This window comes from Micromonospora sp. ATLC16, assembly GCF_057196645.1.
On sequence record NZ_JBXUOW010000001.1, the window covers coordinates 1 to 112,600 of the forward strand.

Annotated in this window: 111 protein-coding genes, 1 tRNA gene and 3 pseudogenes (1 of these 115 cut by a window edge); 59 read left to right on the forward strand and 56 right to left on the reverse strand. The window is 69.9% G+C overall.

Going from position 1 to position 112,600, the window contains the following annotated elements; all coding sequences use genetic code 11:
• Window positions 1-1,896, reverse strand: a 1,896-nt coding sequence (locus tag AC2CHE_RS00005; protein ID WP_484502784.1) for a HAMP domain-containing protein, incomplete at its 3' end; no start/stop codon positions are given.
• A gap of 151 nt (window positions 1,897-2,047) precedes the next feature.
• Between AC2CHE_RS00005 and AC2CHE_RS00010 the strand changes: the two genes are divergently transcribed.
• The gene (locus tag AC2CHE_RS00010) at window positions 2,048-4,126 is read left to right on the forward strand and encodes a SpoIIE family protein phosphatase (protein ID WP_484502785.1); all 2,079 of its coding nucleotides are present in this window, start codon (window positions 2,048-2,050) and stop codon (window positions 4,124-4,126) included.
• Window positions 4,127-4,214: 88 nt separating this feature from the next.
• Here the strand turns inward: AC2CHE_RS00010 and AC2CHE_RS00015 are convergent, their stop codons facing one another.
• Entirely contained in the window at window positions 4,215-5,561 is a 1,347-nt protein-coding gene (locus AC2CHE_RS00015; protein ID WP_484502786.1) for an FAD-binding oxidoreductase, read from the reverse strand.
• 81 nt (window positions 5,562-5,642) lie between these two features.
• Between AC2CHE_RS00015 and AC2CHE_RS00020 the strand changes: the two genes are divergently transcribed.
• Complete coding sequence (locus AC2CHE_RS00020) at window positions 5,643-7,739, forward strand: S9 family peptidase (RefSeq protein ID WP_484502787.1); 2,097 nt, start codon at window positions 5,643-5,645, stop codon at window positions 7,737-7,739.
• Here AC2CHE_RS00020 and AC2CHE_RS00025 read toward each other — a convergent pair.
• Window positions 7,702-8,439: a DUF998 domain-containing protein gene (locus AC2CHE_RS00025; protein ID WP_484502788.1), complete on the reverse strand. Its 738-nt coding sequence runs from the start codon at window positions 8,437-8,439 to the stop codon at window positions 7,702-7,704. The genes AC2CHE_RS00020 and AC2CHE_RS00025 overlap by 38 nt on opposite strands.
• Before the next feature lie 133 nt (window positions 8,440-8,572).
• Here AC2CHE_RS00025 and AC2CHE_RS00030 point away from each other — a divergent pair, with 133 nt between their 5' ends.
• Complete coding sequence (locus tag AC2CHE_RS00030; protein WP_484502789.1) at window positions 8,573-9,862, forward strand: sensor histidine kinase; 1,290 nt, start codon at window positions 8,573-8,575, stop codon at window positions 9,860-9,862.
• Complete coding sequence (locus AC2CHE_RS00035; protein WP_484502790.1) at window positions 9,850-10,512, forward strand: response regulator transcription factor; 663 nt, start codon at window positions 9,850-9,852, stop codon at window positions 10,510-10,512. Before AC2CHE_RS00030 ends, AC2CHE_RS00035 begins: the two co-directional genes overlap by 13 nt.
• A 4-nt stretch (window positions 10,513-10,516) precedes the next feature.
• Here AC2CHE_RS00035 and AC2CHE_RS00040 read toward each other — a convergent pair whose 3' ends face one another.
• The 4 genes from AC2CHE_RS00040 to AC2CHE_RS00055 are packed head-to-tail and all read right to left on the reverse strand — an operon-like array spanning window position 10,517 to window position 13,804.
• On the reverse strand, window positions 10,517-11,941 hold the full coding sequence (locus AC2CHE_RS00040; RefSeq protein WP_484502791.1) for an FtsX-like permease family protein: 1,425 nt from the start codon (window positions 11,939-11,941) through the stop codon (window positions 10,517-10,519).
• Complete coding sequence (locus AC2CHE_RS00045) at window positions 11,938-12,639, reverse strand: ABC transporter ATP-binding protein (protein WP_484502792.1); 702 nt, start codon at window positions 12,637-12,639, stop codon at window positions 11,938-11,940. The genes AC2CHE_RS00040 and AC2CHE_RS00045 overlap by 4 nt, the downstream gene beginning before the upstream one ends.
• Window positions 12,636-13,172: a PadR family transcriptional regulator gene (locus AC2CHE_RS00050; protein WP_484502793.1), complete on the reverse strand. Its 537-nt coding sequence runs from the start codon at window positions 13,170-13,172 to the stop codon at window positions 12,636-12,638. Before AC2CHE_RS00050 ends, AC2CHE_RS00045 begins: the two co-directional genes overlap by 4 nt.
• A 59-nt stretch (window positions 13,173-13,231) precedes the next feature.
• A complete protein-coding gene (locus AC2CHE_RS00055) occupies window positions 13,232-13,804 on the reverse strand; it encodes a TIGR03086 family metal-binding protein (protein WP_484502794.1) in 573 nt (190 codons plus the stop codon).
• 31 nt (window positions 13,805-13,835) lie between these two features.
• On the opposite strand from AC2CHE_RS00055, the gene AC2CHE_RS00060 reads away from it, so the two are divergent.
• Complete coding sequence (locus tag AC2CHE_RS00060) at window positions 13,836-14,627, forward strand: DUF6597 domain-containing transcriptional factor (protein WP_484502795.1); 792 nt, start codon at window positions 13,836-13,838, stop codon at window positions 14,625-14,627.
• A 61-nt stretch (window positions 14,628-14,688) separates the two neighbouring features.
• On the opposite strand, the gene AC2CHE_RS00065 is transcribed toward AC2CHE_RS00060, so the two are convergent.
• From AC2CHE_RS00065 to AC2CHE_RS00090, 6 genes are read right to left on the reverse strand one after another with little or no spacing between them, the layout of a single operon-like run.
• A complete protein-coding gene (locus tag AC2CHE_RS00065; protein WP_484502796.1) occupies window positions 14,689-16,224 on the reverse strand; it encodes a SpoIIE family protein phosphatase in 1,536 nt (511 codons plus the stop codon).
• Between the two features lies 1 nt (window position 16,225).
• Entirely contained in the window at window positions 16,226-17,575 is a 1,350-nt protein-coding gene (locus AC2CHE_RS00070; RefSeq protein WP_484502797.1) for a sensor histidine kinase, read from the reverse strand.
• The gene (locus AC2CHE_RS00075; protein ID WP_484502798.1) at window positions 17,572-18,594 is read right to left on the reverse strand and encodes a SpoIIE family protein phosphatase; all 1,023 of its coding nucleotides are present in this window, start codon (window positions 18,592-18,594) and stop codon (window positions 17,572-17,574) included. The genes AC2CHE_RS00070 and AC2CHE_RS00075 overlap by 4 nt, the downstream gene beginning before the upstream one ends.
• Complete coding sequence (locus AC2CHE_RS00080; RefSeq protein ID WP_281565602.1) at window positions 18,582-19,001, reverse strand: ATP-binding protein; 420 nt, start codon at window positions 18,999-19,001, stop codon at window positions 18,582-18,584. Before AC2CHE_RS00080 ends, AC2CHE_RS00075 begins: the two co-directional genes overlap by 13 nt.
• Window positions 18,998-19,399 (reverse strand): STAS domain-containing protein, encoded by a 402-nt coding sequence (locus AC2CHE_RS00085; protein WP_484502799.1) that lies wholly within the window; start codon window positions 19,397-19,399, stop codon window positions 18,998-19,000. Before AC2CHE_RS00085 ends, AC2CHE_RS00080 begins: the two co-directional genes overlap by 4 nt.
• Window positions 19,399-20,259, reverse strand: coding sequence for an STAS domain-containing protein (locus AC2CHE_RS00090; protein ID WP_484502800.1), 861 nt, complete (start codon window positions 20,257-20,259; stop codon window positions 19,399-19,401). The genes AC2CHE_RS00085 and AC2CHE_RS00090 overlap by 1 nt, the downstream gene beginning before the upstream one ends.
• A gap of 186 nt (window positions 20,260-20,445) precedes the next feature.
• Between AC2CHE_RS00090 and AC2CHE_RS00095 the strand changes: the two genes are divergently transcribed.
• The gene (locus AC2CHE_RS00095; RefSeq protein WP_484502801.1) at window positions 20,446-20,802 is read left to right on the forward strand and encodes an STAS domain-containing protein; all 357 of its coding nucleotides are present in this window, start codon (window positions 20,446-20,448) and stop codon (window positions 20,800-20,802) included.
• 10 nt (window positions 20,803-20,812) lie between these two features.
• Here the strand turns inward: AC2CHE_RS00095 and AC2CHE_RS00100 are convergent.
• Window positions 20,813-20,995, reverse strand: a pseudogene (locus AC2CHE_RS00100) (MFS transporter); the annotation flags it as partial.
• On the opposite strand from AC2CHE_RS00100, the pseudogene AC2CHE_RS00105 reads away from it, so the two are divergent.
• From AC2CHE_RS00105 to AC2CHE_RS00120, 4 genes and pseudogenes are all read left to right on the forward strand, one after another.
• Window positions 20,981-21,349, forward strand: a pseudogene (locus AC2CHE_RS00105) (FadR/GntR family transcriptional regulator); the annotation flags it as partial. The pseudogenes AC2CHE_RS00100 and AC2CHE_RS00105 sit on opposite strands and share 15 nt — an antisense overlap.
• A 39-nt stretch (window positions 21,350-21,388) precedes the next feature.
• On the forward strand, window positions 21,389-21,862 hold the full coding sequence (mscL, locus tag AC2CHE_RS00110; protein WP_484502802.1) for a large conductance mechanosensitive channel protein MscL: 474 nt from the start codon (window positions 21,389-21,391) through the stop codon (window positions 21,860-21,862).
• An 81-nt stretch (window positions 21,863-21,943) separates the two neighbouring features.
• On the forward strand, window positions 21,944-22,177 hold the full coding sequence (locus AC2CHE_RS00115) for a hypothetical protein (protein ID WP_484502803.1): 234 nt from the start codon (window positions 21,944-21,946) through the stop codon (window positions 22,175-22,177).
• Window positions 22,178-22,318: 141 nt separating this feature from the next.
• On the forward strand, window positions 22,319-22,678 hold the full coding sequence (locus tag AC2CHE_RS00120; protein WP_281583247.1) for a hypothetical protein: 360 nt from the start codon (window positions 22,319-22,321) through the stop codon (window positions 22,676-22,678).
• 34 nt (window positions 22,679-22,712) lie between these two features.
• On the opposite strand, the gene AC2CHE_RS00125 is transcribed toward AC2CHE_RS00120, so the two are convergent.
• On the reverse strand, window positions 22,713-23,885 hold the full coding sequence (locus AC2CHE_RS00125) for a helix-turn-helix domain-containing protein (RefSeq protein ID WP_484502804.1): 1,173 nt from the start codon (window positions 23,883-23,885) through the stop codon (window positions 22,713-22,715).
• A 62-nt stretch (window positions 23,886-23,947) separates the two neighbouring features.
• Here AC2CHE_RS00125 and AC2CHE_RS00130 point away from each other — a divergent pair, with 62 nt between their 5' ends.
• From AC2CHE_RS00130 to AC2CHE_RS00150, 5 genes are all read left to right on the forward strand, one after another.
• Window positions 23,948-24,667, forward strand: a complete 720-nt coding sequence (locus tag AC2CHE_RS00130; protein ID WP_484502805.1) for a PP2C family protein-serine/threonine phosphatase — start codon at window positions 23,948-23,950, stop codon at window positions 24,665-24,667.
• 82 nt (window positions 24,668-24,749) lie between these two features.
• Window positions 24,750-25,088: a PadR family transcriptional regulator gene (locus AC2CHE_RS00135; protein ID WP_484502806.1), complete on the forward strand. Its 339-nt coding sequence runs from the start codon at window positions 24,750-24,752 to the stop codon at window positions 25,086-25,088.
• Entirely contained in the window at window positions 25,085-25,903 is an 819-nt protein-coding gene (locus AC2CHE_RS00140) for an ATP-binding cassette domain-containing protein (protein ID WP_484502807.1), read from the forward strand. The genes AC2CHE_RS00135 and AC2CHE_RS00140 overlap by 4 nt, the downstream gene beginning before the upstream one ends.
• Window positions 25,900-26,592, forward strand: a complete 693-nt coding sequence (locus AC2CHE_RS00145; protein ID WP_484502808.1) for an ABC transporter permease — start codon at window positions 25,900-25,902, stop codon at window positions 26,590-26,592. Before AC2CHE_RS00140 ends, AC2CHE_RS00145 begins: the two co-directional genes overlap by 4 nt.
• Before the next feature lie 54 nt (window positions 26,593-26,646).
• A complete protein-coding gene (locus AC2CHE_RS00150; RefSeq protein WP_484502809.1) occupies window positions 26,647-27,870 on the forward strand; it encodes a hypothetical protein in 1,224 nt (407 codons plus the stop codon).
• A 14-nt stretch (window positions 27,871-27,884) separates the two neighbouring features.
• Here AC2CHE_RS00150 and AC2CHE_RS00155 read toward each other — a convergent pair whose 3' ends face one another.
• The gene (locus tag AC2CHE_RS00155; RefSeq protein WP_484502810.1) at window positions 27,885-28,934 is read right to left on the reverse strand and encodes an NAD-dependent epimerase/dehydratase family protein; all 1,050 of its coding nucleotides are present in this window, start codon (window positions 28,932-28,934) and stop codon (window positions 27,885-27,887) included.
• Here AC2CHE_RS00155 and AC2CHE_RS00160 point away from each other — a divergent pair.
• Window positions 28,933-29,232, forward strand: coding sequence for a winged helix-turn-helix transcriptional regulator (locus tag AC2CHE_RS00160; RefSeq protein WP_484502811.1), 300 nt, complete (start codon window positions 28,933-28,935; stop codon window positions 29,230-29,232). The two genes, AC2CHE_RS00155 and AC2CHE_RS00160, sit on opposite strands and share 2 nt — an antisense overlap.
• A gap of 212 nt (window positions 29,233-29,444) precedes the next feature.
• Here the strand turns inward: AC2CHE_RS00160 and AC2CHE_RS00165 are convergent, their stop codons facing one another.
• Genes AC2CHE_RS00165 through AC2CHE_RS00175 form a run of 3 tightly spaced genes read right to left on the reverse strand, consistent with a single transcriptional unit; the run spans window position 29,445 to window position 30,325 of the window.
• Window positions 29,445-29,822: a type II toxin-antitoxin system VapC family toxin gene (locus AC2CHE_RS00165; protein ID WP_484502812.1), complete on the reverse strand. Its 378-nt coding sequence runs from the start codon at window positions 29,820-29,822 to the stop codon at window positions 29,445-29,447.
• Window positions 29,823-29,833: 11 nt separating this feature from the next.
• Window positions 29,834-30,100 (reverse strand): ribbon-helix-helix domain-containing protein, encoded by a 267-nt coding sequence (locus AC2CHE_RS00170; RefSeq protein ID WP_203684803.1) that lies wholly within the window; start codon window positions 30,098-30,100, stop codon window positions 29,834-29,836.
• 33 nt (window positions 30,101-30,133) lie between these two features.
• Window positions 30,134-30,325: a hypothetical protein gene (locus tag AC2CHE_RS00175; RefSeq protein ID WP_484502813.1), complete on the reverse strand. Its 192-nt coding sequence runs from the start codon at window positions 30,323-30,325 to the stop codon at window positions 30,134-30,136.
• Between AC2CHE_RS00175 and AC2CHE_RS00180 the strand changes: the two genes are divergently transcribed.
• Window positions 30,326-30,556: a hypothetical protein gene (locus tag AC2CHE_RS00180; RefSeq protein ID WP_484502814.1), complete on the forward strand. Its 231-nt coding sequence runs from the start codon at window positions 30,326-30,328 to the stop codon at window positions 30,554-30,556.
• On the opposite strand, the gene AC2CHE_RS00185 is transcribed toward AC2CHE_RS00180, so the two are convergent.
• From AC2CHE_RS00185 to AC2CHE_RS00215, 7 genes are all read right to left on the reverse strand, one after another.
• Window positions 30,522-30,596 (reverse strand) — tRNA-Lys (locus AC2CHE_RS00185). The two genes, AC2CHE_RS00180 and AC2CHE_RS00185, sit on opposite strands and share 35 nt — an antisense overlap.
• Window positions 30,597-30,751: 155 nt before the next feature.
• The gene (locus AC2CHE_RS00190) at window positions 30,752-31,678 is read right to left on the reverse strand and encodes an LLM class flavin-dependent oxidoreductase (RefSeq protein WP_484503017.1); all 927 of its coding nucleotides are present in this window, start codon (window positions 31,676-31,678) and stop codon (window positions 30,752-30,754) included.
• Complete coding sequence (locus tag AC2CHE_RS00195) at window positions 31,678-32,736, reverse strand: phosphotransferase (RefSeq protein WP_484502815.1); 1,059 nt, start codon at window positions 32,734-32,736, stop codon at window positions 31,678-31,680. The genes AC2CHE_RS00190 and AC2CHE_RS00195 overlap by 1 nt, the downstream gene beginning before the upstream one ends.
• Window positions 32,737-32,748: 12 nt before the next feature.
• A complete protein-coding gene (trpS, locus tag AC2CHE_RS00200; RefSeq protein WP_484502816.1) occupies window positions 32,749-33,807 on the reverse strand; it encodes a tryptophan--tRNA ligase in 1,059 nt (352 codons plus the stop codon).
• A gap of 29 nt (window positions 33,808-33,836) precedes the next feature.
• Window positions 33,837-35,819 carry an aminotransferase class I/II-fold pyridoxal phosphate-dependent enzyme gene (locus AC2CHE_RS00205; protein ID WP_484502817.1) on the reverse strand — a complete coding sequence of 661 codons (1,983 nt, stop codon included), beginning with the start codon at window positions 35,817-35,819 and terminating at the stop codon, window positions 33,837-33,839.
• Window positions 35,816-36,655 carry a hypothetical protein gene (locus AC2CHE_RS00210; protein ID WP_484502818.1) on the reverse strand — a complete coding sequence of 280 codons (840 nt, stop codon included), beginning with the start codon at window positions 36,653-36,655 and terminating at the stop codon, window positions 35,816-35,818. Before AC2CHE_RS00210 ends, AC2CHE_RS00205 begins: the two co-directional genes overlap by 4 nt.
• On the reverse strand, window positions 36,652-37,317 hold the full coding sequence (locus tag AC2CHE_RS00215; RefSeq protein WP_484502819.1) for an HAD family hydrolase: 666 nt from the start codon (window positions 37,315-37,317) through the stop codon (window positions 36,652-36,654). Before AC2CHE_RS00215 ends, AC2CHE_RS00210 begins: the two co-directional genes overlap by 4 nt.
• A 247-nt stretch (window positions 37,318-37,564) precedes the next feature.
• Here AC2CHE_RS00215 and AC2CHE_RS00220 point away from each other — a divergent pair, with 247 nt between their 5' ends.
• The 6 genes from AC2CHE_RS00220 to AC2CHE_RS00245 all read left to right on the forward strand — a co-directional run bounded on the left by AC2CHE_RS00220 (window position 37,565) and on the right by AC2CHE_RS00245 (window position 42,055).
• Complete coding sequence (locus AC2CHE_RS00220) at window positions 37,565-38,758, forward strand: NsdA family TPR-like regulatory protein (protein ID WP_484503018.1); 1,194 nt, start codon at window positions 37,565-37,567, stop codon at window positions 38,756-38,758.
• A complete protein-coding gene (locus AC2CHE_RS00225) occupies window positions 38,755-39,435 on the forward strand; it encodes an HAD family hydrolase (protein WP_484502820.1) in 681 nt (226 codons plus the stop codon). The genes AC2CHE_RS00220 and AC2CHE_RS00225 overlap by 4 nt, the downstream gene beginning before the upstream one ends.
• Before the next feature lie 122 nt (window positions 39,436-39,557).
• Window positions 39,558-40,085 (forward strand): DUF6244 family protein, encoded by a 528-nt coding sequence (locus AC2CHE_RS00230; RefSeq protein WP_484502821.1) that lies wholly within the window; start codon window positions 39,558-39,560, stop codon window positions 40,083-40,085.
• Between the two features lie 206 nt (window positions 40,086-40,291).
• Complete coding sequence (locus tag AC2CHE_RS00235) at window positions 40,292-40,678, forward strand: CdiA C-terminal domain-containing protein (protein WP_484503019.1); 387 nt, start codon at window positions 40,292-40,294, stop codon at window positions 40,676-40,678.
• 15 nt (window positions 40,679-40,693) lie between these two features.
• Window positions 40,694-41,146, forward strand: coding sequence for a SitI3 family protein (locus AC2CHE_RS00240; protein WP_484502822.1), 453 nt, complete (start codon window positions 40,694-40,696; stop codon window positions 41,144-41,146).
• A 171-nt stretch (window positions 41,147-41,317) separates the two neighbouring features.
• Window positions 41,318-42,055: a protein kinase family protein gene (locus AC2CHE_RS00245; RefSeq protein WP_484502823.1), complete on the forward strand. Its 738-nt coding sequence runs from the start codon at window positions 41,318-41,320 to the stop codon at window positions 42,053-42,055.
• On the opposite strand, the gene AC2CHE_RS00250 is transcribed toward AC2CHE_RS00245, so the two are convergent.
• The gene (locus AC2CHE_RS00250; RefSeq protein WP_484502824.1) at window positions 42,052-42,543 is read right to left on the reverse strand and encodes a DUF6933 domain-containing protein; all 492 of its coding nucleotides are present in this window, start codon (window positions 42,541-42,543) and stop codon (window positions 42,052-42,054) included. The genes AC2CHE_RS00245 and AC2CHE_RS00250 overlap by 4 nt on opposite strands.
• A 148-nt stretch (window positions 42,544-42,691) precedes the next feature.
• Between AC2CHE_RS00250 and AC2CHE_RS00255 the strand changes: the two genes are divergently transcribed.
• Window positions 42,692-43,831 carry a hypothetical protein gene (locus AC2CHE_RS00255; RefSeq protein WP_484502825.1) on the forward strand — a complete coding sequence of 380 codons (1,140 nt, stop codon included), beginning with the start codon at window positions 42,692-42,694 and terminating at the stop codon, window positions 43,829-43,831.
• 66 nt (window positions 43,832-43,897) lie between these two features.
• On the opposite strand, the pseudogene ybiA reads toward AC2CHE_RS00255, so the two are convergent.
• A pseudogene (gene ybiA, locus AC2CHE_RS00260) lies at window positions 43,898-44,468 on the reverse strand (riboflavin biosynthesis intermediates N-glycosidase).
• 89 nt (window positions 44,469-44,557) lie between these two features.
• Here ybiA and AC2CHE_RS00265 point away from each other — a divergent pair.
• From AC2CHE_RS00265 to AC2CHE_RS00275, 3 genes are read left to right on the forward strand one after another with little or no spacing between them, the layout of a single operon-like run.
• Entirely contained in the window at window positions 44,558-44,920 is a 363-nt protein-coding gene (locus AC2CHE_RS00265) for an ADP-ribosylation/crystallin J1 (RefSeq protein ID WP_484502826.1), read from the forward strand.
• A 6-nt stretch (window positions 44,921-44,926) separates the two neighbouring features.
• Complete coding sequence (locus tag AC2CHE_RS00270) at window positions 44,927-45,418, forward strand: hypothetical protein (protein WP_484502827.1); 492 nt, start codon at window positions 44,927-44,929, stop codon at window positions 45,416-45,418.
• A gap of 56 nt (window positions 45,419-45,474) precedes the next feature.
• The gene (locus tag AC2CHE_RS00275; RefSeq protein ID WP_484502828.1) at window positions 45,475-46,152 is read left to right on the forward strand and encodes a hypothetical protein; all 678 of its coding nucleotides are present in this window, start codon (window positions 45,475-45,477) and stop codon (window positions 46,150-46,152) included.
• A gap of 299 nt (window positions 46,153-46,451) precedes the next feature.
• Here AC2CHE_RS00275 and AC2CHE_RS00280 read toward each other — a convergent pair whose 3' ends face one another.
• The gene (locus AC2CHE_RS00280; protein WP_484502829.1) at window positions 46,452-46,919 is read right to left on the reverse strand and encodes a DIP1984 family protein; all 468 of its coding nucleotides are present in this window, start codon (window positions 46,917-46,919) and stop codon (window positions 46,452-46,454) included.
• A 126-nt stretch (window positions 46,920-47,045) separates the two neighbouring features.
• Window positions 47,046-47,318, reverse strand: coding sequence for a hypothetical protein (locus tag AC2CHE_RS00285; RefSeq protein ID WP_484502830.1), 273 nt, complete (start codon window positions 47,316-47,318; stop codon window positions 47,046-47,048).
• A 314-nt stretch (window positions 47,319-47,632) separates the two neighbouring features.
• Here AC2CHE_RS00285 and AC2CHE_RS00290 point away from each other — a divergent pair, with 314 nt between their 5' ends.
• Window positions 47,633-48,007, forward strand: a complete 375-nt coding sequence (locus tag AC2CHE_RS00290; protein WP_484502831.1) for a hypothetical protein — start codon at window positions 47,633-47,635, stop codon at window positions 48,005-48,007.
• A gap of 457 nt (window positions 48,008-48,464) precedes the next feature.
• On the opposite strand, the gene AC2CHE_RS00295 is transcribed toward AC2CHE_RS00290, so the two are convergent.
• From AC2CHE_RS00295 to AC2CHE_RS00320, 6 genes are all read right to left on the reverse strand, one after another.
• Window positions 48,465-49,112 carry a helix-turn-helix transcriptional regulator gene (locus tag AC2CHE_RS00295; protein WP_484502832.1) on the reverse strand — a complete coding sequence of 216 codons (648 nt, stop codon included), beginning with the start codon at window positions 49,110-49,112 and terminating at the stop codon, window positions 48,465-48,467.
• A gap of 823 nt (window positions 49,113-49,935) precedes the next feature.
• Entirely contained in the window at window positions 49,936-54,147 is a 4,212-nt protein-coding gene (locus tag AC2CHE_RS00300; protein ID WP_484502833.1) for an NACHT domain-containing protein, read from the reverse strand.
• Window positions 54,148-54,183: 36 nt separating this feature from the next.
• The gene (locus AC2CHE_RS00305) at window positions 54,184-55,005 is read right to left on the reverse strand and encodes an SMODS-associated NUDIX domain-containing protein (protein ID WP_484502834.1); all 822 of its coding nucleotides are present in this window, start codon (window positions 55,003-55,005) and stop codon (window positions 54,184-54,186) included.
• Window positions 55,006-55,208: 203 nt separating this feature from the next.
• The gene (locus AC2CHE_RS00310) at window positions 55,209-55,943 is read right to left on the reverse strand and encodes a hypothetical protein (RefSeq protein WP_484502835.1); all 735 of its coding nucleotides are present in this window, start codon (window positions 55,941-55,943) and stop codon (window positions 55,209-55,211) included.
• 315 nt (window positions 55,944-56,258) lie between these two features.
• Window positions 56,259-57,737, reverse strand: a complete 1,479-nt coding sequence (locus AC2CHE_RS00315) for a tyrosine-type recombinase/integrase (protein WP_484502836.1) — start codon at window positions 57,735-57,737, stop codon at window positions 56,259-56,261.
• A gap of 2 nt (window positions 57,738-57,739) precedes the next feature.
• Entirely contained in the window at window positions 57,740-58,132 is a 393-nt protein-coding gene (locus AC2CHE_RS00320) for a DNA-binding protein (protein WP_484502837.1), read from the reverse strand.
• A 2,208-nt stretch (window positions 58,133-60,340) separates the two neighbouring features.
• Here AC2CHE_RS00320 and AC2CHE_RS00325 point away from each other — a divergent pair.
• Window positions 60,341-61,276, forward strand: coding sequence for a replication-relaxation family protein (locus AC2CHE_RS00325; RefSeq protein ID WP_484502838.1), 936 nt, complete (start codon window positions 60,341-60,343; stop codon window positions 61,274-61,276).
• Between the two features lie 482 nt (window positions 61,277-61,758).
• Here the strand turns inward: AC2CHE_RS00325 and AC2CHE_RS00330 are convergent, their stop codons facing one another.
• Window positions 61,759-62,427: a DUF6308 family protein gene (locus AC2CHE_RS00330; RefSeq protein WP_484502839.1), complete on the reverse strand. Its 669-nt coding sequence runs from the start codon at window positions 62,425-62,427 to the stop codon at window positions 61,759-61,761.
• Window positions 62,428-63,248: 821 nt separating this feature from the next.
• Between AC2CHE_RS00330 and AC2CHE_RS00335 the strand changes: the two genes are divergently transcribed.
• Both AC2CHE_RS00335 and AC2CHE_RS00340 read left to right on the forward strand, forming a co-directional pair.
• Window positions 63,249-63,776 (forward strand): very short patch repair endonuclease, encoded by a 528-nt coding sequence (locus tag AC2CHE_RS00335; RefSeq protein WP_484502840.1) that lies wholly within the window; start codon window positions 63,249-63,251, stop codon window positions 63,774-63,776.
• A 378-nt stretch (window positions 63,777-64,154) separates the two neighbouring features.
• Entirely contained in the window at window positions 64,155-65,471 is a 1,317-nt protein-coding gene (locus AC2CHE_RS00340; protein ID WP_484502841.1) for an ATP-binding protein, read from the forward strand.
• Here AC2CHE_RS00340 and dcm read toward each other — a convergent pair.
• The 5 genes from dcm to AC2CHE_RS00365 all read right to left on the reverse strand — a co-directional run bounded on the left by dcm (window position 65,461) and on the right by AC2CHE_RS00365 (window position 75,022).
• The gene (gene dcm / locus AC2CHE_RS00345) at window positions 65,461-67,419 is read right to left on the reverse strand and encodes a DNA (cytosine-5-)-methyltransferase (RefSeq protein WP_484502842.1); all 1,959 of its coding nucleotides are present in this window, start codon (window positions 67,417-67,419) and stop codon (window positions 65,461-65,463) included. The genes AC2CHE_RS00340 and dcm overlap by 11 nt on opposite strands.
• A gap of 400 nt (window positions 67,420-67,819) precedes the next feature.
• A complete protein-coding gene (locus AC2CHE_RS00350; RefSeq protein ID WP_484502843.1) occupies window positions 67,820-69,892 on the reverse strand; it encodes an AIPR family protein in 2,073 nt (690 codons plus the stop codon).
• A 9-nt stretch (window positions 69,893-69,901) separates the two neighbouring features.
• A complete protein-coding gene (locus AC2CHE_RS00355; protein WP_484502844.1) occupies window positions 69,902-70,861 on the reverse strand; it encodes a PD-(D/E)XK motif protein in 960 nt (319 codons plus the stop codon).
• Window positions 70,854-73,562 (reverse strand): Z1 domain-containing protein, encoded by a 2,709-nt coding sequence (locus AC2CHE_RS00360; protein ID WP_484502845.1) that lies wholly within the window; start codon window positions 73,560-73,562, stop codon window positions 70,854-70,856. Before AC2CHE_RS00360 ends, AC2CHE_RS00355 begins: the two co-directional genes overlap by 8 nt.
• Window positions 73,559-75,022 (reverse strand): ATP-binding protein, encoded by a 1,464-nt coding sequence (locus AC2CHE_RS00365; protein WP_484502846.1) that lies wholly within the window; start codon window positions 75,020-75,022, stop codon window positions 73,559-73,561. Before AC2CHE_RS00365 ends, AC2CHE_RS00360 begins: the two co-directional genes overlap by 4 nt.
• Window positions 75,023-76,476: 1,454 nt before the next feature.
• On the opposite strand from AC2CHE_RS00365, the gene AC2CHE_RS00370 reads away from it, so the two are divergent.
• Window positions 76,477-76,731: a FitA-like ribbon-helix-helix domain-containing protein gene (locus tag AC2CHE_RS00370; protein WP_092381133.1), complete on the forward strand. Its 255-nt coding sequence runs from the start codon at window positions 76,477-76,479 to the stop codon at window positions 76,729-76,731.
• Window positions 76,713-77,129 (forward strand): type II toxin-antitoxin system VapC family toxin, encoded by a 417-nt coding sequence (locus AC2CHE_RS00375; RefSeq protein ID WP_484502847.1) that lies wholly within the window; start codon window positions 76,713-76,715, stop codon window positions 77,127-77,129. Before AC2CHE_RS00370 ends, AC2CHE_RS00375 begins: the two co-directional genes overlap by 19 nt.
• Before the next feature lie 267 nt (window positions 77,130-77,396).
• Here the strand turns inward: AC2CHE_RS00375 and AC2CHE_RS00380 are convergent, their stop codons facing one another.
• Entirely contained in the window at window positions 77,397-78,422 is a 1,026-nt protein-coding gene (locus AC2CHE_RS00380) for a sodium:calcium antiporter (RefSeq protein WP_484502848.1), read from the reverse strand.
• 300 nt (window positions 78,423-78,722) lie between these two features.
• On the opposite strand from AC2CHE_RS00380, the gene AC2CHE_RS00385 reads away from it, so the two are divergent.
• Together AC2CHE_RS00385 and AC2CHE_RS00390 are read left to right on the forward strand one after the other, a co-directional pair.
• Window positions 78,723-79,304, forward strand: coding sequence for a DUF1349 domain-containing protein (locus tag AC2CHE_RS00385; RefSeq protein ID WP_484502849.1), 582 nt, complete (start codon window positions 78,723-78,725; stop codon window positions 79,302-79,304).
• A 52-nt stretch (window positions 79,305-79,356) separates the two neighbouring features.
• Window positions 79,357-79,731, forward strand: a complete 375-nt coding sequence (locus tag AC2CHE_RS00390) for a hypothetical protein (protein WP_484502850.1) — start codon at window positions 79,357-79,359, stop codon at window positions 79,729-79,731.
• Window positions 79,732-79,742: 11 nt separating this feature from the next.
• Here AC2CHE_RS00390 and AC2CHE_RS00395 read toward each other — a convergent pair whose 3' ends face one another.
• Together AC2CHE_RS00395 and AC2CHE_RS00400 are read right to left on the reverse strand one after the other, a co-directional pair.
• Window positions 79,743-82,097: a glycoside hydrolase family 65 protein gene (locus AC2CHE_RS00395; protein ID WP_484503020.1), complete on the reverse strand. Its 2,355-nt coding sequence runs from the start codon at window positions 82,095-82,097 to the stop codon at window positions 79,743-79,745.
• An 81-nt stretch (window positions 82,098-82,178) separates the two neighbouring features.
• Window positions 82,179-82,943 carry a prepilin peptidase gene (locus AC2CHE_RS00400; RefSeq protein WP_484502851.1) on the reverse strand — a complete coding sequence of 255 codons (765 nt, stop codon included), beginning with the start codon at window positions 82,941-82,943 and terminating at the stop codon, window positions 82,179-82,181.
• Between the two features lie 615 nt (window positions 82,944-83,558).
• On the opposite strand from AC2CHE_RS00400, the gene AC2CHE_RS00405 reads away from it, so the two are divergent.
• From AC2CHE_RS00405 to AC2CHE_RS00460, 12 genes are read left to right on the forward strand one after another with little or no spacing between them, the layout of a single operon-like run.
• Window positions 83,559-84,128, forward strand: coding sequence for a hypothetical protein (locus AC2CHE_RS00405; protein ID WP_484502852.1), 570 nt, complete (start codon window positions 83,559-83,561; stop codon window positions 84,126-84,128).
• On the forward strand, window positions 84,122-85,087 hold the full coding sequence (locus AC2CHE_RS00410; RefSeq protein WP_484502853.1) for a hypothetical protein: 966 nt from the start codon (window positions 84,122-84,124) through the stop codon (window positions 85,085-85,087). The genes AC2CHE_RS00405 and AC2CHE_RS00410 overlap by 7 nt, the downstream gene beginning before the upstream one ends.
• Before the next feature lie 58 nt (window positions 85,088-85,145).
• Window positions 85,146-85,808: an SAF domain-containing protein gene (locus AC2CHE_RS00415; RefSeq protein ID WP_484502854.1), complete on the forward strand. Its 663-nt coding sequence runs from the start codon at window positions 85,146-85,148 to the stop codon at window positions 85,806-85,808.
• Window positions 85,809-85,810: 2 nt separating this feature from the next.
• Entirely contained in the window at window positions 85,811-86,611 is an 801-nt protein-coding gene (locus AC2CHE_RS00420) for a CpaE/TadZ family protein (protein ID WP_484502855.1), read from the forward strand.
• Window positions 86,601-88,133 (forward strand): TadA family conjugal transfer-associated ATPase, encoded by a 1,533-nt coding sequence (locus AC2CHE_RS00425; RefSeq protein ID WP_484502856.1) that lies wholly within the window; start codon window positions 86,601-86,603, stop codon window positions 88,131-88,133. The genes AC2CHE_RS00420 and AC2CHE_RS00425 overlap by 11 nt, the downstream gene beginning before the upstream one ends.
• Before the next feature lie 3 nt (window positions 88,134-88,136).
• On the forward strand, window positions 88,137-89,039 hold the full coding sequence (locus AC2CHE_RS00430) for a type II secretion system F family protein (protein WP_484502857.1): 903 nt from the start codon (window positions 88,137-88,139) through the stop codon (window positions 89,037-89,039).
• Window positions 89,036-89,899 (forward strand): type II secretion system F family protein, encoded by an 864-nt coding sequence (locus tag AC2CHE_RS00435; RefSeq protein WP_484502858.1) that lies wholly within the window; start codon window positions 89,036-89,038, stop codon window positions 89,897-89,899. The genes AC2CHE_RS00430 and AC2CHE_RS00435 overlap by 4 nt, the downstream gene beginning before the upstream one ends.
• Window positions 89,900-89,924: 25 nt before the next feature.
• Window positions 89,925-90,128, forward strand: a complete 204-nt coding sequence (locus AC2CHE_RS00440) for a hypothetical protein (RefSeq protein ID WP_484502859.1) — start codon at window positions 89,925-89,927, stop codon at window positions 90,126-90,128.
• 3 nt (window positions 90,129-90,131) lie between these two features.
• Window positions 90,132-90,575, forward strand: coding sequence for a TadE/TadG family type IV pilus assembly protein (locus AC2CHE_RS00445; protein WP_484502860.1), 444 nt, complete (start codon window positions 90,132-90,134; stop codon window positions 90,573-90,575).
• Window positions 90,560-91,024: a TadE/TadG family type IV pilus assembly protein gene (locus AC2CHE_RS00450; protein WP_484502861.1), complete on the forward strand. Its 465-nt coding sequence runs from the start codon at window positions 90,560-90,562 to the stop codon at window positions 91,022-91,024. Before AC2CHE_RS00445 ends, AC2CHE_RS00450 begins: the two co-directional genes overlap by 16 nt.
• Entirely contained in the window at window positions 91,021-91,446 is a 426-nt protein-coding gene (locus AC2CHE_RS00455; RefSeq protein ID WP_484502862.1) for a pilus assembly protein TadG-related protein, read from the forward strand. The genes AC2CHE_RS00450 and AC2CHE_RS00455 overlap by 4 nt, the downstream gene beginning before the upstream one ends.
• A gap of 15 nt (window positions 91,447-91,461) precedes the next feature.
• Window positions 91,462-92,631, forward strand: a complete 1,170-nt coding sequence (locus AC2CHE_RS00460) for a LysM peptidoglycan-binding domain-containing protein (protein WP_484502863.1) — start codon at window positions 91,462-91,464, stop codon at window positions 92,629-92,631.
• A 104-nt stretch (window positions 92,632-92,735) separates the two neighbouring features.
• On the opposite strand, the gene AC2CHE_RS00465 is transcribed toward AC2CHE_RS00460, so the two are convergent.
• From AC2CHE_RS00465 to AC2CHE_RS00480, 4 genes are all read right to left on the reverse strand, one after another.
• Window positions 92,736-93,587: a Rieske (2Fe-2S) protein gene (locus AC2CHE_RS00465; protein ID WP_484502864.1), complete on the reverse strand. Its 852-nt coding sequence runs from the start codon at window positions 93,585-93,587 to the stop codon at window positions 92,736-92,738.
• A gap of 209 nt (window positions 93,588-93,796) precedes the next feature.
• A complete protein-coding gene (locus AC2CHE_RS00470; RefSeq protein ID WP_484503021.1) occupies window positions 93,797-95,269 on the reverse strand; it encodes a dihydrolipoyl dehydrogenase family protein in 1,473 nt (490 codons plus the stop codon).
• Window positions 95,270-95,421: 152 nt separating this feature from the next.
• Entirely contained in the window at window positions 95,422-96,744 is a 1,323-nt protein-coding gene (locus AC2CHE_RS00475; protein ID WP_484502865.1) for a cryptochrome/photolyase family protein, read from the reverse strand.
• Window positions 96,741-97,652, reverse strand: a complete 912-nt coding sequence (locus tag AC2CHE_RS00480) for a phytoene/squalene synthase family protein (protein ID WP_484502866.1) — start codon at window positions 97,650-97,652, stop codon at window positions 96,741-96,743. The genes AC2CHE_RS00475 and AC2CHE_RS00480 overlap by 4 nt, the downstream gene beginning before the upstream one ends.
• A 65-nt stretch (window positions 97,653-97,717) precedes the next feature.
• Between AC2CHE_RS00480 and AC2CHE_RS00485 the strand changes: the two genes are divergently transcribed.
• The 4 genes from AC2CHE_RS00485 to AC2CHE_RS00500 are packed head-to-tail and all read left to right on the forward strand — an operon-like array spanning window position 97,718 to window position 101,946.
• Window positions 97,718-98,872 carry a polyprenyl synthetase family protein gene (locus AC2CHE_RS00485; RefSeq protein ID WP_484502867.1) on the forward strand — a complete coding sequence of 385 codons (1,155 nt, stop codon included), beginning with the start codon at window positions 97,718-97,720 and terminating at the stop codon, window positions 98,870-98,872.
• 30 nt (window positions 98,873-98,902) lie between these two features.
• Complete coding sequence (gene crtI, locus AC2CHE_RS00490; protein ID WP_484502868.1) at window positions 98,903-100,384, forward strand: phytoene desaturase family protein; 1,482 nt, start codon at window positions 98,903-98,905, stop codon at window positions 100,382-100,384.
• 52 nt (window positions 100,385-100,436) lie between these two features.
• Window positions 100,437-101,015: an isopentenyl-diphosphate Delta-isomerase gene (gene idi / locus AC2CHE_RS00495; protein ID WP_484502869.1), complete on the forward strand. Its 579-nt coding sequence runs from the start codon at window positions 100,437-100,439 to the stop codon at window positions 101,013-101,015.
• Window positions 101,005-101,946, forward strand: a complete 942-nt coding sequence (locus tag AC2CHE_RS00500; protein WP_484502870.1) for a MerR family transcriptional regulator — start codon at window positions 101,005-101,007, stop codon at window positions 101,944-101,946. Before idi ends, AC2CHE_RS00500 begins: the two co-directional genes overlap by 11 nt.
• Before the next feature lie 151 nt (window positions 101,947-102,097).
• Here AC2CHE_RS00500 and AC2CHE_RS00505 read toward each other — a convergent pair whose 3' ends face one another.
• From AC2CHE_RS00505 to AC2CHE_RS00515, 3 genes are all read right to left on the reverse strand, one after another.
• A complete protein-coding gene (locus tag AC2CHE_RS00505; RefSeq protein ID WP_484502871.1) occupies window positions 102,098-102,313 on the reverse strand; it encodes a hypothetical protein in 216 nt (71 codons plus the stop codon).
• 83 nt (window positions 102,314-102,396) lie between these two features.
• Complete coding sequence (locus tag AC2CHE_RS00510) at window positions 102,397-103,032, reverse strand: endonuclease V (protein WP_484503022.1); 636 nt, start codon at window positions 103,030-103,032, stop codon at window positions 102,397-102,399.
• A 116-nt stretch (window positions 103,033-103,148) separates the two neighbouring features.
• Entirely contained in the window at window positions 103,149-103,421 is a 273-nt protein-coding gene (locus AC2CHE_RS00515; protein WP_484502872.1) for a hypothetical protein, read from the reverse strand.
• Window positions 103,422-103,657: 236 nt separating this feature from the next.
• On the opposite strand from AC2CHE_RS00515, the gene AC2CHE_RS00520 reads away from it, so the two are divergent.
• Both AC2CHE_RS00520 and AC2CHE_RS00525 read left to right on the forward strand, forming a co-directional pair.
• Window positions 103,658-104,449: a helix-turn-helix domain-containing protein gene (locus AC2CHE_RS00520; RefSeq protein ID WP_484502873.1), complete on the forward strand. Its 792-nt coding sequence runs from the start codon at window positions 103,658-103,660 to the stop codon at window positions 104,447-104,449.
• The gene (locus tag AC2CHE_RS00525) at window positions 104,437-104,631 is read left to right on the forward strand and encodes a DUF397 domain-containing protein (protein WP_484502874.1); all 195 of its coding nucleotides are present in this window, start codon (window positions 104,437-104,439) and stop codon (window positions 104,629-104,631) included. The genes AC2CHE_RS00520 and AC2CHE_RS00525 overlap by 13 nt, the downstream gene beginning before the upstream one ends.
• Here the strand turns inward: AC2CHE_RS00525 and AC2CHE_RS00530 are convergent.
• Window positions 104,621-105,097: a MarR family winged helix-turn-helix transcriptional regulator gene (locus AC2CHE_RS00530; protein WP_484502875.1), complete on the reverse strand. Its 477-nt coding sequence runs from the start codon at window positions 105,095-105,097 to the stop codon at window positions 104,621-104,623. The two genes, AC2CHE_RS00525 and AC2CHE_RS00530, sit on opposite strands and share 11 nt — an antisense overlap.
• A gap of 64 nt (window positions 105,098-105,161) precedes the next feature.
• Between AC2CHE_RS00530 and AC2CHE_RS00535 the strand changes: the two genes are divergently transcribed.
• Window positions 105,162-105,722, forward strand: a complete 561-nt coding sequence (locus tag AC2CHE_RS00535; protein ID WP_484502876.1) for a carboxymuconolactone decarboxylase family protein — start codon at window positions 105,162-105,164, stop codon at window positions 105,720-105,722.
• Window positions 105,723-105,739: 17 nt separating this feature from the next.
• On the opposite strand, the gene AC2CHE_RS00540 is transcribed toward AC2CHE_RS00535, so the two are convergent.
• Entirely contained in the window at window positions 105,740-106,627 is an 888-nt protein-coding gene (locus AC2CHE_RS00540; protein ID WP_484502877.1) for a transglutaminase-like domain-containing protein, read from the reverse strand.
• A 184-nt stretch (window positions 106,628-106,811) separates the two neighbouring features.
• Between AC2CHE_RS00540 and AC2CHE_RS00545 the strand changes: the two genes are divergently transcribed.
• Entirely contained in the window at window positions 106,812-108,272 is a 1,461-nt protein-coding gene (locus AC2CHE_RS00545) for a menaquinone biosynthesis decarboxylase (protein WP_484502878.1), read from the forward strand.
• On the forward strand, window positions 108,272-109,189 hold the full coding sequence (gene mqnP, locus AC2CHE_RS00550) for a menaquinone biosynthesis prenyltransferase MqnP (protein ID WP_484502879.1): 918 nt from the start codon (window positions 108,272-108,274) through the stop codon (window positions 109,187-109,189). Before AC2CHE_RS00545 ends, mqnP begins: the two co-directional genes overlap by 1 nt.
• Window positions 109,190-109,196: 7 nt before the next feature.
• On the opposite strand, the gene AC2CHE_RS00555 is transcribed toward mqnP, so the two are convergent.
• Window positions 109,197-110,132 (reverse strand): terpene synthase family protein, encoded by a 936-nt coding sequence (locus AC2CHE_RS00555; RefSeq protein WP_484502880.1) that lies wholly within the window; start codon window positions 110,130-110,132, stop codon window positions 109,197-109,199.
• Window positions 110,133-110,357: 225 nt separating this feature from the next.
• Between AC2CHE_RS00555 and AC2CHE_RS00560 the strand changes: the two genes are divergently transcribed.
• Window positions 110,358-110,987 (forward strand): UbiX family flavin prenyltransferase, encoded by a 630-nt coding sequence (locus AC2CHE_RS00560; RefSeq protein ID WP_484502881.1) that lies wholly within the window; start codon window positions 110,358-110,360, stop codon window positions 110,985-110,987.
• Between the two features lie 27 nt (window positions 110,988-111,014).
• Here AC2CHE_RS00560 and AC2CHE_RS00565 read toward each other — a convergent pair whose 3' ends face one another.
• On the reverse strand, window positions 111,015-111,284 hold the full coding sequence (locus AC2CHE_RS00565) for a BldC family transcriptional regulator (RefSeq protein WP_484502882.1): 270 nt from the start codon (window positions 111,282-111,284) through the stop codon (window positions 111,015-111,017).
• 268 nt (window positions 111,285-111,552) lie between these two features.
• Between AC2CHE_RS00565 and AC2CHE_RS00570 the strand changes: the two genes are divergently transcribed.
• Both AC2CHE_RS00570 and cds1 read left to right on the forward strand, forming a co-directional pair.
• Window positions 111,553-112,011, forward strand: coding sequence for an Lrp/AsnC family transcriptional regulator (locus tag AC2CHE_RS00570; RefSeq protein ID WP_484502883.1), 459 nt, complete (start codon window positions 111,553-111,555; stop codon window positions 112,009-112,011).
• A gap of 37 nt (window positions 112,012-112,048) precedes the next feature.
• Window positions 112,049-112,600, forward strand: the 5' portion of a protein-coding gene (cds1, locus tag AC2CHE_RS00575; RefSeq protein ID WP_484502884.1) for an L-cysteine desulfhydrase Cds1. Its footprint extends 540 nt past the window's final position; the window shows 552 of its 1,092 coding nt (coding positions 1-552); its start codon is at window positions 112,049-112,051; its stop codon lies beyond the right edge, outside the window.

The window sequence follows — 112,600 nt, forward strand, 5'->3', positions numbered from 1 at the left end:
ACGGGCCACCCGGGTCACCTCGTCGGCGAACGACGACAGCTGATCCACCATCGTGTTCACCGTCGACTTCAACTCCAGGATCTCGCCCCGGGCATCCACCGTGATCTTCTGACTCAGGTCACCCTTGGCGACGGCCGTGGAAACCTGGGCGATGTTCCGCACCTGTGCGGTCAGGTTCGACGCCATCGAGTTCACGTTGTCGGTCAGATCCCGCCACGTGCCGCTGACACCCTTGACCTGCGCCTGACCGCCGAGGTTGCCCTCGGTGCCCACCTCACGGGCCACCCGGGTCACCTCGTCGGCGAACGACGACAGCTGATCCACCATCGTGTTCACCGTCGACTTCAACTCCAGGATCTCGCCCCGGGCATCCACCGTGATCTTCTGCGACAGGTCACCCCGCGCCACCGCCGTGGTGACCGAAGCGATGTTGCGCACCTGGCTGGTCAGGTTCGACGCCATCGAGTTCACGTTGTCGGTCAGATCCCGCCACGTGCCGCTGACGCCCTTGACCTGCGCCTGACCGCCCAGCTTGCCCTCGGTACCCACCTCACGGGCCACCCGGGTCACCTCGTCGGCGAACGACGACAACTGGTCCACCATCGTGTTGACGGTGTCCTTCAGCTCCAGGATCTCGCCCCGGGCATCGACCGTGATCTTCTGGCTCAGGTCACCCTTCGCCACCGCCGTGGAGACCTGGGAGATGTTGCGGACCTGGCTGGTCAGGTTGCCGGCAAGCTGGTTCACGTTCTCGGTGAGGTCACGCCAGGTGCCGGAGACGCCGCGCACCTGCGCCTGACCGCCCAGCTTGCCCTCGGTGCCCACCTCACGGGCCACCCGGGTCACCTCGTCGGCGAACGACGACAACTGGTCCACCATCGTGTTGACGGTGTCCTTCAGCTCCAGGATCTCGCCCTGCGCGGCCACGGTGATCTTCTGCGACAGGTCGCCCCGGGCCACCGCCGTGGAGACCTGGGCGATGTTGCGCACCTGGGCGGTCAGGTTCGACGCCATCGAGTTGACGCTGTCGGTCAGGTCCTTCCAGGTACCCGCGACGCCGGGCACCTCTGCCTGGCCACCCAGCTTGCCCTCGGTACCCACCTCACGGGCCACCCGCGTCACCTGCTCGGCGAAGAGGCGCAGCGTGTCGGTGAGCGAGTTCATCGTGTCGGCCAGCTCGGCGACCTCGCCACGAGCACTGACGGTGATCTTCTGCGAGAGGTCACCCTTGGCCACCGCGGTCGCCACCTGGGAGATCGACCGGACCTGCCCGGTCAGGTTCGACGCCATGGTGTTGACCGAGTCGGTGAGGTCCTTCCAGGTGCCGGCGACGCCGCGAACGTCGGCCTGACCACCAAGCTTGCCCTCGGTGCCCACCTCACGGGCCACCCGGGTCACCTCGTTGGAGAACGACGAGAGCTGGTCGACCATGGTGTTGACCGTGCGGCCGATGCGCAGGTATTCACCGCGCAGCGGGCGGCCGTCGATCTCCAGCGCCATGTGCTGGGTGAGGTCACCGTCGGCGACCGCCACGATGACCCGGGCGATCTCAGTGGTGGGGCGGCCCAGGTCGTCGATAAGCGAGTTGACCGCCCGCTGCCCCTCCGCCCAGGAGCCGTCCAGACCTTCCTCGTCCAGCCGCTCGGTCAGCCGACCGTCGCGGCCCACGACCCGACTGATCCGGCGCAGATCCAGGTGCTGCCGCTCCTGGAGCGACACCACGTCGTTGAAGGCGTCCGCCACCTCACCGGCCGCACCCGAGCGCCGGGGCAACCGCGCCTTCAGATCACCGCCACGGACCCGCCGTAGCGCCTCCGCCAGCTCGGTGAGGACCGCCTCGTGGTCGGCGGCGGCGGAGGTCTCCGCAGTCACCGACTGTTTCGCCGTGGTCATCATTCCTCGCTCACCTCGGGGTACACCGGCTCCCACCGGCCACCCCATCATTGTCCCCGTGACCTCGAAAACGCCACGGCACGGCACCGCCCGACGGCAAAGACCCGGTGATGATCGGCTTGGCACTTCAGGGGTGTCGGTGGAGGATACGAGGGTGGCAGCGGAGGCGGGGCCCGCGGCGAAGACGGGCCCAGACGAGCACGCGCGGCGCGTCCGGCTTCCCGCCGACCGTCGCACGCCGGCCGCCGCGCGCGCGGTCGTCCGGTCCGTGCTCGCGGAGGCAGAACTCGACGAACTGCTCAACGAGGCACTTCTGTTGACCACGGAGCTGTCCACGAACGCGGTCGAGCACGCCCGCACCGAACTGGACATCGAGGTCACCGCCGACCAGGCGGGGCTGACCGTGACGGTCTCCGACTTCGCCGCCGGCCCGGTCGACGAGCTGGCCGTCGGCGTACGCAACCAGGCGACCGACATCGCCGAGGTCGCCGAACGGGGGCGCGGGCTGCTGCTGGTCGACCACTTCGCCAGCCGCTGGGGCACCACCTACCTGCGCACCGGAAAGGGCGTGTGGTTCCGGCTGGACCGGTCCGATCGCAAGGGCAACGGACCGGCCACCCCCGCGCCACCGGCGAGCGCCGCCCAACGGGACAGCGCCGGACAGACCGACGTGCCCAGCGCCGGTGCGATCAACGAGCTGATGCAGACCACCCCCGACCCGTACGCCGAGGACCCGCTGCCGGACTTCGCCGCCGGCCTGCTGACCCGGGTGGCGGAGATGGTCGGCGCCGCCGGTGGGGTGGTGCGGCTGGACCGCGGCGACGGCCAGGGTGCCCAGGTCCTCGCCCGGTACGGCCGCCAGCCCCGGTCCGGTAACGACCTGCTCCGGGTGCCGCTGACCGTGCACCGCCCGTACGCCGGTGAGCTGGAACTGGACACCGCGCCCACCGCGTACGCCCAGCCGCTGGCGGTGCTGACCGCCGAGCGGCTCTCGCTGCACCTGGAGAACGACCGGCTGCGCCGCGCGGACGTACGCCGGCAGGCCTGGCTGACCTTCCTCGCCGAGGCCAGCGAGCTGCTCGCCCAGTCGCTGGACGTGGAACTGACCATGGCGCTCGTCCCGCAACTGGTGGTGCCCCGGCTCGGCCAGTGGTGCATGGTGCACACCACCGACGAGTGGGGCCGGCTCCGGCTCGCGGCGGCCAGCCACGCCGACGAGTCGATGCTGCCGCAGCTGCACGCCACGCTCCGCGAGGCCGGCCCTGACTCCATCCTGGCTCGGCTGCGTGAGGCCAGCCGCAACGGCACCCGGACCCCGCTCGGCGCGCCGATGGAGGGCTTCGCCGTACCGCTGATCGCTCGTGGGCAGCGCCTCGGCACCCTGGCCGTCGGACGGCACCAGCGGCACCGGCAGGATCCGGACGAGATCGCGGTGCTGGAGGACGTGGCCCGGCGGGCCGCCCTCGCCATCGAGAACGCCCGCATCCATGCCGAGCGCCGCCGGGTGGCCCAGACTCTGCAACAGTCGTTGCTGCCGCCGGTGCTGCCGGTGGTGGAGGGCATCGGCTTCGCCGCCGAGTACGTGCCGACCGGCGGGGACGTCGACGTCGGCGGCGACTTCTACGACGTGGTGCCGCTGCCCGACGGGCGCTGGCTGGTGGTGATCGGCGACGTCTCCGGCAAGGGAGTGCAGGCGGCGGCGGTCACCGGGCTGGTGCGGGACGTCATCCGGGTGCTGGCCGGCGACGGCAAGCCGCTGCCCGAGCTGCTGGCCCGGCTCAACGAGACGCTTGTGGATCGGGGTGCCGGCCGCTACTGCACGCTGGCGCTGGCGGCGGTCGGGCCGGGTGAGGGCGACCGGCTCGAAGTCGGGCTGCACCTGGCTGGGCACGACCGACCGGTGCTGCTGCGGTCCAGCGGCGGTCCGGCCGCGTTCGTCGGCACCGGCGGCACCGCACTCGGGCTGCTCGACATGATCACCTCGCCCACCGCGCACCTCGCCCTGGACCCGGGCGACTGCCTGATCTTCTACACCGACGGGGTGACCGAGCGTCGCCGGGGCCGGGAGCTGTTCGGCATCGGGCGGCTGCGCGACGCCGCCGCGCCGCTGGCCGGCTACTCGGCGGACGTGGTGGCGGCCCGGTTACGCTCCACCGCGATCAACTTCTCGGTCGAGGAGCCCCGCGACGACATCGCCATCCTCGTCCTGCGCAACGACGCGCTGCCGGACTAGGGCGTGTCTCCTGGTGGGTCCGTCGCAGGCCGGCGAAGATCCGGGAGACACGCCCTGGCGCGCGCTGGCCGAGGATCTCGACACCGGCCTAGAGGCCGCCGGGGAGACGGCCGGGGGCTAGGCGGTGGGTCGGGTCCAGGTGCTGCTTGACGGCGCGTAGCTGGGCCAGGTCGGCCCGCTCGCCCCACAGGTCGACGGTGCGACGGACGGCCGGCGGGGCGGCGAGCACCACGCACCGGCCCTGTCGGGCGAGCAGCACGCCACGCACCGCGGCCAGGATCGACGCGACCCTGCTCGGTGCCAGCGCCCCGGGCAGGGCGGCGTGCACCACGCCGAGCCCGGCCGAGCCGCGTACCGGCACCGGCCCGCCGGCAGCGTCGCGTAGGGCGTAGACGGCGGCATGCAGGTCGGTGGTCGGCACCTCCAGCCGCACGGCCGTGTCGCCGGGGGCGAAGGGGTAGCTGCGCCACCACGAGGGTGCCGTCCGGGCGACCACCGTGCGGGAGCCGAAGAGACCGAGCAACCGGTCGGTGCGCTCCGCCACCTCTGCGGGGCCGCCCTCCAACAGCACCACCAGCGAACCGGTGCCCGCCGGGCCGGTCAATGCGCGCGCCATCATCGACGGGTGCAGCGCCATCGACTCGGCGCGGCGGTCCCGTCGAGGGCGACAGCCGGTGCTGACCGGCAGGTCTAGCTCGATCGCGGCCGGGTCGAGCCGGGCGGCGAGCACCGCCCGGATCAGGTCGTGCACCTCCAGTGGGGTCCATACCGGTCGGTTCACCCACACCCGGGCGGCCGGCACCGCCTGCACCCGCAGCGTCGCGCTGACCAGCACGCCGAGTGCTCCCTCCGAGCCGCACAACAGTCGCGCCTCGGCCAGCCCGGCCGCTCCGCCGCCCGCCTCGGCCAACTCACCGTCGGCGGCCAGATAACGCAGGCCGACGAGTTGGTCGCAGGCGGTCCCGTGCCGGTGACGCAGCGGGCCTGCCTCGTCCGCCGCCAGCACCCCGCCGAGGGTGGCGCCGGGTGAGGGGGCGTCCAACGCGAGCCGTCGGCCGGTGCGCTCCAGGGTGGCCTGCACCGCACGCAGTGGCGTGCCGGCGCCGATTTCGGCCGTGGCCCGATCCGACGGTTGGTGGCCGATGCCGGCCAGCCTCCCGGTGTCGAGCATGATGTCGACCCGTTCGGGCGGCGCACCCCAATCGATCTTGGTGCCGGCGCCTCGGGGCACCACGCTCAGGTCGTGCCGGGCGGCCAGCCGCAACACCTGCGCGGCGGCGTGCGGACCGCCGGGCACCGCCACCCAGCGGGCCGCGCTACCGGCCACCTCGTCGGCGGGGCCGGCGCGGCGGGCGAAGCGCGTACCGCAGATCTCGGTCAGTCGGCGGGTGATGTCGCGGACACCGGACGTGCCGGCGGAAGGGGGTGGCACCATGCCCGGATCGTACATGTGTTCGAACCGCCGGAGGTGGATTTGCACCACGCCACATGTCGCTACTGCCGGTAACGTGGCGCCGTGACCACCGAGACCCCCGTTCCCGCGGCCAGGCGGGTGCCGACCGAACGCGTCCACCACGGCGACACCGTCGTCGACGAGTACACCTGGCTCGCCACCAAGGACGATCCGGAAACGATCAACTATCTGAACGCCGAGAACGCCTGGACCGAGGCCCGGACAGCGCACCTGGCCGGGCTGCGTACGACGTTGTTCGAGGAGATCCGGCGACGTACCCAGGAGACCGACCTGTCCGTGCCGACCCGCAAGGGCCAGCACTGGTACTACACACGCACGGTCGAGGGCCAGCAGTACGGTGTGCACTGCCGGCGGGCGGTCCGCCCCGACGAGACCACCCCGCCGATCAGCGCGGACGGTGCCCCGCTCGACGGGGAGCAGGTGCTGCTGGACGGCAACCAGTTGGCCGAGGGGCACGACTTCTTCTCGCTCGGCGCCTTCGACGTCAGCCCCGACGGACGCTACCTGGCCTACTCCACCGACTTCTCCGGTGACGAGCGCTTCACCCTGCGGGTGAAGGATCTCAGCACCGGCGAGCTGCTGCCCGACGAGATTCCCGGCACCTTCTACGGCACCGCGTGGGCCGCCGACGCCTCGGTGCTGTTCTACGTCACCGTGGACGAGGCGTGGCGACCCAACCGGGTCTGGCGGCACGTCATCGGCACCGCCGCCGACGAGGACGTGGTGGTGCACACCGAGGACGACGAACGGTTCTGGGTCGGCGTCGAGCTGACCCGCTCGGAGCGGTTCGTCCTCATCGACATCGCCAGCAAGCTCACCAGCGAGGTACGGGTGATCCCGGCCGGCAACCCGACGGGTGAGCCAGCGGTGATCGCACCTCGTCGGCAGGGTGTCGAGTACTCGGTGGAGCATCACGGCCACCGGTTCCTGATCCTGCACAACGACGACGCCGAGGACTTCGCCCTCGCGTACACCTCGGCCGACGCCCCGGGCGACTGGGTGCCGCTGATCGAACACTCCCCGGGCACCCGGCTGGAGTCGGTCGACGCCTTCGCCGACCACCTGGTCGTCACGGTACGCAGCAACGGCCTGACCGGGCTGCGGGTGCTGCCCGTCGGCGGCGGTGAAGCCCACGACATCGAGTTCCCGGAGCCGCTGCACACCGTCGGCCTGGACGCCAATCCCGAGTACCGCACCGGGCGGCTGCGGCTGCGCTACACCTCGCTGGTCACGCCCGACTCGGTATACGACTACGACCTGGTCACCCGCGAGATGACGCTGCTGCGGCAGCGGCCGGTGCTGCCCGGGCCGGACGGTCAGGTGTACCGCTCGGAGGACTACGAGCAGCAGCGCGACTGGGCGCTGGCCGACGACGGCACCAAGGTGCCGATCTCCCTGGTCTACCGGCGCGACACCCCCCGGGACGGATCGGCGCCCTGCGTCATCTACGGCTACGGCTCGTACGAGGCGAGCATGGACCCGTGGTTCTCGGTTGGCCGGCTGTCCCTGCTGGACCGTGGGGTGATCTTCGCGGTGGCCCACATCCGGGGCGGCGGCGAGTTGGGTCGCCGGTGGTACGACCACGGCAAGATGCTCGCCAAGAAGAACACCTTCACCGACTTCGTGGCCTGCGCCCGGCACCTGGCCAAGGCGGGCTGGACGGCACCGGACCGGCTGGTCGCCCGGGGGGGCTCGGCCGGCGGGCTGCTGATGGGAGCGGCGGCCAACCTGGCGCCGGACGCCTTCGCCGGCATCGTCGCGCAGGTGCCGTTCGTGGACGCGCTCAACACGATCCTGGACCCGTCGCTGCCGCTGACCGTCACCGAGTGGGAGGAGTGGGGCAACCCGCTCGCGGACCCGGAGGTGTACGCGTACATGAAGTCGTACACCCCGTACGAGAATGTCGCCGCGCTGGACTATCCCGCGATCCTGGCGATGACCAGCCTCAACGACACTCGGGTGCTCTATCACGAACCGGCGAAGTGGATCGCGCGGCTACGGGCGGTCGCGCCGCAGGGTGACTACCTGCTCAAGACCGAGATGGAAGCGGGTCACGGCGGGCCGAGCGGGCGCTACGACGCCTGGCGGGAGGAGGCGTTCATCAACGCCTGGACCCTGGACCGCCTCGGCCGCGCCTGACCATCGACCGGCCTGGTGTCTCAGTGACGCGACGTGTCGCCGGGGCATCAGGCCGGGTCGTTCGCTCCGCCTCGAGACGAGGACCGAGTCCGCTGCCGGTCACGACCGTCCAGAGCAGGAACGGGAGCACGGCAACCCGTTCCATCCCGCCGACGCCGAAGCCGAGATCCACCTGCCCGAGAAAGAGCAGCGTGCCGGCGACCCCGGTCAGGCCGAGCAGGAGATTGACCCGACGGGCCGGACCGAGCACCGCTGACCGTCGGGGCAGCGCCGCGAGCAGCAGCGTGCCGTTGCCCGCACCGAACACCAGCAGCGCGGCCAGGAAGTGCCGATTCTCGTCGACGTCCGCCGGGTAGAGGCCGGCCAGGACGTACCCGCCGGCACCTGCCAGCGCCACGAGCTGCACGGCTCGTACGGCCGCACCACGGCCGAGCATCGACCAACTGAGCAGCAGGCCGGCGATGAGGAGCAGCCCGGTGGCGATCATCGTGCCGTTCATCAGCGGGTGCCACGGCGAGCAGACCGGACGCGGTCGGCTGCTGTCCCAGACGCCGCAGGCGACGTTCCCGAGGTCACTGATGTTGTGGGTACGCCAGTCGTACGGCGGCTGCCGCCATCCCCGTGCGGTCAGCGCGATCCCGGCGGCGAACAGTGGCGCGGCGAGCAGCAGGGCGTAGGAACCCAGACGGTGCACAGGCATGCGTCCACTTCAGTCGATGAAGAGGCGCGGGCGCACTACCGCTGAACCGAGGACCGAGGTAGTGCTGGCCCTACCCGAGACACGGTGTCCAGCGGGCTGGGGCCATCCTGGTCGGATCACTAGCGTCGGCGACATGACATCAGCCGCGCCGACCCACCTCGCTCAAGCCCTGCGGCGGCCCCGTTACCCGCTGACCGGCTGGCCGTGGCGCGCCCTGGCGTACCTGTTCACCAGCGTGCCGCTGGCCGGTGTGCTCTCGCTCGGGCTGCTCGTCCTACTGGCACCGCTGGTCGCCGCCACGAACGGGGCACGGCAGGGCCGGCCCGTGCCGCTGGCGCTCACCGTCTTTCTGACCGTCGGCGCACTGGGCATCGTGGCGCTGGCGCCGCTGCTGAGCGTGCCGGTGGCGGCGTTAGAACGCTACCGGCTCGGCCTGGTCGACAACCGGCCCCTGCCCGCAGCACCCTGGCGTGGGGTCGCCGCCCGGTACACCACCGGCGCGGGCTGGCGGGAGGCTGCCCACCTGCTCGTCCTCGGCGGGCTGGTTCCTGCCGTGTACTGGCTGTTCACCATGCTGGCGCTGCTGGCCGCAGTCCTGATCGTCAGCCCGTTCGTGGTCGGTGACGGCGACGAGGTGGTTTTGCTCTGGGCCACCGCGGACACGGTGGTCGAGGCGATCCCGCACGCGATCGTCGGCGTGCTGCTCGTGGCGGTCCTCTGGTACGCGGCCGGGGCGCTCGCCATGGCGCAGGGCACCGTCGCGCGGTGGTTGCTCCGGGGCGCCCCGGACGGCCTCGCGCTGCGCGAGGTGACCCGATCACGGGCCCGGCTGGTCGACGCGTACGAGGCCGAACGCCGACGCATCGAACGTGACCTGCACGACGGCGCGCACCCCCGGCTGACCAGCCTCGGCCTGCAGATCGGCCTGGCCCGGCTGGACGTGCCGGAGGACTCGCCGGCCGCCCGGCCGCTCGCGGTGGCGCACGAGCAGGCCAAGGGGCTGATGGTGCTGCTTCGGCAGATCGTCCAGGGCATCCGCCCGCAGAGCCTCACCGACCTGGGGCTGGCCGGCGCGGTCCGGGAACTCGCCGCCGAGGCGACCATCCCCGTCGAGGTGCGTGCCGAGTTGCGCCGTGCGATGCCGGAGACCGTCGAGACCACTGCGTACTTCGTGGTGTCGGAGGCGCTCGGCAACGTCGCCCGGCATGCCGAGGCGACCCGCGCCGAGGTCCGCCTGAGCGACACCGGCACCCGGCTGGTCGTCGAGATCAGCGACGACGGCCGGGGCGGCGTGGACCCGGCCCGGGGCACCGGGTTGACCGGGCTCGCCGACCGGGTGGCCGCCGCCGAAGGCCGGCTGCTGCTGGCCAGCCCGGCGGGCGGCCCCACGATCGTCCGGGTGGAGCTACCGTGCAACGCGTGACGCGGGTCGTACTCGCCGAGGACGAGGTGCTGCTGCGGGAGGGGCTGGTGGCCCTGCTCGCCCGCTTCGGCTTCGACGTGCTCGACGCCGTCGGCACCGCCCCCGCGCTGGTGGACACCGTCCGGGCACACCGGCCGGACCTGGTGGTGACGGACATCCGGATGCCGCCCCGGCATCGTGACGACGGGCTACGCGCGGCGGTGGAGCTGCGTGCCGAGCAGCCTGGCCTGGCCGTGGTGGTGCTCAGCCAGCACGTGCAGCCCGAGTACGCCTCCGCGCTGCTCGACAGCGCCGACGGCCGGCGGGTCGGCTACCTGCTCAAGGACCGGATCGCCGAGGTCACCGAGTTCGTCGACAACCTGCGTACCGTCGTCGGCGGCGGCACGGTCGTCGATCCGGACGTGGTCCGCCGGTTGCTGCACCGTCCCCGCGACCCGCTCGCCAACCTCTCCGCCCGCGAGCGGGAGGTGCTGGTGCTGGTCGCCGAGGGGCGGTCCAACGCGGCGATCGCCGGCCGCCTGCACGTCACCGAGGCGGCGGTCGGCAAGCACATCGGCAACATCCTGGCCAAGTTGGGCCTGCCGCCGGACGACGACACCAACCGCCGGGTGCTGGCGACGCTCACCTACCTGCGGGCCGGAGCCAGCTGACCGCTCAGGTGGCGCGCAGTTCCTCCACCGACGTGTTGGACCGCAGGAAGAGCACCCCCAGCCCGACCACGACCAGCACCGCGACGATCGCGCCGGCACCCTGCAACGCCAACTGCTCAAGCGGTACGTCCGGCCGGCGAGCGCCCCGGCCGAGGTCGCCGGTGAGCAGTCGGCCGATGGCGTACCCGACGCCGAGCGCGACAAGCACGGCGGGCACCACGGGAGCCAGGATCTGCCAGGCTATCGAGGTGCCGATGGTGGCCCGGGGCACGCCGGTCGCCACCAGGGCGGCGTAGGTCCGGCGCCGGGAGACGATCCCCTCCACAAGCGTGACGAGCAGGCCGGCGGCGGCGATGGCCACCGCCGCGGCAACGGCGAGGTCGACCAGATTCATGGTGTTCAGGTAGAAGGAGTCGCGCAAGCTGTCGCCACCGTAACCGGCCAGGCGGTTCTGCTCCTGTTCCCGTTCGGCGCTGAGCTGGAACGCGGCTCGGAAGGCCGCCGCGCCGCCAGCGATGATCAGGGCAGCCAGCAGGGCGGCGAAGGTGCGGCTGCTGGCCCACGGGTCTTCGGTCAGCCGGCGGGCCGCCAGCAGCGCGGCCGGACGCCTGGCGAGACGGTGCAGCAGCCGCCCGGCCAGGTGCGAGATCCAGCCGGCCCCGAAGATCACGCCCATCACCGCGCCGAAGATGCCGAGCATGACGACCAGGGTCAGCCATTCGAGGGCGGCGCCCTGCAGGGCCCACTGGATCGGCTCGACCATCGCCGCGGCCAGCACGCCGAGCCCGATCAGCAGCGCCGGCCACGGCCGGGGTGACCTGGTGCGGCCGGTCCGGCGGACCACTCCCAGCGGCGTGGTGGCGACCCGACGCAGCAGGACGGCGGTGGCCGCCGCCGCGAGCACCGGAAGCCCGAGCACCATGATCGCCATCGCCGGCACCGGCGGCAGCACGTCGGTGGGCAGGGCCAACTGGCCGTTGGCGTCCGGACGGTGCAGCACCTCCCGCCCGCCGAGGTAGCAGGCCAGGCCGACCACCGTACCGACCAGGCCGGCGAGCCCGGTCTCCAGCATGGCGACCCGGGTCACCTGGCCGGGGGTAGCGCCGGCCAGCCGCAACGCGGCGAGCCGACGGTCCCGCGACGGTGCGCCCAGCCGGGCGCTCTGGCCGGCCAGGGCCAGTACCGGGATGGTCAGCAGCACCAGCGCGAACGCCGTCCCGCCGCGCAGCCCCGGCTCGCGCAGCAGCGCGTTGACGTACTGCTCGGACTGCTGCCACGCGTGACCTGGTGGTTTGGGGATGGCCAGCACCGTCAGGGCGGCGAGCCCGGCGAGGGTGGACAGCAGGGCGCTCAGCGCGGTCAACGCCACCCGGGCGGCGTCGGTGCGGTTGCCGGCGAGAGCCAGCCTGGTCAGGGTCGCGAGGCTCACCGGGAACCGCCGACCAACGGCGCGTCCAGGCCCAGCCCCGTGTGGTCGATCACGCCGTCGCGCAGCACGACCTCACGATCGGCGTACGCGGCGATCCGTGGCTCGTGGGTGACCAGGACGACGCTCGTGTGCTGCTCCCGGGCCAGCCGGACCAGTTGGGTAAGCACCTGCTCCCCGGCGAGGGTGTCCAGCGCACCGGTCGGCTCGTCGGCGAAGAGCACCCGTGGTTCGGTGACCAACGCCCGGGCGGTGGCGCAGCGCTGCTGCTGGCCGCCGGACATCTCGCCGGGGCGCACGTCGGCGCAGTCCGCCACGCCCAGCCGATCCAACCAGGTGAGCGCCGCCGTCCGTGCCGCTCGCCGCCCCGTGCCGGCGAGCAACAACGGAAGGGCGACGTTCTCCGCCGCGGTCAGCTCGGCGACGAGCTGACCGAACTGGAACAACACCCCGAATTCGGTACGCCGCAGGCGGGATCGGGCCGCCTCGGACCAGGTGTCGAGCCGGTGCCCACGCCAGCTCACCTCGCCGGCGTCCGGTCGCAGGATGCCGGCCAGGCAGTGCAGCAGGGTGGACTTGCCGCAGCCGCTCGGCCCGGTCACCGCCACGATCTCCCCCTCGTCGATGTCGAGGGTGATGCCCCGCAGTGCGGGTGTGGGTCCGTACGACTTCACCAGACCGCGAGCCTGAAGTTGCGTCACGAGTGCACCTCCCGGTGCCAGTCGGCGACCCGGTCCAGGGTGGTGTGCAACCACCGCAGGTCGGCGTCGAGATGGGCGATGGCGAAGTCGGCCGCCACGACGTCGTCGACGGTGGCCGACGGGGCCGTCTTCAGCGCGGTCAGCTCACGCAACCGCTCGGTGTGCGCGCGGCGCTGCGCGATCAGGTACGCCCGCGCCCGGTCCACGTCGGCCACCAGCAGTGCCACCACCACCTTCGTGAACAACGGACTGTTCACGTACGGCATCGGCGGCTCGACGCTGCTCAGCCACTGGTCGAGCGTGGCCCGTCCCTGCTCGGTGAGCGTGTACGCCGTCCGGTCCGGGCCGGCGAGGCGCTCCAGCCCGGTCGAGGCCACCAGTCCGTCCCGCAGCAGCCGACCCAGCGTGGCGTAGACCTGCCCGAACGCCAGCGGGCGGGCCTGCGGCAGCCGGCTGTCGTGGGCCCGCTTCAGCTCGTAGCCGTGCATCGTGCCGGTGGCGAGCAACCCCAGCAGCAGATGCGATGTGGACACCAGGCCACTATTCACTGAGTGAATAGCAGCCGTCAAGGCCGTCAGGTGCGTGTCGCCAATCAGCCGACCGGGGACCAGGCCGGGTCGCGGCCGGTCATACCGAGCAGTCGGGGCAGTTCCGGCAGGGTGCCGTCGACCGGTACCGCCTCGGCGAACACGCCCACCTGCCGGGCGGTCGGTGCGAGCTGGCCGGCCAGCTCGGACAACGCCGGCAGCACCTCGGCCGCCGGCTCGTAGACCTGACCTGTGGCGACCGCGAGATCCCAGCCGTGCACCGTCAGGTCGAGCAACGCCATCGCACCCACCACCTGCTGCGGCATCCCCATTCCCGGTGAGACGCCCTGCTCGCTGGTTGGGTCCGACCACGCCGCCACCAGCCGGCGGGTCTCGGCCTCGAACCGCTCCCGCCAGCCGTCGGTGAGATGGTCGGGCTTGTCGGCCCAGGTCACCGGCGAGCGCCCGGCGAGGGTCTGGAAGTTGACCACCACCTCGTACAAGTGGTTGAGCAGGTCACGGACCCGGTAGTCCCGGCAGGGAGTCGGCAGGTCGAGCTGGTCATCGGTGATCTGCCGGACCATCGCAACAGTTCGCGGCGCCGCAGCCGCCAGCAGGTCGCTAGTCTTTGTGGCCATACGGCCAGCGTATGAGGGTGGTCTTGAAGAAATGCGACAGCCGCGCGGAGACAGCCGGGGCATCCTCGACCCGGCGCGGCTGATGCGCCGGGTGCGGTTCCGACGGCACCTGCCAGCGGTTCCGCTACGCCAGTGGGTGGAGCACTACTGGCTGATCGACTGGAACCTGACCGATCCGTTCGAGCAGCGGATCGTCCCGCATCCGGCAGTCAACCTGATCGCTCAGCGCGACGGCGACGGCCCGGAGCGCGCCGAGGTGGCCGGCGTCGGCACCGAACTGTTCTCGATCACCCTGACCGGTTCCGGGCGGGTCAGCGGGGTGCAGTTCCGGCCCGGCGGGTTCCATCCGTTCTGGCGGCGGTCGGTCGCCGAACTTACCGATCAGCGACGTCCGCTCGTCGACCGGGCAGACCTCGACGTGACCCCGGTCTGTGCCGGTACGGACGCCGAACGCTGCCAGGCGCTGGACACTCTGCTGACCGGCTGGACGCCCCGACCGGATCCGGTCAACGACGAGGTGATGCGCCTGGTCGAGACGATCCGGACCGACCGGAACGTACGCCGGGTCGACGAGTTCGCCCACGAGCACGGCGTGTCCGTCCGCCGGTTGCAGCGGCTCTTCCTCACCCATGTCGGGGTCGGTCCCAAGTGGGTGATCCGCCGCTACCGGCTGCACGAGGCGATCGAACGGGCGGCTGGCGGGCCCCTCGACTGGGCCGGGCTCGCCGCCGAACTCGGATACAGCGATCAGGCTCACCTGGTACGCGACTTCACCGCGACGACCGGCGTCTCCCCGGCCGCATATGCCCAGAGCCGACGGTAGGTCGGCGTCCACCCGGCGGGTCCGCCCGGTGCCGGCGTCGACAAGGGCCCTTCCTTGCGCCTCAGCGGCGGCGGAGGACGACCACGGCGACGTCGTCCTGGATCTCGTCCGGGGCCAGTTCGACGAGCAGCCGTTCGCAGTACCGGTCGAGGTCGTCGTCGACCTGGGCGGCACACGCCGCTAGGGCGGAAAGTCCCTCGTCGATCGTCGCGTCCCGTCGTTCGATCAGGCCATCGGTGTAGAAGACCATCGTCGCCCCGGCCGGCAGCACGAACTCCAGGTCGGCGGGGCGGGGCGCACGCACCCCGAGCAGCGGCGCGGCATGCTGGACGTACTCCACCTTGCCGTCCTGAATGATCAGCGGGGGTAGGTGACCGGCGCTGGCCAGCCGGATGTGACCGGTGGTCGGCTCCAGCAGCAGCACGCAGATCGTCGCCAGCTCGCTGGGCAGCAGCGTACGCATCAGCTCGTTGACCCGGTGCAGGATCTCGCCCGGCTGATGCCCCTCCACCGCGTACGCCCGCAGTGCGTGTCGCAGCTCGGCCATGATGGTGGCGGCGTGCAGGGAGTGACCGGCCACGTCCCCGATGGCCAGCAGCAGGTGACCGTCGAGCATCACCAACTCGTAGAAGTCGCCGCCCACCTCCGTGTGCGCGCTGGCCGGCTCGTAGCGTACGGCCAGGTCGAGGCCGGTGATCTGCGGGATCTGCCGGGGCAGCAGGCTGCGTTGCAGCGTCACCGCTATCCGGTGTTCCTCGTCGAAGGAGCGCTGCGCCTCCACGGCGGAGGCCACCGCCTGGGCGAGCTGGACCAGCACCGGGGTACGGGCGGTCTGCGTCGCGGTGGGCACGACGACGTAGAGCGGCGCGCGGTCCTCGCGCAGCCGGGCGGCGGCGACGGTGACGGTCTCGCCGGCCGGCCAGTCGACAAGCGACCAGCCGTCCGGCTCCTGCACCACGACGGTGGCACCGGTCGGCACCCCGGTGTCGTCGACTACCCAGGTCACCACGCGGGGCTCGGCACCGGGACCGGCGCAGATCCCGGCGAGGCAGTCGCCGTCGAAGGTCTCGGCAACCACGGCCACAGGGCTCTTGAAGATCTCTGCGGCACCGGCCGCGGCCACCTGTAGCAGTCTGGTGAAGCTCGACGCGGCGTGTACCGCGACGGTGGTGTCCGCCAGTCCGCTGAGCCGCTCGGCGAGCACCTCCGCCCGTTGCCGGGCCCGGTAGTACCGCAACACCGACTGGGCGATGGCGACCAGTTCCTCCGGTTCGATCGGCTCGGCCAGGTACGCGTCCGCCCCGCGGTTCAGGCCCTGGGTCCGGTCGTACGTGTCGACCGCGTGCGCGGACACGTGGATCACCGGCAGCGCCGGGTGCGCCGACTTGATCCGCTCGCACACCTCGAAGCCGCTGAGGTCCGGCAGCCGGACGTCGAGCACGACCAGGTCGATCGGGTCCACCCCGACCCGGCTGAGCGCCTCGCCACCCGTCTCCGCCTCCAGCACCGTGAAGCCGGCCCGGGTCAGCCAGTTCACCAGAAGGTAGCGCTTGGTCCGACTGTCATCGACCACCAGCACTGTCGCCGGGCCGTCCACGTCACGTTCCGCCCGTGGGCAGCCGCACCGTGAAGGTGCTGCCGCGGCCCGGCGCGCTGGCCAGGTCCAGAGTGCCGCCGAGCAGATTCACCAGCCGCCGGGCGTACGGCAGACCGAGGCCGGTGCCGCCGGCCCGGGCCGGGCCGGGCGCCTGGTAGAACTCCTCGAACACTCGATCGTGCAGCTCCGGTGGGATGCCCGGCCCGGTGTCGGAGACGGTCAGCCGCCAACCGTCACCGTGCCGTTCCGCCCGCAGCCGGACTTCGCCCTCGGTGGTGAACTTCAGCGCGTTGTGCAGCAGGTTGCGCAGCACCTGAGCGAGCAGCATCTCATCGGTGCGTACCGTGGCCGGCGGGGCCGGCTCCTCGACCATGAGCTCGACCCCGTCGGCGGTGGGCAGCGCCCGCAGCGTGCCACGCAGCTGGCCGAAGACGGCCCGCAGATCTACCTCGGCCCACTCCGGCTCGATCCGGCCCGACTCCGCCTTGGCCAGGTCGAGCAGCTCGTTGACCAACGTGAGCAGATCCGACGCCGAGGAACGAATGAGCCCGACCTGGCGTTCCTGCTCGGTGGTGAGCGGGTCGGACGCGGAGTCGCCGAGCAGGCGGGCCAGCCCGATGACCGCGGTCACCGGTGCCCGCAGCTCGTGGCTGACGTTGGCCAGGAAACGGCTCTTCGACTCGCTCGCCGCGCGCAACTGCGCCGACTTCTCGTCCAGCTCGGCGTAGAGGGCCACCACGCCCTGATTGGTCGCCTCCAACTCGTCGGTGAGCTGCTGGTAGAGCGCCATCACACCCTGGTTGGTCTGCTCCAGTTCCTCGTTGAGCCGGGCCAGCTCGTCGCGCTGGTTGCGTACCTCGTCCAGGGCGTTGATCAGTTGGAGGTTCTGGGTGGCGAGTTCCTCCTCGGCGGTGCCCGGGGTGCTCTCGCCGAGTTGGGCGCGCAACTCCGCCAGACGCTCGGGGGTGAGCGTCCGGGCGTTCGCCGGAACCCGTCGTGACATCCTCACGACCGTATCCCGCTCGGCCGTCAGCACGCTCAACGTGTCCACCAGGCGTGCCACCGCGCCCGACTCCGGCTCGTACCGCCCACCTGGCAGGGGTGCCACCGGGGTGAGATCGACACGCAGGTGACCACGCCCGTCCGGCGTGTCGGCAACGGCGAACATCACGTCGGCACCGCCGGCCGCCCGCAGCAGGTCACGAGCGACCTCGCTCAACGCGGTGGCGATCCGGACCTGGTCCTGATGCTCCAGGCCGACCGCCGCGGCGACCTCCCGGCCGCGCTGGCGGACCACGAAGATGTCCTGCTCCACCCGCAGCGCCATCTTCAGCAACGGCGTCGTGGTCATGACCAGGACCTCGCCACCAGCACCCCGGCGTCGTCGCGCCGGATGCCGGCGTCGCGCAGCAGGGTGGCGGCCACCACCAGGGGCGCCCGCCCGGTCAGACCCGGATAGTCGTCCAGGCGCCACCGGTCGACCACGCCGTCGGTGTGCATGACCAGCAGGCTGCCCGCCTCGAAGGGATATTCGTACTGCCGGATCACCGGCCGTTGGTGCCCGGCGATGCCGGGCAGGGAGACCAGGCCGCGACGCCGACCGTCGCCGGTGGCCACGACGCCGGTGATGTTGCCCAGCCCGGCGTAGCGCAGCACGCCGGCCGTCGGATCCGGCTCGGCCACGGCGAGCGCCGCACCGCGGGTGTGCGACATCGACCGGTGCAGGTGACCGACCACCTCAGCCGGCGACGCCGCCGGGGCGTTCCGAAATGCGGCGAGCGCCGCATCGGTGGCCGCCGCCGCCAGCGGCCCGTGTCCCAGACCGTCGCTGACCAGCACCTGACGGCGATCGTCCACGATGCGGACCGCATAACCGTCCCCACTGACCGTCTCCCCGGTCAACGGTCGGCTCAGCCCACCGACCCAGGATGCCGCGGTGTCCGGGGCGGCGAATACCCGCACGGCGATGACCGTCCCCCGGCCCGGCCGCGAGTACGCGTCGAACCAGCTCGCCTGCCTGACTATCGCGCCGAGACCGATACCGAGCGTGCCGGCGGTGGAGTGCCCGTCGCGGGCGGAGTCAGCGAGGTCGACCATGCCCGGACCGTTGTCGACCGCGATCATCTCCACGCCGGCGTCCAGCTCGCGGCGCACCGGCCGGAGCAGCAGCAACCCGTCGTCGGCGTGTTTGATGAGGTTGCTGGTCAGTTCGGCCGCCACGATGGCCAGGTCGGCGATCCGCCCGGCGGGCAGGCCCAACTGGCTGCCCAGCCGTTCGGCGGCCCGTCGCACGGCGCTACCGGCGCTGCCGTTCTCCACCCGGAACCAGGTGCCCCGGTCGGCGACCGGTTCGACGGTCACCGGGACCACTTGGTGATCGTGATCCGGGTGCCCTGGCCGGGCGCGGTCTGGATGTCGAATTCGTCGACCAGTCGGCGGGCACCACTGAGGCCGAGGCCGAGGCCACCACCGGTGGTGTAGCCGTCGGTCAGCGCGAGATCCAGGTCGGCGATGCCGGGACCGGAATCGGCGAAGACGATCTGGATGCCGGGTCGCCGGCCGTTGTCGATGGCGCTCACCTCGACCGTTCCACCGCCGCCGTAGACGAGTGTGTTGCGGGCGAGTTCACTGGCGGCGGTGACCACCTTTGTCTGGTCGACCAGGGAGAGCCGGACGGCCACGGCAACGGTACGCACCAGCTGGCGGACGCGTACGACATCCTCGTCGCTGCCGACCGACTGCGTCTGGGGGCGGCCCAGGTCGACCCCGCTGGTCACGGTGACGCCGTCGGCTCTGGGACCGGCTCGTCGTAGTCGTCGTCGGCCCGTTCGGCAGCGATGAGTTCCATCCCCCGCTCGACGTTGAGGGCGGTACGGATGCCGTTGAGCGACAGCCCCAACTCGACCAGGGTGATGGCGACGGCCGGGCGCATCCCCACGACCACCGTCTCCGCGTCGAGCACCCGGGAGATCGAGGCGATGGTGGAGAGCATCCGACCGACGAAGGAGTCGACGATGTCCAGCGCGGTGATGTCGATGATCACCCCGTGGCAACCGGTCGCGACGATCCGCTCGGCCAGATCCTCCTCGAGCGCGACCGCCGTCTGGTCGGACATGTCGAGCTGGATGGAGACCAGCAGAATGTCGCCGATCTTGAGAATCGGCACCCGCTCCATCACGCCTCCCGACGCGACTGCCGGCGGGAGGTCTCGACCCCGGTGAGCCGCAGGACGTGCCGCAGCGCGTCGGCGAGACTCGCCTTGGTGGCGATGTCGCCGAACTCGATGCCGAGCGCGACGATGGTCTGCGCGATCTGCGGCCGGATGCCGGAGATGATGCAGTCGGCACCCATCAGCCGGGCGGCCACCACGGTCTTGAGGATGTGCTGGGCCACCTGCGTGTCCACCGCCGGCACGCCGGTGATGTCGATGATCGCGTACGGCGAGCCGGTGTCGACCAGGGTCTGCAGCAGCCGCTCCATCACCACCTGGGCGCGCGCCGAGTCGAGCGTGCCGACCAGCGGCACCGCCACCACGCCATCCCAGAGCTTGACCACCGGGGTGGAAAGCTCCAGCAGTTGCTCGGCCTGATCGGCGATCAGACTTTCCCGGGTGCGGACGAAGGTCTCGAAGGTGAACAGGCCCATCTGGTCGACCAGCGCGGAGAAGGCGACGTAGTCGCGCAGCGTCTCGACGCTCTGATCGACCTGCAGGCTGGTGAGCAGCGCCTCCTTGAGAGCGAACACGCCGGTGGCGGTCTCGGTCGCGGAGAAGCCCTGCCGGGCCTGCCCGCGGGAGAACTCGGCCAGCACGGCCCGCAGTTCGGTGGCGTCCTCGGCGTTCAGGTCGGCTGCGCCCTTGCCGAGGACCTCCGCCAGGGCGCGGTGTAGCTCCTGCACCTGCCGGACCAGTTCAGCTTGACTGAGCCGGCCCCGCAACTGCCCGGCGATGATCTCAGTCCATCGCTGGGTGATCTGGTCGGCGCGGCTGGCCAGCAGCTCACCTAACCGGACGCCCTCATCAGCGCTCAGCGCCATGTCGATACCCCCTAGACCTGAGACCGGGACCCCCTAGACCTGGACCGGGCGGACTCTATCACCGGGGTACGACGAGCTACTTGTCGCAGAGCAACGGGATGATGGTCGGCACCTGATCCTGCTCCCGTTCTGCGTACCACGGTCCGGGTGGGATACCGTTCCACCGATAAACAGGAGGTCTGGCGAATGTCCTTGACGGTGCACACGGAACAACGCGGTGACGTGGTCGTCGTGTCGGTCGCTGGCGAGTTGGACATGGCCACCGCACCGCAGTTGCAGGACCAGATCACCGACCTGCTCGACAAGGGGCGCAGTCGCCTCGTGTTCGACCTGTCGGACGTCTCGTTCTGCGACTCCACCGGTCTGTCGGTGTTCGTCCGCGCGAAGAACAGCTCCGACGAGGCTGGCGGAGTGGTCCGACTCGCCGCGCCACAGCGCGGCGTACTTCGGATCCTGGAGGTGAGCGGTCTGGTCGAGGTGCTGCACACGTACCCCACCGTCGAGCAGGCGGTCGCCGGCGATCCGACGCCGGCCTCCTCCTGACCCCGGCTGTTCAACACTCGTCCTCGATGTAGCGGGGGCGAGCGATCAGCGCGCCCGCGCAGGTCTGCACCGCCAGGGCGACCAGCAGGAAGCCGATCGGCGCCCGCCACCCCCCGGTCGCGTCGTGCAGGATCCCGACCAGCAGCGGTCCCGACGCCCAGATGACGTAACCCGTGCGAGGCGGGTACGCCGAGCCTTCGAGGTGGAGGCCGCACGACGGCGTACCCCCGAGGACCTGGCCGCCCTCGACGACGCGCTCGCCGCCCACGAGGCGGCCTGGCGCGGCGGCCGGGTCGCCGGGTTCGTCGCGGCCGACGACCGCGCTGCACACCGCCGTGGTCGCGGCGGCGCACAACCGCATGCTCGCCGAGCTGTACGCCTCGGTCGGCGCCGCGATGCGCAGCACGCTGACCCAGGCCATGGGCGACGCGCTGACGCCGGACCGGCACGTCGACCACGCCCGGTTGGTGGACGCGATCAGGGCCGGCGATCCGGAGCTGGCCGCCCGGGGGCCGGTGCTTTTCTGGAACCCCGACCCGGGGCATAGGTTGTCTCCGACATCGACGGGACACCTCGGGAGTAGTGGATGATCAAGGGATTCAAAGACTTCATTCTGCGCGGCAACGTCGTCGACCTCGCGGTCGGCATCGTCATCGGCGCCGCGTTCACGGCCGTGGTCACGCAACTCACCAACTCGTTCCTCAAGCCGCTGATCGCCCTGTTCACCGTAACGATCACGGGCAGCAAAGACGGTGTGGAGGGCACGCCGTGGAGGGTGAACAACATCGAGTTCGACTGGGTCAGTTTCGTCAACGCAGTGATCACCTTCGCGCTCACCGCCGCCGCGTTGTACTTCCTGGTGGTGTTTCCGATGAACCGGCTCGCCGAGCGCCGTCAGCGGGGCGAGGAGCCGCCGCCGGCCGCGCCGAGCGAGGAGGTCAAGCTGCTCACCGAGATCCGGGACGCCCTCGCCACCGCCGGCCGGAACACCCCGGCCCAGCAGCGCGGCGCCCTGGACGACGTGCTCGGCCGGCGGGACGAACCGCCCGCCGCGCGCTGAATCCGGCATGTGCACACCGGCCCCTGCGGGAATCCCGCAGGGGCCGTCTTGTGTCGAACAGGTGTTCGATAGAGTCGGGCCATGGAGCAGCGAAAACACCTGTGGAACGGGAAGTGGGGGCGACTGGCCCGGCGGGACGTCTTCCTCCGGGCGGATGCCGACCGGTGGTTCGTCGAGCAACGCGCCGGCGGCGCCGAGGGCGTCTCCCGGTTTTACGAGTACGACACCGTCGACGCGGCCGAGGACACCATCCGCGCACTGCTCCAAGGCACCGACACCTGGCGCGAACTAACCCCCCGCCCCCCAACCCCCTAACTCCACCCCCTCTGGGTTGATCAAGAAGATTTGGTCGGGTTTCGTGCCGCTGCCGACCAGAACTTCTTGATCAACGAGTCGTAGGGGGGTGGTTTAGTGGGTGGGGAGGGTGGGAACCGCGCGGGGATGGAGCAGCAGGGAATCGATCAGCGGACCACCCTCTCGCGGGTCACCACCGGCATGCGGGTGGTCGACTCGGCCGGCGTCGACGTGGGCACCGTGGACCTCGTCCAGCGCGGCGACCCGAACGCGGTGACCGTGCAGGCACCGACCACCGACCCCGGCAGCAGCCTGGACGAACTGATCGAATCCGCCACCGTGGAGGAACCGGACGTGCCAGCGGACCTCGCCGCCCGACTGCTGCGCACCGGCTACCTGAAGGTCTCGACCGAGCTGGTGCCCACCGGCGCCGTCTACGTCCTCGCCGACCAGATCTCCACCGTCACCCCCACCGAAGTCACCCTCAACACCCCCGCCGCCACCCTCCCCCCAGAAGACTGACCTCCACCCCGACACCCCTCGGTCGATCATGAGGTTATTGCGGCGGGTATGCGCTTGCCGGGATGACAACTTCATGATCGACGCCGTGGAGGGTGGGGAGTTGGCGGACCGCCCAGAGGGCCACTTCGGTACGGGAGGCGGTGCCGGTCTTACGGAGCAGGTTGGAGACGTGCACGGTGACCGTGCGTACCGAGATGCCCAGGGCACGGGCCACCTGCTTGTTGGACATCCCGGCGACCAGGCAGTCGAGCACCTCCGCCTCCCGGCCGGTCAGGCAGACCGGAAGCGTCGCCGCCGGCCCGGGGGTGGATCCGGACTCCGACGCGGCACGGCGACGCGTCAACCGGCCAGGAGTTGGCTCCGGCACGGCAGCCCGGGAGGCGGGCACGGCCGGACGGGACGGGGAAAGCGCAGGGTCGGCCTCGGGCAGCACCGGCGAGCCGGCCGAGGCCAGCAGGGCGTCGCGATCCTGCCCGGCGTGCGCGGCGAGCAGTTCGGTGAGCGCGTACGGGTTGCCGTCGGTGTGCCGCCAGATCTCGTGCACCAGCTCGGGGCGTGGGTCCGGGTACACCTGAGTAAGCACCTCGGCGACCTCGGCCGGACGCAGCGGACCGAGGTGCTGGCGCACCACGCCGCGTACCCCGCAGAGCCGGGCCAGGGTGCGGCCGGCGAGTTCCGGCGAGACCGCGCGCGCGGCGGGCCTGGTCGCCACCACCAGCAGAGCCGGCAGGCCGTCGGCGGTGGCCAGTTCGCCGACCAGGTTGAGGCTGGCCGGGTCGAGGGCGTGCAGGTCCTCCACCACGAGCACCGCCGGACCGGCGCCGACCAGCACCCGCACGGTACGCACGGCCAGTCGGAGCAGGGTGCCGGGGGCATAGCGCTCACGCGGCGCGGTGGGCTGCTGGGCGAGCCAGGCCAGCGCATCTGCCGGCAGGTCGAGTCGGGTGGTGTCGCGTCCGCTCAACACCGCGGCCAACCAGTCGTACGGTGCGGGGCTGTGCACCCGGGCGGCGCCGCTGAGCACCGCCTCCGGTCGCGGGGTGAAACCGTCCAGCGCGGCGGCGACCAGCAGACTCTTGCCCACGCCCGGTCCCCCGGTGACGACCGCCACGGCCGGCGAGCGGCGTCGGCCCTCGACCACGCTCGACCAGGCCCGGTCCAGCTCAGCCAGCTCACCGGCACGCCCGACCATGGACACCGGCAACATTCCTCAACCCTACGCAGTAGTGCGTAGAGACGCGGGAAGGGTCTTCTTGGCAAGCTTGTCCCATGACGCTGATCCTCCGCTCGGCCATCCTCAACGACATCGGTCTGGTCCGGACCAACAACGAGGACTCCGCCCTCGCCGGCGAGCGCCTCGTCGCGGTGGCCGACGGCATGGGTGGGCTGCCCGCCGGCGAGGTGGCCAGTGAGATCGTCATCAGGATCCTCGACGAGTTGGTCCCGCCGACCGCACCGGACGACGCCACCGAGGCGCTGCGCTCCGTGGTGAGCACCGCCAACCAGCGCATCCACGCCGCGATCGCCGCCGACCCCGCCCGGGACGGCATGGGTACGACGCTGACCGCGGCCCTGCTGGCCGGAGAGACGCTGGTGCTGGCGCAGGTCGGCGACTCCCGCTGCTACCTGCTCCGCGACGGCCAACTGCGCCAGCTGACCCGGGACGACACGTTCGTGCAGGCGCTCGTCGACCAGGGTGCCCTCTCCCCCGAGCAGGCCCGCCACCACCCGCAACGCTCGCTGGTGACCCGGGCGGTGCAGGGTGCCGACGCGCCGCCGACGCTGGGCGCGGTGACCGTCGCCGCCGGCGACCGGCTGCTGCTGTGCAGCGACGGGCTCTCCGACTACGTGGCCGACGACGCGATCGCCGCCACGCTGGGCCTGCACGCCGACCGCCAGCAGTGCGGCGAGCAGTTGGTGAAGCTCGCCCACCAGGCCGGCGCGCCGGACAACGTCACCGTGGTGATCTCCGACGTGGTGACCGGCTGAGGGACGCCGGCACCGGCCGGTCGGACTGCCGTCCCGCACTAGGTAGTTGTGCCATCTAGGTAGTGGCACTAGGGTTCGGCGGGTGGATTCCGACCGTCGGGGGCAGTGGCTGCGTGGGGTGCTCGATCTCTGCGTGCTCGCCCTGCTGCGCGACGGCGAGTCCTACGGCTATCAGCTTGCCCAGTCGCTCGACGCCGCGGGCGTCGGACCGATCCAGGGCGGCACGCTCTACCCGGTGCTGCTGCGACTGCAACGCACCGGGCTGGTCACCGCGCGGTGGCGGGAGGGCGACTCCGGTCCGGCCCGCAAGTACTACCAACTCACCGACGACGGGCGAGCGGCGCTGCGGCACGGCGGCTACGCCTGGTTGGCGTTCGTGGCCCCGGTGACCGGCATCGTCACGAAGGGGGTCGACGGGTGAACGCCGACGACTGGCTGCGCGCGTTCGCGGCCGAGCTGCACCAGCGCCGGGTGGGCGGCGACGCCGTCCGGCACGTGGTCGCCGAGGCGGCCACCCACCTGCGCGAGGGCGGCGGTGATCCGTGGCTGGTCTTCGGCTCGCCGCAGGCGTACGCCGCCGCCATCGTGGAGAGCATCGGCACCGCACCCGGCCCGCGCCCGGGCCCCGTCCGGTTGCACGCCCGGGACCTCACCAAGCGGTACGGCCGGCGGGTGGTGCTCCGCGACGCGTCGCTCACCGTACGGGCCGGGCAGATCGCCGCCGTGGTCGGCGCGAACGGCTGCGGCAAGAGCACCTTCCTGCGGATCTGCGCCGGCCTGGTCTCGCCGGACGCCGGGGAGGTGACCGTCTCGGGCCGCTTGGGCTACTGCCCCCAGCAGGGCGGCACCGCCGACTTCCTGCTGCCCGACGAGCACTTCGTGCTGGTGGGCGCCGGGCAGGGCGTGCCACGGGGGCCCGCCCGGCAGGCCGGCCGAGCGGCGGCCCGACAGCTCGGCTGGGACGCCGAGAACGCCGTGCTCGCGCGGCACCTCTCCGGCGGCACGCGGCAGAAACTGAACCTCACCATGTCCACGCTGGCGCAGCCGGACGTGCTGCTGCTCGACGAGCCGTACCAGGGCTTCGACCAGGGCAGCTACGTCAACCTCTGGGACCAGCTGACCCGGCTGCGCGACGAGGGACGGGCCATCGTCGTGGTGACCCACCTGCTCAACCAGCTCGACCGGGTCGACGTGGTACTCGACCTGACCCCCGCCCACCAGGGAGGTCGATCGTGAACCGCCTGGTCACCGTGGCCGAGATGACGCTGCGGGAGCTGGTGCGCCGCCGCGGCGTACTCCTGCTCCTGCTGTTGATGCCGTTGACCTTCTGGCTGATCCGGCGCGACTCCTACGTCGGGCAGTCGGTGCGCGCGCTGCTGCTCGGCATCAGTTGGGCGGTCAGCACGGCGGCGCTCTTCGCCACCAGCGCGGCCCGCGAACTGGAACCCCGGCTGCGGCTCGCCGGCTACCGCCCGCACCATCTCTACCTCGGCCGGATGCTCGGCCTGTGGGCGCTGGGGCTGACGATTTCGGTGCCGTTCTTCCTGATCACCGTCATCGACGCGAACAACCTGCGGTACGGCGGCATCGCCGTGGCGATGCTCTGCTGCGTGGCCGTGGCCGCACCGTTCGGCATGTTGATCGGCGCCCTGCTGCCCCGCGAGTTGGAGGGGACGCTGCTGCTGCTCACCGTGGTGGCGATGCAGATGCTGCTCGACCCGGCCGACGCGGGGGCGAAGCTGACGCCGTTCTGGTCCAGCCGGGAGATCGGCACCTGGGCGGTGGACCACACCGACGACGGTTACCTGACCCGGGGCGTCCTGCACGGGCTGGTGGTCACCGTCCTGCTGATCGTCACGGTGGCGGCGGTCTTCGCCGTTCGGTTACGTCGACGGCGGCACCTGCACCACGTGCCGATCGCCTGACCCTTTCGTCCACGGCGGGGCCGGGTCCGTTGACACAGGACCTAGCATCACGGGGTGCGTCTCAGATCCTCCACCGCCACGGTCGCGTTCGGGCTAGCCGTCGCCACCCTCGCCGCGTGCAGCCCGTCCGTACCGAGCGTCGACCCGCGCGACGCGCAGGCGCCGGTGAGTAACCCCTCGCCGGCACCGAGTGTGTCGGAACAGGCGCCGGGCGCGCAGGCCACCCCGGCGGCTCAGACCGGGCTGGGCAACAGGCCGACTGCCAGTGCCAGCCCGACCCCGACCCCGACCCGTGCATCCCGGGGTGCCCCCAACAGCGGCAACCCGGGCGGACGGGTGACCGTTCCGGCGGCCGGGCGGGCGGTCGACACGTCGAAGCCGACCCGCACCGTCGGCGACGGCACCGCCGACAGCTGCACCTCCGCCGCCGTCATCCGGGCGGTGGCGGCCGGCGGGATCATCACCTTCGACTGCGGCCCCGACCCGGTGACCATCCGGATGACCGCCACCGCCAAGGTACGCAACGCCAACGGTCCTCAGGTGGTGCTCGACGGCGGCGGCAAGGTCACGCTCAGCGGGCAGGGCAAGCGGCGCATCCTCTACATGAACACCTGCGACGCGTTGCAGGGCTGGACCACGTCGCACTGCAACGACCAGGATCACCCGCGGCTGACCGTGCAGAACCTCACCTTCGCCGATGGCGATTCCACCGGCCAGCGCACCGACGGCGGTGGCGGTGGGGCGATCTTCGTCCGGGGTGGCCGGTTCAAGGTGGTCAACTCGCGCTTCGTCGACAACCGCTGCGACCGTTCCGGCCCGGATCTGGGCGGTGCCGCGATCCGGGTCCTCGACCAGCACGACGACCAGCCGGTGTACGTGGTCAACAGCACGTTCACCGGTGGTTCCTGCGCCAACGGCGGCGCGTTGAGCAGCATCGGAGTGTCCTGGGTCGTCCTCAACAGCGTCCTGCGGGACAACGAGGCGGTCGGCGAGGGCGCCAACCCGGCCCGCTCCGGCACGCCTGGCGGCGGCAGCGGCGGGGCGATCTACTGCGACGGCAACAAGTTCTCCGTACGTCTCGCCGGCACGGTCGTCGAGGACAACGACGCCCGGGAGGGCGGTGGGGCCGTCTTCTTCGTCAGCAACGACCGCACCGGCACCCTGCGCGTCGAGAACTCGACCCTGCGCCGAAACCCCAGCCACGGCTTCGAGAACCACCCCGGCATCTTCTACCTGGGCTCCGGCAAGCCCACCTTCACCGCCTCCACCATCCGCTGACCCTGTCGGCGGGGTCAGTAGGGGTTGCCCTGGCCGGCGGGGAGGCTGGGTGGAATGGCGAGGGGCGGGCTCTCGGTTCCGGCGCGCTCGGCCATACCGGTGAAGAGTTCCCGCAGGGCGGTGACCGAGTCGACGCTCGGGCGCCAGCCAAGCTCGGTCTCGGCCCGCTCGCTGGACATCAGCGGCGCGTTGAGGGCCAGCTCGACCCAGCCGGCGTCGACCGGTTGCAGCCGTGCCCGCCAGGTGAGCGCCGCGGCGGCCCGCAGCACCGGGGCGGCCACCGGCACCGTCCAGCCGTGAAAGTGCCGGGCCACCAGCTCGGGAGTCAGCACCGGGTCCGCCGCGACGTTGAAGGCGCCGCGGGCGTCCCCCATGATCGCTCGGGCGTACGCGTCAGCCACGTCGTCGGCGTGCACCACCTGCATCCGCAACCGCCGGTTGGTGGGCACCAGCGGCAGCCGGCCGAACCGCAGCAGCCGCACCGGTGCCAGCGGGCCGAGGAAGTACCGGCTGATCTCGATGCCGGCATCCCGCTGAAAGATCAACCCGGGACGCATCCGGACCAGCCGTAGCGCCGGATGGCTCCGCTCGATCCCGTCGAGCATCTCCTCCACCGTCGCCTTGTCCCGGCTGTACGACGACCCGGGCACCCCGGTGGCCGGCCAGCGCTCGCTGACCGGCACGTTCTTCGGGCCGGGCGCGTAGGTGCCGACCGACGAGGCGTACACCAGGGCCGGCACCCGGGCGCGCAGCACCGCGTCGACCACCGCCCGGCTGCCGCCGACATTGGTACGGCGCAACACGTGCTGGTCGTGACTGGGCTGGATCTGCCAGGCCAGGTGCACCACCGCATCGGCGCCGGCAAAGGCACCGGTCAGCTCGTCCGCCGCGCCGGCCAGGCCGATGTCGCAGGAGTGCCACCGCACCGCGTCGTACGGCTCACCCGCACCTGCGGGCGGCAACCGCCGCGCCACCCCGACGATCTCCACGTCGCGCTCGCGCCGCAACCGGCGCAGCACCGCCGAGCCGACGTTCCCGCTCGCTCCCACGACCACGATCCGCATGCCCGCTCCGTACCCGGTCAGCCGCTTTCCAAGCGCAGCCGTCAAGCCCGCCCTGATCCCGTGGGAACTGCACACCGGTCCCCGACGATTCGCCGAGCTGCGTCGAGGGCTGCCGGGGGTGAGCGAGAAGATGCTCATCCAGCAGCTACGCGAGCTGGAGGCCGACGAACTCGTGCACCGCGAGGTCTACCGACAGGTGCCGCCCAAGGTGGAATACTCGCTCACCGACTTCGGTGCCTCCCGCAACCGGGCACACTCCTCCCCCTCGGGGACTGGGGTGAGCAGCTGGCGCGCATAACCACAAACCGACGCCGTTAAGGCCGAGGTTCACCGCGGAGGCCGGCGGGTCGACGCCGATAGGTGGGCAGCTGTTTCGGGTGGGCCGGACGTTGCACCATGCGAACCGCCCGATCATGGTCACCGGCGAAGCGCTACCGGGGCGTTTAACCAGCTCACGGGCCAGCGGCAGCCTCGGATACGTGAAAGCCGCAGATGCCTGAGCCGCCAAGGTCACACGCGGCGTACGACCAATCCCGGCTTGACCTCGGCCGCCGCGCTCAGGTGCGTGATGTCGTCGGGATCGCTGGTGAACACGATCGCCCCGTACGCCAGTGCCACCGTCACCACCGTGGCGTCGACGATGTCCCTGGTCCCCGCCTTTCCGCACAGCACGCCAGCCGTTTTCGCCGTCTCCATCCCTACCGGGAGCACCTCACAGCTGTGCAGGAATCTCCCGAGCTGGACCTGACGACGGGCATCACGCCAGCCCTGGGCCACGACGACGGCAGGAATGAGCACACGGCGCCCCTCTTCCAGCGCCAGATGGTGGATGACCCACATCCGCCGATCGTTGCCGTCGATCGCCAACAGCACACCGGCGTCGTACACGTACGGAATACTCACGCCGCCGCCGGCCCGGAGACATCAAAGGCTTCCGCGTCCGCCGCGGCCATCTCCGCCCGAGCTGCCGCAAGCTCCTCGAGCGTGAACGCCCCATGCTCGGCCTGCCAATCCGCGACGACCTTCCGTCCCACCCGGCGCCGCAGCTCACTCTCCGCCGCGCTAGCCACCAGCCGCGACAACGGAACCCCGTCCTCGCGCGCCGCCGACCCGAGGGCCTCGACCAGCTCCTCCGGGAGCGTCACCGTTACCTTCTTCACCGCCATAGGATCACCATACTCTTGTATGGCGGCTTCCCATCAGGCTGACTGACGATGCAGCGGCAGCATCCGATCAACCAGGCGCGAGCCCACCACCGCGAGACCAACGCCGACCGGCACGCCGAACGAAGCCCTCAAAGTCCGCCGCGACGAGATCACCGACCTCATCAGCGACGAACCCGTCGCACCGTCACCCAGCACCCTCGCGAAACCCGAGCCCGCCTCGAACACGTGATCACCAACGGCGACTCACCCGAGCGCAAAGCCATCATCGAGGAACTGATCGCCGAGATCCGCATCATCGGCGACGAGATCATCCCGGTGTTCCGGCTACCCCGCGACGAGCCCGTCGCGATGGACGCGGCGACACCCGCTACGTCCACCGGCGACGGCAACGAACCGGATCCGGTTCGCGCAATGCCAAACCTGGTGGGCCGCCTGGGACTCGAACCCAGAACCTAAGGATTAAAAGTCCTCAGCTCTGCCATTGAGCTAACGGCCCGTCGTGCCATCAGGCTACCCGATCACCCCGACTCGGTTGATGGCCCGCCGGGTGCTAGATCGCTGCCGATGGCGGTCCGCTCCCCGCCTGGCCGCCGGCCAGAAGAACCAAAGCGAAACCAGGCCCTCGCAGCCGGGATACGACCGCCAGCCCGTCTACGGACCCTGGGAGCTAGAGAAGATCGCCATAGCTTGTGCAGCGAGCTCAAGCTGCTGATTGTCACACACGGCGAATGGCGCTCCGAAGGCGCAGATGACCTGCTCGACGCCCGCTTCCCCCCATCGGCGGAGCTGCTGAGCAACTTCCGCCGGTGTACCGACCAGGCGGGACTGTGCCCAGCTCTGTAGCGAGACGTCAGCCAGTGCGTTGCCGGGAGCCCAGCGCTGCAGCATGCGCCATCGTCTCTCAAGGTCGTCGTTGTCGCGGCCGATGAGCGTCGTCAGGCCCAGAGACCGCTGGACCGCCACGGGGTCACGCCCGTGACGTTGGCAGGCATGCCGCAATGTCGCATCCCTGCGCCGGTATTCGGCGATCGTGCTGTCCCATGCGGTGTTCCACCCGTCCGCGATCGCGGCGACCTCAAGTAGCTTTGGGCGCTTCCCGGCAACCCAGACTGGCACGTCCGGCACTCGCCGCTGAAGGAAGCGGACCGTGTCCGCGAGCGATGCCAGTCGCTGTCCTGCGGGCGGGAAGTCCAGGCCATTCGCCCGGTGTTCCGACTCGTTCCATCCGGCTCCGAGGGCGACGTCGAGTCGCCCGGCGGCGAGTTCGTTCACGGTCGTCACCATGCGTGCGAGGAGGTACGGGTTCCTGAATCCGATGGGCGTTGCCAACGAGCCGATGCGGATGCGGGTGGTCGTGGCCGCGATCGCGGCCAGCAGGGTCCAGCACTCGGCCGGCTCCTGTCGTCGCTCTGGTTGCCCTGCCGCGGCGACGTCGACCCAGAAGTGGTCGGAGACCCACACTTGGTGGAATCCCGCGTCCTCGACCAGGGTGGCGTACTCGATCGCCCGTCGGGCGACGGAGGGCTGCGGTGTCGGGAAGGAGAACGGGTAGTGCGGCAATGCCAGCCCGAGCTGCATCACGCCGCCGCCCGTACCGGCGCCGTGAGCAGCCGTATGGCCGGATGGCGTGTGTGCTCGCCGGTAGTGAGCCGGACGCATTCGCCGAGCAGTGGTGCGATGAGGTGACGTCGCCCGGCCAGCACGGCTCGGGGTATCTCCCGGAGCAGTAGCAGTGCCACATATCGCGCCACATCACTGAGATCCTGCTCTGTGCGGGTCGGCGTCGTCATTCGCCGGTACGCTTTGGCCGCCGGATCCCCGAACCGGCGCAGCCGGGGCGATTCACCGATGACGTAGTCCAGCACGAGCCCCTCGGGTCCCGCTGTGACCGTGCCGGAGGCGTGGTCCAGGAGGTCGCGGACGTACCAACTGCCGATCAGGTGGCTGACCATCATGCGCCAGTCGTGGTGCTCGCCGGACCATTCCCAGTCCACGAGGTGCCACGTCCCGTCATGAGCGACCAGCACGTTGCCGGCGTGCGGGTCGCCGTGGCAGGTGACCCGGAAGTCGGGTCTGCCGACGCCGAGGAGCCGCTCGAAGGCCCGAGCCCACGAGCCCAAATCACTTCCGTTGATCACGAGGCTCGACCACCCTGACGGTGGTTGGAGGTCTGTGGTGAGCGCGTCCTCCAGCCCTTGGAGGCCGCGCCTGCACCGCAGATCGTGACTGCGGGTGGCGTGGGCGGGATCGAAACCGGGTCGGGCGGTTGACCGCCACACCGTGACAAGAGCGGCCACCACGTCCCGCCAGGCCACGTAAAGCTCCGGTGTGGGTCCGAGGCGGTCGATGGCCTCGTCAAGGCTCCACACGGCGGGCGCCGCCGTGACGATGACGTCAAGGCCGGCCTCGGCTGCGGTGCCGAGCACGGCCGGGGTGTGCGAAGCGAAGTGCTTCTTCATGAGGGCGTGCCGTTGGGCCTGCACGGACGAGCTGACCCTTGGGTTGCGGGTGACCTTCGTGGCGACAGTCGCACCGCCAGGTTGTCGCAGGAGGAACACCTCAGCTCCCGAAGTCCCCGACCTGATTTTTCGCAGCAGGAAGCTGCCGGCCTGCCGGCCGGCTTCGTGGTGACTCATGAGGGTTCTCTTCTACGCGGTGGTGGCTGCGGGTTTACGGGACCGTTCGGCCTTGCGGCGGAGCTGTGTGTAGACGCCGGTGAGGCCCATCGCCTTGCGCGCCTCGAAGACCGTCTGCTGGACCTCGCGTCGGGTGCGTTCCGTGCCCTCCACGATCAGTTCGTCGACCAGGCCCTTGTCAGCCTCGTAGCGGGCGCGTCGCTCGCGCATGGGGTCGAGGAACGCGTTCAGCGCGATGGCGAGCTTCTCCTTGACCTCGACGTCGCCGACCCTGCCCTCGCGGTAGCGGCCCTTGAGGTCGTCAACCTCGGTCCGGTTGGGGTTGAAGACGTCGTGGTATTGGAACACCGGGTTGCCTTCAACCGTGCCGGGCACGTCCGCGCGGATCCGGTTTGGGTCGGTGTACATGCCCATGACCTTGCGGCGAACCTCGGCCGGCTCGTCGGAGAGGGCGATGGCGTTGCCCAGGCTCTTGCTCATCTTGGCCCGGCCGTCGGTGCCGACCAGGGTGGGCGTCTCGGCACTGACCAGCTCGGGGACGGGGAAGACCTCGCCGTAGAGGTGGTTGAAACGGCGGGCAATCTCCCTGGTGACCTCGACGTGCGCGGCGTTGTCCTTGCCGACGGGCACCACGTGGGCCTTGACGCAGAGGATGTCGGCGGCCTGCAGGACCGGGTAGCCGAGCAGCCCGTACGGCATCTCCTCCTTGCCGGCGTCACGGGCCATGTCCTTGAGCGAGGGCACCCGCTCCAGGCGCGGCACGGTGACCAGGTTCTGGAAGAGGGTGTTGAGGTCTCCGACTTCCTGGATCGCCGACTGGAGGTAGAAGGTGGCGGCGTCCGGGTCGATCCCGGCGGCGAGGGAGTCGACCACCATGTCCCGGGCGTTCTGGGTGGCCCTCGCGATGTCGTCGCGGGTGTTTTTGGTGGTCAGCATGTGCAGGTCGGCGATGATGAAGAAGCTCTCGTACTTTCGGTGCAGCTTCACTCGGTTGGCGATGCTGCCGACGTAGTGGCCAAGGTGCAGTTTCCCGGTGGGGCGGTCACCGGTGAGCATCCGCTGAGCGGTCATGACGATGGGGCCTTTCGCGGCGTGACGGGTCAACGAAGGTCGCGCAGGGCGCGCACCAACGGGGCGACGGTCGCCTCGTCGATGAGATGAACCTGAATCATCGTCGGAAGTCGCCATCGTGAGCCGTCACGGAACCGCAGCCCCCGGGCCCGGAGTAGAGCGAGGACCTGGTCGCGCCGGTCCCCGAGATCGATCAGAAGGAAGTTCGCGTCCGATCCGGCATACCCGATGCGCAGCCGGTCGAGTTCGGCGGTCAGTGTCGCGTACGCCCGCCGGTTGAAGGCGATGGTGCGCCGAAGGTTGCTGTCGTCGCCCAGGGACGCGCGTGCCGCCGTGGCGGCCAGCGCGCTGACGGCGTACGGAAGCCGATGTCGACGCAGCCGGTCGGCGTAGCCGGCGCTGGTGACCGCGTACCCGACTCTGGCACCGAGCAGACAGTGTGCCTTGGACAGCGAACGGCACACCACCAGCTCATCGCGCTCCTCAAGGAGTCGCGGCGTCAGCGCGAGGGGATGTGCCATGAACTCACCGTAGACGTTGTCAATGATCAGCTTCGCCCCGCTGGGCAGTCGAGGCGCGACCTCGGCCAGCAAGTCGGACAACGGTACCGAGATGCCGGAGATGGTGTGGGGGATATCAACCAACACAGCGATGTGATCATCCTCCAGCGCGGCTCGCAGCGCCGCCAGGTCGTGCGTGAGTGCGCCGCTATCCCACGCGACCTCGTCGTAGCGCAATCCGTTTCGGGTGGCGAGCTGTTCGTAGAGCTCGAAGGTGGGAGCGGTCGCGAGCACAGCCCCACCGGCTGAGGCCTGCTCACGCATGATCCAGTCGAGGATCTCGGTTGTGCCTCGGCCGACCACGACCTGTTCCGCCGCCACCCCGGCGTACCGGGCGATCTCGGCCTCCAGGCCCACCGGTTCCCGGCTCGGTGGTCGGTACAAGCTGGGAGCGGCCCGGGTAACCGCCGTCGGTACGGCGGGACTCGTGCCGACGCGAGCGAGCGCGACCTGTCGATCGTCACCGCGAACGCCGGCAACCACTTCGTCGAGGTGCTCGATCTTGCACTGCCCGCACAGCACCTCGCCGGCTCGGCATCGACGCGCCACGACGGTCGCCCGCTCAGGTGCGGACAATAGTTCGATGACCTCGAAGGTCGGGCAGTCGTTGGGGTTGCCCCCATATTGGCGCTGCTCCTCGGCGCGGGCCCGGCCGCCGGTCACCGCGCCGATGAACTTTTCCCGGACGGTGTCGGGACTATCGGTCAGAAGGATCGTGGAGGCCGGATCGTTGATGCTGGCCCGGCCACCACGACGCCGCAGGTTCGGCACCAACCGTCGATAGGCAACGTACGGCGTCGGTGCCGCGAGGCGATCCGACACGGTCCTCATCAGCGCCGTATGCGTCACCTGACCGGCGTCAACCAGCGCGATCGACCCTCCCACGCTCTGCTCATACAGGAAGAAGCTCATCATCGTCACCGCGTCCCGCAGCAGATTCAGTCTGGTGTCATCGGACCAGCCATAGACCTGCCGCATCCGGCGCAACACCAGCGCGGACAACACATCGTCCTCGAAGGCCCGGACCTCGGCCGTGTCGAGGTCGATGAGGCGATCAAGGGCGCGTCCGCCGAACTGCTTCACCCGTTCTGCCAAGAGCTCGACAACCGGTGCGGAGGCCGTGGTGCGGTTTTGGCGGCTCATGAAGGACACGGAGTGGCCCTTTTCCTGCAGCCATGCGACGTCCCGCGCGAGACTGAGATGGCCGAGGTGCAGCCGACTTCCGGCAACACCGACGCGCACGTCCCCACAATCGTCACCAGTCGCGGCCAGTGCTGGGCTCGCAGGCTGCCAGGCCCAGATGGTCCGGCCCGCCAGGTTGTCGATCACCGGCGGTAGGCCCTCGGAGTCGGGACCGAGCAGTTGGAGCCCGAAACGGCGTGCCCTGTTGGCGTGCTCGTCCGCTACGAGGCTATTGCGGGCCGCGTGCCACTCGGCGAGCAAGGCGCTCATCGGCCGGCTCGCCCACGCGAGATCCGTTGCAGCGACTCGTAGACTCGCTGCCGCTGCCCGACGGTCGTGCGCTGGCGGGCCTTGTCGCGGTAGAGGTCGGGGAAACGGACGTCGCTGTCGTGGCAGACCGCGCCGAACGCCCAGAACCGGGCAGCCGTGATGGCTCGCTCGTGCCGAAGGTCCCCGATCGCCGCCTGCCGGGAGTAGGCGTAACGGCCGTCCACCGTGCGATCGATCATCTGCGCCTGCTGATAGGCGTCCACGATCACCTGCGCTTGCCGTCGCCACAACGGCGATGCCAGCACCGGTGCCTCCAGGACTCGGGCCACGTAGCTGTCGAAGTCTGGATAGATGTCGAGGAACGCCAGGTAGGAGTCGGCGAGGATCTGGTGGCGAGTTCTGGTGATCGCGTCGAGTCGGCCGGCCACTTCAGCGGCCAGCGGAGCCAAGAACCGCGCCACGCTCGTCAACAGCTCCGAGGCCTCGCCGGCCGGTGTGCAGATGAACGGGCTGAACATCTTTAGCGCGAAGTAGCCGCCGTACGCGCGGTCCAGCCCGTCGCGGTACAGGGCCGACCAAGGCAGCGAGTAGACGGTCACCGGAGCGTCGCGATAGGTGGTGCCAACGCGGGTCGGTGGAACCTCGTCCTCGCGATGGAGCATCATCACGTCGAAGTCACTGGCTGCGGTTGCCGTGCCGGTGATTCGGCTGCCGTAGAAGACCCAGACCCGGTCCCCAGCCGGGATGCACTCCGTCGCCACGCTCAAGGTGTCGATGAGTCGAGGGATCTCGTCGAGGAAGCTCTGGGCGGCGATGTCACGGTAGGGGCCGCTCACCAGGTCCTCCGCGTTGATGCGGCAAGCCAACCATCGACGGCGGCGGTCCAGGAGCCGGTCGTGTCGGCCTGGAAGCCGTCGACCCCCAGGCTCCTGAACGCTTCGACGTTGGCCTCCTTGTCATCGACGTACAGGAGATTGTCACCGGGTGACGCCTGTTCAAGAACCTGGACGTAGGCGGAGGGATTCGGCTTGACCGCGCCGGTCTGGCTGGAGATAAAGATCCGATGGGTTTGCCGATGCAGGCCGGCCGTCTGCAGTGCGGGCACCAACCATTCGTGGCGATGGTTGGACAACAGCCAGATCTGCGCCCCCCTCGACCAATTGCGTAGCCGGGAGACGGCCGGTAGCGGCCTCATCGTCGACCGCAGCACCGACCGCCAGGCTGGCGATGGCTGCCCGAGACCGCACGCCGCTGCGAACGCAGGCCAGAACGCGGACTCGTCGAGCAGCCCAGACCACAACGCGTCCCGGAAGTAGTGGCGGAAGATCGCTGCGACCCGGTCGGAAGAGGTTCCGGCCTCCTGAGAGACAACTCGAAAGAGAGGTGCCATCGGCTCCGCCAACAGAACCCCGCAGACGTCCAGCACCAGGACGGGCCGTGGCCGGAAGTCTTCGTGAACCTCGATCGGCCTGTACCTCTGGGTGTTCGCGCCGTGCATGTGCCCTCCCTTGGAATGAGAGGCACCGAGGCGGGCGGGTTCAGCTCGCGGGCCGGGGGAAGCGCGCGTGCTCTCCGGCACCCGCCTCGGTGCCGGCTTGGGTATCGCCGCCGTCGATGCGGTTGCTGTACACATCGAGCTTGGTCGGTACGGTGTGTGCGTCGGAAGCCACAGGGCGTAGGCCCACGGTGGCCTACACCTGGGCACTGGTCAGGGGGACCGGGTGAACGGTGAGACTTTCGGGCAGGTGCTGCGCAGGCTTCGTCAGGAGCGACGCTTGTCGCTCCGGAAGTTGCAGGTACTGACCAGCTATGACTTCACGTACCTGGGGCAGGTTGAGCGAGGCGAGAAGCCAGGTTCGATGGAGCTCGCCGAGGTGTGCGACCGGGCACTCGGCGTGGACGGCCTGCTCGTGAAGACATACGGTCGGGTATCAGCGGCCCTGACCCGACCTGGGAACCAGGAGGATGAAATGCGCCGGCGGACTGCGATTAAGGCGATGGCGGTTTCCCCGCTCGCTTTCGTCGATCAGGCTGAATTGGTTCCGGAGCTTCAAGTGAGCCGACTCGAACGCAATGCGGAGATATACCGGCACCTGTACCACGGGTCTGGGAAACCTGGCGATCTGCTCAGCCTTGCACGCGATCACCTTGACACCGCGGTCGACGTCATGCGGCAACTGCCCGACGGAGGACTCAAGCGCCGAGTCCTACGCACCCGCAGCGAAGTCGCCACGCTGGCCGGCCGGCTGACGTTCTTCGACCTGCAGCGACCGGCCGACGCGCGGGGCTACTTCGGGCTCGCCCACGAAGCGGCCATGCAGGTGGGCGACGACCTCCTCGCCGCAGCCGCGCTCGGCCATCTCGCGTTCGTGCCGGCGGCCGAGCACAACACCTCAGCGGCCATCAGCTATCTCGCTGGCGCTGCTGATCACGCCCGACGAAGTGGCGTGCCGGTGGTCCAGTCGTGGATCGCGGCGGTGGAGTCCGAGGTGCTGGGCACAGCGAACGCTGCCGGCACGCTACGTGCTCTCGACCAAGCAGCCGTACGCCTTTCCCGCCCCGCAGACGCGGCACCGCCAGTGTGGTTCGACTACTACTCGGCGGACCGTCTCGACGGATTCCGCGGTCGGGCATTCCTTCAGCTCGGTCGCCCCGAGGAGGCCCGATCCGCCCTCGCGGCGGCGCTACGTGGACTCGGTCCCGTGGCGGTCAAGCAGAAGGCGGTGTTCCTCATCGACATCGCTAGCTCGTATCTCGGCGATCACCCGCAGCTCGACCAGGCATGTGACCTCGCTGGAGACGCCGCCGCGACGCTGGCGATGGCCGGCTACGCAACCGCGAGCACCCGCCTTCAGGAGTTCCGTACCCGGCTGAGGCCGTGGGACGATGCCACCGTCGTTGCTGACCTTGACGAGCGATTGGGTGCGTTGACCGCATGACCGTCCAGACCTCTTCCGCACGGCGAATCCGCGCTGTCTACTTCGACGTGGGCGAGACGCTGATCAACGAGTCCACCGAGTACGGCACCTGGGCGGACTGGCTCGGCGTTCCCCGGCACACGTTCTCTGCGGTGTTCGGGCAGGTCATCGCGCAGGGGCGGGACTATCGGGAGGTCTTTCAGCACTTCCAGCCCGGATTCGACCTCGCACTCGAGCGGCAACGCCGGGCCGAAGCCGGACTTGCGGAGCACTTCAACGGCCGCGACCTCTACCCTGACGTCCGGGACTGCCTCGCCGCGCTGAAGGCCGACGGCTACTTCGTCGGTGTGGCGGGTAACCAGACCGCTCGCGCCGGCCGGCTGCTGCATGAGCTGAACCTGGGTGTGGACCTGATCGCGACGTCGGACGACTGGGGCGCGGAGAAGCCGACCCCTGAGTTCTTCGTCAAGCTGGTCGAGTCGGCGGGGTGCGCGCCGGAGGAGATCGCGTACGTCGGCGACCGCCTCGACAACGACATTCTTCCCGCGCTGGACGCCGGCCTGACGACCGTCTTCATCCGCCGCGGACCGTGGGGCTACTTCTACGCCACTCGCTCCGAGGTAGAGCAGGCGCACCTTCGCATCGACAACCTCGTTGAGCTGCCTCAACGCCTTCGGAACATTGGCATCGAGAACTGACGGTGATCGTCGAAGTGCGAACCTGCTGGGGACCGACGGAGACAGGGTTCCTAGACGGTGGCCTGTATTCGCCGGAGTGCAGCTGAAAGTAAACCGGCGCCGAACGGGTGGAGAGCAGCCCCATGTCGAACATCGAGAAGGTTGACGCTGAGTTGCGTGCCCTGACAGCCGGCGTCGACAGAGCGCGCGGCCTCACCGCCGCAGCCGGTACCCAGGCGCAGGAGGTCGGGGTTCGTGCCGCAGGTGCCGGCTTCGCCGCGGTGGCTGCCGGCATGGTCCGGGTCCATGGCGCGATCGGTGAGATCCAGGCTGGTCTGGGCCGCCTCTCGGCGTCGATCGGGGAGGCGGCGCAGGCCACCGCGGCGGTGCCCCGCCAGGGCACACCGCAGGAGACAATCGCCGGGCTCGCACCGGTGCAGAGCGCGGTGGACGGCGCCCGCGACGCGGCGACCGCAGTGATCAGTCAGGTCGGCGAGGCACAGCAACTCGTTACAGCCGTCCTACTCGGCGGGCAGCCGGGACCCCTGCTACAAGCCTTGGACGGCGTCAAGCAGGTCGTGGTGCTCATCGTTCAACGTACCGGCACCGCCCGGCAGTTCGTCGACGCGGCAGCAGCCGAAGCAAGACAGCTGGGATCAGCGGGAAACTGACGGGGGCTGGCGGTCCCTCGCCGGCCAGCCCTTCCCCCGACACCCACGGCAGTACAGCCGCAACCACACTCGCCAAGGAAGCCTCCGACCTACCCGGATCGGCTTTTGCCCCTTGGAGTAGGCCGCCCACGGGCGTTCCGGGCGGCTCGCCGACCGGACCACGAACCAGAATCCCACCCCGGGAGGACGACGCGGTACGGCGCTCGCTGGAGTTGGAGAACGAGTGCGCCGACACCCTCGCCCACGACGGCTACCGCGTACACCAGAACCCGACACGGCGGGAGATCGCCGACGCACGCCAGAGCACCGGCGACGTGGGCAAGCCCGACAAGGAACCCGACTACCTCATCGAGGGCCACGTCTTCGACTGCTACGCGCCCACCCCCGGCAAGGCGGTACGCGGGGTGTGGACGGAGGTATCGCAGAAGGTGGCCAGGCAGCAGACCCAGCGGGTGGTGCTGAACCTGCAGGACTGGCGCGGCGACATCACTGCCCTGCAGAAGCAGTTCGACGACTGGCCGGTCCCGCAGCTCAAGGAACTGGCAGCGGTGACCCGAAGCGGTGCGATCATTCAGATCGTCCGACGAGACTGAGAAGGCAGGCAGCACGTGGGCATCGAGTACCGACTGACCCTGGCCGGCGACATCCCGCTGGAGGACCTCGCTCGCCTCGTCGCCCCGCACGGCGCCGAGGAGTCGATACGGCCCGGCTACCCCCGGCTCCTCAGCGCCGACCTCCGAGAGGAACTCGGCTACACGGTCACCATCTACGCAGGCAGCAACGGCTACTTCGACGCCGAAGACGATGACGGCACCCAATGGGAATGGGAACCCGACCCGTACACCAACATCGCCTTCGACCTGCGAAAGAACGATCCACCCGAGGACGTGGTCCCCACCATGGTGTCGGCCGTCGGCCGGATTCTCGCCAGCCGGCACGAGGACGCCGCGCTCGTGCTCAACGGCAACTGGCTCCTGCTGACGAGAGTCGCGGGAGAACTACGCGAACACCGGCCCTCGTGGTGGGACACCTACGGAGTCAGAGGCATGGTCGCCCACTGAATCCCGGCCCATACGAGGCCAGTGCCGACAACGCACTCCCCCACCGCACGGCCGGACGCTGCACCCACCTGGGCGGGGGGTGTCGCGCGGCAGGCCGCCACATCACGCCACCGATGGGAGACGCAGAGTTCCGCGGCGCTGCCCTCGGCGGAGGCGCATAGGCTCACCGGCGTGCTGGAGCTATCGCTGGCGTCCGCGTTCGCGGTCTTCGACGCCCAAGGCTCGGGGTGCGTCTCCTACGGCGTCGAGGCGTACGGGCGCCGCTGGTTCGTCAAGACAGCTACCACTGCGGCAGCGCGCGGTTCGCTTCGGCGAGCTGTCCAGTTCCACGCCTCCGTCCGACACCCGGCGATCGTCCGCCCGGAGCACGTTCTCGACGGGCCGAAGCTGGTGTACCCGTGGCACGACGGCCGGGTCCTCAATCACGCCACCACACGCGGCTCGGACCGCTCGGCGCTGGTGCAGTTCCAGCAACTACCCCTGCCCGAGGTCGAGGCGGCCATCGACACGATCCTCGACGCGCACCTGACCGTCGCGGCAGCGGGCTACGTCGCCGTCGACCTGTACGACGGCTGCTTCCTCTACGACTTCACCGCCAAGCGGATGCGGCTCATCGACCTGGACGAGTACCGGCCGGGCCCATTCGTCCTCGACGCCGACCGCCTCCCAGGATCCCTGCGATACATGGCTCCCGAAGAGTCCGTGCGCGGAGCCGTCATCGACCAGCGCACCACCGTCTACACCCTCGGTCGCACCATCCAGCACCTCCTGGACTCCCCACACGGCTGGCGCGGCTCCCCCGCGCAACACCAGGTGGTCGCCTGCGCCACGCAGACGACGCCCAACGACCGATACGCCGACGTGGCGCGACTGATCTCGGCCTGGCGCAGCTTGAGCCGTAGGGCTTAGCTGACGTGCTGCACGATGGCCATCAGCTCGCGATCCGGACTGACGTGACGCTGGTAGAGCGGGCTACAGGGCGTCGCGGCCAGCCGCACGGCGAGATCGACAAGGTTCGGCTTGGCAGCGTCACGCCAGGTGCCGGCGAGGAAGGCGAACTCGTTCATGACGCCGACGATGCTGCGACTTGCAGTCGGCACGACCCGCCACTGGCGCATCTGGTCGACCTCGGCGCGAGTAACCACATCGGGCACGCCGTGGGCGGTGAGCACGTCACCGACTTGGTCGGCGACCCGGGCCGGCATGGTGGCAGCCGGGGCGAGGGGCATCAGCGCCGGCAACAACGTGCGCTCGTTGACGAGCAGCGCGACCTGCGGTCGCCACGGCAACATCGTCGCGTACCAGTCACCGAGCAACGTCGTGGACTCCTCGCCGTCGTGCGAGGCGGATAAACCGATGCGTTGGCGCAGCTTCGCGGTCGCACGCAGGACGAACATCGGCCCATCCTCCCGCATGCGCGCGTCCGCCACCTGGCACCGTCCCGGGACGGCTTTACGACGTCGGGCTGCGTCAGTCAGTCTCGCTGGCGTGCAGTGAGCCGGCGCGTACCTGAACGGATGATCCTCGTGGTGAGGGAGAGCATCGGTGAGTGAGTACCAGTACTACGAGTTCGTGGCGGTCGACCGGCCGTTGACCTCGGTGCAGCAGCGTGAGTTGCGGGCGTTGTCGACGCGGGCGCGGATCACCTCGTCAAGCTTCGTCAACGACTACCAGTGGGGTGACCTGAAGGGCGACCCGCGGGAGTGGATGCAGCGGTACTTCGACGCGTTCCTGTACCTGGCGAACTGGGGCACCCATCGTGTCGCGCTGCGGCTGCCGGTCGCGGCGCTGGACCCGGGGACGGCCGCAGAGTACTGCGTCGGACAGTCGGCCTGTTCGTGGTCGACCCGTACCCACGTGATTCTCGACCTGCACAGTGAGGACGAGGACGGCGACGAAGAGGAGGAGTACGACGGGGCCGGTCGCCTCGCCGCGATCCTTCCCGGCCGGGCGGAGTTGGCCGCCGGGGATCGGCGGTTGCTGTACCTGGCGTGGCTGCTGTGCGTACAGAACCGCGAGGCCGCGGACGACGAGCCGGAACCGCCCGTCCCGCCTGGCCTGGGCGACCTGTCTGGGCCGCAACGCGCCCTGGCCGACTTCCTGCGGCTGGACCCGGAGCTGCTCGCCGTGGCGGCGGAGGGGAGCGCTCCGCTGAAAGAGAAGGCGCCGTCGGGGGCGGCGTTGTCCCGGTGGGTGACGGCGCTGCCCGAGGCGGAAAAGAACGACATTGTCGTACGGCTGATGCGCGGCGACGCGCACCTGCGCTCGGAACTGCTGGCCCGTTTCCATGGCACGGGCCCGAACGAGGGCGTTCGGACCGGCCGTACGGTCGGGGAGCTGTTGGCCTCCGCTGAGGAACGCTGGTCACGGCGGCAGCAGCTCGCCCAGCAGCGTGAGGCGGCCGAGCGGGAGCGTCGGGAGCGGGCGGCTGCCGCTGCCCGTGAGCAGCGGCTGAACGTGCTCGCGGGCCGGCAGGAGCAGGAGTGGCAGCGGGTGGACGCGATGATCGAGACGAAACGACCGAAGGAGTACGACGCCGCCGTCGTCCTGCTGTGCGACCTGAAGGCGCTGGCCGATCGGGACGGCGACGCCGAGGCGTTTCGGCAGCGGATGCGGCTGTTGCGGGAGCGGCATGCGCGTAAGCCGAGCCTGCTGCATCGGCTCGACCGGGCCGGGCTGAGCTGACTGCAGCGGGGACGATTCAGGCTGCTACCGCTGACGAGAGCGGTGAAGCCGCCGTGGATCTTGAGGTCATCCTGCATCGAGGTGTGCGCGGGCGCGCATCAGTGCGAACCCGAGGAGGTTCTCACCGCGCCACTGGGCGGGATCATGCACACGTGGGTCGGTGGCGGCCAGGCCGATACCCCAGACGCGGTCCACCGGGCTGGCTTCCACCAGCACGCGGTTACGCGTGTGCGACAGGTGCTGGCCGAGGTCGGGGTGCTGGCTGAACTTCGCCACGTTGGCGGCGACGACCAGGTCGAAGCGGTGCGCCTCCCACAGTGCCTGGTCGAAGCCGCGTACCTGCCGGCCCAGGGTCTTGACCGCGCCCGGGTGCGACGCGGCCAGTATCTGCTCGGCGATCGCCTCGTCGCCGAACAGGCGCGCCTTGCCGACCATCATGTAGTGCTCGGCGGGTGGCGTATCGGATGCCGTCCACGACGAACGGGGCCGGCCACCACTGGCTCAGGCAACCCGGTCCGATGCTGCCGTCGGGTTGGGGCCGATGGCCCCAGAAGAACAGGTACTTGAGGCGCATTTTCGCAGCGACGAGCGCCTGCAGCTCGGGCAGGCTGCACGGCAGGGGATTCGTCTCGGGCATGACCAGCAGGCTGCCAGACCCGCGCGGTGCGGGACCAGCGCGTTTCGCGACTGCCGGTACCGTACCTCGGTCGGAGAAGGAGAGCTGTGGTGACGGAGACGATGACGCTGTGGCGGCCGACCGGTCAGCAGGAGCTTGAGCTCGTCCGCGCGTCTGGTTGGAAGGCTTGGCCGGCGCGGCTGCCTGACCAGCCGATCTTCTATCCCGTCCTCAACGAGCAGTACGCGATCATGATCGCCCGGGACTGGAACGTCCCCGCCTCCGGCGTCGGCTACGTCACCCGGTTCCACGTCGACCAGGAGTTCGCCGCCCGCTACCCAGTCCGGCAGTTCGGCGGCCGCGACATCCTTGAGCTGTGGGTGCCGGCCGAGGAACTCGACGAGTTCAACCGGCACATCGTCGGGCTCATCGAGGTGGTCCACGAGTTCCGCCCGGTCGAGCAGGCCGAGTGATCGGCGGTGGATGCCACCGAGCGGCTCGTACGGATCCGGCAGCTTCTGGCCGGGCTGCCGGGCCCGTACGGCAACGGCCAGCTATGGACCGTGATCCGATTCACCAACACCAGCGACCCCTTCCCCGATGCGTTCGCGTTCCTGACCGGCGCTGCCGTTCTGGATGCTGGCGGTCCAACCGGAGCCCCGCCGCAGGCCCCGCAGGAGGCGGCGCAGCTGTCCGCGCGGATGAAAGAGGCAAGCCAGGACGTCGCCTCCGCCCTACTGATCAGACTGGCCTCACGCACACTCGCCTACGGGACGCGGGGGCGATACTCGGAGGAGCGCGCTCGTGATGTGCTCCGGGCGCTGGTGAAGCTGCTCGGCCATGGAACCCGTTGGTGGACGAACACCGACCTGGTCTCATGGGAACCGGTCACCCGACACGTCATGGACGCCTTCGTGATCGGCAAGGGCGGCGGCGTCATGGTCGCGGTGCTGGCTACTGACGAAGACTGAGTCACGACGACTCCCTGCATGCCTGACGACGTCTCCGTCACCCGTAGGCTCGCGCGGTGACCGCGTACGACATCGCCGCCCGCCTGCCCGCTATCGACGAGCTGCGGAAGCGTTGCAAGGCGCTCGCCGTCCTGGAACGCATCATCGACGGCGGGGCGCCCTACTACGGCTACACCGCTCGCTGGGGCCCAGACGAGGCGGCGTCGATGAGCAACGGCAGCGGCGACGAGTGGACCATCGTGTTCACGAGCCAGGGTGCGTTCATCCGGGTGTTCGATCATGAGTCGGCGATGTCGCCCTATGGCGACGCAGACCACGAGTTGTGGCCGGGCCTGCTCGACGGCCTCCCCGAGGCGTTGCACCCGCAGGTGACCGAACCTGCGTTCTGCGACGAGACGGGGCAGTTCTTCGCCACCGCTGTGCTGTGGAGATTGAACGGGGACAACTGCTGGCGCGCCGGGAAGGGCATCGACTTCCCGCCGCTGCTCGGGCCGTACGACGTCGGGCCGGACGGCTCCGGCATGCTCGACATCCTGCTCGACGACATCGTGGACCGGTTCGTCGAGTTCTGCGGCGACTACTACGAGATCGAGGTGGACCGGGCGGCGGTCGCGCACGTCGTCGAGCACCGGCCCCTCACCGACGCGGTGGTTCGCGCCCTGAACCCCCAACTCACTGTCGCCATGGCGCACAAGGACCTCGTCGCGATCGGTTACCCGGTAGCCGCGCCGTAGTGGATGCCTGGGTGTGTCCTCCGTCGCCCGGTCGCGCGTGAGCGACGGCGGCCAGAATCGGCGGGACCTTGTTGTAGGAGGTTGCGGAAGTCCCCTGTCCCACCCTCGCCGTCGTGGATCTGCACCCGGTGGTGTGCCGTGCCCTGTGCGCCGTCACCTGTGTGCTGTGCTGGGCGTGCGATGTGTGCCGGGGAATCGAACCCCTGCGCCTGCCCTCGGCGCGCCAGGAGTGAGCCGGATTACCCGCCGGCTCGCGGGTTCGTGCACGCCTCCACGTCGGCTACCTGCTCCGCAACCCTTCAGTCCAGCAGCTCGACCTCCCAGTTCGTCCGCTGGCTCAGCGTGTCCACCTCGCGAAGCTGCCGGGCGAGGCCATCCGCCTGCCGGCGCAGCTCGGCCACCGGCAGCGCCGGAATCATCTTCAACTCCGACCGCAGCTGCCGATACCCACGCTGACCCTCACCCGCGGCGGCGTCCGCCGCGGACGTGACCACGCTGTGCCGCAGACGGAGCACGTCGCGACGCGCGAGCGCGTCCGTGAGCGTGCCCGCCTCGTCCACGGCCGTGGCCGCGTTGGTGCGATTGATCCGCCGGATAAGCGACTCCAGCTCACCGAGTGCGTCGCCCGCCTCCGCGAGGAGAGCCGAGGCATCCTCAGCCGGCGCCTCACCCTCCTGATAGCGGGCGCTGGCCGTGATGCGGGCACGGAGTTGTTCGGCGCGCCGCGCCGCATCCGCGCGCAGCGCCAAGGCCTCAGCAAGCTTCATGGGCACCAGTATGGCCAGCGAAGATCAGTACGCGCTCCCAATTTCCTCCCGATCCGGTCTGCCTCCTGAAGGCCCACGACCGGAAGGCGGAAATTCGGCCAAGAGGCCGGGCGGAATCCGGTGCCCTCAGTCCAGCAGCCCGCTGGTGCGGCGGGACAGTTCGGCGAGCCGGTTATCGGCCTGCTCCCGGCGGAGTCTCACCCAGTCCTTGCCTTCTGCGGCGACCCCCTCCAGCACGTGCAGGGTCTGGTGGAGGCCCGAAGCGTCGACGGTCAGGTCAGTGATGGAGCTCGGGTCCTCGTTGGGTTCGGTCGGTTTGGTGTCCGTCCCGGTCACCTGGACCGTCATCTTCTCGCCGCTGTTCAGCGTGAGGTGGAACGTCGGCTTGCGCAGAGCCAATCCATCGATCCGGACGGCGGAGATCGCGTGGAATCGGTAGTTGAGTCGCTGCGTGTCGCGATGGTCAGCGCGTCGGAAGTCCAGCTCAAGGTCGACCTGCCGTACGCCATCCTCGGTGAGCAGGAAGAGCAGGAGTCGGTAGTGGGAATAGGTCTTCGCCCTAGGCAGCCGCGCAGCCGTCCTGCCGGGTTCAGCCGTCCGCGGCAGGAGCGTGAGGCGTCACGTCTTGTTGAGAAGGCTGTGAATGCCCGGCCGAAGGTCGGTGGAGGTGAAGTCGGCGCGGTGGCTGGCGTACGTCTATGTATGGTGTTGGTATGCCCAACCACGGTAACGTTTCGTCAGGCTCACTGGGCAGAACCGATGTCAGCCGCGTTCCGCGCTGGTTGTGTGGTTTGGCGCTGCTCTCTGCGGCTGCGGTTGGCTTGTCGATGACATCGTTCCTGGCCGCGACGCCTCTTCAGCCGATGCTCTACCAACTCGGGGTCGGCGCGGCGCTCCTCAGTATGGCAGGTGGGGCGGTCCTACTGGCGCACACCAAGCTGCGGAGCCTTGCTCGACGCGAGGCTGCCGCTGCCGTGGCGATCGGTGTGACGGTCTTCGCCTGTGCGATCGCCGCCTCTATGGCCGCGGCGTCGCCAGCCGACTATCGCGGTGGCGATCAAAGGTACCTCGACTATCGAAACGAATAGCATCGGCGAGATGCACCGGAGTCTCGGGCATCGCCCGGCACCCGTGAGCTGGGCAAACTCAGCGGTAGCGGGTCACCGGCGATCGTCGCGGTGCGGTTCGCATGGTGGTACCTCCGGCCCACAACATGTTGACCTGTGATCCATGCGCGTGGAATGAACCTTGCACGAACCACCCGCATGTTGTTGGCCCGAGCGCTGCGGGGCGGTACTAGCGGGGTTCCTGCTCTGGTACGTCGCCTCGGCCGACGTGCTGCACGCCGTCACCGTCGTCGCCCGCGGCGAGGCGCTGACGGCTCGCGGGCTGGACAACGATAAATCGTCGCAAACATGGCGATCAGCCCGCTGACCGCCAAGACTCACGTCAAACCGCGCGATGACCAGGCGGCACCGCGTCACGACTGCACCCACCTGGTGGTGGGCCTACGAGGCAGCCTGATCACACCTCAGCGTTGACAGCTCAGATCCAGCCGTTTCCGCGTGCGTGGACGATTGCCTCGGTGCGGTTGGCGACACCCCATCGCTCATAGATGGCGCGCAGGACGCGGAACATCGTCCGCTCGGAGTAACCCGCGTGCGCGGCTAGCCGTGCGACCGTGAAGCCCTGGGCGAGTAGGCGTACCCACGAGATCTCGGTCTCCGTCGGGATATGTCCGACTTGCAGCGATCGGGGCAGCGACGTCAGAGCCCGGACCACGTCGGCCGGAAGGAGGCTGCGGCCTGAGGCGGCTGCCGACAGGACGTTACGCACCGTACCAGCGTCGGACTCCCGCGCCATTACGCCCACGGCACCGGAGGTCAGTGCCCGCACACAATGGTCCACGTCGCTGTTCTCGATGACGGCAATCACCGAGGTTTGAGGTCGACTGTCCCGCAGCGCCGCGAGTAGTGTCCAATCCGACGGGCCGAGCAGGGTTAGCGAGATGAGATGCGGTCCGGCATGCCCGCCCCAGGTTAATAGATCGCTGGGGAATTCGACGTCGTGGTCGGTGTCGCGCATTACCTCGGCGATTCCCCGGCCGAACATGGGGAGCGGATCGGATACGGCGATCCGAATACGACGTGACAAGGTATTCCTACCGCCCTTCGCCGGTGCGGACAGGGTCATTGCATGTTCGGATAGATGCTAGTCGCGGCCTAGGAGATCGTCTGACCTACGGTCAGCGCGTTGGTTGATACCGGACCCGCGAGGATTCCGTGCAGCCGGGACCAGGCTCACGGCGTCGAGGAGGGTTCGGCGGTCGCCGTAGGTGGCGGGGCCGGGGGTGTCTCGGGTCTGGGGCTGTCACGGTGAGTGCGGACATCAGAGATGATGCCATCGGCGGGTGTAGTCCTTGGTGGCTGTGCAGCGCCAAAACTCCCATGATCACCTGCAGGCTTTATTCGCTTCAATCACCTCTATAGAGGCCATTCACTCCATGAAAAACCTGGCCAGTCCGTCATGCTCTGAGAGCGCAACGGCCCTGCCGGTATGGACGGGGGTCCGAAGTTGGCGCCGACGCGGCGTGGCCGCGGCAGGATACCGCCATGGAAGGCACTCCACCGCCATCAAGGACGTCATAGACGCGCGGTGTGTTGGCATCGTAACTTCGAGTGCACATACCTCGGCGTCGCTATTCCACAACCGTGCCGGACCATCTATTCGCGCTGGCGGACAACTAGCTCCGCGCAGCGGTCTTTTGCGCCTTTGCACGCAACTGAGGAGTGATGACTGTGGTCAATGAAAATTACCGATCCATTGGCCCGGGCGACGCTCCCTCGAATCGGAAGGGATGGCGGCGCGGTGACTGGGTCCGACGGCGACAGCCCCGGCCAGGTCAGGAGTCTACGGGCGAGGTCGTGCACGTCAACCGGGCTGGCTTGCGCCGACTCCGGGTCCGCTGGGCCGACGGGACCGTAAGCAACGTGTCGGTACGGTCGGTGTTCAAGATCTAGTAAGAGAAGCGTGACGCGGACCCCCGGGCCACCGCTGTCATCGCGGCGACCAAATCGTCATCGGCCCGCTCGCCAAAGGAACTGAGCAGGGCGGTGCTGCGATTAACGGCACCCAGCGCCGAGGTGATCTGGCGGGCCTGCTCAAAGGCTTCCCCTGCCTCGGTGAGGCGTCTGCGCCGCTGTGATTCCTCGATCAGGGCGAGGCCGAAGGAGGCCAGTCCTTTGGCCTCCCAGGCGAGATAGTCGCCGGATTCTCGACCGATGCGCTCGCTGGCGCCGTCCCGCGAGGTGAGGAACGCCAGCCGCGCCCGGTCTCGCATCCGCTGGCGGAACGCGGCGATCCCGAGTAGGCCGTTCGCCCCAACCGCACGATCCCCGCTGTCCAGCCTCGCGCTGACCTCCGCGGCGGCGAGCGCCTCGTCGTCCCGGCCACCGAGGCGCAGGTACGCCAGGCCCAGGTTGAGGTTGGCCTGTCGGATTAGACGCGGATCGCGGGTGCGCACTCCCAGTTCGGCGGCACGCCGGGCCGGTTCGACGGCCTCGCTGGCCGCACCCGAGTCAATTTGAACGGCAGCCTCGCCGTTGAAGCACAGCCCCAGGGCGACCTCGTCCTCGGTAGCCGCTCCGGACGCGATGATGGCACCTTCCCGCAGCAGGGCCAACGCCGATCGTGGCTCACCGATCTGTCCGAGGGCCCAGGCATAGTCAACGAGAAGCAACGGGAGGATCCGGTCGCGCTCCACGGTGTCCGGCAGCGCGCGAGCGTTCGCCAGTGCCGTGCTGAAGGCGCGCAGGGCCTGGGCGTGGTGGCCAGTCCGAGCCAGGCAGAGCGCCAGGTCGGCGCGGACGATCACCAGCTCGCGGCTTCTGCCCAGCATGCGGCATTGCCAGACCTGCCGGCGAAAGAGTCGCGCGGCGCGGCTGAACTCGCCGGCTTCGAAGCGGACGGTCGCCAGCTGGATGTCGAGCATGAGCCGGGCCCCGGGCGCGCCGAACCAGGAGCATTTCTGGCGGGCCTCCGCTAGGTCGACGAGGGCGTCGTCGATGCGTTCTTGCTGTTGCAGTGCCGCGACGATGCGGCGGCGGTTGTTCGCTTCCTCGGTATCATCCCCGATGCGGCCTCGGACCGCACGTCGCCATTCAAGCAGTGCGTTGCTCTGTCCCCAGTGGCGCAGGTGGTAGTCCTCGATGGTGTTCATGACCTGGTACGCGCGACGGCAGTCCCAGGCGCGGATACGAAGGTCGATCTCGCTGAATGCGGGCCGCAGATCGAGCAGACTTCGGACCCGGACCACTGGGCGTTCCTCGAAGTACCTCGCCGCGTGATGCCACATCGCAAAGCGGGTGAAGGGCAGAGGTACCCGGCGGTGGTCGTCGAGATCGCCACGTTCCAAGCCGCGGACGACTCGGTCGCTCTCCGCGGGCGGCAGGAAGTAGTGCCCGTGGTCGTGGTGGGTGACGCGCCGTTCGTGCAGGCCCCGGAGGATCGGGGCGCTGTCGACCCCTGGCACCAGGTCTGCCAGCAGAAAGTCGATCGCCTCCGGCGGGACCGGCCGCCCGTAGACCGCGAGGGCCTGCACGACCCGCTGCTGCGTGCGGTCGAGGTTGCTGAAGGTCGCCTCGAGGAGCGTCGCCTCGACATCCGGCAGAGGCACCCGCTCCAGTTCGTCGAGAAGACGGGGCACCGGTGTGTCCGGCTCCTGTCGCAGCACGCCGACCAGCAACTCAAGTATGCGCGGATTTCCTTGACTCAGCGTGTACGCACGCTGCCGGTCGACCGGCTCCATCCGGTACAGGGCGAGCGCCGCCCCACGGTCGAGCGCGATCAGCAGGGCGATGGCGTCGTCGAACGGCAGTGGATTCATCGGGACGAACCGAACATTGGCTGGTAGGTCGCGGCGGAGCTGCTGCGGCGGTCCGCCCGCGACCGTCAGGACCAGCGTCGTCGTGTGTCCAGGGCGACCGGCCAGCTCCATGACCAGCGCGCCCAGCTCCCGGTCTCGGAAGGCACCGTCGTCGAGCAGGTGTTCCGCGGCATCGAGGATCACCACGACCGTGGTGTTCCGAAGTGCTAGTAGCACCTCGGTCAGCTTCTCGCGCCACTCGACCGGGTCGTTTAGACGCTCCTCGAGTCGTGCCCGGCCCGAACTCTCCGGAAGTGTCCGGGCCAGGTCGGCGAGCACGGTGGCCACGTTGATGGGTCGGTATCCGTCGGCCGAGAGGTAGACCACGGCATCCGCCTCGGCCTCCGCCTCCCGCGCGGCGAGCCGGCGCCGGAGCTCCGCCGCGAACGCCGTCTTGCCCACGCCGGCGGCCCCGTGGACCACGACCACCCGGGTCGAGGCGTCGGCTATTGCCTCCTCTACCCGGTGCTTCTCGGACACCCGATCGTGGAACTCGGCCGCCGGGACGGATGGCGCCTGGTTGACCAGCCGGACGCGGTCGTCCGAGACGGTCTCCTCGGTGAGGTCTGCGGGCCCGGCCGCGTCAGGACGGCGGCCGGCGGAGCCCCGGCGGCGAAGTTCGTCCTCGAGCCGCACCCGCTGCTCACGGTTGTGAATCGCGAGTCTTCGCCGTTGCGCGCCGTCCGCCCGTTGCTCCTCCGCTTCGGTCCGGGACAGCTTCTCCTCGAGCGACCGGCCCACTCTTCCCTGCATCGAGATCTCGGTGATCCGGCCAATGAGATCGGCAAAGCCCTCGTCTCCGCAGTCGAGCACCGGCGCCCCGCGCAGGTCTTCGTGCGGTACCTCGATCCCATCGGTCCGGAAACCGATCAGATCGATGGCGCCGGTCAAGGCCGCCCTGATCTCGCGCTTGCAGCCGGGGTCTATGGCGCTGCGCTCGGAGAGCAGGACCACCACAACGTCCGGACGGCTCAGACCGCTGCGGTGCGACTGGGTGGCCTCATCCCGGTGCCACAGGACGCGAATCGTCCAGTTCAGCGCCCTCGCTCTGACGACGTCGAACAGCCGGTGCTGCAGGTCGTAGGCGGCGGTCCGATCAGCCGCAGCCGACACCAGGGACACGATCACCTGCTCCGGCTTCTCGTCCGTCTCCGGCTCTGCCGGGATCATGTCCCATTCTTCCGCGAACCGTAGGAACTCCGCTCCGGCCCTGGTCGCGACATGAAAGAACCAGCGCTTCACGGCATCGCTGTGGTTCCGGTAGGTGGTGTGCGCCAAGGCGCCGGCGAGCAACGAAAGCAGATACTGCGCCCGCCATTCGACCCGGAAAGGCGCGGGTTGTCCGGCCGCCCGTAGGACGGCCCGGAGGACCTTGCCCGTCTTCTCCGCCCCAGAAGGTTCGCCGGTGCCGGCCAGGAGCAGACGGACCAGATCCTCCGACGCCTCAGGCGTGACGCCGAGCTCGGCCGCGGCGGCCGAGAGGCACAGCGCGACAAGATCGCGGGTCAGCGAAGCGGCCGGGTCGAACGCCGCCAGGTCGACGACCCTGATCTGGTCGGTCTCCAGCGGCAAGGCATCAGGGACGAGGATGTTGCCGCGGTGCAGGTCGCCGTGGCTCAGGCCGTACACGTACTGGATCACAACATGCCGTACGGATAGGCCGGATCGAACCATCGCGATGGGATTGGGCAGCCGGTCAACGCCGACATGCTCGTCCCCGGGCCGCACCAGGCCGCGCTTTTCCGCCCAGCGCTCAATCTGCTCGATCGGCTCTCGCAGTTCGTGGCGGAGATAGTTGTCGACGGCGTCCCGGTCGAGCAATACTCGGTCCGGCCATCGGTCGCCGTTCCACTCGGTCAGGACAAGCCGCGCTACGGCCGCGCAGCCTGCCTCCTGCATCTCGGGAGAGAGCTTGTCGATCGGGCGATAGTCCAGCAGGTCGCCCGCGATGTCCTGGAACATGATGTAGCGCCCGTCGCCCACCTCACAGGGCCGGCCCAACTGACGAACCAGATAACGCTCGGCGAACTCGTTGTTCTGCTCCCAGGCCAGCTCGTGCAGGCCTGTCTCCCACTCCTTGCCCGCCGGAATCACCTTGATGATTTGCTTATGCGAGCGCCAGCCACCGCCGCTGTGCCAAACCTTGAAGAGAATTGCGGTCACCACGGCGCCGGTAAAGCCCGACGCGCTCCACTTGTGGTCCGGCAGCTCGACGATGCCTCCACCGGCCCTGGCCCAGCGCTGCAAGGCCGACGCCACCTCCGTATCCAGGAACGCGGCGAGCGGATCAATCGTCGGCGCCATCCGGTGCCGCCTCCTCCCAAAATGTCGGTCGCAGGGTCAGCGCAGGGCGGGCAGGTCTTCATGGATCCGGCGCGTGCCCAGTAGGAACGCCGACTGCGGACTGATCAGGAACTGCTCGCGGCGACCCTCCTCGATATCGGCGATCCGGGCGAGCACGATCTCGGTCTCCGACACATCGCGTGCCAACTCCAGCATGCGGCGCCGCAGCTCGACGGCTTCGGGCGAGTCGAGGATCGGGTCGTATACCTCGAAGGACCGCATCGTGCGGTGCTGCTTGCCCGGCGTGGGCCGCGGCCCGTCGACGACCGCTCTGACCAGCTCGAACCGCAGCTTGTCGGCCAGCGGGGCCAGTTCCGGGTACCCGGCCTCGGATAGTTCCTCGCGCAGCTCCCGCCGCAGGCACTCGGGACCGGACTCGCGGCCGGCACAGCGGTCGTACCAGCGTAGAAAACCGATGCCATGCCGGGCTGGGACAAAACCACGCAGGTCGCGTCTCATCGTCGCCTCGCGGCCAGCCGGGCGCTGCTCGACGAACCCCACTGCGTCGAGGGCTCCGCGCGCCTCGTCGGTGTACTTGACCACCCCGCCCGGCGGCCCGTACACGCTCGGCCGTAACGGATGGTGGATCAGGACGTAGCCGTCGTCGTCCTTGATGCGCAGCAGGGCCGCAACCGACACACGCAGCCGTCCAGACGTCAATGTGGTCCCCAGCAGTCCGAGGTGCTTGCGGTGCCGCAGGACCAGGCCGCCGGCTGCGAGCAAGGCGGCCGTGATCAGACCAGCCACGATGTTGACGAGCATAAGGCCCTCCCGCTCGCGACTACACAGTGCCGCGACCTCGATGCTGTCGGGTGACATCGGCTCTCGTCAACCTTCGTCAGTCGCTTGCTCAGACGCGCCGGCCAGCGGTGATCAATTCGCGCTGGAGAACCGCGGGGTCGATCTGGAGCGGATCGACCGGTGGTCGATGCGGTCGACGCCTTCCTCCTGCCTTCAGTGAGGCGTTCGGCGATACGGTGGCGTGGGCGCGGACATCGCGGCTTCGGTGCAGCTGTGCGTGGTCACGTCGTTGGAGAACGCCCCTCTTCGTCGGGTGGCGGGTTCTTGGCAGCGCGTCGGACAATGTCCTCGGCGTCGAAGGTGACATCGGCGACGATCTCGTAGTCGGCGACGCGGGCGCGTAGTGCCGCGAGTCGGACTGCCGCCTGTTGTAGGCGTCCGCCTTCTACGTCTAGCGCGGCGAGCAGGTCAGCATCGTCGATCCACGTCCGGATGCCGTCGACTTCGTCTTCTTCGTCGGAGTCCGTGGGGTGCGTGGTTCCTAGCGTGCTGGCCATCCAGTTCAGTAGTTCGACCTGGGTGTCGAGTGCCACGCACGGTTCACCGCTGCGGAAGGCGTCAACGGCGCGTTCGTAGGCGGGTGCCGGGACGACCATCGCTGGTACGCCGGGTGCGTCGTGAGCGACGATCACCGCGGCCAGTTCAACCGCCGGGGTGACGGCTATGGACTCGCAGACTTCGTCGCCGTCGTCGACCTCGACGGGCTTGTCCGGATGATCAAGGGGTATCGCTTGGGCCGTGGTGATGGTGCGCTGCTGTGTGGGGTCCGTCGGCGGGCGCGGATCCATGCGAGTGCTGCTGGCGATGGTGATCGGAGTGTCGGCGGGCAGCCGCTGCATCAGTTTCGCGAGCTGGCCGGCGGTGCGGATCTCGATGGTGTGGTCAACGAGGGCTTCGTGTACCGCTGCGAAGGCAGCGGCCTGCCGTTCTTGGAATTCCTGCCAATTGCTGGTCATGACGTTTCTCCGGGAGTTGTCGTCGGTGTTGGTCCTTGTAGGTGCATGGGGTGACAGGCCGGCAGGACAGCCGACCTCGATCAGGATCGCGTCGGGGCGTTCGGCAGGTAGTCGGGCCACGATGTCTACCGCCGCCTGCCGGCGAGTCGCCGCCGGTCCAGGGACGGCTGGGCGCGCGGGCCACTAAATTGGCGGGCCGTCTGCGCTCCGTCCGCCGCTCGCGTCCACGGCGGGAGTCGTGCAGCGAACGGAGTCGTGCTCGACGGCGAGGGTGGCAGCCCTCGGGCTGCCACCCGTCTGGCGAATGTTGTCCGTCTACGCGGCCCGTTTCCGCCGGCGGGGAAGTAGATTCGCGGCGGCTTCGGCCTTGGCGCGTTCGACGTCGAGTTCGGCGATGACGGAGGTGTAGACGTCGGTCATGGCGGCGGAGGAGTGGCCGAGGAGTTCCTGGATGTCTTTGAGGTCTGCGCCGGCGGCTTTGAGGTAGGTGGCGGCGCAGTGGCGTAGGTCGTGTAGTCGGATCGGTGGTAGGTCGGCGTCGCGGACGAGGTTCTCGAATCGGTCGGTGACGGTGTTGGGGTGCCAGGGTTGCCCGTCGGGTTGGACGAAGAACAGTCCGGTGTCGGGCCAGGCGTGGCCGGCGGCGAGTTTCCACTTGGCGCGGCGGGCGTGGTGGGCGCGCAGCACGGTGCGGGTGATGCTGGCCAGGGCCATGATCCGGTTGCCGGACTCGGACTTGACCTTCTTGATGACGGGTGTGTAGCCGTGGGTGGCCATCTGTTGGGTGACGCTGATCAGGCTGTTGTCGAGGTCGACGGCGGTGTCGGTGAGTCCGACGGCTTCGCCTCGGCGCAGGCCCCGGTGCAGGATCAGCGTGAACAGTGGGTAGAGGGCGTGGTCGTGTTCTTCGGCGTGGTCGAGGAACGCGCCGGCCTGCTGGGGGGTCCAGACCATGACGGGGCTGGGTCGCTCACCGGTGTCGCGCCACCGTTGGACGGCGTTGGCGGTCCAGACGCGGGCTTTGGGGCGTACGCCGGAGGGCAGTTCGATATGGGCGGCGGGGTTGAAGTCGATGAGCCGGTTGTTGCCGCGACGGATGGCGTCATTCAGTGCCTTACGAAGGGTGGCGCGGACGCGGTGCATGCTGGCCGGTCGGGTGGTGCGCAGGCCGCGGACGCTGGCGCGCACGGCGGGGTCGTCGCTCTGGCGGGCGACCTCGATGGCGGTGCTGCGGTCGGCGATGGCGGTGAACATTGCCTCGATGTGCTCCACCCGCAGTTTGACCAGAGGGATAGCGCCAAGGTGGGGGACCAGGTGGGTGCGGATGTGCGACTCGTACGCGAGCATCGTGTTGGGTTGGACGCTGCGCAGGTTGCGGCGCGACTCCAGCCACGACTGCAGGTATTCGCCGACGGTGGTGGTGACGGTGGCCGGTAGGCCGGCGCGGACCCGGCGGGCGATGGTGTCGCGGTCCGGTAGCGGGGCGCCGGAGGCGACGGCGAGGAGCAGGTCGGCGATCTCGGCGGCGACGGCCGGGTCGTCGCTGGCGAGGGCGAGCAGGGCTTTGGCGTGGTCGCGGTCGGCGGTGGCGGCGTCGCGGGTGTCGAAGGTGCTGCGGCGCAGCTGCCGGCGCGACTTGCCGGGGTGGGCGGGCAGTTCGAGTTGGTAGGCCCACCGGCCGTGGGCGGAGCTCCACGCCCCGCTGGGCCGGCGCAGCTGCGGGCAGCGGTTGCCGAGTTTGCGGCCGTCGCTGTCGCGGCAGGAGCAGCGTTTGAAGACGGATCCTTCCGCCATGGTCAAGTGTTCCCTTCGGTCGGGGAGTGCGGCAGCCGGGCGCTGCGGATTCGGTACGGGGTGATCGACGCGTGACTTCCGCCGGCGGTCAAGTCGTCGTCGGGCGGTCCGGTCGAGGACCCCGGGTCGTCGGCGGGTAGGTGCAGGGCGGTGAGGATGGCCGCGACCGGTACGCGGTAGCGGGTGCCGAACCGCAGCACCGGGACGGGGAACCGGTCGCGTTTGGCCAGGTCGTAGGCGACGGACCGGGACAGCCCGAAGATTCGGGCGGCGGTGCCCAGGTCGGTGACCGCGCCCAGGGCGCGGATCCGCTGCGTGGTCCAGGTGTCGTGGGAGCCGTCGCCGGCTGGGCGGGTAGGAGTCGCGGGGATGGGTTGCTGGTCGGGGGTGCTCATCGTGCGGTGGTCCTTCCGGTGATCAAGACAGGAGCGGTGACGGTGTCGCCGGGCGTGGGCGGCTGGTCGATCCGGCAGTAGCCATCGGCGCGGAGATGCCGGCGGCGTCCGCGCCGTGGCCCGGGCGGCGGCGGTGGATCGTTGAGCAAGCTGAGTGGTCGCGACACGGACGAAGGTGGTTCCGGGTTAGCGGGCTGGACAGGTGCCGTGTGGCCCGAGGTGGTGCTCGTTCACGGTGATGTCGACCGCGCCGGGCGAGTCGTCCCTGACACTTGTAAACCCGCGTTTGTGTGCCCTGGCGAACGCCTGCCTCACTCACAGCCGCTCACAGCGACTCACAGAGCCGCCGTTCAACCGCTGACTCTGGTCCGCGCCACGCACCGCACCTGGTGCCAACGCACCCGCCCGAGGCACAGGCAGCGGTAATCGTCGATCTTGTAGCGGGCGCCTCGCGGTCGGAAGCGACCCCTGATGTCGCGCCCGATGACATGCCGGCGACCGCGCGAACGTGTCACACGACCGTGGCCGCGGCGGGCGTATTGACTCATATTCATCGATGTCAAGGATTGCTGGCGGACACGTGACACCGCGAGGTGCGCGCCACTGCCGGCGGGCCTTCGGTCGTTCTGCCCGCGCCGGCGCAGTGGCGTCACACCGGTGCCGCTGGCGCTGGCGCAGGTGCGCCCCGTGGCCAGCCGGAAGTCAACGGAGACCCGTGTCGCGCGCGCATCCCGACTGTCAATGCCCTGCTCAGCGACCGCGCCGGACAGAATGTCAACGACTGGTGTCGATGACACATGCCACCGCTCGGACATCGTCTTGCGGCACACGTTGACACGCCCCATCTAGTTGCGAACAACGCCTACGTACGCGATGTCAATCGCTGAGCGTGGATGGATGAAACCTGCGGTCGACGGGCGTGTCCGGATACGCGACGCGGTGCCGCTGTCGGCGGCTCTGCCATTTTGTCCGTGGCCGCGGCACGCTGCGGCGGACAACATGTCAATCGAAGGGCGTCGTTGACATCGTATGGTGGCGCGGCACCGGCTCGGGCGCCGCAGTTGGCCTCCCGCATCTCCCAAGGTGCGACGGCGCCTGGCGTGAATGAGGCGCTGCATCATGTCCCCAGGTGAACAGGCGGCGTCACCGTGGCCGAGACCCCGGGTCACTCCTCCCCGCGCGGCTCGTGCGCGCGAAGCGCCGGCGGGTACGTCCCACCGGTCCGTTGACAGCGACGTTGAACCGCGGTGGACCCCGTGACCAGGGACGGCTCATCTTCGGCGGCACGGGAGTCGGTCGCTGTGAGCCGCTGTGAGTCTTTGTGAGTGGCTGTGAGTCGCTGTGGGTGCCAGGGTGTAGGGCTCCGGATAGCCCGTCGTCTCGCGCTCTCGCGCCGGGGCCGCACGCACTCACAGCCCTGGTCAGGGGCCTGTAGGAACGTGGGCCGGCTGTCGGTCGGCGCGGGGCGGCGCAGCGCTGTGAGTGGGTGTGAGTCGGACAGGCGTTCGCCAGCGCACACAAACGGCGGTTAAATAAGTGCAAGCGCAGTGCGGCCCCCGATCGGGCGTACGTCGTGACGGCTGTCCCGGATTGCGGGGCCCGTCTATCCGGCCGCGCCGACCGTGGTCATGCCGCCCAAGCGGTCGTCCGGGCGCGGTACCGGCTCGCAGATCCGCTTCCTTACGGGGCGCGATCGTCGATCTGGCCGCTTCGCGGGCCGGGTAGGAAGTGACCTGCGGACCTGGTGTCATCGCGTCATTCGCTGGCCCGTCGCGGCGGCGCCGGGGCTACCGGCCAGATGGCGCATCGCCGGGGATGGCGTGACTCGGGGTCCGCGGGCGGCGGGAGTGTGCCACCGACGGCGGGACTGTCCCGCTGTCGCCAGCCTGGCCGATGGGACGGGGCCCCCGTCGACGGAACAAGGTACCCGCTGGACTCGCGGGATCGAGCGGCCAGCTCGTCTCTCACACGCCTCCGGCCGTTTGCCGCTTCTCGGCCGGCCCTCGCAGTAATCAACGGCCCGGTGAACCGTGCCGAGGTCAGTTGCGGCGTCAGTGCCCGCCTCCGTTGCGGGGTCGTCCTTGAACCTGACCCCGCAACGGACCCCCGGTTCCGCTCACACCGCAGCACACGCCGCCATTGATCAGATCCGTCCCAGCTCAGAGAGACCTTCCGGTCTCTCCCTCACCCCCGCAGGAGCCACCAACCATGTCCGATCAGATTCTTCGTGCCCAGTCCATGCTGACCGCCCGCGACCACGTCCTGCTCGGCTGGCTGGCCGACCACGGCGTGCTGACCACACCGCAGGTCGCCCACGCCCTGTTCCCGTCGCTGGACTTCGCCCAACGCCGGCTGCGCCGGCTCCACGATGTCGGCGTCATCGACCGGTTCCGGCCGCTGAAGACCGACGGCGGCTCCTACCCGTACCACTGGGTCCTGGACCAACTCGGCGCGGAACTCGTCGCCGTGGACCGCGACCAGCCACCGCCACGGCCCAGCCAGACCAAGGCCCGACGCCGCCGCTGGACCGTCGCCCGTCTCCTGGACCACCGGCTCGGCGTCAACCAGTTCTTCACCGACCTCGCCGGCCACGCCCGCACCCACCCCGACCACCAACTGCGGCGGTGGTGGCCGGAGGCGCGCTGCGCCGACCTCGGTGTCTTCGCCAACGCCGACTCACACGTCGCACTCCAGGTCAGTCCCGCCCCGATCCATCCCGACGGCCACGGCATCTGGAAGGCCGGCAACCGGCAGGTGCCGTTCTTCCTCGAGTACGACACCGGCACCGAACCCCTGACCGAACTCGTCCGCAAACTCGACGACTACCACCGGATGGCCCGCTGGGGAGGGCCGCAGTGGCCGGTGCTGCTGTGGCTGCACTCCGCCGAGCGCGCCCACCACCTGCACCAGCGACTGGCCGAGCAGACCCTGTTCGCACCCGTGGTCACCGCCAGCCGCGACCACGCCACCCAGGCCGCCCTCGGCCCCGCCGGACCGCTGTGGCAACTGCACGGCCATCACGGCCTGCTCACCCTGGCCGACCTCGCCGACGCGCTGCCCTACCTGCAACACCCCGACCACGGGCCCGACGCGTTCGGCCATCCCTTCGCCCCACGCCGGAAGGCCGGGCCGCCGCAAGGCTAAACCCGCACACCGCCGTCCCGGACGCCCCTCGACGACAGGACGCGCGACGCATCGAACCCTGTCTCCGACGTCGGTAGACAGCGACACGTGACGACCCCGTCGTTGTTCGCGGCTTGCGGCGATCCGAACGCGGAGCCGCTGAGCCGACACCACAACCCCCGGAACCACATTCGCAGCGCAGCGCCGCGGCGAACGTGACCCCACCGGGTGACCGCACCGCCGCCGCCCTCATCCGGCCCAGGCCGGCCGAGGGCAGGCACTCGCATAAGCTGGCAAAGCCAGCGACGGCGTGAATTCGACCGGCCAGCTCCCGACGCCAGAACTCGCCCCCCTCGGGCGACCACTCGCGCCTGGCGTACCCGATGTCGATACTCGAGCAGCCGACGAGGCGAGACAACTTGGCCTTCCCAAGGCGCACGTCAATCGTGTCCATCGCCGCCCAGCTGCCCGGGACGACGCAATGGCCGTCGCCGGCCGATTCATCATCCCAGTGACACAGTGCCAAAGCCCGGGCATGCCCGGGCTTGGTGCTGCCGGTGGTGCCGCATCCAGAGCACCACATCGAGCACCCGCAGTACTCGCACCGAGGCCGGAATACCCGCACGAACGTGCAGGGCGGCCAACTCGTGGCGCAGCTTCTCGTTGTCCATGGCGAGTTGGCTGTGCAGCTTGCGCCACACGTGGTCCGGTTCACCAACCTGACAGCGGATCACCCGGTCGTACACCGGGATCAGGCCTGGGCGCTTACGGGCTAGCAGCTTGCCGGCTATGACGTAGTCGACGCCATGTTGCTGCGTGAGTAGCGTCCAAGCCTGAGAGGCGGGTGAGCCGTGGGTGATCAGGCCGGCCGCTGCGGGGGTACCTATCTCGACCGCGACATCGATGTTCGCCAGCAGCTTGGTGATTCTTTGGCCGAGGTCGCCCTCAATAAGGTCAATCGCTATCTCAGCGGGGAGTCGGACACCGAGCATCTGCACGGCGACGAGGTCGTCGGCGGTGATCACGTGGCGGGTGGCGACCTGGTCGCCACCGCCCCCCAACGCTTCGAAACGCCGTCCGGTGTACCGCTGCGAGCCCTCCTCGGCGAGGTAGCGCCGGAGGTGGTGCTCGGCTTCCGGGTTGCTTACGGCGTCGAGCAGGCTGGCGGGCATCCGCGCATCGTAGCGGCGAGTGTAGGCGACGCTTGCCGTGTGCCGTTCGCGCTGGACGCATGGGCTATTCCCGGGGCGCGGCCGGGTCGCGGAGGATGACAGGGTGACGACGATCGAGTCAGTGTGGGAGCGGATACGCGGCTGCGCCGGGCAGGAATTCCGGACGGTGAGCGGTCTGCCCTTCACCTACCGGGTACCCGGGAACTATCTCCGAGTCGACAGGACCAACAGGAACCTGTCCCGTACGAACTTTGCCAAGGCTCTGCCGCGCCTGCCCGCAAATGGACCGGGGCAGCTGGCCGGGCGCCAAGGCGCTTCCTACACCTGGGCAATCCTCATGGACCCGCGGATTCGGCAGAGTGACTGGTGAGGAACTGGGCAACTCGCGTATCACACCAGGTGCGAGTACCGCCGGATATTTGGTGAGGTGGTCGACTGCTGCCGTCAACACGGGGTGATGTTGGTGGGGTCGGTTGGGCGCTTGGCGGGCGTGCACAGGCGCGGACAATGCTGGGTAGTGGTGGGGACAAGATCATAGAGGCGCCGGCCATCGGGACCGTGACGGGCATCGAGCAACACAACCGGCCGTGCTGAGACGATCACAATGCGGGTGCATCAGTTGTGGGACGGAGTCGGCGAGCCCGGCTCAGATGCGCGTCGTCTCGGGCGAAGGTCTTCGGCCTTGGAAATCGCATGTATCACTGGGAGCGGCATCTGGGCCCTCCATTCAAGGTCCGTTGAGGCGCAGCGGGTGAATGACTGGTAGACAAGGTGAGCCCTGACCGCGGGTTGGAAAGCCCTCGAGCGAGGTAACGACTGTGATGACACGTTCGGGCGGTGGCTCCCCACCGTCGGGGGCTGGTTCTGGAACCTGGGTGGCCACAGCCCAGGGATCGCATCTACGAGGACGGCGTACACGAGACACCGCGCCCGAGATGGCGTTGCGCCGCGCCGTGCATGCTCTCGGCCTTCGATTTCGCCTGGGGCGAACCCTGTTCAACCGGTGCCGACCGGACCTCGTGTTTCCGGGTACGCGCGTCGCGGTGTTTGTCAACGGGTGCTTCTGGCATGGATGTTCGCAGCACGGGCCTTCCCGGTTCCGAGGTCCCAACGCCGAGAAGTGGGCAGCGAAGATCGCCACGAACAGGGCACGTGATCAGCGGGTGGACAACGAACTGGTAGAGGCCGGGTGGCGGGTGCTCAGGGTGTGGGAGTGCGAGGTGCGCCGAGGGGCTGGGGAGGCGGCGGGTCGGGTTGCCGTCGAGGTTCGGGGCCGGTCGTGCGCGGACAACACCCCCGCGAGTCCGGCCGCCCGGACAACCGCCGGTCAGAACCCTGCTTCCGGCTGACGTGGCTGGCTCCTGCATCCCGGAAGCTGCACAGCCGTTCCGCCTACGGGCGGCGAGCTGGGTGCGCCACCGTTCGCTGTCCGTCATATCCGTCTTGCCTACCCGTTCAACCGGCCCCCGCCGGACGCCCTGGTCGTACCCTTGTTCTAATCTGGCCGGCATGTTGAGGGGAGACACCGTCATACGTTGGGAGCGTCTGATCCCCTCTGTCGACGGGGAGCACGTTCGCCGGAAATTCATCCCAGTTCGGGCTAACGCGCGGCCTTGTTTCCGGGTCACGAGTGAGCATTCGGCGCACCGCCGTGCGTCCCGTGACGTGGGTTGCGGGAGAGTGTGACATCCTGGTCCCCGTCGTCGTTGTCGAACGGAGGAAGCGTCGTGAGCGTGCGAAACCTGTACAGCGTGGCGCCGTCTGCTGCGCGGTTGACCGACTCGCTGCGTGACATCGGTTACGACTTCCCGACCGCGGTGGCCGACGTGGTGGACAACAGCGTCGCCGCGGGCGCGAGTCGGGTCGAAATCGACGTCGTGTTCGACGGTTCCGACTCGTGGGTGATGATCTCCGACGACGGCGAGGGCATGAGCGCCAACGGCTTGCTGGAGGCGCTGCGCTACGGCAGCCGGCGCGACTACGGTCGCGGAGACCTGGGTCGGTACGGGCTGGGGTTGAAGACCGCATCCCTGTCGCAGTGTCGGTCCTTGACGGTGGTTAGTCGCAGGAGGGCGGACACGGCCCGCACGGTGTCGCGGATGATCGATCTCGATCTCATTGCCGAGGTGGATGACTGGGTCGTCGCCGAACCGGCGGACGACGAGCAGGTCGCCAAGGCCCGCGAGACGGTGGCGGACGCGGGGGGCACCGTGGTGCTCTGGCGCGGACTCGACCGGGTCCTGCCGGAGCGTAAGCCGGAGGGCGGTTGGGCACGTCGCCGGTTGGAGGCGTTGGCGAGCAGAACTGCCGACCACCTGGGTACGGTTTTCCACCGCTTCCTCGAGGGCGAGGTCGGTGATGGCCTCGTGATCACCGTCAACGGCGAGAAGGTCCGGCCGTGGAACCCGTTCGCCCCGGACGAGCCGGCCCGGGAGGTGCTCCCCCCGCTGCGCTTCGAGGTCACCGTTGGTGAGGCTACCGGCACGGTAGGGCTACAGCGGTACGTCCTGCCGTCCCGTGACCAGTTCACCTCTCAGGCGGAGTTCGAGCGGCTGTCGGGCCCGCTGAACTGGAACCGTCAGCAGGGCCTGTACGTCTACCGCGCCCAGCGATTGGTCCAGTGGGGCGGCTGGAACGGGATGCGGGGCATCGACGAACACACGAAGCTCGCGCGGGTGGCGCTGGACTTCGACACGGACCTCGACGTGGTGTTCAACATCAACGTGGCAAAGATCAGGGTGGCGATGCCACCGCAGCTGCGTCAGCTGATCGAACGCCCTGTGCACGAGCTGTGTATGCGTGCGGACGACGCCTACCGCAAGAACTCGCGCAGTGCCTCCGAGGGCCCGAAGGCGGCTTCCGAGCAGTTGGCCGCGCTGTCTCGCGGCGAGGCGTCGGGGGTGACGCCGCCCATGCCGGTTGTCGGCTTGGCGCTGCGCGCCGCTGCTATGCGTGCCGGGGAGTACGCGGCCCTGCAGCGCATCGGTGAGAGGTTGCGGGCCGAGGCCCCTGACGTCGCCGCCGCGCTCGGCTTCAGGGACTGACCACCGGCTGCCGTTCGGTCCGACTGCCCCGTTTGGCTGCCTCGCTGCATGCCTTGTTGAGGGGACAGCGTGGGCAGGCAGGGTCGGTGGGGCGGCAGACGGAAATGGCAAGCTCGATCAGGCCGAGGTGTGCCCGCCGTGCGTCGGTGTCATCGCCGATCATTCGGGCGACGGCCAGACGCCCGGCGGTCATCCTGTGGCTGCGTTCGACGTGCTCGCCGGTGAAGCGGGCGGCGACGCGGTGGGTGCCCTTGGTGATGAGCACGGGTTCCTCCGCGTTGTCCTCGTCGCGCGTTGGGATTGCGAGGACGGCGAGGTCGATTACCGAGGCGTCGACCCCGCGGAGGCTGTGGATCTTGTCGTCATCGAGCAGGTCCGGTTGCGAGGTGAGCGTGCGCGCCAGTTCGAGCAGCCGCTCGGCGCGGTGCTCGCGGTTGATCCACCGCCCGATCTCGATGAGTTCGTCGCCGGCGTCGACGGTGTCCTGCGGCTGCTCCCATCGTTCGAGCAGTGACCAGAGGATTCGGACCTGCTCGGGTGCTGCCCGGTCGAGTAGCATCTCCGCGGAGATAACCTGCCACCGTGTCCGGGCGCGCAGCCACGGGAGGGCCGGCTCACCGAGGTCGTCGAACCAGGTGGCGAGGGCTTGGGCGATGTCGCGGCTGCGGTAGGGAACTGGCCTTGGGGCGTCCAGCGCCGTCATCACGGCCCGCCCCAACTGGGTGCCGAGCGCCGGGGGTACGGCGTTGCCGATCTGGCGGAACGCGGCCGACGGTGGGCCGGCGAAGCGGAACCAGTCGGGGAAGGTCTGCAGCCGCGCGGCCTCACGCACGGTCAGTGTGCGGTCCTGTCGGGGATGGATGTACCAGTAGCCGTCCTTGGCGATGTGCGCGGTGATGGTACGGGAGTAGGTGTCCTCGCTCAGGCGCTTGTACTTGTCGTCAAAGATGTCGTCGCGGTAGCGCTTCACGTCCTCCGGTAGGTCCGAGTACCGGGTGCCGGCGTCCATCATGTCGAAGGCGCGCTGGTCGTCCTCGCGTACCGGTCGGGTGATGTGGTCGAAGACCTTGCCCGTGTCCGCCGGTGCAACACCCTGACGCATCTGCTTCTGGAAGGCGAATCTGGGACCGGCGTAGTCGGCCCAGCCGTCCGCGCCGCCCTCCGGCCTCCAGCCGCCCTCGACCTCGGGTAGGTCGCTGATCGCGTTCCACACCGATACCCGGTCCGGTACCTCCTGCGGCCAGTCGAAGGCGATCCCGTCCCGCAGTGCGACCAGGATCAACCGCTGGCGGAACTGCGGTACGCCGTAGCGCAGGGTGTCGACGACCCGTTCCTCGACTGCGTAACCGATCGACTCCAACTCGTGCACCATGGTGCGGAGGATGAACATCTCCCGGTCGAGTGCCATGTCGGGGACGTTTTCCATGATCACGGCGGCGGGTCGGGCCAGCTGGATGACCTCCAGGAACGAGCGCCAGAGGTCCCGACGTTCGTCGTGTGCCGGACGGAGGCCGTGGCGGACCTGGTGACGGATCAGTGAGCGGCCCGCCCGGGAAAAGGGCTGGCAGGGCGGGCCGCCGGCCAGCAGCTCGATCCCCGCCTCCTTCACCAGAGCGGCGATCCGCCGGACGTTGGCGGACTCTCCCAGGTCGCAGTCGAGGGTGAGGCCCGGGTAGTGGTGACGATGCGTCTCGACGGACTCTGGGTCGCGGTCGGCCGACAGGACCACACGAAACCCGGCCTCGGTGAGGCCCAGACTCAGGCCACCTGCACCACTGAACAGGTCCGCCGCCAGCCGCTCACCCCGCTCACGGCAAGCTGCGGCGAAACGCAGGAACTCGTCGTCGTCCCCGCATGCCTCGGGGTGTGGCGCAAGACGGACGAACGGGCCTCGCACGAGCTTGACGCCGTAGCCTGCCCGACGTCGGTCGACGGTATCGTCCGTCACCTGTGTTACCTCCCCGATCGATCAAAACGCCCTGCGCAGGTTACCTCTGTGGCCCGATGCCGTACGTCGGCTGCCCCGGCGTTGCCACGACGGCTTGGCCGACGGATTCGAAGAGACTCGTTGGGCTAGACGGAATGAGCGGACCGCTTGACCGGGCCGGGGCCTCACTCGCAAGTTGGCGTGGATTGCCGGCGACGGTGGGCCCCGCTGGTAGTGCCGACATTTGCGGGGGCCCCGGTGTTCGTGGAGCGTACGAGTGTCGGGCGTACGAAGATCCTCAAAATGAGCTTCGATCCCTCAAGCAGTTGTGGCCTGCTTGTCATGAATCATCGCACCCGACCTTGAACATGTCGTGCGAGCACGGCCGGTCCGGCCCAAGGGAAAAGTCATGCCGTGACGGTCAGTGGTCGAGCTCAAGGCCGTTCTCCTCTGCCGTCCTGAGTAAGCCGAGCAACACGGCGCTCTGCTTTTCGGATGGGATCCCTCTCTTCCGCCCGGTCGCGATGTCCAGGATGCCGAGGTGGGTGGGTGTCGCAAGACGCCGCGCCACGACGAACCGCCGCACCGACTCCCAGGTGGGCGCACCCATCTGTAGAACCGTGGTCTGAGCCAGGATCCCGGAATCGATCTTCTGAACCGCCACCGCGTCGGCCCGGCGTTGGGCTACCCGCTCGCGAGATTCCAAGGTTGCCAGGAAAGCTTCTGGTACTTCCACGGACGCCTTTCGGACCGACTCCCAGCACGCTTCCCGCTTGGCCCATTCCGTCACGTTCGCGATGGGACGACGCTCATCGGTGAGTAGATCGAAGACCTTCTTCGCCACAACGAGACTGGTCTCCTCAACCGCAGGTGACACTGCCTGCCGCGCCCAGATGAGGTCGAAGTCGAACGACTTGCCCGGCGCGTGGGTCTCGACGATCACCGCCAACTTGGACATCGTGTATGTGACGATGTTCGCGAGGTAGCCGCTCTGGTACCAGCTCGTCTTCGCCACCAGTGCGCGGATGCGGTGATAGAGAAGCGCCTTCGCCACGAGGTGCTTGAAGTAGACCTCGTTGAAGCTCGCCTCCGAGGTCTCCCACTGGGCGGCCACCTGATCGGCGAATGCTAGGAAGTTGCGCTGGGCGCCGGCGCTCACCAGATGGGGCTTCTTCGCCCAAGACACCTCGTACTTCGCCGCGTCGGTCTTGGTGATGACCTGCCCCCGAGGGAACAGGGCAGCGAACTTCTTGGCGTCAGCGACGCTCAGCTTGCGTTGCTCGTTGGCGTACTGGCCCCGGGTGCGCTCGTAAAACCACTTGGTCTGGAAGTTCACACCCGGCTGTGCCGGCGCGAGAATTCGGCGCGACAGGTCCTCCAACCTCACGTGGAAGGGGCTGTTGGAGAAGAAGTCCGCCTCACTGACCTTGTTCTGGCTGTTCGCGTAACGGGAGATGCGCGGGACCATCTCGACCGCTTGTTCGGGCCGCACCACCACAAGCTTCGTCTGTACGAAGACATCCTCGAAGTGTGGGATGTCCTTGTTGTCGCGGCGGACGTAGAACAGCGTGGCGGTGGTTTGGCCGCCGTTGACGATCTGGAGGTCGCGGATAGTCTTGATCGCTCGTCCGTCGGCCGTCCACTCGAGGTCGGTAGCCGTCGCTGTGATGCCGTTGTTGTAGGCGAGAAACCGTGCCGGCTCCGACAGCACTGTCGAGCGTATGCCCTTGTTCACCTTGCCGGCCGTGCTCAGGTAGGAGCGAACGTTGCCCTCCAAGAGCCGGCTTCCGTACCGCCCGTAGAGGTCCGCCAGCACGCGGGCAGGGACGGCGGTGAGGTAGGTCTTGACGTCGGAGGCCGTCTCGGAGGTCCGCAGAGCCTCGAGCCCGCTCGGGAGCCACTCCGAGAGGTCGATTTCCAGCTCCTCCCGGCCCTGACTGGACTCATGTACCTGGAGCAGCCGGCGAAGGTCCCAGATGTGGTAGTCGATCCTGATTCCGTCACGTTCTGAGCTGTTGAACGCCTTCGCGCGTCCGCTCATCTCCATGTTCGTGATGAGGTACATCCGGTAGCGGGTTACATTGCGGCCACGCATGCGGAGGTCCTCGGCGAGCTGGTACTCGGGCCCGCTCTCCTCTCGTCCCTCCTGAAAGACGCCGCGGACGGCCTCGTCGAGATAGTTGGCGAGCGACTGAAACGCCCTGCGGGCGTCGGCAGTGGACAAAGTCAGCGGCTCGTCGGAGTCCGCGAAGACTGACACCGCGAGCGCGACCGACCCGTCCTGGTCAGTCAGGTCGAAACCGTTCACCGCGACCGCTCGTTTACGCTCGCCGGTGCCGACGAAGTGCAGAACTGTGAGCTGCTCGACCTCCTCGGCTTCCGCCAAGCGGTCGGACACCTCGGCCAGGAACGCCGTCGATCGATAGTCGTTCTCAACCTCAGCCCGCGTATCCACGGTGTTCATGAGGTCCTTGTAAAAGTCCGCGAGGTCCATCAATGCCCCCTACTCCGCGGTTCTGTGCCAGCGGTCGGTGATGAAGTCCTTGATCGCGCTGATCCGGATGTCGTAGGTGGCGCCCACGACTGCCTCCGGGATGCCGGAGCGCCGTATGGCCGGGAAGTCAGGCGCCACGTTGTACTCGGTGCATTCCGTGGCGACGAACCAGTGGTCGGCATAGCGGCGGTCGGCAGAGTCGACTTGGAGCGCGTCGAGGGCCTTGTCGAAGGCGAGCGCGGCGTCCCGGGTCGCAACCAGGTCCGCGCGGATTCCATCGACCAGCATCGGGAGGTTGACGGCGTCAGCGGTTCCTGCATCGACCTCGACCAGCGTCACCGTCACCAGGATGATCCCGTCCGCGTCGAGTTGCTCGGGTGAGGAGATCCGGATGCTCTTCCCGTCAGTCCGCCGGGACTTGACCTCATACCTCGGGCCCAGCGGGAAGACATAGTCCTGATGACTGCCGTGCGGACCCCGCCAGGCCAGCGCGACCTTGGCTACATCCGCCCGCCGCCCCAGAACGTGGACGCCGAACCACAGCTCGGCGATGAGGCCTCGCAGGGCATCTTCGCTGAGCGGGGGTCGGGGCCCACGAGCGAACATCCGCTTCCACTCGGCGACGACCTTGAGCAGCGTCGCCACTCCCTGCGCCTCGGTGGCCGCATCGGCGGTGCGGGACACCAGGTCGCTGGAGAACTGGAGGTAGGGCTCGAGGAAGCGACGATCAGTCAGTGACAGCGCCAGTGTCCACTTGTGGTCGCCGGTCCGCTGCCGCCGCTCCACCTCGATGATCCCGGACAGATCCGGGAGCGGCGGCTTGTCCTTGACGATGACGAAGATCATCGGATCGTCACGGTCGTTGACGCCGACGATGAATCGGAGGGAGTGGGAGGAATCGACCTCGAATTTCCCGGGACCTGGCGACGCTATGATCTCCCGCCAGCGCAGGACGAAGGTGTCAGTCATCGACCTCATCCGCAATCTCGGACTCGTCAATCTCGATGAACCACTTCCGCTGCGCGACCGTGTTGATGACGTACTCGACGTCACCCCGTGAGTCTTTGGGATCACCGGCCCTGCCGGGTATGGCCAGCTTCACGGCGACGATGATCTTGTTGACATCAACTCCCCGCGGAAGCTTGCCGTTGGCCTTCGGCAGCAGCGGGTACAGCAGCATAGCTGGCCGCGAAAGTCGGCTGTAGAAGATCGTTTCCGGATGATTCGTGCCTTTGCCATCGGCAGGTGCGTCGGCGATGGCGGCCTCGACGTCGTCCTTAGACAGGAGCACGCGGACGTCGGTGGAGCCTGCTAGCCGGCTACTCGCGCCGCTTACGCGCAGCTCCTTGTCCGCCCCCCTGTCCATCGTTCGCAGCGGAGGGTAGAACTTCTCCCCGGCGAACTCCTCCGGGGCCTGCTCCCTGCTGCCGTTGACCACTACGACGTCCCAAGTCTGGAACTCGGGTGCGATCGCATGCCTGGCGAATGAACTGAGCGCCGACGCGGAGAAGATCGCGTCCGACGGGTGTGCCTGGTACTGGCTGAGGAAGTCGGCGATGACGCGCTTCGGCACGCCGGTCCATCGCGGCCAGCGACCCGTCCCGTTCCGGGTAGCGGTGCTCGTGGCGATCGCGTCGCCGAGCCGCTGGAACGCCGACCAGTTATCGGAGATCACCTTCTTGTCAGGGGACAGCTTGGTGGTCTCGATGCGTTTACCGGCGAGAGAGATGGTCTTGCTTCGGGTCTCGGCGGCCTTCATCTTGTTCTTGGCGGTGATCAGCAGCGCGCCAGGGTGCTTCTTGACCGCAATGCCAAAATCCTCCGGCGTGAGCTTCTGGCGGAGCATCAGCCGAAGATCGCGGCGGAGTTCCTCCACCGACTCCGCGACGTGCCGGTAGTCGGAGGCGGATGCCTTATCGATCCAAACTCGGCAGATGTCCTTGTAGCCGTCGCGGTAGCCGAACCAGCGCGCCATCTGCATCAAAGTGTCTGAGGCGACGACCCGGCGGTAGAAGTAGCTCACTGTCAGGCCCTGGAGTGTCAGCCCTCGGCTGAGCACGTCACCGCCGACGGCAATCATCCGCTGCGGCCGGTCCCAGTGCTCGTCCTCCTCACCTAGGGCGCGGTCCTTGTCCGAATTAAACAGCTGAACGCGGATGTCCGCCGCCGCAGCCGCGAGTACGTCCAGGACCTCCTCCCACGTCTCTGTGATGTCCGGGTACCGCCGCTCGAAGGTCTCCTTGACGATGTCGAGGGTCCTGTTCGGGTGGCCCATGCGGTACTGGGCTGCGTGGGCCTCGATCTCGTTACGCAGCGTGGAGACCTCGTCCTGCACCGCGTCGAATACCTGGCTCTGCACGCGCTTAAAACGGGAGACGTTCACGAGCATCGAGCGTGGCGCGCGTTGGCCTCGCAGGTCGCGGACCGCGTTGGCGACGAAGAAGGTGCGGATCGCCTCGCGGAGGGACTCGGGTACCTCCCCGATGTTCCAGTGCACCCTGTGCCCGAGGGGGGTGAACTCCTCGGCGTCGTCCAGCTCGACGAGCATCGCGTCGGAGGGCTCCTCAAGGGATCCGAAGGTGGCCTGCGAGCCCACGTAGTTGGACGGTGACTCGAGGCCGTAGATGTAGTGGCGCGGGAATAAATCGTTCTCGACCTCGTGGTCGATGAAGATGTTCGCGAACGGGGTCGCGGTAAATGCGACGTAGGAGCTTCGCGAGAACAGGTCGAGAATGCCACGAATGCCGCTGTTGATGGTCGTCGGGTTGTGGTCCTCCCGTGTGTTGACCGAGGCGTAGTCGGACTCGTCGTCGAGGAGCAGCAGGGGAAGGGGCAGCTTGCCGCCGACCTTGCGCTGCCGGCCCAGCCATTCGGTGAGCGCTTCCAGCACCGCCTTGTTCTTCTTGACCACGAAGACGTAGGGCTCGGCTGAGTCGGTGCCGACCGTGATGTTGGATGCGGCTAGGCTGCTGGTCCGGAAGTCCTGGATTACCGTCGTCATGCCTTGGGCGTTCGCGAGCCGCGAGTCCAGTGCCCCGACGCCGATGTAACGGGTCTGGGCGGGGATGCCGGGCCGGGCGACACTGAGGCTCGTGTCGCGACCGATGAGGCCCTCGTCGACGCGCTCCTGGGTCTGCTGGCGCAGCGATTCCGTGTTCCCCGCCAAGACGATGATCAGTCGGTAGCCGGCATCGACCGCCTTGTTGAAGAGCGCGAGGTACGTAGAGGTCTTACCGGACTGAACCTCACCGATGACGAGGCCCCGACGGGCCCACGGACCCGCGGCAGTGGGGTCGCCGGCGAAGTCAAGGATCTCGTCGGTGAGGTCGTCCATCTTGTCGATGACTCGCGGCGGCCGTCCGTCGTTCAACATCCACTGCTTGAAGTTGAGCCATCGCGACCAGTCCATCTGCCGCTTTTTGTCCTGGAGCCATGGCTTGAAGTCCTCGCCGACGATGGCGACGCCCTGCTCGACGTCGATGCTGAGCCGCTCCGTCAGGCGTCGGACCAATGCGGCGACGTCCTCGTCGGTGGCGTCGGGCGCGGCCGCTCGGCGGTACTGCTCCACCATCTCGGTGAGGTGTGCCTCCGAGTGGGTCCTGCCAGCGAGCAATGCGCCGACGACCTTCTCCAAGGTCGCAATCTGCTCCTGCCTGTTTCCGTTGATCAAGATGCGGCCCTTCTCAACAGTGCTTCAGGGTTCTTGGAGAGTGTGAACGGTTCGACATACCGCAGTCGGGCGACGAAGTCGTCCGCGGACTCACCGGTTTGGCTGAACACGGACCACAGGGTGGCCGCGTAGTCGAGGAGCTCCCCCTCGTCCGAATGCTGGGGCGCGTGGACGTTGTCACCGCCCAGGCGGTTGTAGGCGTCCTCGACGGGAAAGGACGACTCGATGTTCCTCAACAGCTCACTCAGCAGCCGACGTGCGCCGTTGTCCAGTTGCTCGTCGAGAGCGGCGAGCAGCGGGTGCTCCCGGTTGAGCTCATATCGGAACGAGCCGCGTTCGTCGATGAGGTTCCACGTCCTAACGACCCTGTCCGAAGCCGCCGCGGGGCGGCCCCGGTACAGCTGAGCGCGCTGGCTCGGGTGGACGATCCGGTCCACCAGGCGCTTGAGCTGGTCTCTGATCTCAGTCGGCGGGACGGCCGCGGACTTCTTGATGTCAAGAGACCACAGGTGGTCGAGGGTGTTCGGGATGTCGACGCGGACGCGCGCCAGCTTGCCGAGGTCGTCCTTCGGCACTAGGCGGAACCACGTTCCCCAGATGACTAGGCGCCTGGCCCGGTAGATGTAGAAGCCCTGGCTGTCGCGCAGCCGGCCGGCGATCTGCGCGGTCTCCTTCTCGGCCTGCGTAAGCTTCGAGATGTAGGGCAGGGTGAACGGCTGCACGTCGATCCGTGAGCCGGCGACGGCAAAGCACTCGGCCGGCCCCCTCTGGGTGGCCCGGTGGGCCGTGAGGAAAGGGTCGACTACCTTCAGCCGGACGCCGTTCAGCTCCATTGTGACCTTGGGCTTGCCGTCCTCGCCCGAGAGGAAGCGATGGAAGACGAGTGAGAGGTGCGCCCGGGCGGAAAGCATCTGCTCGTTGAAGGCCTTGGCGAAGATCGTCTGGCTGGCGGAGGGGAGACGGTCGAAGTGCCGCCAGACGACCAAGGTCCCGCTCGGGTTCGCTTCGATCTCACCGTAGCGGGGTAGGATCGAGGCCTCCGCCTCGGAGAGGGTGAGCAGTGCCCAGCGCCTCGAGCGGGTGAGGTAGTCGAGGTCCCAGCGCAGCGCCGTCACCACACCGTCCCGTTTGGTGACCACCGTGAGCTCGCGGCATTGGGAGAGTGACGCGGTCTTAAGTCCTAGTCCGAAGCGACCAAGGTCGTCGGGCCGCCTGCTCCTAGCGGCGCTCGTGCCCGCTAGACACATCGCGGCGCGAGCCTCGTCGGCGTTCATGCCGGTTCCGTCGTCGACGATGGCTAGGTAGGGCTCGGCCTCCGCGCTAAAAAACACCTCGACACGGTTCGCCTGCGCGGTGATCGAATTGTCGATCAGGTCGGCGACTGCCGCCTCGAGGGAGTAGCCGACGGCTCTAAGCGACTCCATCAGCTGAGGCTCCGGAGGGAGTTCCTCCTCGTTCAAGCTTTCTCTCCCGCTGGTCAGGGATGTTGCTAGTCGATTAAGGGATTCTTGACCTGCGGTTTCGTGTGGTGTGGGGTCCACTGAAGACGGGGTCGACCCGTCGGCGATCATGAGGTTGTCTAAGCTTCGCGATCCCGGGAAGGGCCGCACCTGCGCATGTCATCATCACCGATCAAGGTTCTGCTGCCAACCACACCCGGGGCCACGCCTCGCGCGCCGGTTACTGATCGTGAGCGGCCCGGGTTGCTTGGTTCGCTGCTCGGGTGGAACTTGCTGTAACGCGCCCGCTGGGCCAGATTGGTCGGCGACAGCCCGGCTGCCTCCCGACGTCGACGCAACTCGGTGCCGAAATCATCCAATTGCGCACGCCCTCCCGTCGCGCCGCCAGCGACCGTTTCCCGGGCCCGGAACGAGATGGCGCGGACAACCCCCCGGTCAGGGATCGCGAAACAGTGACCGGAATGGTTGACGCAAAAATAGGACCAGGCTGTCGGGTTCACGACGGACCGGTCCAGAACTCGGTCAAGACCGACCGGACGACGGGCAAGGGGTGCCCAGTGGACGCGTCGCGCCAGCCACCCGGACGATGCCGTCCGAGCGTACGGGCGAGCCGGTCGGCCAACAGTCGGACGAACCGGGACGGGTTGCCACCCCCATTTGCCCAATACCTCATCGGACGAGGTACCTGGGTCGACCACCAAACCCCGCACGCGCAGCTAAACGCGCCACGCTGCTGGCCCAAGCTCTCGCGGCACCGTAGACTACCGCGGCGCGGTATTTGCCGGATCTTGGCGAGGACGTGTCGAGCCGACCGAAGCGTGCCCTGAACAGGACTTACGCCTGCTCTGCTGATCTTCGGCAAGCGAGCACAGCAATGGGCCTCTGCGACCCGCCAACGTATGACCGTGGTTGTCTGTTTGTCCGGGCGGTGACGAATCCGCCGTGGCAACCGAGCAGCCAACGAGCGTCGCGGGTCTAAAATGGATCGGAAGTTCCGCATTTTGGCAGGTCACCGCATGGCTGCCTCGGTCCTGACGGGTGAACCTATGGATTAAAAGTCCTCAGCTCTGCCATTGAGCTAACGGCCCGTCGTGCCATCAGGCTACCCGATCACCCCGACTCGGTTGATGGCCCGCCGGGTGCTAGATCGCTGCCGATGGCGGTCCGCTCCCCGCCTGGCCGCCGGCCAGAAGAACCAAAGCGAACCCAGGCCCTCGCAGCCGGCATGCGAACGCCAGCCCGTCTACGGACCTTGGGAGCTAGAGCGCTACACGCGATGACCCACCCGGCCACCGCAGCCCTGAAAACCAGCTAACCAACTCTCCATCAAACCCGGGGCTTGACAGACTTCCCTGACCTGCGGTTCTTGGCTATGCCGCAGTCGTCATGCGAATCGGTTGATCGAAGCTTCGAGTCTTCCGGCGAGCGGGTGATGCTGCATGCATAATGAATGCATGGTTGCTCTCCAGATTCGGGACGTGCCGGAAGAGGTACGAGACGCCCTGGCGGCGCAGGCCAAGGCGCGCGGGCAGTCACTCCAGGCGTACCTGCTGGATCTGGTGGAAACGCAGGCTCGGCGGCTGCGCAACACCGCGGCCCTTGATCGCTTCGCCGGCCGGTCGGACGGTGCTCGCTCCTTGCCGGGGGAGAGCGCGGCCGAGTTGAATGACCAGCGGGAGCAACGCGGACCATGGGGAAGCGCGGCATGATCGTCATGGATGCGTTGGTTCTGGCCGATGCCCTGGTCGACGACGGGCCGCTCGGCGACGCGGCGCGGGCGGAGCTGACCGGAGATCCGCACTGGGCCGCGCCGGGCCATCTTCTGGTCGAGGTCATGTCGGTGATCAGAGGCAAGGTTCTCGGTGGGAAGTTGGGCCTTGCTCGGGCTCAGGAGGCGATCGACACCCTGCCCTCGTTGGTCATCGACGAGGTTGGCGTCGCGATGCTGCTTGGCCGGATGTGGCAGTTACGGGGCGATGTCACCGCGTACGACTCGGCTTACGTCGCGGCGGCGGAGTTGTTGGCCTGCCCACTCGTGACCGGTGATGGCCGGCTCGCCAAGGCGAGCGGCGTCCGCTGCGAGTTCCGACTGCTCGCGGTGTCCTGACGGTGGCCGCCCGAGGATCGTCGGCCTGACGCCCTTGGGCCGGCCAACCTGAGTGGAAGCGGGTCACCGACGATCGTCGCGGGGTGGTTCGCATGGTGGTACCTCCGGCCCACTCCGTTCCAGCTCAGCGACCCTTCGCGGGGCCGTCCGGGCCGCGATCTTGGCTCTGTACAGCAGCACCCGTGGATCCATCGCCAAGTGAATCCGGGACGAGACCCGCGCCCACCCCTAGGTACGTCCAGCGCGAAGGGGGCAGGACCGCGGCCCTCAGCCGGGCCGCAGGAGCAGGAGAGCCACGGTGGCCAGGTAGATGAGCGGGATGGCGACCCCCTCGAAGCCGATGCCCCGGCGCTCCCTGATCAGCAGGCCGGCGGTCAAGGTGGCTGTCATCAGGGTGGTCATGCCGGTGAACAGCAGCCCCGACAGGTTCGCCTCGGAGTAGATCGACCCGGGCCGGTACGAGGCGTCGGCGAGGAAGATCATCAGAGAGTCGAACGCGTTGCCACCGAGGATGTTGCCGATGCCGAGGGTCAACGCCCCGATGCGGATCGCCGCGATGAGCGTGATCAGCTCCGGCAGCGAGGTGATCGCCGTGGTGACCGTGAAGCCCACGAAGCCGCTGGGCAGACCGGAGGCGGCGACCACGCCGAGGCCGCCCTGACCGATCAGGTAGCCGGTGGCGGCCACGACGGCCGCCAGCGCGGCCAGCCGGAACCACAGCCGACGCAGGCTCATTCCGGATGTCTCGGTAGCCGGCTCGTCCTGCCGGGTTTCGGTGGTACGCCGGGCGAACCACATCGGTTCCCGGCGGAGCCGGCGCAGCAGCACCAGACCGTACAGGTAGATGACGGGGATCAGCAGGCTCGCCGGGTGCACCCAGAGCAGGGTCAACTCAGGCGTGGCGTACGCCACCACGGGCAGGCAGAGCAGCGCCACCAGCACGACCGCCTGGAGGACGTTCTCCAGGGAGGCCGCCGCGTGTTCGATGTTCGAACGGCGGTAGAGCAGGTCGGCGATGGCCAGCCAGACCGTCTGCACCGCGATGCCACCGATCGGGTTGGCGAGGGCGAACTCGGCGTCCTGCCGAACCGACCCGATGACCGTGGTGGCGATGCCGGGCAGCGAGGTCACCGCGCCGAGCAGCAGGGCGCCGGCCACCGCCTCGCCCATCCCGGTCCGGTCCGCCAGCTCGTCTGCCGTCCGGACCAACGCCCGGCCGGCGGACAGGATCGCCGCCAGGGCGGCGACCAGCGCGACCACGCTGGGCAGGAGCGGCCAGGTACCGGTGATCACGAGGGGTCGCCTGGGGGTTGTCTGTGAGCCATGCATCCCCCCGTACCCATCTGGCGGAGTTTTTTCGCAGCGACGCGGCCAGACGTCGGTCAGTCGACTTGCGCGGTCCTCTCCGCGGGGCTGGCACGACGGGTCATCCCGCCGGTCCTCATCCGGCTGCAACGCGCCATCGCCGGCCGTATCGGGAGCGCGGGTAGCCACCGGGGAACTCCGAGTGGCAGCGCTTCCAGCACCGGCTGACCTGGCCGATCCCGTCCGAGCGGGTTGTCTCCGCCGAGTACGCCCGGCAAGCTTGCCGGCATGTCGGTCGATTCGTTTGAGTGGCAGGACGTCAACGGTGATCACGTCGAGCCGCCGGGTGTCGCAGCGCTGAGCGCTTCCGCCCGTACGGACTGGTTCGTCGACCCGGCCGGTGGCGAGCCGACCGGCTCGGCGCCGCTCACGCTGGCCCGGATCGACGGCGACTTTCAGCTCAGCGCCCTGGTCGAGGCACCGCTTGCGGAAACCTACGACGCGGTCACGCTTTTTGTCCACGGTGGACCGACAACCTGGGCGAAGCTGGCCCTGGAGCGGTCACCGGCCGGTATCGACACGATCGTGACCGTGGTCACCCGCGAGGTGTCCGACGACGCCAACGGGGTCGCCGTGGCCCAGCCCGGCCGATCCTGGCTGCGGATCTCCCGCACGGCTGCGGTGTACGCGTTCCACCATTCCGACGACGGCACGCACTGGTCGCTCGCCCGACTGTTCACACTCGGGCCGGTAGCCGGGCACCGGGCCGGTTTCAGCGTGCAGTCCCCGATGGGGGACGGGCTCGGCGCGAGTCTGACGGACATCAGGATCACCCCCACCACGCTGGCCGACCCGCGCAACGGCTCCTGATTCGCCCGCCGCACTGCCCGGCCGCCACCGCTGGACCACGCCGGAGTCCGACGTGCGGCGGATCGAGAAGCTGCTCAACATGCCGCCCCGGACCATCGGCGCGCCGCTGTGGGTAAGCGGTGACCAGCCGGACTGCCCGAAGTGCGGTCGCCGGATCACCTGGTACGACATCGTCGCCTCAGCCCTCAAGAGCGTGCACGACCCGATGATGATCGCCACCGTGATCCTCGGCGACCGCCGTTACGTGAACACCGGTCTGCCCGCCGCCATCACCGGCGTCCGCTGCGCCGACTGCCGGTCACCGATCGAGGGGCTGCGCAGCTTCAAGTGCCACAACTGGGCGTACGCCTTCGAGGACCTGGCGGCCGTGCGACAGCGGATGTCCGGTGGCCCGATTCTCGGTGACCAGGGTGAGCCGGTCCACTGACGCCCACCGGGTCAGCGGCGGGCCGGGCGACGGCCGGGTGGGGAGGGTGGTTCGGGGCCGAGGTCGGGTAGCGGGGGCAGGGGGCGGGTGGCCGGCTGGTCAGCGGTCACCCGCAGGCGCTCACCGTGGTGCCACAGCTCGATCGCGACGTCGGCGTCGGTGTCCGGCAGCTCGTACCGGGCCTCGTCTGCGGTCAGCGTGACGTGCAGCCGGTGGCCGTGCCAGAGCAGGCTGAAGGCGAGGCGGTCGATCCGGTCGGGCAGCCGTGGGTCGAACGACAACAGCTCCCGATCGTCACGCAGGCCACCGAAGCCCTGCACCAGCGCCAGCCAGGCCCCGCCCAGCGAAGCCAGGTGCAGCCCGTCGCCCGTCTTGTCGCCGAGATCCTCAAGATCTTGGAGTACCGACTCGGCGAACAGGTCGTACGCCAGGTCGAGGTGGCCCAGTTCGGCGGCGAGCACCCCCTGCGGTGCGGCGGACAGCGACGAGTCCCGGACCGTGCGCGCCTCGTAGTAGGCGAAGTTGGCGGCCTTCTCCTCGGCGGTGAACTCGCCCGGGCAGCGCAGCATCGCCAACACCAGGTCGGCCTGTTTGAGCACCTGGTGCCGGTACAGCTCCAGGTAGGGAAAGTGCAGCAGCAGCGGATAGCCGTCCTCGCCGGTGTCGACGAAGTTCCACTCCGGTCGGTCGGTGAACCCGGCGGACTGCTGGTGCACCCCCCGCTTGGCGTCGTACGGCATGGTCATCGCCTCGGCGGCGGCCCGCCATCCGGTTACCTCGGCCGGGTCCACGCCCAGCCGGCCGGCCGCCTCCGGGTGCCGTTCGACGGCGTCGGCCGCGCCGCGCAGGTTCCGCCGCGCCATCAGGTTGGTGAACAGGTTGTCGTCGACAAGCGCGGCGTACTCGTCGGGGCCGGTGACACCGGCGATGTGGAAGCTGCCGTCGTCGGTGAAGTGCCCGAAGCCGTGCCACAGCCGGGCCGTGGCCACCAGCAGGTCCAGCCCGGGGCCGGCGTGGAAGCCCTCGTCGCCGGTGGCCGCGACGTAGCGCAGGACCGCGTCGGCGATGTCGGCGTTGACGTGCAGCGCGGCGGTGCCGGCCGGCCAGTAGCCGGAACACTCGCGGCCGCTGATGGTCCGCCAGGGAAAGGTGGCGCCGGTGAGCCGCAGCTCCGCCGCCCGGTCGAACGCCTGCGACAGGTGCGCGTGCCGCCAGCGCAGCGCCGACCGGGCCACGGCCGGCGCGATGTAGGTCAGCACCGGCAGCACGTAACCCTCGGTGTCCCAGAGCACGTGCCCGTCGTAGCCGTTGCCGGTCAGCCCTTTGGCGGGGATGGTCCGGTCGCCGTCGGAGCGCCCGGCCTGGATCAGGTGGAACATGGCGAACCGGATCGCCAGCTGCAACTCGTCGTCGCCGTCGAGCACCACATCGGCGGTACGCCAGGCGTGGTCGAGGGCGGCCCGCTGCTCGGCGCGCAGGCCGTCGAAGCCGACCGTACGCGCGACGTCCGCCTCGGTCGTCACCTGCGCCCCGAGTTCCTCGGCGGAGGCGTCCGCGACGGGTGCCCACTCGTACGCCGCGAACTTGGTCAGTCGTACCTGCTCGCCGGGTCGCAGCGGCCCGGCGAGGGTCAACCGGATCCGATCCGGGGTGGCGTCGGCGTCGGTGGTGACGTGTGCCGGCGCCGCCGATCGATGGGCGACCGCGACGGCGACCCGCTGCCCGCTGCGCTCGGTACGGTGCACCAGCAGCGCGTCGGCACCGTCGACCCGGTGCAGTTCGGCGGTCAGCGGATCCTGGATCAGCGAGGCGGCCCGGGGGTCGTCGGCCCGTTCCGGCACATGCTCGTTGGCCAGCAGGTCGGCGCAGATCCGCACGTCGACCGGACCGTCCACGGGTTCGACCGTCCAGTCGACGGCGGCGACCCGGCGGCGGGACAGCGACACCAGCCGGGTGCTGCGTACCCGCACCCCGTCGCCGGCCGGCGAGATCCATTCGGTGAGCCGTTCGATCACCCCGGCGCGCAGGTCGAGCACCTGCTCGTGGGCGAGTACCGTGCCGGTGCGCAGGTCCAACGGCTCGTCACCGACCCAGAGCCGGACCAGTGTGGCGTTCGGTGGGCTGATCACGGTGTCGCTGAGCTGCGGGAAGGCGTAGCCGTTCTCGGGGTAGCTCAGCTCACGGCGTTCGTGCAGCCCGTTGAGGTAGCTGCCCGGCATGTCGACCGGCAAGCCCTCGTCGAGGGTGCCGCGCCAGCCCAGCCATCCGTTGCTCAACGCGAAGACCGACTCGGTCTCGCCGAGCCGGTCCAGGTCGTCCCGGGTCCGCCGGATCCGCCACCGCTCGTCGGGCTGCGGCTCGTCCATCAGCTGGTCAGGGGTGGGCTGCACAGTGCCTCCAGGACTCTCCGACGGTCCCTGCGGCCTGACAGTTCCCCACCGGCCGGTTCACCACACCAGCAGCAAAGCGCCGAGCGTGCCGAGCACCAGGTACGGCCCGAATGGCAGGTGACTCGAGAAGCGGGCCCGGCGGCTCACCAGCAGGCCCAGGGCGACAAGTCCGGACAGGGTCAGCGCGAGCAACAGGCCGAGCACCGGCACACTCCAGCCGTACCAGCCCAGGAGGGCACCCGCGCTCAGCGCGAGCTTGGCGTCGCCGATGCCGAAGCCCCGCGTCCCGAGCAACAGGGTGGTGGTGGCGAAGAAGAGCGCCAGCCCGAGCCCGGCGGCGATGGCACGCAGCCATGGCGTCGCACCGGCACCGGTCAGCGCGGCCAGCCCGAGCAACAGCCAGGTGCCGACGGCGGCCGGCCAGGTCAGCCGGTCCGGCAGCCGGTGCACCGCCACGTCGATGAACAGCAACGGCACCGCGAAGGCCATCCAGCATCCGGCGGCGGCCGACTCGACGGCGGGTGGGCGGGTCAGCAGCAGCGCGGCCACGGCTGCCAGGGCGGCCAGTTCGACGGTGGCCGGCGGGGCACCGACCCGGGCCCCGCAGCCGCTGCAGCGGGCGGTCGGGCCCAGCGCCGGCCAGGGACGGTGGAGGCCGATCGGTGCGCCGCAGGCGTCGCAGCCGGTCCGGCGGGCGGTTCCCGGGGGTACGGCGTGCCGGGCGACGGCGTACCGGAGCAGTGGGGTGATCGCCAGCAGAGCCGAGGCGCGCGGCCACGATCGGGCGGTGTGCCCGGGTGGTGCTTGATCGGGCGCGGCCATCCGGGGCGACGGTGGAGCAGGTGGCTGGGTCACCTCGACCACCCCTTCACGGAGGGTAGTGTGTCCGGTCGGTTCGGGTGGCGGTCCGAATGTCCGCCGCCGCCCGCCGTGCCGTGGTTCCGCCGCCGGATCAGATGTCCGGAACGGGCAGATGGAATTCCCACCGATCGCAAATGACCGCCAATTAGCACCATTTCTGCCGGGGACAGATCGGACCGATTACCATTTGCCACCCCATTGCGACCGGCCGTTCGGCGACCCACCTGGCGGTGGAATGACCCACTCCGCCGCCCGTACTCGCCCGAGCCGCGCCCCGGGTCGATCAATGCCGGCAACCTTCCGGTAACCACACGGCTCCACCACCATTCATAACTCAGAGTGTTCAGCTGAATTGCCTCTGTTGCATCGGCCATCGTCAGCCTATGCTCGCCCCTTGGATGTGACGCAACCCACGTCCGTCAACGAAGAGCAGCCAGACCAGTGCATTAGCAGGAGATCCACAAGGGCAAATGCGGATGGATGCGGGACAGGCCGGAGAGATCCGCCCGATCGCGCCACCGCACGCCCGGCGACGCTGGTTCGGCGTTCGTCGGTCGGCACCGAGGAGGGCACGAGGTGCGAGCACGGCAGCTGAGCCGCTGGACGGCCGGCCTGGTCGCGGTGGCCACGGTCGGCGCGAGCACCGCCTGCGGCAGCACCCAGGAGGCGTCCACCGCCACGACACCCGAACGGGACAGGCCAGCCGGCGCCGAGCGGGCCGCCGAGGAGACCGCTGCGGAGAAGGCGGCGCTGGCGGCCTACTCCGGTTACCTCGCGGCGTCCCGCACGGCGAGCCGGCGCAGCGATCCGCAGGAGCCGGCGCTCACCCGGTTCCTCGGCGACCCGCTGCTGACCAGGGTCCGGTTCAGCCTGCGGCAGGCCCGCCAGAACGGCGCCGTCAGCGCCGGCACGCTGCGCTCCGAAGGCCCCACCGTCATCTCGATGGACCTCGACGCCACCCCGCCCACTGTGGAGATCCAGGACTGCGTCGATGCCAGCAACTACCGGCTGATCTACCTCGCCGACGACAAGGTCGTACCCGGCACCCGCGGCTCCCGCCACCTGGCCACCGCCACGGCGACCCGCTATCCCGACGGTCGCTGGCGGATCAGCATCGGCGCCGCGCACCAGGACCAGCCGTGCTGACCGGGCAGGCCGACCGCCGCCGACCGGGCACCGACCGTACCGCCGTCCTCCGGCGGGCGTTGCTCGGCGGGGTGCTGGCGGTGCTGCTGGCGAGCGCCGGAGCGGTGCCGGCGACCGCCGCCGACCCCGGTGCCGACTGCCCACCGGCCCAACCGAACTGCAATGTCTGGGACGACGACGACTCGGGTACCCCCGGTGGCGGCGGCAACGGTGGCGACAACGGCAGCGGCGGCGACAACGACGGCGGCGGGGGTGTCTGCCAGTGGGAGGGCCGCACCATCCCCTGCTACGACGACCTGCTCGGCTGGTTCAACAGCGGCGACGGCTGCTACTACAAGCTCATCGAGTCACCGGCAACGGAACCCCCCGAGGGTCAACAGTGGTACCTGCAGAGCTGCATCGGCGCCGGCGGCGCTCTGGGCCAGGTAAGAAACGTGCTGCTGGACGCGCCGCCGCCGGGTTTCGGCGCTCCGCCGGACCCGGAGGAACTGGCCCGTCGGGCGTTCGCCTCGATCACCCTGCTCGCGCCCCGCGCGGCGGTCGCACCACGCAAGGACATCGGCCCCGGCCTGGTGGGTCTGCCGGTCTGGATGTGGGCCGAACGCGGTGCCAACCAGTTCGGCCCGTTGAGCGCCTCCGCCTCGGACCGTGGCCTGACCGTGACGATCCGGGCCGAGGTCGACCGGGTGGTCTGGGACATGGGCAACGGCGACAAGGAAACCTGCCTCGGCCCCGGCACCCGGTACCGCTCCCGAGGCCCGCACGCCGGGCAGCGGTCCCCCGACTGCGGCTACGACAGCGGCTACCCGGAGGCCGGGACGTACACGGTCCGGGCGACCACGCACTGGTCGGTGGGGTGGACCAGCAGCGGCGGTGAGAGCGACAGCATCGACGGTGTCACCCGCACCACCAACCCGGTCGCCATTCGAATCAACGAGCTTCAGGTGGTGACCCGGTGAGCGCGAGGAGTGAGCCGGTCCTGCGAGCCCCGCAGTCGCGAACGAAAGGTGGGACCCGGTGAGCGTGACGACCCGCAACGGCAGCACTCCGGTGGACGTGCCGGTCGCCCCTCCCCGGGTGGTCCGTCAACGCCGGGTTCGGCCCGGCCTGCTCGGCCTCGCCGTCCTGCTGATCGCGCTCGGCGGACTGGGTTCGGCCTTCGCGGTGACGTCGATCCGGGCGACCGGCAGCTACCTGGCGGTGGCCCGCGCGGTCGAGGTGGGCAGCGTGGTACGCGCCGACGACCTGGTGTCGGTGCAGGTGGCCGGCGGTCAGGGGCTCGAACCGGTGCCGGCCTCCCGGATCGCCGACGTCATCGGTCTGCGGGCCGCCGTCTCGTTGGCCCCGAACTCCCTGCTGACGATGGCCCAGCTCACCGACGATCCACTGCTCGGGCCCGGGCAGCAGCAGCTCGCCCTCGGCCTGCGCGCGGCCCAGGTGCCGGCACCGAAGCTGCGCCCCGGTGACCAGGTGCTGCTGGTCAGCACGCCGAGCAACGACGGCGGCGGAGGTTCGTCGTCCGGTGCCACCCGGTTCACCGCGACCGTCACCGACGCCGTCTCCACCGACGGGCGGGACGAGGTGGTCGTCTACCTGGCGCTCGCTGTCCGGGACGTGCCGGCCGTGGTGGCGCTGGCCGCCCAGGATCGGATCGCGGTCGTCCTGACCAAGGCGGCCTGAGCATGGCGATCATCGCGCTGGTCTCGGCGAAGGGTTCGCCGGGGGTCACCACCACCGCGCTGGCCTGTGCGTTGAGCTGGCATCGGCGGCTGATCCTCGCCGAGTGCGACCCGGCCGGCGGCTCCGTGCTCGCCGGCTATCTCGGTGGCGTGCTCGACGGACCGCGCGGCATCGGCGAGCTGGCCGTCGGCGAGCTGCGGGACGGCAGCCTGGAGAGCGCATTCTGGTCACAGTTGGTCGACCTGGACGCGCCGCGCCGGGAACGGCTCCTGCTGCCGGGAGTGGTCGACCCGGCCCAGGCCGGCAGCGTCATCCCGCTCTGGCAGCGGTTCGCGGACTTCTTCACCGGGTTGGAGCGCGGCGACCCACCGTACGACGTGATCGTCGACTGTGGACGGCTGCACGTGCTCGGCCCGCCCTGGCCGCTGCTGCGCGCCGCCTCGGTGGTGCTGGTGGTGTCCCGGGCGCAGCTGCCCGACCTGTCCGGTACCCGGGCCATGCTCCGAGCCATCGAGCGGGACTTCGCCGAGCATCGGGTGCCGTCGGGCACCCTGCGCCTGCTGCTGGTCGGCGGCGGCCACGGCCGGAGCGAGGTCAGCAAGGCCCTCCAGCTTCCGGTGATCGCCCGGCTGCCGCACGACCCGCGTACCGCCGAGGTGTTGAGCCTGGGTGGGACCGTGCGGGCCAGTCGGCCGCTGCTGCGGGCGGCCCGCGAGTTGGAGGTGCCGATCGGGGCGCTGCTGGAGCGGCGGCGGGCCCGGCTGGCCTGGCCCGTCGCCCAAGGGGTGCCGGATGCGATTTGAACCGGTCTCGTCCGACCCGCGCCGGCAACCGCCGGGCGCCACCTCCACCGCCCCGCCCCTGCCTCCGGTCAACGGTCGGCACCAACCACCGAACGTCTCGACACCCGTCGCGGCGCCGCCGCCGGCATCGCCACCCCGGCCCCGGGTGGATTTTCAGGTGGTGCGCGAGCTGCGCCGGCAGCTCAGCGAGCGGCTCACCCGGTGGCAGCGTGGCCGCGAGTTCAGCGTCGCCGAGGAGGACACCGAGCGTGCCCGGCTCGCGGTCGAGCTGGTCGCCGAGTACGCCGACGCGGTGCGCCGCGCCGGCACACCGATGGCTGCCGGCGAGGAACGGCTGCTGCTCGACCAGGTGACCGCCGAACTGGCCGGCCTCGGTCGACTCCAGACCCTGCTGGTCGACGACACCATCGAGGAGGTGCACATCCTCGGCTGCGACCAGGTGCGCATCACCCGCCACGGTGGCGGCGTCGACTGGGTCGACCCGATCGCCGACAGCGACGACGAGCTGGTGGAGATCCTCCAGGCGGCGGCCCGCCGGGCCGGCGCGACGGAACGATCCCTGTCTACCTCGAAGCCCACCCTGGACCTGCAACTGCCCGACGGCAGCCGACTGGCCGCGGTGTTCCTGGTCAGCCACCGCCCGTACGCGGTGATCCGCAAGCACAACACTCTCGACGTGACCCTGGACGACCTGGCCGGTGGTCGGGGGGACCTGGACGAGATGATCGACCCGCTGCTGCGCGACTTCCTCCGGGCGTCGATGCGGGCCGGGTTGAACATCATGGTCGCCGGGCTGGCCGGTGCCGGTAAGACCACCGTGATCCGGGCGATGATGAGCGAGATCCCGCCGGACGAGCCGTACGTGCTGCTGGAGGAGAGTCGGGAACTACTCCCGGCCCGCCGCGGCGACCGGCACCGGGCGGTGATGAGCTTCGAGGCACGGGAGGGGCACGGCGAACGCGGGCCGGACGGTCGACCGGCCGGCGAGGTGAGCATCGCCGACCTGATCCCGGTCTCGCTGCGGATGGGCGTGTTGCGGATCATCGTCGGTGAGGTTCGGTCCCGGGAGATCGTGCCGATGCTCCAGGCGATGACCACCAGCCGGGGGTCGATGTGCACGATCCACGCGCGTACCCCGGCCGGGGTGAGCGAACGGATCATCGAGTTGGCGCTCGCTCACGGCCGGGAGATGACCGTCGACCAGGCCCGCCGGATGGCCGGCAACGCGCTTGACCTGATCGTCTACGTCACCGTCGACGACGAGACCGGCATCGGCGGGCGCAAGCACCGCTTCGTCTCGCACGTCGAGGAGGTCCTGGGCGTCGGTGAGACCGGCCGGATCACCACCACGCAGGTTTTCGGCCCCGGCCCGGACGGTCGGGCGGTCCCCCGGCACCTGCCGGAACGGGTCCGGGACCAGTTGCTGCGGGTGGGCTACGACGCCCGGTTGCTGAGCCGCTGGATCGAGGCGGGCCAGGGTGCCTGGCGCCGGGCCCGGCAGACCCGACTCGGGCGGCGGTGACCGGTGCGTACCAACATCGAGCTGATCGCCCTGGTGTCGGGGGCGGCCTGCGTGGCCGGCCTGGTGCTGGCGGTCGTCGCGCTCGTCGGCACCCGCCGGCCGCCGGGGCGGGCACCCGGAGCGAGTCCGGGGCTCGGGCGGCTCTGGCGCGGCTCCGGCAGCACGGCCCGTGAGCAGCGGGCGCACCAGGCATTGTTGATCGGCGCGGTGGCCGCCGGTGCGCTGGCCTTCCTGCTGACCGGCCTGCCCGTGGTGGGCCTGCTGGTGGCGGTGGCGGTGCCGGGCGCACCGTGGCTGTTCTCGGTCGGGCGGGCCGAGCAGCGGGCCATCGCCCGGATCGAGGCGGTCGGCGAGTGGACCCGCCGACTCAAGGACGTCTCCGCCACCGGCCAAGGGCTCCAGCAGGCGATCATCGGCACGGTCAGCACCGCGCCGGAGGAGATCCAGGAGGAGGTACGGCTGCTCGCCGCCCGGCTCCAGGCCGGGTGGCTGGCCCGCTCCGCCCTGCTGGCCTTCGCCGACGAGATCGGCGACCCGGTCTGCGACCAGGTGGTCGCCGCGCTGATCCTGCACCTCACCGATCGAGGCGAGCGCCTCGGCGACGTGCTCGGTTCGATCGCCTCCGCCGCCGCCGCGGAGGTGGCGACCCGCCGGGAGATCGAGGCCAAGCGCACCCAGCCCCGGTTCGCGGTCCGCTTCCTCACCGGGATGACGCTGGCCACCATCGCGTACGGGCTGCTCAACCGCGAGTACGTCCAGCCGTACGACACGCCGTTCGGGCAGTTGGTGATGGCGGTGCTCGGTGCCGCCTTCGTGGCGCTGCTGGCCTGGGTGCGCTCGATGAGCCAGCCACCCCGACCGGCCCGCTTCCTGCCCGCACCCGACCCGGGCGAGGTGGTGGCGTGAACCTGCATCTCACCCTCGCGGTGGTGGCCGGTGCCACGCTCGGGTTGGGCGTGTTCCTGGTGGTCCGTGAGCTGGTGCCGGCAACTCCCGCGCTCGGTCCGGCGCTGCGCCGGCTGCACCAGCCGCCGGGAAGCGCCCGCACCGGACCCACCGGCCGACACCTGGACTGGCTCACCGGGTTGGCCCGCTGGCTGCGGCCGCCGCACCGGCAACTGGCCCTGCTCGACCGCACCCCCGAGCAGTACGCCCTCTCCCTGCTGTTGTCCGCCCTGATCGGGCTCTCCGCGCCGGCGCTGCTCAGCGTCACCCTTTTCACCGTCGGTGTCTCGCTGCCGCTGGCCGTACCGGTCCTGGGCAGCCTCGGCCTGGCGCTACTCTGCGCGCTTGTGGCGCACCGGTCGGTGCTGACCAAGGCGGACGCGGCGCGGGACGAATTCCGCCAGGCGGTCTGCACCTACCTGGACCTGGTCGCATTGCAGTTGTCCGCGGCGCACGGTCCGGTGCAGTCGTTGGAGCGGGCCGCCGCGATCTGCGAGGGCTGGGTCTTCGACCGGATCTCCGAGGCGCTGCGGATGGCGCAGATGCAGATGCACTCGCCCTGGGACGAGCTACGCGATCTCGCCGACCGGATCGGCATCCCGGAGCTGGGCGACGTCGGCGCGATCATGCGTTCCTCCGGCAGTGAGGGCGCGCAGGTGCACGAGACGCTGCGCAGCCGGGCCGACTCGCTGCGCGACCAGATTCGCACCGACAACCTGGCCCGGGCCGAGGGGGTGACCAGCCGGCTCGACATTCCCGGCGCGCTGCTGGTCTTCGTCCTGCTCGGCTTCGCCATCTACCCGTTCCTGGCCCGCCTCTAGACCGACCCCGAGTGAAGGAGCCCCGATGTCCGTAATCACCTACCTGCACGTCGCGCTGCGGGCGCGGCTGGCCGAACTGCGCGGCGACCGTGGCGACAGCCCGGTACCCACCGCCGTGATCATCTTTGGCCTGGTGGCCGTGGCGATGGCGGTGACCGCCGCCGCCCTCGGTGCGGCCAACGACTGGATGAGCAACATCCCGACCTACCAGAACCCGTCGGAAACCTGATCGATGTTCCGTCGCCTCTCCGCCGGCTGGTGCCGGGTGGTCGCCGCCACCCGGCACCGTCTGCTGCCCGGGGACGGTGAGCGGGGCGGCAATCCGGTCGAGCTGGCGGTGGCGCTGCCGGCGATCCTGGTGATGCTGTTCGCCTCGATCCAGGTCGCCGTCGTCTTCGTCGCCCGGTCGACCGCGCTCAACGCCGCGCAGAGCGGAGTCAACGCGGAACGGCTCTACGACGCCTCGGCGGGAGCTGGCGAGGACCGGGCGGCCGAGTTCCTCCAGGCCGCCGGGGACTGGCTGGTCGACTGGGACGACCCGGGGCCGAGCTGTGCCGCCACCGAGACCGACGTGACCTGCACGGTGAGTGGTAGGGCCCTGTCGGTGGTGCCGGGCGTCAGCTTCACAGTCCGGCAGACGGCACACGGGACGGTGGAACGATGGACCGAGCCATGAGCCGGGGTTCGGTCTCGATCGAGGTGGCGGTGCTGGCGCCGGCCTTCGTGGCGATGATGGTGCTGGGCGGGGTCGCCGGGCGTACCGCGGTGGCCGACGCGGCGCTGGAGGCCGCCGCGCACGATGCGGCCCGGGCGGCGTCGATCTCCCGGGACGCCGCCACCGCCCGGAGGGAGGCCCGGGAGGCGGCCCGGCGCCAGCTCGACTGGCGGGGGGTGTCCTGTTCGGGGGCGCCGCAGGTGGCCTTCCGCGGCTCGGTCGACGGGCGGTCGACCCCCTTCAACCGCGCCTTCACCAGCACAGTCGGGCAGAACGCCACCGTCACCGTCGAGATCGCCTGCACCGTCTCCTACACCGACATCAAGCTGCCGGCGCTGACCATGCCGGACGGACAACGGATCATCGTCTCGTTCACCTCCCCGCTGGACCGCTACCGGAGCCGGAGATGACGGCCGGGCCTGGCGACGCCGGCCGGGTGAGCATCTTCCTGGCCGTGGCCCTGATCGGGGTGCTGGCCATCATCGGCATGGCGTTCGACGGCGCGGGTCAGCTCCGGACGCTGCAACGCGCCGAGAACCTGGCCGCCGAGGCGGCCCGCGCGGGCGGCCAGGCCATCGACCGGGCCACCGCCATCGAGGGCGGACCCAAGCGGATCAACCGACGCGAGGCTGGCAGCGCCGTCCGGAGCTACCTCGCCACCGCCGGGGCCAGCAACTACAGGGTGACCTTCCCGGTGGTCGACGGCGAGACCCTGATCCGGGTACGCGTCGAGGTCACCTACGACCGGGCGGCGCTCGGCCTGTTCGGCTTTTCCAACACCGTCACCGTCTCCGGTGAGGCGACCGCACGGGCGCTGACCGGGGCTGTCTAGGGAAGGAAGGTAGCCATGGCCGCATCGGGTGGCACCGCCGTACGGCGGGCCGGTCGGGTGCTCACCGGCTTCGGTGCGCTGGTCGTGCTGATCGGGCTGCTGGTCGGCGGGCCGATCGCGCTGCTGGCGTTCGCCGGCAACCCGCTCCCCGACCACGTACCCACGCTCGCGGAGATCGGCACCACGCTGACCAGCCGCGACGACGGGCAACTCTTCCTGCGGGCGCTGGCGATCGTGGGCTGGTTCGGCTGGGCCACCTTCGCCCTGTCGGTGCTCGTGGAGTTGGGCGCACAGGCGTTTGACCGGCCCGCACCCCGGCTGCCCGGCATGGGCCGGCAACAGCGGGCCGCCGCCGCGCTTGTCGGGTCGGTCGCGCTGATTCTCGCCGCCAGCCCCGCCGCCACGGCCGCCACCACGGTCTACGGCACGACGGCGTACGGCGGTGGATCTGCCGCCGCCGCGTTCACGCCGACCCCCGCCTTGGCGGTGCCGGCGACGACCGGCTCGGCGACGGCGGCCGGATCGGGAGCTGGCGCTCGGGCCGACGAGGCTCCGGCCCCCGTGTACCGGGTCGCCAAGGGTGACTACCTGGGCGGAGTCGCCGATCGGTACCTCGACGACTTCGACGACTATCACCGGTTGGCCGCGCTCAACAAGCTGCGTGACCCGGACCGGATCCGCCCCGGCCAGCTCATCACGCTGCCCGAGGAGGTACGCGACCAGGGCTCCCGGCCACACGCCACCGGCCGGCTGGTCACACCGAAACCCCGGCCTGCTCCCGAGTCACAGCGAACCGAGCAGACCCGCCCGACCAACCCGGGCGACTCGGTGGAGCGGCCCGGCGAGGCGGTGGAGCAGCCCGGCGACCCGACCGAGCGACCGGGCGCCGCCACGACTGCACCGGCCAGCCCCGAGGAACGGCAGCCAGGACCGCCGCAGGGCGAGAAGCCGGAGGGTGAGTCGCCGGTGGTGACGGTGGGCGCGTCCCGGGCCGGCGAGCCCGACCGGGTGAACCGTCCCCTCGCCGTCTCCGCCGTGCTGGCCGTGGCCGGCATCGTCGGCGCGCAGATCGGTGCGGTGCTCGGCCTACGGCGGCGGCCGGCCATGTCCCGCGCCGGCACCCGCCACCACCCGCCCGCCAGCGCCCTTGGCGAGCTGCCCGTGGGCCGGCACCGCAAGGACTGACGCCGCGAGCTGTCGGGAGGTGTGGCGGTCGAAGTAGCCGACACGCCGATCAGCGGACTACCCGCACTGCCACAGATCCAGCAGCCCGGGATCTCGATCCCGGGTCAGGGCAGGCGGGCCTCCAGGCGGCCGTCGACGATCCGGGTCGGCAGGATCTGCTGGTCGTTCGGGGACGGTCCGTGCACCACCTCGCCGCCGTTGAGTCGGAAGGTGCTGCCGTGCCACGGGCAGACCACGCACGCGTGCCCGTCGACCTCGCGTACCTCGCCCTCGCCGAGCGGACCGCTCTGGTGGGGGCAGCGCTCAAGCATGACGGTCACGTCGTCACCGTGGCGGTAGAGAATCACCGACACGTCGTCGACCTTGCGGGTGACGAGTTCCCGCTGTGGCAGGTTGGTCATCTCCGCCACCGGGTGCCAGCCCTCGCTGATCAGGTGCAGGTCGGAGACGCTCACGTTCACCTGGGCACCCTGCTTGTAGGCCAGATGCCCGCCGAGATACGCCCCGGCACCGGCGGCGCTCAGGCCGAGCCAGCCCAGGGCGCGCCCGAGTCCGTGCCGACCGGAGAGACGCGCGGCCAGCGAGGCGCCGTACAGCGTCAGCCCGACGGAGTTCGACGCGGCGTGCACCAGACCGACCCGACGCTGGTCACGGGAGAGCCCCGCCCAGTCGTTGAGCCCGGCGACCGCCGCCGGCAGGGCACTCAGCGTGCCGACCGCGGTCAGGGTGGTCGCCGCCCTCCGCTGCCCGGGCATCAGGTCCAGCACGGCCGCGCTGATCCACGCGCCGACCGGCAGCTGCACCATCGCCGGGTGCAACGGATGGCCCAGCCACACCCCGTGCAACAGGTCACGGACCCGCTGCGGGCGCAGCACCCCCTGCACGGTCTGCTGCAACCGGTCGCCGAACCGGTCCAGGCCGGCGGCTTGCTCGATCTTCGTCAACAAGGCTCGCACGAGTAACGACTTCCCGTCGTACGCGGCCGCAAACCGGTCGGCCGGGGACGGAAAGCCAGCCGAGCGACGCCGGGGCATGCTGATGGGATGACGGTACGCGGCGACGTCACGGAGGCGTTCGTCGTGTGGGTGACGCCGCCGACCGAGCCCTCCTCTCTACCGGCAGTTCGTTGGCGTCGGCGGCGGTCACCACCCAGGCAGACGCGGTATCAGCTGAGGTCCCGCAGCGCGTCGGAGATCGCCCGGTGGAAGGTCGGGTACGCGTAGATCATGTGCCGGAGCTGACTCAGCGGTACGGCCGCGTGCACGGCCACGACCAGGCCGGACAGCACCTCGCCGCCGGCCGGACCGGCCGAGGTGGCCCCGATCAACACCCCCTGGTCGGCGTCGGCGACTAGCTTGATGAAGCCGCCCTCGTCGGTCTTGTGGATCCGACCACGAGCGGACGACGCCAGCCGGGTGAAAGCGACCTGCACGTTGATGCCGCGTTCGCGGGCCTGCTGTTCGGTGAGGCCGACCGCACCGATCTCCGGATCGGTGAAGGTGACCCGGGGCAGCGCCCGGTAGTCGGCGCGGGGCACCGATCCCGCGGAACCGCTCGATCCGGTGGCGGCAAGCGAGCTGGCCACGCCGACCGCGCCACCGACCACGCTGGCCGTACCGCTCGGGTCCGCGCCGCCCTGCGAGCGCCGCATGTGGTCGAGCACGTCGGCGACCACGATGGACGCCTGATACATCGCGATGTGGGTGAAGGCACCCTCGCCGGTGACGTCGCCGACCGCCCAGATCCCCTCGGTGACGTGCAGCCGGTCGTCCACCGGCAGGTATCGCCCACTCGCGTCGACGCCGACCGTGTCCAGCCCCAACTCGTCCAGGTGGGCGCGGCGGCCGGTCACCACCAGCAGCCGCTCGGCGGTGAACTCCTCGCCCCCGGTGCCGCGCAGGGTGAAGCCGCCGACGCCGTGCTCGACCCGAGCCGCCTTGACCCCGATATGGATCTCCACCCCGTCGGCCCGCAACGCGGCGGCCGCCGCCTCGGACGACTCCGGCTCCTCGACGGCCAGGACCCGGTCGAGCGCCTCGACCACGGTGACCCGTACGCCGAAGCGGGCGAAAACCTGAGCCAGCTCCAGCCCGATCGCGCCGCCGCCCAGCACCAGCAGCGACCCGGGCAGTTCCTCGACCTCGATGGCCTCGCGGTTGGTCCAGTACGGGGTGTCCGCCAGCCCGTCCACCGGCGGCACCGACGGTCGGGTGCCGGTACCCAGGACGATCCCGTAACGGGCCTGGAAGACCTGATCACCGACCCGCACGCGGCCCGGACCGTCGATCCGTCCGCTGCCGCGTACGAAGCGCCCGCCCTTGTCGGTGAACCGCTGCACCGCCACCCGGTCGTCCCAGTCGTCGGTGGCCTCCGTGCGGATCCGCTTCGCCACCGGCGCCCAGTCCGGGGCGACCTGCGCGGTGCCACCCAGACCGTCGACCCGGCGGGCTTCGGCGATTGCGTTCGCCGCCCGGATCATCATCTTGCTCGGGACGCACCCCCAGTACGGGCACTCCCCGCCGACCAGGTTGCGTTCGACGCCGACGACGGTGAGCCCGGCCTCCGCGAGTCGACCGGCCACCTCCTCCCCGCCGACGCCGAGCCCGAGCACCACCACGTCCACCTGTTCCTGCTCCACCATGCCGCCAGCATCGCGCACCGATCAGCCCTCGACCACCCGGTCACGCCATCGTCGACGGGAGGGGCTCGTGGTGATCGCGATCGTGTGGTGATCGCGATCGTGTTCTTCACCAGTTTCGCGATGTACTACCTGTGGCAGCAGGTGCTCGGCTAGCGCAGCCAGACCGGGGTGTCGCCGGGCGGCTCCAGCGGTGGCGGGTAGTCGAGCGTGCGGCGCAGCGCTTCGGGCATCCGCCACGGCTGGTGCACCGCCTTGCCGGCCACCGACGCCAGTTCGGGCACCCACCGTCGCACGTACGCACCGTCGGGGTCGTACCGCTCGGCCTGCCGGATCGGATTGAACCCCCGGTACGGCCTGGTGTCGTTGCCGGTGCCGGCGACCCACTGCCAGTTGCCCGAGTTGTCGGCGATGTCGCCGTCGAGTAGCCACCGGAAGTAGACCGCCTGCCCGTCCCGCCAGTCCAGCCCGAGCGTCTTGGTGAGGTAGCCGGCGGTGATGAGGCGGGCCCGGTTGTGCAGCCACCCCTGCGCCCTTAGCTGACGCATGCCGGCATCCACGACCGGCAGGCCGGTGCGCCCCTCGGTCCAGGCGGCGAGGGCCTGCTCGTCGTAGCGCCAGTGTTCGGTCGCCCGGCGGCGGTACGCCTTGCGGGGCAGGTCGGGAAAGGCGGCGGTCACCTGGTGGTAGAAGTCGCGCCAGCAGAGTTGCCGGACGAACGGAGATTCCCGGTCGTCGATCGTGTTGGCCACGGTCAGCGGCGACAGGCAGCCGAAACGCAGGTAGGGACTGAGTCGGGAGGTGGCGTCGCCAGCCATGTCGTCGTGGCGGTCGCCGTATTGCGTGACGTCGGGCAGCCACCGCGCCATGCGACGCCGTGCCTCGTCCTCTCCGCCGGTCACCACGTCCGGCGAATCTCCCGATGGCAGCGCCGGGAGGCGTCCGACCGACAGGTCAGCCGGCAGCCTCACGGTCACCGGTGCGGACAGTTCTTCCCGCCACGATCGCGCGCTCCACGCCCGGTGGTAGGGGCTGAACACCCGGTAGTGGTCACCGCCGCCCGGGGTCAGTTCTGCCGGCTCGACCACCGTCAGGCCGGGAAAGAACCTCAGATGCAGTCGGTGCCGGTCACACTCGGCGCGCAGGCGTTGCGCCCGACGGGCGGCGTACCGGGAGACGTCGGCGGAGAGGGCGACCGCCTCGGCGCCCACCTCGCCGGCCAGTCGGATGGTCTCGGCCACCGGATCGCCGTGCCGTAGCACCAGGTCACCGCCGAGCGTACGCAGCGCCTCGCGGAGCGCGGCGAGGCTCTGGTGCAGGAATCGGGTGCGGTTCGGCGACAGCCGCGCGAGCGCGGGGTCCAGCACGTAGAGCGGCACCACGCGGTCGAAGGCGGCGCAGCTGGTCGCCAGCGCCGGGTGGTCGTGCACCCGCAGGTCGCGGGTGAACAACACGACGGCGGTACGCTCGCTCACCGCAGCGGCGGCCCGGGCACGGCGACCGGGCTGCCGGCCGGAGTCAGCAGGGCGCGGGTCGCCACCCCCAGCCGGCGCCGCTGCGGCACCGTGGCGCGACGGGCGAAGACGTCGTAGTCCTGGGCGGCCACCTCGTCGAGGATCCCGCCGTAGAGCAGGTAGGCGGTGCGGATGCAGGCCTGCGAGGCACCGTCGAGCAGCACCACGCCCGGCGCGGCGGCGAGGTAGTGCGCCTGGGCTCGGGTCACCTCGTACCGGATCAGTTCGCGCACCGGCCCGCTGGCCCGCCCGGCGTCGTGACAGGCCAACAGGTCGTCCCGGGTCACATCGAAGGCGGCCAGATCGTCGTCGGGCAGGTACGTCCGCCCCCGGGTCAGATCCTCGCCGACGTCGCGGATGAAGTTGGTCAGTTGGAACGCGAAGCCGAGCTGCCGGGCAGGCTCGCGAGCCGCCGCCGGATCGGAGCTGCCCAGGATCGGCAGCATCATCGTGCCGATGACGGCGGCCGATCCCTCCATGTAGTCCAGCAGGTGCTCGTAGGTGCGGTAGGAGGTGACGGTCAGGTCCATCGCCATGCTCTTGAGGAACGAGGCGAAGTCCTCCCGGTCGAGATCGAACACGGCGATGGTGTGCAGCACCGCCGGAAGCAGCGGGTCGGTAACCCGGGTGCCGTGCAGCCCGGCGACGAACCGTCCACCCCAGTCGTCCAGTCGTGTCGCGCGCTCGGCCGGTGGCAGGGCATCGGTCTGATCGACTATCTCGTCGGCGTAGCGGGTGAACCCATATAGGGCGTGCACATGCCGCCGTTTCCATGCGGGGAGCAGTCGGGTGGCGAGATAGTAGGTGCGTCCGTGACGCCTGTGCAGCTCACGGCATCTGTCGTAGGCAGCGACGAGATCCAGGTCCACCGGCCCCTCCTCTGATTCGACGCACCAATCGACGCAACTCGCGACCCTAGGGTACGCTCGGCGGCATGGCCAGCGACGGACCAACGGGTAATCTCGTTCGCGTGGTGCCTGAGCAAACGGTCGGTGGAGACGACCCGATCGCTGCCGTGCTGGCCGCCTACACGCGCGACATCGTCACGGCCGTCGACAACACGCTTGCCGAGTTTCTGACCGCCGAGGTCGACACGATGGCCGCGATCGACCCGGCGATGGGCGGCTTCGCCGCCACCGCCCGAGACTGTGTCCTCTCCGGCGGCAAACGGGTCCGCCCCACGTTCGCCTACTGGGGCTGGCGTGGCGCGGTCGGCGCCGACACGCCGGTCACCCCGGTGCTGCCCGCACTGGCCACCTTGGAGCTGCTGCACACCTTCGCGCTGGTGCACGACGACGTGATGGACGCCTCCGCCACCCGGCGCGGCCGACCGACCGCGCACGTGGCGGTGGCCACCCAGCACGCCGCCTCGGGTCGCAACGGTGACTCCGGGCGCTTCGGCGAGGCGGTCGCCGTGCTCATCGGCGATCTCTGCATGGTCTGGGCCGACCAATTGCTGGCCCGCGCCGACCTGCCGGCGGACCGGCTGTTCCAGGTACGGCGCGGCTACGACCGGATGCGGGTGGAGACGGTCGCCGGGCAGTACCTCGACATCCTCGGCGAGACCGAGCCGCAGAGCTGGTCGGTGGATCGGGCGCTCCGGGTGGCCCGGTACAAGACCGCCAGCTACACCGTGCAACGACCGCTGCTCTTCGGTGCCAGCCTGGCCGATGTCGGCGGGGACAGCCCACTGGCCACCGCGTACACCCGTTACGGGCTTGCCGTCGGCGAAGCCTTCCAGCTCTGCGACGACCTGCTCGGTGTCTTCGGCGACCCGACCACCACCGGCAAGCCGGCCGGTGACGACCTGCGCACCGGCAAACCGACGGCGCTGCTCCTCCTGGCCCGGGAACTGGCCACGCCGACGCAGCTGCGGGCACTCGACGGTGCCGGCCGGCGCGCCGACGGGCCGGAGATCGCCCGACTCGCCGAGGTGGTGGTCGACACGGGCGCCGTGCGGCGGATCGAGCGGATGATCGACGAGCGGGTCGAGGACGCCCTGGCCGCGCTCGACGCGGTCGCCGTCGACGAGACCGCCCGGACCGCGCTGGTCGGCCTCGCGACCGCCGCCACGCACCGGAGGGCATGATGGGATTTCTGCACAGAGAGGTGGTCGCCGGTGCGGACCGTTGACGGGCGTACTGATCGGGTGGTGGTTGTCGGGGCCGGCCTCGGCGGGTTGGCCTGCGCGCTGCACCTGGCCGGCAGCGGACGCCAGGTGACCGTGCTGGAACGCGAGCCGGTGCCGGGTGGGCGGGCCGGTCGGCTCAGCGTCGACGGCTACGAGTTCGACACCGGCCCCACGGTGCTCACCATGCCGGACCTGATCGCCGAGGCGCTCGCTGCGGTGGGCGAGGAGCTGACCGACTGGCTCGACCTGGTGCCGCTCGACCCCGCCTACCGGGCCTACTATCCGGACGGCTCGACGCTGGACGTGCTCACCGACACCGCCGCGATGGCGGCGGAGATCTCCCGGGTCTGCGGGCCCCGGGAGGCCGACGGTTACCTGCGGTTCGTCGACTTCGCGCGAAACCTGTGGCACCTTGAGCGGGCCGACTTCATCGAACGCAATCTCGACGCACCGACCGACCTGCTCACCGGTAACCTGCTCAAACTCGTCGCCACCGGCGCCTTCCGGCGACTGCAGACCAAGATCAACCAGTTCTTCCGTGATCCACGTACCCGACGGATCTTCTCCTTCCAGGCGATGTACGCGGGTCTCGCCCCGCACGACGCGCTCGCCATCTACGCGGTCATCGCGTACCTCGACTCGGTGGCCGGGGTCTTCTTCCCGCGCGGCGGCGTCCACGCGGTCTCCCGGGGGTTGGCCGGCGCCGCCGAGAAGCACGGCGTACGCATCCGGTACGGCACCACCGTGACCCGGGTGGAGACCGCGAACGGGCGGGCCACCGGGGTGGTGACCGCCGACGGGGAGTTCGTCCCCGCCGACGCCGTGGTACTCAACCCCGATCTTCCGGTGGCCTACCGCGACCTGCTGCCGCCGGCCCGGCAGCGCCGGCTCACCTACTCTCCCTCGTGTGTCGTGCTGCACGTCGGCTCGACCCAGGGCTACCGCCGCATCGCCCATCACAACATCCACTTCGGCCGGGCCTGGCAGGGCACCTTCGACGAGGTCATCCGACGCGGGAACCTGATGTCCGACCCGTCCCTGCTGGTCACCAACCCGAGCCGGACGGATCCGGCGGTCGCGCCAGCCGGCAGGCACACGTACTACGTACTGGCTCCGGTGCCGAACCTCGACCGGGCGCCCTTCGACTGGCGCGGCGACCTCACCGCCCGCTACACCGACCAACTCGTCACCACGTTGGAGGAGCGCGGCTACGTCGGCTTCGGCGCGGGCGTCGAGGTGCTGCGGGCGATCACCCCGGCGGAATGGGCCGAGCAGGGCATGGCGGCCGGTACCCCGTTCGCCTCCGCGCACACCCTGTTCCAGACCGGCCCGTTCCGGCCGTCGAACCTGCACCGCTCGCTGCCCAACGTGGTGTTCGTCGGCTCCGGCACCCAGCCCGGTGTCGGCGTGCCGATGGTGCTCATCTCCGGCAAGCTGGCCGCCGGCCGGATCACCGGGGAGCATCGGTGAGCAGCAGCGGGGCAGTGACCGGCCCGGAGCGCGGGAACGGGGGGCGGGGCTGATGCCGGAGTCCCGGGAGGAGCACCTTGTCGAACTGGTCGACGACACCGGCCGCCCCGTCGGGGAGGCCACGGTGGCCGCGGCCCACCAGCCGCCCGGTCAGCTGCACAGGGCGTTCTCCGTACTGCTCGTGGCGCCGGACGGCCGGGTGCTGCTCCAGCGACGCGCGGCGACGAAGACCCGCTTCCCGTTGCGCTGGGCCAACTCCTGCTGCGGCCACCCCAAGCCGGGCGAGGCCCTGACCGAGGCTGCCAACCGGCGACTGTCCGAGGAGCTGGGTGCCGGGCCGGTGCCGCTGACCGAGATCGGCGTCTACGTCTACCGCGCCGAGGATCCGACCACCGGGCGGGTCGAGGTCGAGTACGACCACGTCCTGCGCGGTGAGTTCCACCCCGACGGGTCGATGCGCCCCGAGCCGACCGAGGTGGCGGAACTGCGCTGGGTCGAGCCGGCCCAGCTCGCCGCCGCGCTCCGCCAGGACCCCGACGCCTACGCGCCGTGGCTGGGTGGTGTCCTGGATCGGCTGCTGCAACCCACGCAGCCGGCCTACGACGCGCCGGAGCGGCCGGGTGGCCGATGAGGCGCTGAGCGCGGGCGTGGTCGCCCAGCGCCTGGGGGTCGCGGTGACCACACTACGTACCTGGCACCAGCGGTACGGCCTCGGGCCCAGCCAGCACATTCCGGGCCACCACCGGCGCTACACGCCGGCAGATCTGGCTCGGCTAGAGGTGATGCGACGGCTCACCGCCGATGGGGTGAGCCCTGCCGAGGCGGCCCGGTGGGCCCGTCAGGCACCCGACCCTCTCGCGCCCCTCGACATCTCCCGTGCCGTGCGCAGGCGACGGGACGGCGGTGGCACGACCATCCCGGTCGGCCGGGCCGGGCCGGACGCCCGGGGGCTGGCCCGCGCCGCGATACGCCTGGACGCCGCGTCGATCAGTGCGACGATCTCCCGCGCCATCGCCGCCGACGGTGTGGTCGCGACCTGGGACCGACTGCTCCGCCCGCTGCTCGTCGGCATCGGCGAGCGGCACGCCGCCACCGGCCTGCTGATCGAGGTCGAGCACCTGGTGTCCCGCTGCGTCTCGACGGCGTTGAGCGTGGTGGCGTCCGCCGGCCCCGTCCCCGGGGCACCCCGAGTCCTGCTTTCCTGCGCCGACGAGGAGCAGCACAGCCTGCCGCTGGAGGCGCTCGCCGCAGCGTTGGCCGAGGCCGGGGTCGGCTACCGGATGCTCGGTGCCCGGGTGCCGACGGCGGCACTGCTCGCCGCGATCGACCGGACCGGTCCGGCCGCCGTGGTGCTCTGGTCGCAGACTCGGGCCACCGCCGACCCGGCCCAACTCACCGCCCTGCTCACCGCGTCGAGCCGGCCTATGCTGGTGCTCGCGGCCGGGCCGGGCTGGCCGGCCCGGGCTCTTCCCGCCGGGGTGATCCGCCCGACCGACCTGACCGAGGCGGTCTCCCTCACCGTCGCCGTGCACGACTCGCTGAACCGTCCGGCCGCCTCCTGACCCGCAAGATGATGGGTCGTGCACCTGATCAAGACGTGAGGAATCTTCGATCGGGGCGTCGAGTGGGCCGACCTGGAATGGGTCGCAATCTCCGCAGGTACTGCGGCTACCAGCGCACCCATGAGCGGCACACCGCCGGAAGGTGTCGACATCAGCTCCGAGGCGGGTCCGACAGCAGCCGGTCCCGCCGTAGCGTCTCGCTCACCCGCAGGGTGACCTGGTAGGCGACCTCCGGCACATCGGCCAGCTCGATCCGCTCGGACCGCAGCGCGAGCTGTGCGTGCAACTCACGGGCGATGGCATCGCGCAGCTCGACCTGTAGCGGCGACAGCCCGTCCGGCTCACCGACGACGTACGCATCCGACATGCCGCAATGCTGCCGTCGCCCGGCGTCTCGGTCCACGGAAGGTGAGATTCTCCCAAGATCTACTCGACCTCATGAAGTGCCAGTCAGCGGAGGGCTTCGCGGGAGAGGAAGTCGGCTCGACGGATCACTTCCGGCAGGCGGTAGCGGCGGCTCAGGTCGAGCGTGATCGTGGTCGCCTGGTCGAGGCTGGTGCGGTGGCCGACCGAGACGAACACCGGCTTGACCTCGGTCTGGGTGCGCAGCACCCGACCCAGCACCTCGTCGCCCTCCCGCAGCGCCGACCAGTCGCCCCGATGGGTGCCGGGCTCGTCGTACGCACCGACGAAGGGCGTCTTCGCCACCCCGAAGGTGGGCAGACCGGTCAGCACGCCCAGGTGGCAGGCGAGTCCGAACCGCCGGGGATGGGCGATGCCGTACCCGTCGCAGACCACCACCTCGGGGCGATGGTCGAGCCGGCCCAACGCCGTCAGCAGGATCGGCACCTCCCGGAAGGCCAGCAGCCCCGGCAGGTACGGGAAGCTCACCGTGCCCGGTACCACCGCCGACTCCACCTCGACGCCGGTGGCCAGGTCGATGACCACGGCGGCGGCGACGATCCGGGGCGAATCCTTGTGGTACGACACGTCCACGCCGGCGACCAGCCTCGGCGCGCCGCCCGGACAGTCAGCCAGGTCGAGGCGTTGCCGCAACTCCTGCTGGATCCGCTCCGCCTCCGCCACAGACTCCGGGGAGGTGGCCGTCACGCCAAGGCCCTCGGAGGTGGCCGCCGGCTCGTCGTCGGGGGCGGTCGTCATGAGGTGCGAGCGTACGACCAATCGTGGGACAGCGGTGGCGGTCAGTCGGTGGCTTGTGGGCGGGGGGCTCGTGGGGCGGCCCAGCCGAGGAAGCGGTCGTGTAGCGCGGCCGGCTTCGGCGCGTCGTGCGGGTTGAGGCGGTACAGGTCCTCGACGGCGTCGTACAGCATCCCGCCGAGGTAGATCGACAGGGCGACCGGGGTGTCCCGGTAGTCGGCCAGCAGGGTCAGCCGGGCCGTGGCGCAGGGCCACGGTGCGGCGCAGGCCCGACACAGCCAGAGCGGCCGAAGCGGCACGTGAAGCTGCGTTGTCATCCGCGTACCCCTATCTGGTGAGCCGGGCCGGAGGCGGGGCCGTCCGTCGCCGACGTGCCGGACGGCCCCGCTTCGGTTGCGCCCGTCCTTTTCGGGTCGGATCCGGGCGGTTCCGATGGGGACAGTCTGGCCAACCGCCGACTACGCTCGGAAGGCAACCGATCGCCCTGTGTGCCTGGCGTGGTTCCTGGTGAGGGCGGTGAGAAGGCAGGACATGCTGGTGAGGAGTGGTGCGGGTGGACGAGCGGTCGCGGGTGCTGATCGAGGAGCTGCGGCACATGCGGGCGGCGCGCAGGGTGACGCAGGAGGACCTGGCTCGGGCGATCAACTATTCGCCGTCCACTGTGGCCATGGTGGAGACCGAGGCGCGTAAGCCGCCGCCCGACTTCTGGGAGCGGGCGGACGCGGCGCTGGACACCGGCGGCGCGTTCGTTCGGATGCTGGCCCGGTTCGGGTCGCCGCAGTGGATGCGGGAGTGGGAGGCCAACGAGCGGCAGGCCACCGTGCTGCGGTCGTTCCAGCACACGGTGGTGCCGGGGCTGCTGCAGACCTCGGCGTACGCCCGCGCGCTGTTCCGCAGCGTCGGGCTCTACGACGACGCGGAGGTGGAGCGGCGGGTGGAGGCGCGGCTGGCCCGGCAGGCGGTGCTTGCCGGCGAGCGCCCGCCGCAGCTGGTCACGGTGCTCGACGAGCATGTGCTGCGCCGGCCGGTCGGCGGGCCGGTGGTGATGCGCGAGCAACTGTGGCGGCTGGTCAAGCTGGCCACCGAGCACGCCCGGGTACGGCTGCACGTGGTGCCCGCCTCGGTCGGCGCGTATCCGGGTGTCGCCGGGGCCTTCGTGCTGGCTACCCTTCCCAGTGGGGAGGATGTGGCCTATCTGGACGATCAGCTCAAGGGCCAGGTGATCGACCACACCGAGGACGTGCTGGCGATCCGGGCCTCCTGGGAGGCGATCCAGGGCGAGGCGTTGCCGCCCCGGCAGTCGATCGAGTTGTTGACGGAGGTGGCGGAGTCATGGCGGAGCTGACCGACGCCCGGTGGCGCACCAGCACCCGGAGCAGCACCAACGGCGGAGACTGCGTCGAGGTGGCCGACAACCTGCCCGGCCTGGTCGCGGTCCGGGACAGCAAGGACCGCGACGGCGCGGTGCTGACCTTCGGCCCGGCGGCCTGGCGGGCGTTCCTGGCGGTGCTTCCGGTCAGCCGGTGAACCACCCCGGGACGTCGAGCCGGAACCAGTTGGCGGGGGTGACGGTCCGCAGGTCGTCCTCGATGGCTGCCACCCGGTCCGCGCCGAGTGTTTCCGTCCAGCGCTGTCGCAGTTCGTCGAAGACGACCGCCGACCGGCGTAGCCCGTCGAGCCCGCGCGGGGTCAGTCGGACCAGTTTGCGGCGGGCGTCGCGGCTGTCGTCGGCGCGTTCCAGGTAGCCGAGGGCGACCAGCCGGTCCACGGTCTTGCCGGCGGCCTGCTTGGAGACGCCCAGCCGGTTGGCCAGCTCGGAGGCGGTGGTGCCGTCGGCACCGACGGCCTGGAGCACGAAGCCGTGCAGTGGGCGCAGCTCCGTGTGACCCTGCCGGGCCAGCTCGGCGTGCAGATCGTCGATGAGCGTCCGGAAGCCGGCAAGCAGCAGCAGTGGCAGTACGAAGCCGGGTCGCTGCGGATCAGGTGTTGGCAATTTCGACAACCTGGTTTACGATTTGGTCAACCACGTTGACCAATCTACGGCAAGGGGTTTCACCATGTCCACGCACGCCTACACCACCCACACCATCGACACCGCCCCGGAGACCGCCCGAGCCACCATGACCGGCGTACACCGCAAGATCGGCTACCTGCCCGGTGCGGTCGGCCTGATGGCCGAGTCCCCTGAACTGCTCAAGGGTTTCCTGACCGCCAACGCCAGCTTCGAGAAATGCGGACTGGACCCGATCCAGCGGGAGGTCGTGGTGCTCACGATCGCCGGCCGGAACGAATGCCACCTCTGCGTCGCCATGCACACCGCCACCCTCGTCCGGCACGGCGCTGCCGGCGAGCTGATCGACGCGCTGCGCGCCGGCACGAACCTGCCCGACGAGCGGCTGGAGACGTTGCGGCGCTTCACCCTGGCCGTACTCGACCATCGGGGCGCGGTGCCCGACGAGGAGCTGTCCGCCTTCCTGGCCGCCGGCTACCAGCCTCGGCACGCTCTGGACGTGGTGCTCGGCGTCGGTACCTACACCCTCTCCACCTTCGCCAACCGACTCACCCGAGCGCCGATCGACCCGCCCCTGATCGCGTACGCCTGGCAGCCGACTGCCTGACGGTGGCGGGGTGGTCGTCACACCGGTTCGTCGCGGTCGCGTACATCGTTGCGAACGGTGGCGGGGACCACCAGCCGCTCGTCGGCGTACAGCAGGAGCAGCTCTTCCGCGTGCTCGTCGGGCTCGCGGGTCAGCCGGGCCAGCTCGTCGAAGAGGGCCATCCGGTCATCGTCGAGCTTTTCCTCCGGGGCGGGCATCGCGCCCCAGAAGTCCCACGGCAGCAGCTCCACCCCGTGCAGCGCGGCGGCGTCGCGCATCATGTTGCCGGCGATCCACCACCAGCCGCCCTCGTCGGTCAAGCTGAGCCCGAAGGCGTCCGGGTCCGCGTGGCCGGCCCGGCAGCGGGCCCACGCCTCACCGGCGACCAGGAACCGGTCCCGTGGCACGTCCATGACGTCGAAGTCGATCCCGAACAGCTCACGCTGGCGCTCGTCGAGCTGGGCGTCGACCATGATCCAGCGCAGTTGCTCGGCATGCCAGTACTCGGCGACCCAGTGGTCCTCGTACCTGCCGTCGACGAAGTAGTCGCCGAAGCCGCAGCGGGCACGGGCCGGTACGCCCCGGGCCCGCAGCGCCGTGACCAGCAGCAGCGAATAGTGCCGGCAGTTGCCGGCCACGCGCTTCTCGGGGACGCGGGGGCTGGTCAGCGGCGGGTCGTCCGGCCCGCCCGCGATGCGGGCGATCAGATCGTCGGCGGGCCGCAGGTGCACGGTCTGCCGGTCGGCCTCGTTCAACGTGACCCCGTACGCGCCGGCGATGTGCTCGTGGATCAGCAGCCCCTGGATCGTCCGGGCGATCTCGGCCGGGTCGGACGGCACCGCTTCGAGAAGCGAGGCGAACGGCCCGGCAGAGGTCAGCCGGCCCGGCCGGGCGTACCGGGAGTGGTTTGTCCCGACCTGGTCCATCTGTCACTCCTCGGAGTCGTCGTCCTGCGCGGGTAGGAGCGGCGCGGCGCGCGGGGGTGCGCCGGTCGGGCGTCATGAGCTTAGATCTGAAGTGCGACACCCGATGCCCCGTGTGAGGTGATCCCCGACCAAAAGTCCGCCCGCGCTTGGCAGGCCGGTCGGGCGGTGCGGGAGACTTGCGGGCATGGCGGCTCGTGGCTTCCCGTACACCGATCTCAAGGACTTCCTCGCGGCACTGGAACGCGCGGGTGAACTGCGGCGCGTCAGCGTCCCGGTCGACCCGACGCTGGAGATCAGCGAGATCGTCACCCGAGCGGTGCGGGCGGACGGGCCGGCGCTGCTGTTCGAGCAGCCCACCCGGGGTGAGATGCCGGTGGCGATCAACCTGTTCGGCACCGAGAAGCGCACCGCGATGGCGCTCGGCGTCGAGTCGCTGGACGAGATCGGCAACCGGATCGGCGAGATGCTCAAGCCGGAGCTGCCGGTGGGTTTCTCCGGCATGATGGGCGGCCTCGGCAAGGTCATGCAGCTCACCTCGATGCCGCCCAAGAAGGTCAGGACCGCCCCCTGCCAGCAGGTGGTCTACCGGGGAGACGACGTAGACCTCAACCGGCTGCCCGGGCTCCAGGTGTGGCCGGGTGACGGTGGGATCTTCCACAACTTCGGGCTGACCCACACCAAGCACCCGGAGACCGGCAAGCGGAACCTCGGCCTCTACCGGCTTCAGCAGCACAGCCACAACACGCTCGGCATGCACTGGCAGATCCACAAGAATTCGACGGCACACCACGCCGTCGCCGAGCGGCTCGGCCAGCGGCTGCCGGTCGCCATCGCCATCGGTTGCGACCCGGTGGTCAGCTACGCGTCCAGCGCGCCGCTGCCCGCCGACATCGACGAGTACCTGTTCGCCGGCTTCCTGCGCGGCGAACGGGTGGAGATGGTCGACTGCCTTACCGTGCCGTTGCAGGTGCCGGCGCACGCCCAGGTGGTGCTGGAGGGCTACCTGGAGCCGGGCGAGCGGCTGCCGGAGGGGCCGTTCGGCGACCACACCGGTTTCTACACCCCGGTCGAACCGTTCCCGGTATTGCACGTCGAGGCGATGACCACGCAACGCGACCCGGTCTACCACTCGATCGTCACGTCGAAGCCGCCGCAGGAGGACCACGGGCTCGGCAAGGCCACCGAGCGGATCTTCGCGCCGCTGCTGCGTTTCCTGATCCCGGACATCGTCGACTACGACCTGCCGGCCGCCGGTGTCTTCCACAACTGCGCGATCGTGTCGATCCGCAAGCGCTACCCGAAGCACGCCCAGAAGGTGATGAACGCGATCTGGGGCGCGCACATGATGTCGCTGACCAAGCTGATCGTGATCGTGGACGAGGACTGCGACGTGCACGACTACCGCGAGGTCGCCTTCCGCGCGTTCGGCAACGTCGACTACGCCCGGGACCTGCTGCTCACCGAGGGTCCGGTGGATCACCTGGATCACGCGTCGTACCAGCAGTTCTGGGGCGGCAAGGCCGGCGTCGACGCCACCCGCAAGCTCCCCGAGGAGGGCTACCACCGGGGCTGGCCCGAGGAGATGACCATGGCCCCCGAGGTCGTCTCGCTGGTCGACAAGCGCTGGAAGGAGTACGGCGTCTGATGGCCACCGCCGCCGCTGTGCAGCCGACCGAGCGCCCCGGGCGCGTGAAGTCCTTCCTCAAGCTCGTGGCGATCGAGCACTCGGTGTTCGCGCTGCCGTTCGCGTACCTGTCGGCGTTGGCCGCGATGCAGGTGAACGGCGGGCGGGTGCGCTGGCTCGACCTGCTGCTGATCACCGTGGCGATGGTCGGGGCGCGGACGTTCGCGATGGCGGCGAACCGCATTCTGGATCGCCGGATCGACGCGCGGAACCCGCGTACCGCCAACCGGGAACTGGTGACCGGGGCGGTGAGCCTGCGGACGGCCTGGACCGGCGCGGGCGTCGCCCTGGTGGTCTTCCTCGCCGCCGCCGCCCTGCTCAACCCGCTCTGCCTGGTGCTCGCGCCGCTGGCCGTGGTCCCGCTGGTGGTCTACCCGTACGGCAAGCGGTTCACCAACTGGCCGCACGCCATCCTGGCCGCCGCCCAGATGGTCGGCCCGGTCGGCGCCTGGCTCGCGGTGACCGGCACCTTCGCCGGCTCCGGGCCGGCCTGGCTGCTCGGCGCCGCCGTCGGCCTGTGGATCGGTGGGTTCGACCTGATCTACGCCTGCCAGGACGCCGAGGTCGACCGGGAGATCGGCGTGCACAGCGTGCCGGCCCGCTACGGGCTGCGCTTCGCCCTGCACGCCTCCACGGTCGCGCACGTGGTCACCTTCGCGTTGTTCGGCTGGTTCGGCGTGCTGATGGGCTTCGGCTGGCTCTGGTGGATCGGGCTGGCGCTCACCGCCGTCGCCTTCGGCTACCAGCACCTGGTGGTCACGCCGACCGACCTGAGCCGGGTCAACCGGGCGTTCTTCACCGCGAACGGCTTCGTCGGCATCGCACTGTTCGCCTTCGCCCTGCTCGACCTGGTCGTCCGGCTCGGCCTACGCGCCTGAACGACTGTCACCTGCTGCCCGGCACGGCGTAGCGGGCGCTCTCCATGGTCCAGTCGATGGTGCCGCGAACAGCCCGGGCCACCCCGTCGAGGTGGGCGGTGACGGCCCGGTCCAGCGCCGGGCCGAACGAGGGCACCGTGGTGCGCAGGGTGACGAAGCGCCGCATCGACTCGTGCCAGCGTTGCGCCGCCAGCTCGACGGCGGCGGGCACCGGCACGCGATGTGCCGTGGCCAGCGCCAGCACCAGGTTGTGCCCGCCGGAGGTGGCCGCGTCCCGGTCCAGCGACGCGATGTCGTTGTACCAGGAGAGCAGGTCGTTTCCGACGTCGCGGAGCTGGCCCAGCCGTGGGTGGTGGTAGACCGGTTCGGGCAGCGGCCGGCCGGTGACGAACTCCCCCAGCGGATACGACACGTACGCCGCCGAGGTCGCCCGGCGCAGCTCGACGTACTCCTCGACGTCGGGCGTGTGCCCGGTCGCCTTGTTGACCGCCTCCTGCCAGGTGCCGTCGAGGTGATGGGCGACCGCGTCGGCGAAGCGCAGCCGCCAGCGGGCCGGCATCCGGCGGTGCGGCTCCCGCCAAGCGCTGACCAGCAGCCGGCGCAACGGACCGGCCAGGCCCGGGTGCCGCAGCCGGAGGCCGCCGTGCAGCAGCGCGATCGCGCCGTCGCGCAGGGCACGGATCTCGTCCAGGCCGACCCGCTCGGGCCCGTCGCAGGCATCGTCGACCAGGAAGAACCAGGTGAACAGCGCGGTCAAGGTGCGTAGGTCGGGCTCGGTGGCGTCGGGGTAGAGCCGCCCGGCGTAGCGGGCGAAACCGGCCCGCCCCAGCCGTTCCCGCGTCGGGGCGTCCAACGGCAGCTCGGCCGCCAACCACGCCTGCACCTCGTCGGCGTACGGGGAGAGCTGCGGCGCGATGGGGCAGGCGGCACGCAATGAAGGCAACAAGATGTGGTGCGCGGAGCCGGCCGACGACGAGATGGTCCCCACATCCTTCCGGTCGGCTCCCACGGTGCTTTCGTCCCCGGCAGCATGCCAGCTCCCGGTGACCCCCGCAGACCCGCCGGGCAACGGTGGCGTAACGGCTCAGCCTGCGACGATCATGGGCACCTCGGACAGAGTTCCCGGGGTGCTCGACCAGCGCCCGTGGTGACCAGGCAGGCTGAGGGCATGCGCCAACCATGGGTGGTCGGGGTGTCCGGGGCATCCGGCACGCCGTACGCGGCCGCAGTCGTACGCGGGTTGCTCGACGCCGGGGAGCCGGTGGACCTGATCGTCTCCCGGGCCGCCCGGCTGACCGTCCTCGACGAGACCGGACGGCCGTTCCGGGACGCTCACTGGGCGGCGGACCTGGCCGCCTGGATCGGGCGGGACACCGCTACGGCGGACCTGCGCCACTGGCCCGCCGGCGACCTCGCCGCCGGACCGAGCAGCGGCTCCTACCCGGTACGGGGGATGGTGGTGGTGCCCGCCAGCACGGCGGCCTGCGCCGGCATCGCCATCGGCCTGTCCAAGGATCTGTTGCAGCGCGCCGCCGAGGTGAATCTCAAGGAACGTCGGCGGGTGGTCGTCGTGCCCCGGGAGACTCCGGTGACCCGAAGTCACCTGGAACACCTGATTGCGCTGCATGACGCCGGCGCGGTGGTGCTGCCGGCCAGTCCCGGCTTCTACGGTGCGGGTGCCGCCGCCTCCGGAGCCCAGCTGGTGGACTTCGTGGCGGGCAAGGTGCTCGACGCCCTCGATGTGCCGCACACCCTGTTCAAGCGGTGGGCCGGAAAGTTGAACGCGGACCGGACCTGACGGCCGATCCGCGTTCCGACCCGCAACTCAGTACATGCCGGCATTTGCCGGGCCCGCAGGGCCGGTCGAAGCGGATGGGCCCGCGTTGCGCGGTCTATCCATCTCGTCCGCCTCGTCCAGCATGCCCTCCCCTTCAAGCAGGGCTCGCACCTCGGATTCCCGAAACCGGCGATGCCCTCCTGGAGTCCGGATGCTCCCGATCCGGCCCGCCGCCGCCCATCGCGTCACGGTTTTCGGGTCCACCCGAAACAGTGCGGCGACCTCACCCGGTGTCAGCAGGCGATCTCCAGTGTCCACAGCCCCCTCCTCGCGTCGACGAAGCCCCCGGCTGAACACACTGCCCCCGGCCGGTGCGAGCCCAGAGCCGTCATGAGGGACGTATGGCAATTACAGCACCAGCGACCGGGCGTGTCCGCCAAACGCGAAAAACGCACTGAGTGGGAAGTTAGTAAATGGTACCGGCGTCGCGGCCTCCGAACCCCGGGTATGCGAACTGTCACCCGCTGCCAGATCAAACGGATACCGGAGTCCGGGTGTCGCGCCGCGCCGACTAGGGTCACAGACCGTGGACGCCATCGACCTCAACCTCGTGGACCTGCTCCGCGGCAACGCTCGGCTGTCGTACGCCGAGTTGGCCCGCCAGGTCGGTCTTTCCGCTCCGGCAGTGCACGAAAGGGTCGGGAAGCTGGAGGCCGGGGGCGTCATCCGGGCGTACCGCGCGGAGGTTGAGCCGGAGACCATCGGGCTGGGGGTGACCGCCCTGATCGGCATCATGGAGGACTCCGGGGCCGACACCGACGACGTGCTGGAGGCGTTCCGGGCCATGCCCGAGATCGAATCCTGCTACTTCATGGCCGGCGTCGAGTCCTTCCTGCTCAAGGCCCGGGTGGGTACCATCGCCGAGCTGGAGCAGTTGATCGTACGGCTGAACCGGACACCCGGGGTCGCCTCCACCCGTACCGGCATCGCGCTGTCGACCAAGTGGGAGAACCGACCGCAATCGGTTGCTCCGCCGACGGCCTGAGCCCGAGCAGCACAGGTCAACTTGCTAGGTTTCGAGCGTGACTCATCTCGACCGGTGCGACGAGGCCAGCCGGCGGTGGGTGACCGAGGCGATCGCAGCGGTGGAAGCGGACGCGAACCGGTCCGCCGACACCCATCTGCTGCCGTTCCCGCTGCCCCGGCACTGGGGGATCGACCTCTACCTCAAGGACGAGTCGGTCCATCCGACCGGGTCGCTGAAGCACCGGCTGGCCCGTTCCTTGTTCCTCTACGGGCTCTGCAACGGCTGGATCGGACCGGCCACCACGATCATCGAGGCGTCCTCCGGCTCGACGGCGGTTTCCGAGGCGTACTTCGCCCGAATGCTCGGGTTGCCCTTCGTCGCGGTGATGCCCGCCTCCACCTCGCCCGAGAAGATCGCCCAGATCGAGTTCCAGGGCGGTCGGTGCCATCTCGTGCGGGACCCGGCGAAGGTGGTCATCGAGGCACGCTGGCTCGCCGAGGACTCCGGCGGGCACTACATGGACCAGTTCACCTACGCGGAGCGGGCCACCGACTGGCGGGGCAACAACAACATCGCCGAGTCGATCTACGCGCAGCTCGCCCTGGAA

Bases quoted from the DNA above. Each gene is read 5' to 3' on its own strand.
- AC2CHE_RS00425 (WP_484502856.1), top strand. From the start codon at position 86,601: ATGCGATTTGAACCGGTCTCGTCCGACCCGCGCCGGCAACCGCCGGGC.
- AC2CHE_RS00545 (WP_484502878.1), top strand. From the start codon at position 106,812: ATGGCGGCTCGTGGCTTCCCGTACACCGATCTCAAGGACTTCCTCGCG.
- AC2CHE_RS00355 (WP_484502844.1), bottom strand. From the start codon at position 70,861: ATGACTGACACCTTCGTCCTGCGCTGGCGGGAGATCATAGCGTCGCCA.
- AC2CHE_RS00160 (WP_484502811.1), top strand. From the start codon at position 28,933: ATGCCCGCTCCGTACCCGGTCAGCCGCTTTCCAAGCGCAGCCGTCAAG.
- AC2CHE_RS00300 (WP_484502833.1), bottom strand. From the start codon at position 54,147: ATGGCGCCGACGATTGATCCGCTCGCCGCGTTCCTGGATACGGAGGTG.
- AC2CHE_RS00370 (WP_092381133.1), top strand. From the start codon at position 76,477: ATGGTTGCTCTCCAGATTCGGGACGTGCCGGAAGAGGTACGAGACGCC.
- AC2CHE_RS00060 (WP_484502795.1), top strand. From the start codon at position 13,836: ATGCGACAGCCGCGCGGAGACAGCCGGGGCATCCTCGACCCGGCGCGG.
- mqnP (WP_484502879.1), top strand. From the start codon at position 108,272: ATGGCCACCGCCGCCGCTGTGCAGCCGACCGAGCGCCCCGGGCGCGTG.
- AC2CHE_RS00485 (WP_484502867.1), top strand. From the start codon at position 97,718: ATGGCCAGCGACGGACCAACGGGTAATCTCGTTCGCGTGGTGCCTGAG.
- AC2CHE_RS00025 (WP_484502788.1), bottom strand. From the start codon at position 8,439: ATGCCTGTGCACCGTCTGGGTTCCTACGCCCTGCTGCTCGCCGCGCCA.
- AC2CHE_RS00085 (WP_484502799.1), bottom strand. From the start codon at position 19,399: ATGGAGCGGGTGCCGATTCTCAAGATCGGCGACATTCTGCTGGTCTCC.
- AC2CHE_RS00115 (WP_484502803.1), top strand. From the start codon at position 21,944: ATGGAGCAGCGAAAACACCTGTGGAACGGGAAGTGGGGGCGACTGGCC.
- AC2CHE_RS00130 (WP_484502805.1), top strand. From the start codon at position 23,948: ATGACGCTGATCCTCCGCTCGGCCATCCTCAACGACATCGGTCTGGTC.
- AC2CHE_RS00455 (WP_484502862.1), top strand. From the start codon at position 91,021: ATGACGGCCGGGCCTGGCGACGCCGGCCGGGTGAGCATCTTCCTGGCC.
- AC2CHE_RS00515 (WP_484502872.1), bottom strand. From the start codon at position 103,421: ATGACAACGCAGCTTCACGTGCCGCTTCGGCCGCTCTGGCTGTGTCGG.
- AC2CHE_RS00215 (WP_484502819.1), bottom strand. From the start codon at position 37,317: ATGCACGGCGCGAACACCCAGAGGTACAGGCCGATCGAGGTTCACGAA.
- AC2CHE_RS00295 (WP_484502832.1), bottom strand. From the start codon at position 49,112: ATGACCCTGTCCGCACCGGCGAAGGGCGGTAGGAATACCTTGTCACGT.
- AC2CHE_RS00015 (WP_484502786.1), bottom strand. From the start codon at position 5,561: ATGGTGCCACCCCCTTCCGCCGGCACGTCCGGTGTCCGCGACATCACC.
- AC2CHE_RS00395 (WP_484503020.1), bottom strand. From the start codon at position 82,097: ATGGACGAGCCGCAGCCCGACGAGCGGTGGCGGATCCGGCGGACCCGG.
- idi (WP_484502869.1), top strand. From the start codon at position 100,437: ATGCCGGAGTCCCGGGAGGAGCACCTTGTCGAACTGGTCGACGACACC.
- AC2CHE_RS00095 (WP_484502801.1), top strand. From the start codon at position 20,446: ATGTCCTTGACGGTGCACACGGAACAACGCGGTGACGTGGTCGTCGTG.
- AC2CHE_RS00190 (WP_484503017.1), bottom strand. From the start codon at position 31,678: ATGCAGCTCGGGCTGGCATTGCCGCACTACCCGTTCTCCTTCCCGACA.
- AC2CHE_RS00400 (WP_484502851.1), bottom strand. From the start codon at position 82,943: ATGGCCGCGCCCGATCAAGCACCACCCGGGCACACCGCCCGATCGTGG.
- AC2CHE_RS00205 (WP_484502817.1), bottom strand. From the start codon at position 35,819: ATGAGCGCCTTGCTCGCCGAGTGGCACGCGGCCCGCAATAGCCTCGTA.
- AC2CHE_RS00525 (WP_484502874.1), top strand. From the start codon at position 104,437: ATGGCGGAGCTGACCGACGCCCGGTGGCGCACCAGCACCCGGAGCAGC.
- AC2CHE_RS00125 (WP_484502804.1), bottom strand. From the start codon at position 23,885: ATGTTGCCGGTGTCCATGGTCGGGCGTGCCGGTGAGCTGGCTGAGCTG.
- AC2CHE_RS00230 (WP_484502821.1), top strand. From the start codon at position 39,558: ATGTCGAACATCGAGAAGGTTGACGCTGAGTTGCGTGCCCTGACAGCC.
- AC2CHE_RS00350 (WP_484502843.1), bottom strand. From the start codon at position 69,892: ATGGACCTCGCGGACTTTTACAAGGACCTCATGAACACCGTGGATACG.
- AC2CHE_RS00440 (WP_484502859.1), top strand. From the start codon at position 89,925: ATGTCCGTAATCACCTACCTGCACGTCGCGCTGCGGGCGCGGCTGGCC.
- AC2CHE_RS00315 (WP_484502836.1), bottom strand. From the start codon at position 57,737: ATGGCGGAAGGATCCGTCTTCAAACGCTGCTCCTGCCGCGACAGCGAC.
- AC2CHE_RS00535 (WP_484502876.1), top strand. From the start codon at position 105,162: ATGTCCACGCACGCCTACACCACCCACACCATCGACACCGCCCCGGAG.
- AC2CHE_RS00195 (WP_484502815.1), bottom strand. From the start codon at position 32,736: ATGAGTCACCACGAAGCCGGCCGGCAGGCCGGCAGCTTCCTGCTGCGA.
- AC2CHE_RS00280 (WP_484502829.1), bottom strand. From the start codon at position 46,919: ATGAAGCTTGCTGAGGCCTTGGCGCTGCGCGCGGATGCGGCGCGGCGC.
- AC2CHE_RS00375 (WP_484502847.1), top strand. From the start codon at position 76,713: ATGGGGAAGCGCGGCATGATCGTCATGGATGCGTTGGTTCTGGCCGAT.
- AC2CHE_RS00250 (WP_484502824.1), bottom strand. From the start codon at position 42,543: ATGTTCGTCCTGCGTGCGACCGCGAAGCTGCGCCAACGCATCGGTTTA.
- AC2CHE_RS00460 (WP_484502863.1), top strand. From the start codon at position 91,462: ATGGCCGCATCGGGTGGCACCGCCGTACGGCGGGCCGGTCGGGTGCTC.
- AC2CHE_RS00420 (WP_484502855.1), top strand. From the start codon at position 85,811: ATGGCGATCATCGCGCTGGTCTCGGCGAAGGGTTCGCCGGGGGTCACC.
- AC2CHE_RS00540 (WP_484502877.1), bottom strand. From the start codon at position 106,627: ATGGACCAGGTCGGGACAAACCACTCCCGGTACGCCCGGCCGGGCCGG.
- AC2CHE_RS00225 (WP_484502820.1), top strand. From the start codon at position 38,755: ATGACCGTCCAGACCTCTTCCGCACGGCGAATCCGCGCTGTCTACTTC.
- AC2CHE_RS00055 (WP_484502794.1), bottom strand. From the start codon at position 13,804: ATGGCCACAAAGACTAGCGACCTGCTGGCGGCTGCGGCGCCGCGAACT.
- AC2CHE_RS00335 (WP_484502840.1), top strand. From the start codon at position 63,249: ATGACACGTTCGGGCGGTGGCTCCCCACCGTCGGGGGCTGGTTCTGGA.
- AC2CHE_RS00560 (WP_484502881.1), top strand. From the start codon at position 110,358: ATGCGCCAACCATGGGTGGTCGGGGTGTCCGGGGCATCCGGCACGCCG.
- trpS (WP_484502816.1), bottom strand. From the start codon at position 33,807: ATGACCGCTCAGCGGATGCTCACCGGTGACCGCCCCACCGGGAAACTG.
- AC2CHE_RS00445 (WP_484502860.1), top strand. From the start codon at position 90,132: ATGTTCCGTCGCCTCTCCGCCGGCTGGTGCCGGGTGGTCGCCGCCACC.
- mscL (WP_484502802.1), top strand. From the start codon at position 21,389: ATGATCAAGGGATTCAAAGACTTCATTCTGCGCGGCAACGTCGTCGAC.
- AC2CHE_RS00505 (WP_484502871.1), bottom strand. From the start codon at position 102,313: ATGTCGGATGCGTACGTCGTCGGTGAGCCGGACGGGCTGTCGCCGCTA.
- AC2CHE_RS00070 (WP_484502797.1), bottom strand. From the start codon at position 17,575: ATGACCACGACGCCGTTGCTGAAGATGGCGCTGCGGGTGGAGCAGGAC.
- AC2CHE_RS00385 (WP_484502849.1), top strand. From the start codon at position 78,723: ATGTCGGTCGATTCGTTTGAGTGGCAGGACGTCAACGGTGATCACGTC.
- AC2CHE_RS00305 (WP_484502834.1), bottom strand. From the start codon at position 55,005: ATGTCACCCGACAGCATCGAGGTCGCGGCACTGTGTAGTCGCGAGCGG.
- AC2CHE_RS00330 (WP_484502839.1), bottom strand. From the start codon at position 62,427: ATGCCCGCCAGCCTGCTCGACGCCGTAAGCAACCCGGAAGCCGAGCAC.
- AC2CHE_RS00170 (WP_203684803.1), bottom strand. From the start codon at position 30,100: ATGGCGGTGAAGAAGGTAACGGTGACGCTCCCGGAGGAGCTGGTCGAG.
- AC2CHE_RS00450 (WP_484502861.1), top strand. From the start codon at position 90,560: ATGGACCGAGCCATGAGCCGGGGTTCGGTCTCGATCGAGGTGGCGGTG.
- AC2CHE_RS00030 (WP_484502789.1), top strand. From the start codon at position 8,573: ATGACATCAGCCGCGCCGACCCACCTCGCTCAAGCCCTGCGGCGGCCC.
- AC2CHE_RS00310 (WP_484502835.1), bottom strand. From the start codon at position 55,943: ATGACCAGCAATTGGCAGGAATTCCAAGAACGGCAGGCCGCTGCCTTC.
- AC2CHE_RS00320 (WP_484502837.1), bottom strand. From the start codon at position 58,132: ATGAGCACCCCCGACCAGCAACCCATCCCCGCGACTCCTACCCGCCCA.
- AC2CHE_RS00090 (WP_484502800.1), bottom strand. From the start codon at position 20,259: ATGGCGCTGAGCGCTGATGAGGGCGTCCGGTTAGGTGAGCTGCTGGCC.
- AC2CHE_RS00155 (WP_484502810.1), bottom strand. From the start codon at position 28,934: ATGCGGATCGTGGTCGTGGGAGCGAGCGGGAACGTCGGCTCGGCGGTG.
- AC2CHE_RS00290 (WP_484502831.1), top strand. From the start codon at position 47,633: ATGCCCAACCACGGTAACGTTTCGTCAGGCTCACTGGGCAGAACCGAT.
- AC2CHE_RS00325 (WP_484502838.1), top strand. From the start codon at position 60,341: ATGTCCGATCAGATTCTTCGTGCCCAGTCCATGCTGACCGCCCGCGAC.